The sequence below is a fragment of the Agrobacterium sp. 10T429 genome, assembly GCF_056393925.1.
On the sequence record NZ_JBFTGV010000007.1, the window covers coordinates 1 to 115,343 of the forward strand.

Below are 115,343 nucleotides of genomic sequence, written 5' to 3' on the forward strand. Positions count from 1 at the left end.
CACCGGTAAACAGACAAGGGCGCACTTACGACTTGCGGCGCGTTTGAGCGTTTGGTCTCCCCGTTTGCGTATCGGAGATTTCGTTTGGCGATTTATCATCTCAGCACCAAACCTGTCTCGCGGTCATCTGGCCGCAGCGCTGTCGCATCTGCCGCCTACCGTTGCGCGGTTCTTCTCGTCAATCAACGCGATGGCCTTGTGCATGACTTCACCCGCAAAGAGGGTGTGGAGCATAGTGAGATCGTGCTGCCGCAAGGCGTGTCTGCCGACTGGGCTTTGGATCGCTCGACGTTGTGGAATGCTGCCGAGTTTGCAGAAAAGCGCAAGGATGCCCGCGTCGCGCGCGAATTCGAAATCGCGCTTCCGCATGAGCTTTCGCCAGAAGGGCGACTGAAGGCTGCACGCGCCTTTGCCCAGGATCTGGCAAACCGCTACGGCGCGGCCGTGGATTTTGCAATCCATTCGCCAAGTGAGCATGGTGATATCAGGAACTACCATGCGCATGTGCTGATGACGACGCGACAGGTTGGGAAAGCCGGCCTTGGCGAGAAGACCTGTCTTGAGCACAAGAACGCACGGCTGCTGGCAAATGGCATGGCGACAACCGACATGCAGCTTCGCGATATCCGGCAGTCATGGGAAGGCATCGCCAACCGTCAGCTTCAACGCGAAGGCCTGGATGTTCGCATCGATCATCGCTCGCATGCGGAGCGCGGCCTTGAGTTATCGCCGACCGAACATATGGGCGTGCATGCGTCGCAGATGCAGCAGCAAGGAATGGCCGTCGAGCGCGGGCGGCTGGATGACGAGGCAGCACGGCAAAATGCCGAGCTGATCCGCCAAAAACCCGAACAGGTTCTGACGCTGATCAGCCATGAGAAGAGCGTGTTCGATCGCCACGACATTGCCAAAACCTTGCATCGCTACATCAATAATGACGCCCAGACATTCCAGAACGCCTTTGCATCTGTCATGGCATCACCAGCGCTCGTGGAACTTCAGCCTGAGCGCATCGATGCCGAGACAGGCGAAGTGTCCAATGCGCGCTATTCGACGCAGGACATGATCGACCTGGAACTTGGCATGGCGCGATCGGCGAACCGGTTGCATCACGCGCAGTCCCATGGCGTCGATCCTCACCATGTCGATCGAGCCATGGAGAGGAAGGATAACGCCATTCGCAAAAGCTCCAGCGGACCGTCGGCTGCGAGCGATCCGTCAGCGGGATTGTCGGACGAACAGCGTCATGCGATCGCGCATATTACAGGTCCAGAACGCATCGCCGCTGTGGTCGGGTTTGCCGGTGCTGGAAAGTCCACCATGCTGGCAGCCGCTAGCGAGGCGTGGGAGGCGCAAGGCTATCAGGTCCATGGTGCGGCACTTGCCGGAAAGGCTGCCGAGGCTCTTGAGGAAAGTTCCGGCATAGAGAGCCGCACGCTTGCGTCATGGTCTTACAGTTGGGACCATGGTCGGGATCTGATCGGTCGCGGTGACGTGTTCGTCATTGACGAGGCCGGCATGGTCGGGAGCCGGCAGCTTGCCCGGTTCATCGGAGAAGCGGAAGAGCGCGGCGCAAAGATCGTTCTTGTCGGCGACCATGAGCAGCTGCAGGCAATCGGAGCCGGTGCACCCTTCAGGGCGATTGCCGAGCAGATTGGCCATGTCGAACTTTCGGGCATTCGCCGCCAGCGCCATGATTGGCAGAGACAGGCATCGGTTGCCTTTGCGACCCACAAGACGGCCGAGGGGCTCGCCGCCTATCGCGATCACGGCGCCATCCACTTTGCGGAAAGCCGCGAGGAGGCGATGGCGCAGATTGTGCGTGATTATGTCGCCGACAGTGAGAAGCGTGCCGATGGCACCCGGGTTGCCATGGCGCATCGCCGAGCCGACGTGCGAGCCCTCAATGCCGCCATCCGCTCGGAGCTTCAAAACAGACAAAGGCTGGAGCGCAGCCCCGGGCTGGGCGCCAGTGCGGGGCGTGGGAATGGTGCGGACCGTGTGGGTGGTGAGGATGTTGGAGAACGCGTGTTCCAGACCAATAACGGCAAACGCGCCTTCGCCGCCGGTGACCGGATCATCTTCCTCGAAAACAACCGCGACCTCAAAGTGAAAAACGGCATGCTTGGCACGGTCGAGCATGTGGAGTCGGGCAAGATCATCGCCCGGCTCGATGGTCGAGGTGGCGACAGTGTCAGCATTCCGACAGACAGCTATCAGGCGATCGACCACGGCTATGCGACGACGATCCATAAAAATCAGGGGGCGACAGTCGATCGCGCCTTTGTGCTGGCGTCCCGCACCATGGATCGGCATCTGACCTATGTTGCCATGACCAGGCATCGCGACGGCGTGCAGCTCTATGCGGACATCAAGGAGTTCACCAATGCGGGCCGGCTGGTTGATCACGGCATTGCGCCCTACGAGCATCATCGCCAGGCGCGAGAAAACTATTTTGTGACGCTGGAGAATGACAAGGGCGATCAGCGCACGGTGTGGGGTGTTGATCTCAAACGGGCCATGCGAGATGCATCTCCCGCAATCGGGGACAGGATCGGGCTTCAGCATGAAGGCGCCACGCCTGTCACGCTTCCGGACGGCACGCAGGCCGAGCGCAATGCATGGCGTGTCGTCAAGGGTGACGCGTTGGCGTACCAGCAGCTGACAAACCGCCTGTCGCGTTCCGGCGCGAAGGAAGCCACGCTGGATTACATCAGCGACTTTGCCGAGCGGCGCGGGATCGCCAGCGACCAATGGATCGCAAGCGGCCAAGGGATCGGGCAAGAGTTTGGGGTGAGAAGCGAGATTGAACTTGCTTCCGCCAAAGATGAGCGTCAAGAGGTCTTGTCCCGTGCGGTCCATCTGCAACGGGAGCAGCAGGACCGGCCATCAGAACGTCAGCAGGTTTACGAGGAACGTGCCGGCGATCTGGCCGGCCCTGTTCACCGCGAAGATCAGCACAGGGCTGAGGACAACAAAGGATATCGCCGCATCCGGTGGTCCGAGCTCATCTCGCAAGACGGCACCGTCCCTGCCCCCACAGAAACTGTAGTCCAACAATCGCTGATGGAACCCGGTAAGCAAGCTCCGCTGGTGCCAGCGATCACGCGTCACGACCGCAGCATCGAAGAGGTGGCACGGGAAAGAGCGATGTCTGTCATCGACCAGAGATTCGATACGGTGGAATCTCTCGCGCGGCGCGTGTTCCGCGACCCGGTCGAGGTCGCCGCGAGATTGCGTCCCGCGATGACCGAGAAGGAAGGCAACGGAAAAATCATGGCAAAGGCCATGGCCGAGCAACCCGAGCGCTTCGGGGAGCTGCGCGGAAAGTCGGGTCTGTTCGGGAACAACAAGGAGCGGAAAGAGGCGCTGCAATATGCCAGGTCTTTGTCTGCCCATATTGGCTACGTCTCCGAGGCATGGGAGCGCCGGCTTGGCGAAGAACGTCAGAGCGAACAATGGCAGCGTGAGCAGCGCGATATCCTCGCGGTTCCCGGCCTCACGCCGCGCAGCGCCGAGATCATTGCCAAGGTGGAGAAGATGCCGGTCGAGAAGCGGAGCAAGTTCATCAAAGAGCTGCGATCGTCACCTGAGGGCCGTGCCGCGCTCGGTGAGACCAAGCTGGTGGCCGAAGCACTCACGCGGCGGTTTGGTAGTTCTGATCCTCGCAGGTTCGCCGAAGAACTCGAGACACGGACCGAGCTCGCAAAGCTGGCCGAGCAGATCACGACAATCGCCCGCATGGTGCATCGTACACGCCATGCTGAGCTAAGCCATGACGACGCGCTGAGACGGCAGCTTAACCGGTCTCAAGGGCTTGGACTGAGTCGATAGTGGGCCAATCCTCATAACTTCTTGCCTGATCGAATTCCCGTGATGGCTTAGCTTGCCAGTCCGACGCTCTTGACCGGTAACGAACCATGGACACGGTGCCTAAATTGGGTAGGGACCTCCAAATTCTGGAATTTGGCTCGAGTAGACGTCAGGTGCGGCACCAAAGCAGAATTGTCKACCTTTCCTGAGACTTCGTCTTCATTTTGTATCCCGCGAAGGTGTTTCTGGCATTTCCCGAAGCGTAAGGAATGTCGCATCTTGGTCGTCGTGAAGCTTCTGCGCACTTCCTGACACCCCCTCGTTGGTCCGCCACGCGCCACGCCTACCGAGGTTCTTCAGTAAGTCGGGAAATGCTCTTAGCCCTTCGAACTGATCCCGGTCATCCTGTTTAAGGATATTTATAGAGGGCAGATGGGGGGCGGAGATCATATACCGCGAACTATGAAACTGGAAAAATGCCTTCGGATCTGCAAGCCGTTGCGATCCTGCAGCGAATATCAACGTGCATGCGGACTGACACCTCGCATCGGCTGCGACGCGCACTTCCAGATTGTTTTTGGCAATTTCGGCCGCAATTAGTTTTGCGGCATCGATGTCTCCACCGCGTGAATCAAGAAATACCGGCAGTGCCCGATGTCGAGTATCGCCATCATAAACCGTTGCCCACTCAATAGGGCTGTGGGAACTGATGGGTCCGCTAATCACGATACCTTCGTCAGTGCGAAAGATAGTGCCCCCATCAATGGGTGATACCTGCTTCCCCTCCAGGTCTGCAAGGCCGCCCCAAACAGCATACATGCATCCAAGAGTGGACGAGACGCCCACGAATACTACGCTCACCCAACGCAGGATGGAAAATTTGCGTTTGCTCGCAGACACGATCATTACCGCAAGAACGATGACTAGGATGCAAGCGACGCTCAAAACTGAACGAAAAAAGTAAACGACAACTCCTGTGACAGTAAATGTCAGAGCAAAAGCTATAAAGTTGGCCACAAAGCGTTTTTCAAAATCAGCATCATAAGTGTTCATTGGTCTGGTTTTTTAGAAATCCTAAGAAATGAGTACTATGTGGCCGCAGGCTCGGTATTGATCCGATACCGTTACGAACACTCTTGGAGCGCTCTCACTATAAGCCGCATATTAATTTTTTTCGTATAACGTCGATATGTTGGTCGCCATCTACAATTTGGGTACCGACCGCCGGTTTCGAAATACCTCGCCCTCTATTTCAATCGATGTGACCGGCCGCGCGGAGAATAGCTGCTTCGTGTTCGTTCGCGGGGGTTACACTAATGAACTCGTCGGGCGTCACTGGGCCAAGATTTAGTTGTTCGATTAGATCGCGATCCTTGGAGCCCCAGAGAATTGCGATACCCTCCGCCGCAAGTATATCGCGCGCACCGCCATTCCGGCGGATCCGCTTCATATAGTCATGCTGCTGCGCTATAGCTTGAACTTGGTTGCGAGAAATCGGTCTTTTCTGCACCGTTTTGAACAATCTCGCGAGCCTCGCAGTACCGGATGCCGGAGACATAATCGCCTCTCTATCGGCAGAAGATAGTACTTCCCAGAAATTCGGGGGATATGGATGGTCACGTAGAATCCACCAGATTGACCGGTGGTGCTCTGCCCTGATCTGCCGCTTTGAATCCTTGTTGGTACTTATGCTCAGGTATTCCGGCCGGCACACCACGATACCCACATCGCAGCGAGCTGATTTCTCATTCGTCCTCAGGAGCAACGCGGGATGTCCGATGCTTTCAGTCGGGATCATCCACGATCGACCAGTCGTGTTTTTGATGTCGACCTCTACTCCGTTCACCATTAGATCGAGCAGGTTTCCCTTGGGAAGCTTTAGATAGTCCCTAATTAGTATTTCGACCTTGGTGCCGATATATGTCTTTTCTGTTTTCTCGGTCTCCTCAAGCGTGAAGCGGTTAGTCCGGGGCGCGTCGATCACTTCATCGTAAGCTTGCCGGAAAAGAGCGGGCACCTTCTCAGCAAACGTGTCGAACCCACCACCCTGACGAATTATCGCCGTGACAATGGAAGTGAGAAGCGCGAAGTCAGCGTGTGTCGAATCGAGCGGTAACTGAGACATGCCGGCAAATATGGCTCGGCACGGTTTCTGAGCTGTTAATCCTTCTCGCTACTGCATCAAATCGGTTCGTGAATCCAACCAGGCCAATCAAGTCGCGAGGTCGAATGGCAGGTCGGAAATATCACGGATGCGCTTTCCGAGGATCATCGTCTTCAACATTTCGGCCGCATCCTCGAATGAATTCTCAGCAACCGCCTCCTGAAGCTCAGGCAGTGCGATGTGATAGACGCAATCTATATCTCCGGTGCCCAAGGCAAGGGACGCAAGGCGGTTTGGTGTCGGTTCGGCCGTAACGACTACGATATGAGGGACGCGTCCTTTCCGGTTTCTAACAAGATTGAGAGCTTCTGATCTGGCGTTCTGGGCGCGATCCGATCGCAGGGTCCATTTACAGGATATACTAGCGTGTAAGATTGGAAGAGCGCTGTTCTTCAGCCTCAACGTTGTCAGTCGCGACACATCATCATCGACGAGAAATTCGTAGGCGTTGATCTGCTCATCCGTCAACGGCGAGCGCAGGATCATCACATCAGGTTTGATAATGTAGTCCATCCCTATGGCTACCGCGAGCTCTGGATTGGTGGCAGCCAAGTCATTCAGCGAAGCTAAGTGTGAATACTGGTCTGCTTCGGCGATTGCCAATCGCCGGCTGCCCTTTATTACGGTAAAGGCACCAGGTCTAATAATTCCCAGCCGCGGCAATGTCTGCTCAACGTACTTGCCTACGACCTCCTCGAACTTGCTCCCTGCCATTTGGCCTGCCATTCGAGCCCCAACTACTTCGTCACCTAGCCTCCCAATGATTCCTTTTGCAATCTTCACGCTCTGGTTTGAGTCCTTGTCAGCGATTGAAGGATTGCCGTTCCCGTCGATATAGAGAATCTTGCTGTCGAACAGTGCCGCGTGGAAAGCCTTCCGGGCGTCCACGAAATAGGCTTGAGAAGTAGTCACGCTCAAACCGCAACAGCCCCATAAACTGAACGGGCCTCCATCGCGTCGCGAACCTTCTCGGCAACAGCCTTTGCAACAGGCGGCGGGAAGGCGTTCCCAACCTGACGGTATGCCGCTGTCTTCCTGCCATGAAAATGCCAGGCATCATCGAAGCCTTGAATGCGCGCAGCCATTCGCACAGTTAGACGCGGCATCCCAACGAAATCGCGAGAAGGTGCCTCGTCAGCAATGCCCATCCCATCGACGCCGAGCGTTGCCCACGCCCTCTTCGCGCGTGTGGGGCCGAGGTCAGGGCCGCCGTGCTTCTTACTTCCCCCAACCAAAGTGGGCGCCACGTCATTCGCCCGTTTACCCCAAGCCTTTGCTCCTTTCCAGCCGTTTACCCCCATCAGGTCCACCAGAGTCTCGCCGACGGTTGGAGCATCGGCCGGGGATGGCGCAGGCCATTCAAAACGGTCTTTAATGTCGTCACGAAGAGCAACGATGATCACGCGCGGGCGGAGCTGCGGCACACCGTAGTCGCTGGCGTTGAACAGACGCCAGTGGGCCTCGTAACCGAGCTTCTTCAATTCACCGCGGATAAACCCACGGTAGTCCTCAAAAACCGCGCCCAAGAAGCCCCGAACATTCTCGATCATCACCGCTTTGGGGCGTGTCTCATTTACGAGGCGGATGGCAGCCGGGAACAGGTTGCGCTCGTCTTTGTCCCCCAATTGCTTTCCCGCTATGGAAAACGGAGGGCACGGCAAACCGCCAGCAAGGAGATCAATGCCCTTGTAATTGGTACCATCGAACAGCGTCAGGTCTTCCTCATGTACGGTCCATTCCTTGCGGTTCAGTCTGAGGGTCGCACAGCAGTCGCGGTCGATTTCCACGACGCCGGCATGCTCGAAACCCGCGAGCTCAAGGCCGCGTGCCTGACCGCCCGCCCCCGCGCACATCTCAAGTGAGGAAAAAGACATTGGGGCCTCCGCATCAGAACAAAACAAGAACAAAAATCTAATAGCATGCCACACGAGTGAGCGCAACCAGCTCATTCGTGTGGTTATTTGTATAAGCTTTCCTGAAACTAAACCTGGGGAACAGAGCAAGAATCCACAGAATTACTTCACTGAAGGAACCGCTCGATCCGATCCCTCACAGCGTCTATGTCACGAAGCTCACATTCCCAAATAACGAGAACGGCCCAGCCCGCCTCCGTCAAAAGCGCCAGGTTTCTCTGATCTCGCTCGACGTTACGATCCATCTTCGGACCCCAATACGCCTTGTTCGATTTGGCTTCTGATCGGGCTTCCCAGCACGTTGGGTCATATCGAAGGTGAGCATGCCAGTAGCAGCCGCGGACTTCGACAATTTTTCGCTTCGGCCCAAAGGTAATATCGGGTTTTCCAGGGAGGTCCTTTCTATGTAAACGATAGCGATATCCCAGAGAATGAAGCAGCTTCCTGACTACTAATTCTGGCTTCGTATTCTTGGAGCGGATGCGAGACATCACGCTGCTTCGCTGCTTACTCGTTTCTGCCATGAGAATTCTCCTAACCCGCCCGAGAGCTGGTGCGGCATACTATGACGAAATTTCATCACTTTCGTGCGTGCGCTTGGACGGTGACCGTTGTGAGCGAGCTGATCGTCTCCATAAACGCAGCCCGGCCCACGTTACCGCATCGGCTGGTGAAACGGTATCATTCGACGGCGGCAGGTGCCGTTCTCGCAAGCATGGAAACCGATATAGTCCTGGGTTTGGAACAGGTCCGTTTGGCCCTCGTAGTCGTCAGGTGCCAATCGGCGAGGGTTCCATTGGCCTAGAGCTAGTAGTCCATGATCTTGAAAAAGAGATCTTCATCCTCGTCGTCCTCGCCGTACCAGCTCGATGTGTCGATCCGGGCGTTAGCGTTTTCAAATTGGCTTATGTTTCCGACAGGTGCCGTAGTCGTCATGCGGAAAGGGAAATCGGTACTGATCTCGGCTCCCATATCGTTGCGAAAATCGCTTTTGGATCCATACGAAAGATCAACGTAGACCTGGCCGGAAACCGCGTAAGTGATGAGAGCTGGGCCGATAGCGACCACTTCGAACTTCTCGATCTGGACCGCATCGACGCTCGAGCAGGTCGAGAGGATGTCTATTTCGTTATAGACATCATGGGTGAAAACTTCGAGAGCGTGTTCGTCGACGCCATTCTTGACAGCTCGTCGAAGGCTCGTGCGGCAGTCACCGAGAATCTCGAAAAACTCGAGAAAGGTGGCAACGGCTCCGCAGGCAAAAGCTTCTGCCTCGTCGGCGTCCACCTTCAGCGTATCCGGGCGAACGTGGGTATATTTACTGAGCCCGTCGACGACCTTTCGAACGTCGACATCAATCTCCGCGGTATCGACCTGAAGCGTTGCGATCGCAGCATCTGTCATCCCACCTTGAATGGCGAACTTGACGCGCTGCCGGCGGGTCGGCCGGCCGTCCAGTGTCTCCACCACGAACCAACTGGAGGATTTGACGTCATCGTCAGCTGCAAGGGTTGAGAGGGTATGACCGATCAACTCGCGAATTCCTGTCGAGAACTGCGACAGGCGAAGAGGATTGTCGAGCGCCTTGTATGCCATCAACGAGCCTTTGAGGACTTCCCTGGAGAACTCATCGAGGAGCATGTCGTTCAGGTAACCGCTGAGAACGTCCAATTCGGATGGCTGTGATTGTGCTTCGCTCATATTGCAATCTATAAAGCGAATTTCCTAACCACATGCCATTGGAAAATGCGCAAATCGCGATTTTAGCCACGCTCGCTCCACTATCGTGTTGCTCCTTCATAGCTTTATACGAAGAAGTTCGGGCCAGAGGGCCGAAGTTCAGCGATACTTATCTATCGTGGCTTTCGCCAATTGACGAAACCTATACCAGCCAGTTAGAACGTGAAAAAAGAAGTTCCACAAGAATTAGTTGTTTTAATGGCGCATCGACAGAGACGTTCGAGGGGATGATCGGAATAGATTTGTTTGCCGGCGGAGGCGGCCTGACGCTCGGCGCCACTCTTTCTGGCATCGACGTAAGAGCGGCCGTTGAAAACCATCCTTCGGCGTGCCTAACTTACCAGACTAACCATCCCAGTACGACCATGATCGCGACCGACATCACGAAGGTCGAATCCATAGACCTTGGTCATCGCGACAAACCCGTTGTTTTGTTCGGCGGTCCACCATGCCAGGGATTTTCAACGTCAAACCAGCGCACTCGTCATGCCGGTAACCCAAAAAATTGGCTGTTCCGGGAGTTTTTACGCGTGGTCGGCGCGGTCAAGCCAGAATGGGTGGTGTTCGAAAACGTTGCGGGCATTCTTCAAACGGACGGTGGACGCTTCGCCGAATCCTTTCGGGAGGAACTTGCTGGGATGGGATACAACATCGCGTTCGGAGTGCTTAATGCAGCTGACTTCGGATGCCCGCAGAAGCGGTCCCGCTACATTCTCATCGGGTCTTTGAACGCCACGCCACACCTTCCGACGCCTGCCGCTTCCTCCACGCCCCCGACATTATGGGAAGCTATCGGCGATCTCCCCGAACTGGTCAATGGGGCCATGGAGGATGTCCTGACGTACAGGCAGGCGCCGCTGTCAGACTACGCCAGGACATTACGCGCAGATCTGGAGCTGTGCACCGGCCATCTGGTCAGTCGGAATGCCGATTTGATCGTCGCCCGCTATCGCCACATACCCCAGGGCGGCAATTGGCAGAACATCCCCGGCATGATGCGCGACCCGGTGACCGACCGCCGCCGCTACCATTCTGGAATATACAAGCGCCTCGTTCAGAACGCGCCATCTGTTGTAATCGGAAACTTTCGCAAGAGCATGCTAATCCACCCGACACAGGACAGGGGCCTTTCCGTCCGCGAGGCCGCCCGGATCCAGAGCTTCCCGGATCGCTACCGCTTCTGCGGTTCCATCGGCTTCCAGCAGCAGCAAGTAGGAAACGCCGTGCCTCCGATCCTCGCTAAAGCCGTTTTCGATTGCGTCGTGGCTATTTCCAGCCAGATAGGAGGGCGATAGTATGCCCGTACAAATCTCACTCGACTCCGAACTGGAAAAGCGGCTGCAGAAGTGCGCCCAGTCGACGTCCAAGTTTCCACTTCGAAGCGGTAAGTACTACGAAAACTACGTCGCGATAAAACAGCGCCTCGCGGAAAAGTACTATTCGGTGACGGCTTCCGCACTCGCGCAGCAGGGTGATCGATACACCAAGCACGATATCGGCCACGTGGACGATGTGATCGACACCGCCGGACGCATGCTTGGCTTCGACACGGACCCTGCGGCCGCGGCCAAGTTACTGGAACCATACKAGGTGTTTGTGCTCTTGGTGGCGATCCTTCTGCACGACGCAGGGAACGCGATAGCGAGGGTCGGACACGAGCAGCAGGCCGGACAGATTCTGCGCGAGGTTGGTGCCGCTGCCAATCTAAGCCAGCTCGAGCACCGCATCATCGCCTCCATCGCCCAATCGCACGGCGGCGTCGTGGGCAATGGGAACAAGGATACGATCACCGAGCTGATCGGCCATCCCAAACCAAACATCGGCAAAGTCACAGTGCGCGCTCGTCTTCTTGCCGCGCTTCTGCGGTTGGCTGATGAACTAAGCGAGAATTTCAACCGCGCTGACGAGGTAGCAATCGAGACCGAAGACACGCCAGCATTGTCGATGCTTGCGAACCTTTACTGCAAGGCGATCAATACGAGTATCGACCACGCTGGAAAGTCGATCACCCTGACCTACGACGTCGAGACTGAGCTTTTGCCACGGATCTTCAAGGTTCCGAACGGCAAGGGCGGCGTCGAGGACGTCATGTTCATCGACTACATCGCCTCCCGCCTTGAAAAGTGTGAAAGCGAGAGAAGATACTGCAACCGCTTCCTGGTCGGGGTTGCAGGCTACGACAGGTTGAGGGCGAACCTCCTGATCCTCGATAACCACAGGGAGATTGACAACGTCGCGGTCGATCTCGAAGAAGCGGGCTATCCCGGAATGACGAAAAGTGTAAAGGATCTTGAGCCGCGATTTGATGGACGCAAGTTGCTTGACGAACATTGCCTTACGGTCCAGAAGGAGCAAGCGTCGTGAGCAGAAATCCGTTCGGAGTTCAAAATCCAGAGCATGTCGATGCTGAGTACATCGCGCGAAACTTCGTCGAAGTCTGGACTGACTTTCCTCGGCTTAAGGAGCACAGCAACACGTTCGTACATGGCGCGCGCGGGACCGGAAAAAGCATGCTCTTGCGAAGCCTGGAACCCAAGGTGATGATCCTCAAGCAAGAGGCGTCACAACTAAAAGAGCTTCCGTTTCTTGCTGTTCACGTCCCTCTTCGGACCGCGGACTTCGGCGCGCCCGAATTCGACCGGTACAAGGGCTATACTGTCAACGCCATCGGCGAGCATCTTCTGGTGATGCACATCGTGCTAAGGGTCGCTCAGCTCTTGAGCAACTTCAACGTCGAAATATCGGAGACATCCACGCTCGCGTTCCGAGACAGGTTCGAGATCCTGTTCAAGATCGCGGGCGGGACCATCGCACAAGAGACGGCGATTTCCAACTCTGAGGATATCTCGCCGTTCGACTACGTCGCCGCGATCTGCGAGCGGGACATCTTCGAAGTGCGCCAGTACCTGGTTCGTCAGCCGTTCAAAATGACCGAGCCGGACTATCCCGGTGCGCTCGCTGGCTTCCTCGATATGCTCGTGCCGCTCGCGCGCGAGATCAAGAAGATGGATGGGTTGCCGAACGTCCCCCTTTTTGTAATGCTGGACGACGCCGACAACTTGCCGATTCCTCTTCAGAGAGTTTTGAATTCGTGGGTGTCGACGCGAAGCACCGGCGACATATGCCTGAAGGTAACCACCCAGCTTGCGTACGCAACGATGCGCACACTCGACAATCGTATCATTGAAAGTCCGCATGACTACTCTGAAGTCAATCTGACGGCTGTCTACACGTCGGCTCTCGACACATATAGCGGGCGCCTTAGAGAGATCATTGCAAAGCGCCTTATAAACGCAGGGATAGAAGCCACGGTTGACGATTTCTTTCCGGTCGACCTGGAGCAGGAGAAACGCCTGAAGGCGATTTCCGCCGAGATAATCGAAGAACATGCGAAAGCGAATGCAGAGTCGGACGGTCAGATAGGCGCTGCGAGAGTTCGCGATGAAACGCGGCGCTACGCCGTGCCTCGCCTCATGCGGGAGATTTCGGGTTCGTCCAAGTCCTCCCACACTTTTAGCTATTCCGGATTTCGATCGCTGGTAGACCTCTCGTCAGGCGTAGTGCGTTGGTTCCTCGAACCGGCCAGCCGGATGTACGACCAAGTCATCAGCGAAAGCGCCGAAGGGAAAGGAAAGGTGACCGTCATTCCGGTCCCTGTCCAGGACACCGTCATCAGGGAATGGTCTGCGGAATTCCTTGAGCCGCTGACGAGACAGTCGTCCGAAATATCAGATACGCAGAAGGATCTCAGCGAAGGGATCGAAAGCCTGCATGCCGACGGCCATGAAACCGTTCTGTATGAAAAGCTCGGCAACCTGATAGAGGGCTTGGGAAGGCTATTTCGAGGTAAGTTGCTGGACGAGAACGCCCGGGAACAGAGGGTGTTCTCGGTGATCTTACGCGATCGCCCCAAGCCGGAATTGGAACGGGTGCTGAACCTCGGAGTGCGTCTCGGCTACCTGCAAAGGTCGGACTATGCGGCAAAGGAAGCTCTAGGGGGGCGGCGCCCCAGGTTCATTCTCGCACGCCGGCTGGGTCCCCATTACAAACTGGATATATCGGGATACGCCGCGCATCTCTCCGTCATGTCAAACGACCTTGAACTCGCGATGCGCAGCCCGTCCGACTTCGTAAAGGTGCGCCTGAAGCAGGATGGCTCGGCCATCAAGCAGTTCAGCCTAGATTTGGACGGGGGCGGCCATGATAATTGACACGACCGAGATCAGCACCTCGATATGGACGAAGCCAGCGCCACTGATAGCGCGACTGAGCTTCGAGGAACGCTCTGCTATCGTGTCCGAAGCTGCTACGCCGGGAATGTGCCGTCGCGGCATACTTTTCGTCTCGAAGGGACGCAGCGACCTTGCACAGCGCCGTGTGGAGGCCGTTACTAGACGCCATCCTGCGCTCACTGTTGTCGAGTTGTGCACAGACGATCCGCTCGGCACGGCCATGAACATCCATGACGCCTTGAACTCTGTAAGTTTGGTCGATGCGATCATCGATGTCACAGCATTTCGGCGCGAAGAACTTTTGATGCTGCTGCAGGTTCTCCGCAGCATCGACAGCTCAAAACGCCGGAATTGCCGGCTAGTATACGTCGCTGCGGGAAAGATGGCCGACCCTCTTTCCGGCAAAGTAACCCAATGCCGGTCAGTCGTAGGCTACGCTGGCGAGATCTGGCCAAGGCGGCCCACGACGCTGGTAGTTCTGATGGGATTCGAAATCCCCAGGGCTCGTGCGATCATCGAAGCTTACGAACCGAGATATCTTGTCTTGGGGAGAGGGCGGAAGTCTGAATCGATCAGCGACGAGCTATCCGAGAAGAACGACGCCTTCTTTAAGGAACTAGCATCGAACTACTCGAACATTGAGCACACGTTCGAATTTTCTGCGCGCAATCCTTTAATGGTCGCGGACGAACTCGGAGCTGCGATACCTTCGGCGGTAAAATCGAATGTCGTCGTAGCCCCGCTTCACACGAAACTTTCGACGATCGGCGTCGGGCTTTTTGCCCAACGCAAGACCGACGTGCAGGTTTGTTACGCAGAGGTCGGCGCCTACAACGAAGAGGCCTATTCGACAGTCGGCACGAAGACTTACATTCTTTCGCTGACTGAATTGTTCAGCCAACGTCGGTGATCCTCACAAGCCAAGGGCGGCGCTCAACTCCTGCCATTCTCGCGGGCTAAGGCCGCTGTCAACCTGGGTCACCACCTCGCCGGCGATTAGTCGACGGACCAGCTTCACTGCACTGCCAGACAACTGAACAGCATCCATTCGATGCTCTAGGAAAGCGGCGTGCGCGAGCGGAACCCAGGCGGCCATGATGTCCAACATGATATCAGCATAGGCCCTAATCTCATACTGGGCGTGCTTGTCTGCTCTCAGGCGCAGAAAATTCATCAGATTGTGAAGGTTGGTCTTCCAGTACCACTGAGTGTAGAAATTTAGCGACAGGTTCATCCGCGCCAGTTCCCGGGCCAATCCGGCGCGCGCACCCTCATGGTCTGGTCTTTCCTGCTCATTCAACATCGTCGTGTAGCCGGAGTAAGCGTTTTCGGCGTCTCTCCGCAGAAGTGAAAGTACTTCGGCAGCTTCGTCGCCCTCCAGTACCGCACCTCGACCTTGCCTGTTCGAACTGGATTGCGCCGCGAGATGTTGCGGCTCGGGAATATAGAACTCATTGTCCAGCACGGAGTAACGGGCCGAGTATTCATTCACGCTCGCCGTGCGATGGCGGATCCATTGTCGCGCGACAAAAATCGGCAGCTTCACGTGGAATTTGATTTCGGCCATTTCGAACGGCGTGGTGTGATAGTGCCGCATGAGATAGTTGATAAGGCCGCGATCTTCTTGGACACGCTTGGTACCTCTCCCGTAGGAAACCCGCGCGGCCTGGACGATTGCGCTGTCGTCCCCCATGTAGTCGACCACTCTGATCAGCCCATGGTCCAAAACTGGAAACGCGGTATGGAGAACCTCCTCGAGTCCGGCCGAAATCGGGCGGAGGGTTGCGGCAGGGGTCGATCTCAATGCTTGGATCTCAGCATCTTGCTCTGTCGTCAGTCTGGTCAAAATTGGTCTCCACGGAAGCTCGCAATGCAAAGTTTGATATATATATAGACGACGATCGAACATACAGTAAAAGACGGCAATTGAACTCCGGCAAATCGGCGGTGATTCTAAATCATGCCCCATTCCCGAAACCTCCCCCCTCCCCCTTCATCTCGCGCAAGCCCAACTCCTCGACAATCCGCAGCGCCGCCCTCGGCGTGGGCGGTCATCCCGGCCGATACCAGCGGTTTTGCCATGACGAGCTAGACTATTTTCGGGAGTTTTGACGACGTCCGCTTTCCGACCAGCTTGCGTTCCATCATGGTTCGCGCCAGTGCCAGCCGATCGTGCTCCTTCATGCCGATCTCGGCGGCCGCCAACAATCCATGCGCAATGGCCAGCAGTCGCGCTTCCCGGTCGCGATGCCGACGCCGATCCACGGGGATGTATTTCTGGCCGAGATTGATGGCGGCAAGATGCACGCCGGTGGTGACACCAGCCTGCGCAGGATCGACGCGGCAAGCAGCCGCCCAAGCCAGGGTGCGTGCTGCAGGACGGAAAGTTCGTTCCAGGCACCGAGAGCGACGATCGCCTGCAGCACCGGCGGCAAATTTTCGGCCTGCCGAACTACACCGTGCCATTCGTCCAGTCGCTCATCTTCATCCCGGTCGAGATCATAGATCATCGGATTTTTTCCGGAGCGCTTTTGGCGGGGCCAAGCGCCCTTGCTTGTTCGAGGGCGGCTTCAGAGCGGGCGATCAGAGCGTCGATGGAAGCGAATTCTTTCGAAAGCGCGCAGGCATCCTCTTCCTCGTTGCCCTCCACTGCTCCGTTCGTGATGTCGGGCAGAGCGTCGTCGTCAACCACGACGGATGTATCATCATCCAAAGATGCTGCAGGCAACGCCTGCCCGGACCATGCGCGGGCCTGTCGGAGGCTGCGCAGGCCTTCGGTTGACAGCGCCCAGTCGGGCGGCTGGGCGACAAGTCTTGGGCGGGTGCGCAAAACATCGCGGGCGATGGTGAGTTCGTGGGTTGGCGTGCGGATATCTTTGGTGGCGTCGTGGAGGACGAGGTCTTCGAGATTGACGACCTCGCCGTCGATCCACAGCGAGACGTAGGCGTCGGCAAAATGGGAGCGTTCGACAAAGCCCTCCCCGACCGGCGAACGGGCAATGCGCTCGTCGAGGCGTGTCAATGCGGACGCCACGTCCGAAATCAGCCGCAGCAACGTCGAAATGGTCAATTTTACAAGATCGTAAACCATTGAAATAATAGTAAATTATTTGCTAAACGGACACTAGTGAATAGTTGCTGTCGTCACATCGTATGGTTTTGGGTCGGCGCGTTGACCATCGATAACTATTCCACATCAATTATGAAAGTTTTAATGCCGCAACAATATTTAGAAATTACATATATGAAACTCTGCTCTGGGAACCGAGGAATTCTCCAATAAAATCGGTCTGAAGATACTCAGTTTTATCCCATCGCCATGGGCAGCGCGCTATGCTCCCATTGGAGATTCAATTCAATTGTCTCGGATCGGCCTACACCATGGGGTGGAACCAAACTGACGGTGCGCTGCGCAACTTGCAGTGCGCTGTCGGAGCAGCCGTATGCGGCTTGGATCAGGACCGAGGTCCGTCGTTTCGTTCCAGCACCTTCATTCGTGCGATCCGCGGGAGAAAAGGCTATCGTGCATCTAAGGACCCTATTTTTTGTTCTATCAGCCTTTGGGCTGACTGCCTGCCAGCAGGGGCCGCTGATGAAATCCCCGCCGCTTGACGTTGAAATGATGGTTTCCGATAACGCCAAGCGGCGCTGCGTGATCAGAGAGGCACCGCGGCCTATGCGACGTGTTTTAACCGTGAAGCAGCCGAAGGCGGACGATGTGAAAATGATTGAGGCCCGCACTCAGAACCCAAACACGGTCATTCGCGCTAGAACTTTTCCTGGTCTCCGCGCAAAAGCTGCGTACACGCGTCACCGGACATTGTGCAACGCACAAAATTCGGAGGAATAGGTATGAAATTCGGATTTTTAGATACATATCATCCGAAAAAATTGGGTTAAAACTCTCCCAACTCAAGGAGAGACACCATGACGGACACGACATCAGAATTTGATGGGTCAACGATTGGCCTGGAAGCCGCAGAAGAACCCGCATGGACCGCCGCAACCTGGTTTGCGGTTCTTTCGATGGCGGCCACGAGTTTTGCGCTGGTATCGGCCGAGTTTCTGCCAGCGGGGTTGTTGACGCCCATGGCGCGCGATCTCGGTATTACGGAGGGTACGGCCGGGCAGGTTGTTACGGCGACCGCTTCCGTTGGCGCTGTAACGGCTTTGCTGAGCAATGTTCTCATCGGCAAACTGAACCGCAAGACCGTGCTTGTTGGGCTTAGTGCGCTGGCGATTGGCTCCAACATTCTCGCATCAGTTGCTGCCGATTTCTGGCTATTGCTGGTCGGCCGGGCCGGACTGGGTATTGCGCTCAGCGGCTTCTGGGCACTTTCGGTTGCTGTCGTGGCGCGGTTGGTCGGCGCGAATTCGACCGGGCGCGGCATGGCTATCGTCACACTCGGCGTTTCACTCGCCACCATTGCGGCTCCCTCCATGGGCGCCTTAATCAGCGACTGGGTGGGATGGCGCATTGCCATGTCGATGACGGCGGGGCTTGCGATTATTGCCATGCTGCTTCAGATATTCAGCCTACCCTCGCTGCCAGCAAGTACAAGCAATAGCCTTTCCGATGTTTTCCGCCTGACGCAGCGGCGCAGCGTTCAACTGGGGATGCTTGCCATCCTGTTGCTGATGACGGGGCATTTTGCCGGTTCGGTCTATGTACGTCCCTTCCTCGAACAGGTGACGCTGCTTGAGACCACGCCGATTGCTCTCGCCCTGCTCGGCTTTGGCGTTGCTTCCGTGATCGGCAATGTGCTGGGTGGCCGCATGGCAGACACCAGTATCCGCCTCGCGCTCATCGTTACCGCCGCCCTGATGGCATTTGCGACAATCGCCCTCGTTATCTGGGGTGTTCATAGCGGTGCCGCATTCGCGCTCGTCGCGCTTTGGGGCCTTGCCTTCGGCATGGCGCCCGTGGTGCTGCCGACCAACCTTTCCCGCGGAGCACCCGATGCTCTGGAAGCGGCAGGCAGCCTGATGGTTGTTTCTTTCCAGGTGGCTATCAGTATCGGGGCTGTTGTCGGCGGATACATCGTGGATTCCTACGGCGCCACTGCGCCGCTGGCGCTGACCGCGATCCTGGCGGCATCCACGGTCGCACTTGCCTTGCTGCAGCGTCGCGATTGACCCTGTCCGTGACGGCAGATACCTAAAACGAAAGTCCCGCCCGGAATTTGGTCCGGGCGGGACATTTGTGAAAAGACGATTTTTCTTGCCGTCGCTCTGATTATTTGCGGTAGGAAAGACCACCCCAGATACGGCCTTCGTCTCTGTGTCGGCCACCGTGTACTGCACCGATATAAGCAGCGGCAGCAGAAACGAGAGCGGAAGCGGCCAGCAGGAACGCGGTTAGAATGCCTGCGACGCGCGCTTTTTCTGCGGCATCCGCAGCCTTGGCCTTCGCATCGTCCAACGCCTTCTGCGCCTCAGCCTTCACGGTCTCTACCTGCTTCTGCGCTTCATCGACTTTCTTCTGCGCTTCCGCCCTGACGGCCTGCACGCGTTCAACCGTCTGGTTTACGCGCGTTTGCGCATCCGTCTGGCTGATGTTTGTGCGGGCAGCGACCTGGTTGGAAAGCCATGTCTTATCGGCATCGGATATCTCACCGGTTGCAAGAAGATTGCCGAGGATGCCGCTGATCTGGCGCTGATAATCGCCGGCGCTCTGGTCACCCGTCAGAGGGGCGGCGGGCGCGTCGGTTCTCAAAAGACTATCCGTGAAATAGTCGATTGGATTGGCTTTCAGGCCCTGCGGAAGCATTTGCTCGATGCTAGGCGCTGCAGCCTGACCGGCGCCTTGCGCCAGACCACCTGCTGCGCTGCCAGCGCCGGAAATGATGCCGCCCGCAAGTTGGCCAGCACCCTGAACGGCGCCACCGACGGCGGAACCCGTTGCCTCAACCGCGGTCTGCGCCACGCTGCCGACAGCCTTGGCGCCACCGGACAGCACGCCGAGCGCAAGAAACGCCGAGACGACCGTGCCGAGACCCCATACGACCAGGCCATTCACACCATCGCGGACCGTCAGTTCGTTCCTGTCGGCAGCGCCGGCAGGCCGACGCATGCGGCCGGCAATATAGCCACCCAGCATGTAGGAGCCGACCATGGAAATGATGACGAACAGCGCCGTTATGATCAGCCAGACTGTGCTAACCTCGCCGCCATTGTCCGCCGAGATTGAACTCAGGCCCAGGCCGCCCGCAAATGCGGTGAGAATAGCCATGGCGCCCGAGGAAATGACGGCACCGGCGAAAATCGCTGGCCAATCCACATAGCTGCGGTTTGGATTCGTTTCGATACCCGTTGGATCAACCATCAGCGTAGCCCCAACAATGAGAGGATGAACAGGACAACGACGACGAGGCCGACTAGATAGATGATGGAATTCATGCGATCTCCTCCGAATGGACGATCAATCCTCCGCGTAGCGGCGATTATATGCAGTGAGACATGCGAGCTGATTGCTCCTTCACCAAACTCGCCGCGCTCCAAAAAGTTTCACGACTTCTCGTTGCTTCGGAATGATTTTGCGCAATTCCACCGGCGAGGTGATGAAAGAAATGTGCTCGTGGTCGCCAAAGAGAGGTCGCCGAACGCAGGCAAGCAGCATGACCAGCCAGACACAAGCCACCCGAACCAGATTGCGACGGAAGGAGATATACCATGTCTGCAATCGATCGAATTGGCTCCACCGCCTCGCTTTACATACGCCCGCGGCCACAGGACGTTTCCCAGGCCGTGCCCGAACCCACACCCGAACGGTCGGCATCGTTGATCGGAGGGGGCGCCGCGCCTTCGCTCTCCTCCAATCTTGCCAACGCACTCTGGTCGCTCCGGGGGCAAGAGGGCGGAATAGAAGAGACGCCGCTTGAGGGCGGCGGCACAGGCTCGGATGAGGATGAGCTTAGCCGCTGGGCAAATATGAGCCTTGGCGAGAAAATCCGGGCCCAATACCTGGAGGCGCGGGGATTGTCCGAAGGCGACCTTGCCGCCATGCCGCCCGACGAAAGAAAGGCAATAGAGGACGAGATCCAGAAGGCGATAAGGGTCGCGATGGAAGCTCCAAAAGACGATGACGTGAGCGTGCTCGCGGGCCTTTAAGCGTGACATGCCTCCGGGGCACTGCGCAGCGCTACGATCTGATACATAAATGCGGGTTTCAGGAAACATGCCGGATACCTGCAGGGCAGATCATTGCCTGATCTATTTCGGATCAGGCAGGATTTCCCATGAAGAGGCAGATTTTCTTCGCCGTCGCCCTATCGGGTGCGGCAGCAGGTTTTGGAACCGTTTATTCGAGCTCAGCGGACACGCCGCCGGAACTTGCTTCTCCCATCTATGGTGTCACGCTTCCTGAAGGATATCGTGACTGGAAGTTCATCGCGCCCGCGCAGGAAGCGCCGCCGCTGGACGAGCTTCGCGCTGTTCTGGCAAACGATATCGCCGTCGACGCCTATAAGAGCGGAACCCTGCCCTTTCCCGACGGCTCGATACTTGTGAAGCTCGCCTATAAGCGGCAGCAATCCACAGAGTTTCCGCCGGCCACGGTTCCGGGCGCGGCGACCACAGTGCAGGTGATGGTGAAGGACTCCAGGAAATATGCCGCCAGCCACGGCTGGGGCTTCGGGCGGTTTGTCAACGGCAAGCCGGTGGATGCCGCCCAGCATGAGACGTGCCTCTCCTGCCACGAGGGCAACGTCAAGGACCATGATTTCGTCTTCACGCGATATGCACCGTAACCGATGCCGGGGCTTGGGCGATTTCGCTTTCGCGACTGTTCGCGGAAAGGCGGCCTCTACACTCGATTACAAATTCACCGAAGCCCGGACACATCAGGGATACGTGACGCCGGGAAATTGGCGCCATCGCCGGGTCGCCTTCGCCGCCCGGAGCCGCGAACCCAAGCCTGAAAGGACAAGATGATGACGTTTCTGGTCATTGCCTATCTCGGAGGGGCGCTGACAATTCTCAGCCCCTGTATCCTGCCCATCCTTCCCTTCGTTTTTGCGCGGGCGGGGCAACCCTTCCTGCGCAGCGCACTGCCCCTGCTTACGGGAATGGCGGCAACCTTTTGCGCCGTCGCGACGCTTGCCGCTGTTGGCGGGAGCTGGGCAATCAGCGCCAATGAATATGGCCGGCTCGTGGCGCTTGCGCTGCTTGCGATCTTTGGTGTCGGCCTGATTTCGCCCCGCGCGGCCAGCATCATCACCCGCCCGGTCGTTGACCTCGGTAACCGGCTCGCCAATGCCGCCGGCAAGCCCGGGTCAGTACCGACGATTGCGGGCTCCCTGATACTCGGCATCGCCACCGGGCTTTTATGGGCACCCTGCGCGGGACCAATCCTCGGGCTTGTCCTGACGGGGGCGGCCCTGAAGGGGGCCAATCTGGAAACGAGCCTGCTGCTTGCCGCCTATGCCGCCGGGGCAGCGACATCCCTTGCCGTCGCCATCCTCATCGGCGGCCGAGTATTTGCGGGTATGAAGCGGTCTCTGGGTTTCAGCGAGCGGATCCGCCAAGTGCTTGGCTCGGCGGTGCTTGCCGGCGTCACGGTCATCGCGCTCGGTCTGGATACGGGTTTCCTGTCGCAGATTTCCTATGCGAGCACGGCATCCTTCGAACAGCAGGTGCTCGATCGGCTCCGCACCACCAAAGCGCCTGAAGCGGCAACGGCGGCAGGTGCCAGCGCTGCTGCGGCCCGGTCGGAGCTGCCGGTTGAGGGCAAGGCTCCATCCCTCGACGGCGCCGTCGAGTGGCTCAATTCCCCACCCCTCACGCGTGAACAATTGCGTGGCAAGGTCGTCCTCGTCGACTTCTGGACCTATTCCTGCATCAACTGCATCCGCACCATTCCCTATGTGCGGGCCTGGGCAGACAAATACCGGGATCAGGGCCTCGTCGTCATCGGTGTCCACGCCCCCGAATTCGCCTTTGAAAAGAAAATCGACAATGTCAGGCAGGCCGTCGCCGGCTTCAAGATCGATTACCCGGTGGCAATCGATAATGATTACAAGATCTGGCGCGCCTTTGATAACAGCTATTGGCCGGCGCATTACCTGATCGATGCCAAGGGCCAGATCCGCTACCACCATTTCGGCGAAGGCGATTATCGGCAGACCGAAGAGGCGATCCAGGACCTGCTGCGTGAAGCCGGTAATAGCGCTTCCTCCAGCGCACCGGTGAGTCCGGAGGCGACAGGGGCTGAAGCCGGTGCGGATATCGGGCACATGCGCTCCGGCGAAACCTATATCGGCTACCGGCAGGCTGAGAATTTCGCATCTAACGAGGCGGTGCGCGCGGACACGCCGCGCGACTACTCCGTCACGACGCCTTCCCTCAACGAATGGGGACTTTCCGGTACCTGGACGGTTGGCGCGGAGGCGGCCACACTTGATGCGGCTGATGGCGGCATAACCTACCGCTTCAGCGCCCGTGACCTGCATCTGGTCCTTGGACCGGCAAGCGCCGGAAAACCGGTTCGTTTCCAGGTCACCGTCGACGGGCATCCGCCGGGCGCAGATCACGGCGCCGACACGGACGCCGAGGGCAATGGCGTTGTTACCTCAACCCGTCTTTACCAGCTCGTCCGCCAGTCCGGCACCGTCGAAGCGAGAACCTTTGCCATCCGCTTCCTCGACCCCGGCGTGCAGGCCTATGCCTTCACGTTCGGCTGAACCTGCATTTTCATTCCTTTTCCCATCAAACGAGAGGAAGGCATGATGAACCGTCGTCTCATGCCAAAATTCGCGATCGCCATCGCAACCACACTGATCGCTTTTGCCGCACAGTCGGCAGAGGTGAAGAATATCGTCATAGTCCATGGCGCGCTGGCCGATGGTTCGGCCTGGCGCCGCGCGACAGAGATCCTTCAAAGCCGCGGTTTCAACGTCACGATCGTGCAGGAGCCAATCACCTCGCTTGCCGATGATGTAGCGGCCACCAACCGTGTCCTCGATCTCCAGCACGGCCCCAGCCTGCTCGTCGGGCACAGCTACGGCGGCATGGTGATTTCGGAAGCCGGCAATCGACCGGACGTGGCCGGGCTGGTCTATGTCGCCGCCTTCCAGCCGGAGAAAGGAGAGAGCCTTCTCGACCTCGCCGGCTCCAAACCGCCCGCCGGCAACGGCATCAAGCCGACGAAGGATGGCGCGTTCCTTTATCTCGATCCCGCCGTCTTTGGACAGGATTTCGCCGGCGATCTGCCGCGTGAGGACGCGGCCTTCATGGCAAGAAGTCAGGTCTTCGCCGCCAAGGCCGCCTTTGCCGCCAAGGCCGACGAACCAGCTTGGAAAACAAAGAAAAGCTGGTCGATCGTCGCAACGCAGGACCGGTCAATCAACCCCGATCGCGAGCGTAACATGGCCAAGCGCGCCGGCAGTGCGGTGACCGAGATTGCGGCAAGCCATGCGGTCTTCGCCTCCCAGCCCGATAAGGTTGCAGACGTCATCGAACAGGCCGCCCGGCAATCCTCAAAGTAAGCGCACCTCGGTAAGATCAAATGCAGCCGCCCCAGACATCGGGGTGGCTGATTGCGTTGGAAGGGCGAGCCAAATGTATCAGTCTGTATCCGGAATGCACCCTGCTACAAAACCATTCACAGTCGCCTCCCTTGGGACACATCGACGATACACGCACCCTGTTACCTGCCCGGCATCCACCACGGACAGGAGAGACAGCAAATGACTTCCGAGATCAATTTCCAGCGCCGCCGCTTCTTTGGCATTGCCGCAATGACGGTTGCCGCCGTCGAATTCGCTTCAGTAGGCCTTGCTCATGCCAAGGGCGAAGCGCCTGCGCCTCAGCCGTCAACCGGACGCGACGAAGCCACCTCTTTTGGCGCCCTGAAGCAGGTTGAAGCGGGTGTACTCAGCGTCGGTTATGCGGAAGCCGGCCCCGCAGACGGCCCGGTCGTGCTGCTGCTGCACGGATGGCCTTATGACATCTACAGCTATGTTGATGTCGCACCCATCCTTGCATCGGCTGGATATAGGGTACTCATCCCCTATCTGCGCGGATATGGCACGACCCGTTTTCTCTCGGACGACACGGCACGCAACGGACAGCAGGCGGCGCTTGCGGTCGACATGATCGCCTTTCTCGACGCACTCGGCGTCAAACAGGCCGTCGTGGCCGGTTATGACTGGGGCGCTCGCACCGCCGACATCATGGCCGCACTCTGGCCCGAGCGTTGCACGGGGCTCGTGTCGGTCAGCGGCTATCTCATCGGCAGTCAGGAAATCAATAGAAAGCCACTTCCGCCCAAGGCGGAACTTTCGTGGTGGTATCAGTTCTATTTCGCGACGGAACGCGGCCGTGCGGGTTACGCAGCGAACACCCGCGACTTCGTGCGCCTTATCTGGCAGACGGCATCTCCGACCTGGAAATTCAGTGACGAGACCTTCAATCGTTCGGCCCCCGCATTCGACAATCCCGACCATGTGGCCATCACCATCCATAACTACCGCTGGCGGTTGGCACTGGCAGACGGGGAAGCCAAGTACGATAATTACGAGCGGCAGCTTGCGAAACTTCCCGTCATCACCGTGCCGACGATAACATTGGAAGGCGACGCCAACGGTGCTCCGCATCCAGACCCTTCCGCCTATGCATCGAAGTTTTCCGGCAAATACCAGCACCGCAACATCAGCGGCGGCATAGGCCACAACCTTCCGCAGGAGGCGCCAGAAGCTTTTGCCAGGGCTGTTCTGGACGTCTCAAAGCTTTAAACTTGCCGAAGCCCGTGAACCGTTGTCTTACTGCATGTGACAGCGGGGCGCGCGGTAGCGGGCCACTCGAACCGTCCGGACGACGAAGGCATCCAATGGACCATATTGACCATATTCTCGTCGTGGACGACGACAGGGAAATCCGGGAGCTGGTCTCCAGCTACCTGAAGAAGAACGGCCTGCGTACGAGCGTGGCGGCCGATGGACGGCAGATGAGAAGTTTTCTCGACGGCAATACCGTCGATCTCATCGTGCTCGACGTGATGATGCCTGGCGATGACGGGCTAGTTTTATGCCGTGAGCTGCGGGCGGGGAAACACAAAGCCACTCCGGTGCTGATGCTGACGGCCCGCGATGACGAGATGGATCGCATTATCGGGCTCGAAATGGGCGCCGACGACTATCTGTCGAAGCCCTTCGCTGCCCGTGAGCTTCTTGCGCGGATCAAAGCCATCCTGCGCCGCACGCGGATGCTGCCTCCCAATCTGCAGATCAGCGAGGCCGGGCAGCTCCTGACCTTTGGTGAGTGGCGCCTCGACACGGTGGGCCGTCACCTGCTCGACAGGGAGGGCACGACCGTGGCCTTGAGCGGCGCCGAATACCGGCTCCTCAGGGTCTTCATCGATCATCCCCAGCGCGTACTCAACCGGGACCAGCTGTTAAATCTCACTCAGGGCCGCGATGCCGAAATTTTCGATCGGTCGATCGATCTTCTCGTGAGCCGCGTGCGCCAAAGGCTGGGGGATGACGCGCGCGAACCCGTCTACATCAAGACGGTGCGGGCGGAAGGCTATGTCTTTGCGGTCCCCGTGGAGATTTCGGAGCCGCGGATATGAACGGCCCACGCCTGCTCGCCGGCTGGTGGCCGCGCTCGTTGCGGTCCAGACTTTTCATCATCCTGCTTGCGGGCCTCGCCATTGCCTACGGTCTGTCGTTCAGCATCCTCTTTGCCGAACGATATATGTCGGCAAAGGCGATCATGCTCGGCACTCTTGAGCAGGATCTGGCTGTATCGATCGCCATAATCGACCGCCTGCCTGCGGAAGAGCGGGCGCAATGGGTCCATCGCCTGAGCCGCAGCAATTATCAACTCGTCCTCGGCCCGGGTGTTCCAGGTGTTTCCGACATGTCCGGCCGCGGCGCTGAAATTGCGCAGAGGATCGAGGAGGCCGCAGGACACCGTTTCCCCGTCAAGGTCGAGTCCATTCCCGGCGACGGCAAGCGGCTTCAGGCGCATCTGACGCTATCGGACGGCTCACCCCTGACAATTGACGTGACACCGCGCGGCGTGATGCCGCTGGCGGAGTGGCTGCCTTATGTCTTCGCCGCGCAGATGGCGCTTCTTCTTCTGTGCACCTGGTTTGCAGTACGACAGACGACCAGACCGCTCAGCGCGCTGGCTGCGGCAGCCGAAGCGTTGGATCCGGGGGAAAAGGGCTTGCCGATGAGTGAGAGCGGTCCAAGCGAAGTTGTCCACGCCGCCCGCGCCTTCAACGCGATGCGCGATCGCGTCGCCCAATATCTCGAGGAGCGGGTCCAGATTCTCGCGGCGATTTCGCACGACCTGCAGACGCCCATCACCCGGATGCGGTTGCGGGCCGACATGGCAGACGATACGCCGGAAAAGGAAAAGCTGGTCAGTGACCTGCGTGAAATCGAACGTCTAGTACAGGATGGTATCGCTTATGCACGCAGCGCTCATGGCAATGGCGAGAAATCCTTACGTATCGATCTGGCCTCTTTCATCGACAGCATAGCCTACGACTATCAGGATACCGGAAAAGCAGTCACGGTTGACGGTATGGTGCGCGGCACAGCATCGACAAAGCCACATGCCCTGCGAAGAATCCTGACGAACTTCATAGATAACGCACTCAAATTCGGGGGCAGTGCAGAAATCAAGGTCGACCGACGCACTGAAGGTACCGTGGTCATCACGGTGCTCGATCGTGGGCCGGGCATCCCCGACGAGATGCTGCGAAATGCCATGCAGCCCTTTTTCCGGATTGAAACATCGAGAAACCGCGACACCGGCGGAACAGGACTCGGACTTGCGATCGCGCAGCAGCTCGCCGGAACAATCGGCGGCTCGGTGCGCCTCTATAACAGGCAAGGCGGCGGGCTTGCAGCCGAGGTGGCTTTTGCCTGAGAGGGACGTAGGTCAACGATAAGTATCCCTTATCGATAGTAGTTGATTTCGCGGCGCAAATCGCCGAAAATCGGGGCAAATCACGGTGCCAGCGGCCGCCGAAACCCGCGATTCTGGAGCCTATCGTGCCTAAAGCGAAGACATCACACACGTCCGTCGAGCGGCGCGCCGAGGAGCTCGATACCATCGCGTCCGTTTTGCCGCTCGAACGCCGCGACGAGCTTGCCGAGCTGTTGACCGATGATGACATCGAGACGCTGCGGCATCTCGTTAATCAGGGAATGGGCGACAATACGCTGAGGGCCCTGACGTCTGATCTTGCCTACCTCGAGGCCTGGGGTCTCGCTGCCACCGGACAATCCCTGCCCTGGCCGGCGCCCGAGGCGTTGCTGCTCAAATTCGTAGCCCATCATCTGTGGGATCCGGAAAAGCGCGCAAGTGACCCCAACCACGGCATGCCCGATGATGTCGACAAAAATCTACGGCGTCAGGGTTTCCTGAAATCCGTCGGCCCGCACGCGCCTGACACGGTGCGGCGCCGGCTCGCCAGCTGGTCGACATTGAGTAAGTGGCGCGGTCTTTCGGGTGCCTTCGCCTCCCCTGCTCTTAAGTCAGCCATTCGTCTGGCCGTGCGCGCCGTTCCGCGAACCCGTGCGCGCAAGAGCGCAAAGGCCGTCACTGGCGACGTTCTGGCAAAGCTGCTGGCGACGTGYGAGTCAGACAGCCTGCGCGATCTACGCGACAAGGCAATCCTGATGGTCGCCTTTGCTTCCGGCGGCCGTCGACGCAGCGARATCGCCAGGCTACGCGTCGAGCAGCTGACAGTCGAGCCACCGATCGAGGTGGACGACGGTCCTCCCCTCCCCTCACTTGCCATTCATCTTGGTCGAACCAAAACGACGACAGGCGAGCAGGACGATGTCGTCTATCTCACAGGCCGACCTGTCGAGGCGCTGAACGCCTGGCTGGCAGCCGCAAAGATCGAAATGGGCAGCGTGTTTCGGGGAATTGGGCGATGGGGCACCGTTTCGCGGCGTGCGCTCGATCCGCAGTCGGTCAATGCGATCCTGAAGCAGCGGGCACAGATGGCCGGGCTAGACAGTGGGGAATTTTCGGCGCACGGGTTACGATCGGGATATATGACGGAGGCCGCCACTCGCGGAATTCCCCTTCCCGAGGCGATGGAGCAATCGCGTCATCGCTCAGTGCAGCAGGCATCAAGCTATTACAATAATGCCACACGGCGCAGTGGACGTGCCGCCAGAATTCTGTAGTCATGGTCAAACCTTTCGCAAAACGGCGTCACGACACAAAAGTGATGAATCTGTCCGACATTGGGGAGTAAATCAGGAACAAGTGTCCTATAACTCGTTGAATGCGGACAAATTCCGCTTTCTCGTCGAACTTACATCAATTCGGACGAGAGCCAATAAGCCCTAATACCTTGGTCACCACATCGAGTATCGAAGCCGCTGTTATCATGCTGTTGGCCAGTTCATATCGCTCGTCGGCGATTGATTTAAGGCGTCCGGTGGCGTCCGATATACCTCTGGTAACCTCACTATAGTTTGCCGAACCCTGCCTACCAAGGACCTCGTCGTACTCTTTTTTCAGGCGGTTCACCGAGAAGGATATGCGACCCTTCGCGGCCGGTTTTGCAGTGGGGTAAGCACGCATAAAATTGATCATAGCGTCTTGCAGCACGCGAGCCGCGGCTTCGTTGGTGGTCATTTTTAGGTCGCCTTGTTAGCCGCGATCGCTTTTTTGAGATCGGCGATGTCGTCCAAAAACAGGTTGATATCTGTTATCGCGTCGGCGAAGTTCTTGCTGCCGTCGGCGAGATCTTGGTGGGCCTCCAGTAGCCTTGTCATCAGCTCTATGCTTTCTCCGACTATCCGCGAGCGGTCTTGGAAGTCGCGTTTGGCTTTATCGATGGTGGCGTATTGCTGGTAAGCTGCCACTCCCGTCTTCCGAAAGTGGGCGAGGTTGCAGCGCGCGGCGGCTTCCCACTGCATCATCCGCTTTTTGATCAATTTCTGATCATCTCGATACTCATTGAAAACGAGAACGGTAGCGTCATTCAGGTAAGGTTGGACCTCCTTAGCGATCTCCTGAATCCGTCGCAAACGGTCCTGTTCTGACATGTAGACCCCGGAGTCGACAGCCAGCTTAAATACTGGAGCAACTACTGCGGCTCCCGGGGAAGCCACTGCGGCTGCAGTTGAAAGACGTGCGGCGCTGGCAGTCAATTTGGCAGCCGCCGCCTTGAGGTTCGCAACAGCGTCAGGATCGGTGGCTGTGGCTAATGCCTTTGCGTAGCCGGAAAGGGCTTTGAGGAACGCATCGCGCTCCTGCAAGCGAAGGATCGGGGCATTCGCACGAGGGGGTGCGATAGTGTAGCGCGAAGATTTAAGATAAAGGCAGGCGTTGTCTTCGGTTGCGTACGCCACGGAGAGGTCGTTCTCAAGTCGACCGGCTTCAGCTACGAGTGAAACAGTATTGGTTGCCGCCGCGCCGAATTTTGCCACTTGGGCTGATTGAACGCCAGATCCACAGGAAGATAAGCTGATGGCAATGGAAACCATGCCACCAGAAACCACATGATAACGACGGCACGACAAAATCGCAAGCAGCGGCATGGATACCTAACTCCGTTACTTTATAGGAATATGACTTGCGAGAGGTAAACTTAGAGGTGTCTGCGGTGATGCTTCTTATGACCGAGATCGTTCCAATTTTTGCTGTTATTTAATAATATTTTAATCATAGAAGTGGACGACGTGCAATAACGGAGTTGTATTTTACGTGGACGCTATCATCGCGTGTTGGCCCAGGCGGCCCTAACGTGCTATTTTAGCCATATTGAAGAACAAATATAGAATCCAGTCAAATTCGTGCACTACCACCCGCAGTCACTCGTAGAATTAGTTTGCGCTGGCTGGAAACGATCTGCCAACTGATAGCGCTGACCGAGCGTTTGGAGGCAATGGCCCGCCCATGGTGGCCTATCGCTTCGAAGACAGTCGGGCGACCGACTGCGTGGCACGGCACCTCAGCGGCTATCGCGGGATTCTGCAGGTTGACGGGTACGGGGCCTGCAGCAAACTCGTCCGCAAGGATGGCGGCAAGGACAGCGTTATTCTGGCTGGCTGCTGGACACATAATTGGCCTCGACAGCAAGACGAATAGCGCCAGCCTCGCGATGGCTCCCCTTCCCCATTCTACTCATACCTCAGCAAACCCGCCCTGAAGACAGAAGACACTCCCGTGGCGAAACAAATACCCCAAAATCGGTAGAACGGCCTTGCTCAGGTTAAGTCGCTCGAAACCCATCAAATTCCCTGCTAGACAATAATCAGTAATTTCTCTCCTGAAGCGGAAATCTAGCAGTTATGACAGATGATCCATTTTTTAAGCTTGAAGGCGCCAGTGATTGGAATGCGTTCATTGGCAGGCAGGGCAGCTTTGCCAATTACGCTGATGGATACATCGAAGCAGCACTTGACCTTGCTAACATGGTTCTCCGTGATCGTCTGTACATCCAGAGAGACACTTTAGTTATCCCCATCCTCTACAACGCACGGCACTCTATAGAACTACACCTCAAGCTAATCATCGGCGAACTATTCAAGGTTGGCATACTGGCTTCTGGTAACACACTTAATCACGACATCGCATCTCTCTTCCAGCACCTGACAAATTGTAGAGTTCCTGATCTAGCTTTCCGCAATCTTCTTGGCGACCTTCAACCATTTATTGAAAGCCTTGCTAGGGTCGATGATGACGGCCAAGAACTTCGGTACTACACAAATCGAAACGGTGAACGGAGCCTCAAAGATCGTTCGCTGGTCAACCTTGGGGTGATCCGCGACAGCCTCGTGGTTCTCAAAGATACGTTGGAAATTTTCAAGTATCGGACAGCTGAACTCTGCAATGAATTTCGCACCGGGACACATACGAAGCGTCTCTCAAGAAAAGATCTGTTCGAAATTGCGGGAATGCTTCCTAAGCGGGAGAAATGGTCAGACCCTAAATTTGACGATTGTAAGAAAGAAATTAAAGAGCGATACGGCATAGGAAGCGGCGAGTTCACGTTGGCGTTGCAGATGATGCAACAAAAGCGTGAGCTGAATAGTATTCTGGGCGTTCAAACGCCCCTGCTCCACCTAAGTGATGAAAAGGCAAATTTCCTGGCAAAAAAATGGCGACTATTTCATCCGCCCCGTAAGTCCGACGAGCTAGATATGGACTACTTCCGCCGAGACTTCGCTACGTCACGTAAAGACAGGGAGCACGAGCAGGGAACCTTAGACGACATTTTAGCGACACTAAGCATAGACGAATTGGCGGACGCCGAGACGATTTTCTATATGTCGCGCAACCGCGACTTTTCCGAGTACTATGAGGAGGATCTCGTTGAAAAAAAGAAGGAATTTCGCGTGTCGATGGATTTTAGGATGGAAATTTATGCTTTGATGCATAAAACTAACTTTCTTGAAGAATTCACATCAGGTGTGAAGAAACTCGGCCGATTAGAATTGGCAGCCAGTCTACAAGATCTCTGATCACCAGAAAACTCTCCGCAACAGGATAGGTCAAAGTATCAATGAGTCTTCTCGTCGAAATCCAAAACGACGCTATTTCAGATAAGGTTCCCGTTGCGACCCTTCTTAGAAAAGTGCTTGTTTTAGCGTCGAATCTCGACAGTGACGTGCTCGAAGAATGGGTCCGCTTCGAAATGAACGGTTATCCTCCTCAGGTAGACGTTCCCCAATATCGCCGTATCGCGATGAACTTTAGAGTAAGCGGAGGGAACATGGCGTATCAGATCACGAACGCTCCTGTGGCCTCCGCTGCCATCAAGGTTGCGACTGGTGTTAACGACATCCACATTCTCAAATATCGCCAAGCCATCGGAAATATCGATGTAGAGGAGCTTCGAAAGGCCGATTCATTGTCTGTCGACATGATGAACTACGCCCATAAGTTGCCCGGCAAAGTAACCGAGCGCACTTACGCAATCCACGCTTTCTGGGGTGAAATCCCCGTTCAGGAGGTCTTGGGTATTATCGAAGCCGTGAGAAACCGGGTCTTGGATTTTGCGCTAAATCTGGGAAAGCAGTATCCAAACGCGGGAGAAATCGACTCAATAAGTGCAAAAGAAGCAGCAGTGGAGCAAGTTGTGACGCAAATCTTCAACACTACAGTCCAAGGTAATGCAGGCGTTATTGGCACCGCCAACAATTCTACCGTCAACATCACGGTAAACGAGGGCAGTCTTCAAGACCTTCGCCAGCAACTGACTCAGTACGGCGTGACCAAGGAGGAACTCGATGGTCTTACGGAAGCTTTGAACGATGAGCCCGCAATTGGCGGCGAGAAGAAGTTCGGACCTAAGGTCGGGAAATGGGTCGGCGGAATGCTAGGTAAGGCTGCCTCCGGCGCTTGGGACGTGGGCATGCACGCTGGGGGCGCCTTGCTCGAAAAGGCCCTGTTAGGGTATTACGGCTATAGCAGCTAGGCGAAACTGGCCTTGCCCGAGCTCCTACATTCTGGAAAGTCTCTAAAAGAGCAGAAAGCGAGCCATTTACAGACAGTGTACAAAAGCCATTTATTTCGATACTGAAATAAGTAGCTTTATATGGCTTGCAGAGTTTGCCAAGAGAATGTGACCTGAGCTACTGCAGTTTTACTATGCCATATTAGCTCAGAGCTTCTAGGCAGTCTTTTGCAGCATTTTCGATGAACCGTCCCGCATGCATGGATACGTTCTTGTTGAACTTATCAGGGTTGTTGCGTAGAAAGCCTCGCAGATGCTCCACCTGCTCGTCCACCTGTGCGAACCGCGCCGCCAGTGAGCACAATTCGGCGGTGTGATTTGCACCATTCTTACCCGATATCATATAATAGATGTCGAAGGCATCACGAGTTCGTTTTGGCGTCGACACGCTTTCACACTTCGATAGGATAAATGCGGTGGCGTTCAAAATAGGTACTTTATGCGCGGCGGGCTCACCATCAAGATCAACTCCCGTGACGCTCACCGTGGAAAAAAGGTTCTCTTCATAGACGATCGCCGCCGAACGAAAGCCGATGGATTTCGCAAATCTTGAACCTCTGTGATCATATGCATCGTCAACCCCTAGGTCGAAAATGTCATTGAACATCTGTGGCGTATCCCCTGCTTCGTAAGGGTGCATCAGATCTATGTTGAAGACAAATTCGCGTGTTCCAACGGCGGCGTCACGAAGCAGTTGGAATTCATGCTTAGCCGACGGCCTGAAACGCTTATCCAAAAGTGCCTGCGTAGCTGCTTGAACGGCGTTTAGTTCATCAATCATCAGAACATCGACATCTCTTGTACCAGGATGAACTAGGTCAGGATGATCTGGCTCAATCAATAAAGGTACCCACCCCCCAGCCACGACGTAGCGAAGTTTCGTTTCGTTGAGAGTTGCCACGGCTGATAGAAGTAGAGCGTGGCACGCCTCATTGAGATTATCAAATGGCATTCAAATAATCCTCCAGGTCGTTATCCAAACGAAATTCAATCGAAGCTGCGAACGAATTATGGGTTGATCGCGAAGACTCAGACTCCAACTATGCATCTTCCTGCTCGAAGACAACAGAGATTTGCCCAAAGCTGTAGAGATCCGAGAATGGTCCAACACATCCCCTCCCCGAACACCATACTTTAAGCAATTTCTGCCGCATAGGGCCGCCAAAGTGCTTTTGATGCAGGTTTTGTCATGGCTTCACCGAACGCCGCATTTCGAGCCTGGTGACGTTGTACTTAGCTCATACACTCTTACAAACGGTCATTTTCTCACGCATTCCTTATCTGTACAAAGCACCTGAAAAATGCGCGAAAAAAACATGACAAAACGGCAAGCCGCCAATCCATCGCAGGTCCCCAAACGGGCCGCCGACCTGCCCACCGCAGAACTCCCACCAAAATATCGAACAGGTGGCGTCTGAAGACCAGTAACAACGATACTTTTCGATACAGTTTTGCAGTTTCCGGAAACATGCCGGATACGCCGATCCGTCACAAAGCTCCTATCACGAAACGCCGCAGCAGCGGCAAAATGAAAGGAACTTCCCGTGACCAAGATCGAGACTGTTCTTTATACCGGCAAGACCCACACGACAGGTGGGCGCGACGGATCGGCGCAAAGCGATGATGGCGCGCTTGGCATCAAGCTTTCCCCTCCGGGCAGCGGGAAGCCGGGCACGAATCCCGAGCAGCTTTTTGCGGCAGGCTGGTCGGCATGTTTCATCGGCGCCATGACAAAGGCGGCGGCAAAACACCAGCTCCGGCTTCCAGCCGACACCACTGTCGATGCGGAGGTTGACCTCGGCACGACGGGTGGCGAATTCTTTCTGCAGGCTCGCCTGACTGTCAGCCTGCCCGGTATCGATCGTCCCATCGCACAGACGATAATAGACGATGCCCACCAGATCTGCCCCTATTCGAAGGCAACCAGGGGGAACATCGATGTTACGCTCATTCTCGCTTAAGCCGATGGTTTCCGCCCGCGCGCTTGTCATCGCCATCGTGTTTGCGGCGATATTTGCAGTGCCATGCGTATATGACGCAACATCCGACGAGCCCTCGCCGCTTGCGGGACTTCTTGGCGCGGTTTCATCGATCTGACCTCAAGGAAACGGCTCGGCGCCCCGCCGCGGCCGTTTTCGCCAACACTTCTTCCTGCCATCCCTCTTGGTTACGCAGTCGCGTTGCGCAACGCCCTGCGGCAAGCGGACAATCTGTCCACCACCCTTTCACGATATCGGAGACCGGCCTGCCGGTGGGCAAGCGGGTCCTGCCTATGGACGCAGGGCTGCCGAAACCGCCATCTGAACACGGGTCAAAAATCAGGGAAGGTCATGTCTTGCGTCACTCCATCGTTGCGCTACGGTTGCGATCAGGGATTTTCACTGGAGGGACTAAGGTATGTGCAACCATTGCGTGATCGAGAACGTGAAAAAGAACATGCTGTCGCGACGCTTGCTGTTCAAGGGCGCCGTGGCCGGTGTAACGGCGATGACGGCTGGCAGCCTCGCGCCCCCGGTCCTTGCGCAAACACCCAGACAGGTCATCGATCTCACACATACATATGATTCCACATTCCCTACATTCGATGGCAAGCCGGGCATAGAATACGAGTGGGCAGCTGAGATCGCCAAGGACGGTTATCAGCTCCATAAACTCACGATCTACGAACATACCTCAACGCATATTGACGCACCTTTCCACTTCAGCGCCGACGGGGCGAGTGTCGATCAGCTGGAACCGCAAAAACTTGTCGCGCCGCTGGTCATCATAGACATCACAGACCGCGCAAAAGAGGATGCCAATTCCACGATCGAGGCCGAAGACATCGAGCGCTGGATATCCGCAAATGGCGACATCCCCGCAGGTTCGATCGTCGCTCTGCGCTCCGGCTGGGCAACCAGAGTAAAGAGCCCCTCCTTCCGCAATGACGACGCCGGAAAATTTGCCTTCCCCGGTTTCGGCAAATCGGCAACCGACCTCCTGCTCAAGCACGATACGGTCGCAATCGGTGTCGACACGCTCTCGCTTGATCCTGGCAACTCTGCCGATTTCGCAGTTCACAATTCCTGGCTTCCGGCAGGGCGCTACGGCATCGAAGGCCTCAACAACCTTGAGGCTTTACCGGTAAAGGGCGCGACAATCGTCGTCGGCGCGCCTGCACATCGAGGCGGAACGGGTGGTCCGGCCCGGATTCTGGCTCTGGTCTGAACGCAGCATGGCGGGGCGCCGCCGGATGCAGCAACCGCTTACCTGCCGCATCGGATCAATCCGCTCTGCATCCGCTGCGGTCGCGAAGAAAAGGCTGGGCGACGCGTCGCCCCGCGCTTGCCAGGAAGAATTCCAAGCGGTGACGTCGCGAAGAACATATTTTCTTGCTGCATAACGTTAGGTCAAGAAACTACCGCAAGGGAAGGTTTCGATGGATAATCGACGCCTGTATTGCCGTTCAGGGAGCGCTCAGACGCGCCACCGTCATTTTTCCCATTGCGCCCAGCGGTCGTCACGTCGCAGCTTTTCCAACCCCCGCCAGTTTACGGACAGGCAGACATGTTTTCCGGCTCTCTGTAACGCGACGCAGGCGTCCCGGATTTCCGGCGACCTGCTCCAATCGGTAGGCACGATTTGCATTGACTGGCCTTTGAACGAGGTGCCGCGCTGCAAGGCGATCATGAGGAATGAGGGCTCCCATCAAGTATGTTCCACTATATGGACCTTACAGATGGACAAATTAACCGCATAAATCCGTCTATTTACTGTTGATTTCATGAATTTTCCTGTGTATCCCGAATACATGATTTTGTAACGGTCCATATTGTGGAGGCAATATACCGATACATTCAGACCTTTGGAGGGGTCTGGCCTGTCTGGAAACAACAGCTATCCTGATGTCGCGGTCGTGGCACGGACGTTCTGTTTTGCAGACATGTTCATTGCGAAGGTTGTTCTGTGGGAGAGGAGGCCCCGATGACCATGACCGCAAACGCGAATGACGACGTATTTGTACTCGATGGCGAACTGTTGCACACCGGACAGGTAACAGGCTCCTGGTTCATGCGCCCCATCGAGGCCGTGGCGGCGGTGCTGCTGGCGGTGATGATCGGCCTGCTTCTGCTGGGCGTGACGTCACGTTATGCCCTGCATCTACCGATTGTCTGGATCGATGAAACGGCGTCCTTGTGCTTTCTGTGGTTTGCCATGCTGGGCGCGGCAATCGCGATCGATCGCAGTGAACACCTGCGCCTCACGCTGTTTCTCAACATGTTCCCGCAACGTGTTCTGGGCTATATCAATTCCCTGGCACTGGTGCTGGTGGCTACATTTCTTGCCGCAATCATCAAGCCCGCCATGGAATACGCCATCGAGGAGTGGGTGGTCACGTCAGCGGCGCTGAATATTCCGATGTCGTTTCGCGCTGCAGCGCTGCCGGTCGGCGCCTGTCTTATGCTGCTTTTGGTGCTCAACAATCTCTTCCGACGAGAAAATCTGCGCGATATCATTGCGGCCCTTGTAACAGTCGCGGTTGCCTCCGGCCTGCTCTACCTGGCATCGCCGATGCTGGAATCCCTCGGCAATTTTAATCTGGCGATCTTCCTCGGCCTGTTCGTTGCGGTATTTCTTGTGCTGGGTGTTCCTATTGCCTTCTGCTTCGGCCTTGGAACCCTCGCCTATCTGACCTTCACCACCTGGGTTCCGACCATTGTGATGATCGGGCGCATGGATGAGGGCATGTCCGGCATCATTCTGTTATCAGTGCCAGTCTTCGTGCTGCTCGGCTGCGTGCTCGATGCAACCGGCATGGGTAAGGCGATTGTCGAGCTTCTGTCCTCGATGTTTGGCCACATTCGCGCGGGCATGTCCTATGTTCTGCTCGGTTCTCTGTTTCTTGTCTCCGGCATTTCCGGCTCCAAGGTTTCTGATATGGCAACCGTCGCACCGGCACTGTTTCCGGAAATGAAGCGCCGTGGCCACAAACCCAAGGAAATGATCGCGCTTCTGGCCACCGGCGCCGCCATGGCTGATACGGTTCCGCCCTCAATCGTGCTGATCGTTCTGGGTTCGGCGGCAGGTGTGTCTATTGCCGGCCTCTTCACCTCCGGTTTCATGATTGCAATGGTACTGCTTCTGGTGCTGGCCGTTCTGGCCCGCTGGAAGGCGCGGGATGAAAACATGGAAGGCGCAAAGCGCACGCCATGGCCGCAGGTCGGCAAGGCAGCCCTGATTGCCGCACCGGCGCTCGTTCTGCCCTTCCTCATCCGCAGCCTGGTGGGCGGCGGTGTCGCCACGGCAACCGAAGTATCCACTATTGCCGTGCTCTACGCCATGATCGTCGGCGCAGTGCTTTATGGCGGCATCAGCCTCAGGAAGCTTTATTCGATGCTGGTCGAGACGGCAGCCCTTTCAGGGGCGATCCTGCTGATCCTCGGCTGTGCATCGGCCATGGCCTGGGGGCTGACGCAGAGCGGCTTTGCTTTCCAGCTGACCGCGATGATTACCGATCTTCCGGGCGGCTGGATGACCTACATGGTCGTGTCGATCCTGATTTTCATGATCCTGGGCTGCGTCCTGGAAGGACTGCCAGCAATCGTTCTGCTCGCGCCGATCATGTTCCCGATCGCCCGCACGCTTGGCATCAATGACATCCATTATTCCATGGTCGTGGTGGTCGCCATGAATATCGGCCTGATGGCGCCGCCCATCGGTATCGGCTTTTACATCGCCTGCAAGATCGGCAACGTGTCGCCGGACGAAGCCATGGGTGCCATCTGGCCCTATCTCGCAGCCATGATCATCGGCCTGCTGCTGATTGCAGCAATCCCCGGATTTTCGACCATTCTGCTCTGAGACCGTGGCGGGTCCGCCCGCCACGCCGATGAATGATAACTGCTTTATTTTGGGAGGAGAAAGCAATGAATATCAACAGACGTACCATACTCGCCGGCGCCGGTTCCGCCGTACTGGCCACCGCCTTCGTGTCGCGCGCCCGCGCTGCCCAATACAATTATAAATATGCCAATAATCTGCCTGCGGCGCACCCGATGAACATTCGCGCCAAGGAGGCCGCCGAGCGTATCGCCAAAGAGACCGATGGGCAGGTCAATATCAGCATCTTCCCCAGCAGCCAGCTGGGTGCCGACACAGACGTTTTGAGCCAGGTGCGCTCTGGAGGCGTTGAATTCTTCACGCTTTCGCCGCTGATCCTGTCGACGCTGGTACCGAACGCCTCCATCAGCGGCATCGGTTTCGCCTTCCCGAACTACGAGTCCGTATGGGCGGCCATGGATGGCGATCTCGGTAAATATGTCCGTGGCGAAATTGCCAAGCAGAATCTCGTTGCCATGGACACAATCTGGGACAACGGCTTCCGCCAGATCACCAGCGCTTCCAAGCCCATCGCCACGCCGGCCGATCTCGAAAGCTTCAAGATCCGCGTGCCAGTGAGCCCGCTCTGGACCTCTATGTTCAAGGCATTCAAGTCGGCCCCTGCCTCGATCAATTTCGCCGAGGTCTATACTGCACTGCAGACCGGTGTGGTCGATGGCCAGGAAAATCCGCTGGCGATCATTTCCACCGCGAAGCTGTTCGAGGTGCAGAAATTCTGCTCGGTCACCAATCACATGTGGGACGGGTTCTGGTTCCTGGCCAACAAGCGCGCCTGGGAGCGTTTGCCGGATGACCTGCGCGCCATCGTCGCCAAAAACCTCAACCAGTCCGGCAAGGATGAACGCGCCGACGTGGCGAAGCTAAATGCCTCGGTCAAGGAAGATCTGATTTCCAAGGGCATGACCTTCAACGACACGGATGCGACACTCTTCCGCGCCGCGCTGAAAGAGGCAGGCTTCTATTCCGAGTGGAAAGGCAAATACGGCGATGAAGCCTGGGCCATTCTTGAAAAGGCCGTTGGTGCAAGCCTGACCTGACCGGCCCGTTGAATAGCTGGCCCCGCCCGTAGCGGGGCCAACCCGACTATGTCTGACGATTGGAATGGAGACTGCTTTGACAGGTCGCCTGACGGGAAAACGCGCGCTTGTGTTTGGCGCAGGATCATCGGGGCCGGGTTTTGGCAACGGCAAGGCTGCGGCCGTGCAATTTGCCCGCGAAGGCGCGCGCGTAGCCTGTGTCGATCTCTCCGCTGACGCAGCCGAAGAGACGGCTGAGATCATTCGCCGTGAAGGCTTGGAGGCGATTGCGGTTGCCGCCGATGTCACTGAACTACAGTCCGTATCGGCCACCGTTGCCCGCACCTGCGAGGCCTTTGGTGGCATCGATATTCTGCACAATAATGTCGGCGTGACCCATATGGGCGGGCCGGTTGAGCTGGATGAGGAAAGCTTTCGCGCCTCGGTCGACCTCAATATCGGCTCCGTTTATCGCACCTCCAAGGCTGTGTTGCCGGTGATGTTGGCGCAGGGCGGCGGGGCGATTGTCAATATCTCGTCGCTCGCCTCCATTCGCTGGACCGGCTATCCCTATTTTGCCTATTACGCCATGAAGGCAGCTGTAAATCAGGCGACTGTGGCGCTGGCCATGCAATATGCCCGGCAGGGCATTCGCGCCAATTGCATTCTTCCGGGAATGATCGACACCCCACTGATCTACAAGCAGATCAGCAATCAATATGCGTCTGTCGAGGAAATGGTGGCGGCGCGCAATGCGGCTGTCCCGGTGGGTCGCATGGGCGATGCCTTCGATATTGCCCGCGCCGCCGTTTTTCTCGCATCTGATGAGGCTAAGTTCATCACCGGCGTCTGTTTGCCGGTCGATGGCGGGCAAAGCTGTGCGGTGGGGGCGTTTTTCTGAGATGGCAACAACAACAATCCCGGTAGAAAAAGATCTGACGGGCGCGCGCGCGGTGGACCGGGCTCTGGCGCTGCTCTCAATGGTCGGGAGGCACGCGGAACGCGGCGTGGCGCTTTCGGTCATCGTGACAGAAAGCGGACTGAACAAGCCGACGGCCCGCCGCCTGCTGCTGGCTCTGATCCGCGCCGGCCTTGTGGAGCAGGATGAGGAAACGCGGCGTTATTACCTCGGCGAAGAAACCTATGTGCTGGGGAGCCTGTCATCGCGCCGGTTTGGCCTTCTTCAAATGGCGCAGGACGGCCTGACGCGCATTTCCCGCCGCTCGGAAGATTCGAGCTTCCTTTCCGTGCGCCGTGATACATTTGCCCTGTGCCTTTACCGCGAAGAAGGCACCTGGCCGGTGCGCACCCATGCGCTTCAGGCCGGTTTCGAACACCCCTTGGGTATTGGTGCGGGTTCGCTCGCCATGCTGGCAGCGCTGCCGGACGCCGAGGTGGAAAGTATCATTGCGGCCAATAGCGGGCTTATTGCCGCTAATTATCCCGGCATCACGCTTGAGGGCCTGCGCCGTGATGTCGAGTTGACGAGAGCCAATGGCTATTCGCTAAACCCCGGCCTGATCCTTTCTAATTCCTGGGGTATTGGCGTTGCCATCCGCGCGCCTGATGGCGCGGTAGCGGGAGCGTTGAGCATTGCCGCTGTGGACAGCCGCATGCGGCCGGAGCGCCAGCCGGAACTCGCAGCGCTGCTGCGCGAGGAAGTAACCCGCATCGAGACACGCATCGCAGAAATGATGGCCAGCCGCGCCCGCACGCGCGGTGAAGGCGACACGAAACGGCAAACGAGGAGAACGAGCAAATGAGCAAAGCGCAGATCGTCGGCTGGGCGCATTCGCCTTTCGGCAAGTCGGCCCTTGAAAATACCGAGCAACTGATGGCTTCGGTCGTGGCGCCGGCCATAGACCATGCGGGCGTCGATGTCAGCGATATCGACGGCATTTTCGTCGGCGTGATGAACAATGGCTTCTCGAAACAGGATTTTCAGGGCGCCCTGGTAGCGATGAGCGATGAGCGCCTCGCCTATACGCCGGCAGTGCGTTTCGAAAATGCCTGCTCAACAGGATCGGCCGCCCTCTATAGCGCCATGGACTTCATCGAAGCCGGGCGCGGCCGCATCGCACTCGTTGTCGGCGCCGAAAAAATGACGGCGCTGCCGACCGCAGAGGTGGGCGAAATCCTGCTCTCCGCCTGTTACCGTGCGGAGGAGGCCAATATTCCCGGCGGGTTTGCCGGCCAGTTCGGCCGCATCGCCCAGGCATATTTTCAACGTTATGGCGACCGCTCGGAAGAACTGGCGATGATTGCCGCAAAGAACCACGCCAATGGCGCGGTCAATCCCTATGCCCATATGCGCAAGGATTTCGGCTTCGATTTCTGCAATACGGTTTCGGACAAGAACCCCTACGTCGCAGGCCCGCTGCGCCGCACCGACTGCTCGCTGATTTCGGATGGCGCTGCCGCGATCATTTTGGCCGACGAGGAAACGGCAGCCACACTCAACCGCGCCATCGGTTTCCGGGGCCGCAAGCATGTCAACGACATCATGGCATTGAGCCGTCGCGATCCGTTGGCCTTCGAAGGCGCGCGCCGCGCCTGGGCCGGCTCGCTGGAACTTGCCGGCGCAACGCTAGACGACCTCTCTTTCGTTGAAACGCACGACTGCTTCACCATTGCCGAACTTATCGAATATGAGGCCATGGGGCTTGCGAAGCCCGGTGAAGGATATCGCGTTGTCCAGGATGGAACGGCGCTGAAGACCGGACGCCTGCCAATCAACCCATCGGGTGGATTGAAGTCGAAAGGTCATCCCGTCGGGGCGACCGGCGTTTCCATGCATGTCATGGCGGCGATGCAATTGATGGGCGAGGCAGGCGACATGCAAATTCCCAATGCCTCCCTGGCTGGCGTGTTCAACATGGGTGGCACGGCGGTTGCCAATTACGTCTCGATCATGGAGCGTGTGAAATGACGATGCAAAGTGCCGTGCAGCATCCCGCGGGCGGGGTTGCGCCGTCCACCACGCGGGTGATGAACCTCTCGCATTTCCTGACGCAGGCGGCACGCCGCAAACCGGACCATATCGGTTTCGTCTGGGGTGAAAAGACTTGGAGCTGGGCTCAAATGGAAGCCCGCGTCGACGCAATGGCCCATGCGCTGGAGACTGAATTCGGCGTCAGAAAGGGGGATCGCATTCTGGTGCAGTCCTCCAACAACAATCAGATGTTCGAATCCATGTTCGCATGCTTCCGCGTGGGCGCGGTGTGGGTGCCGACCAATTACCGTCAATCGCCCGATGAAGTTGCCTATCTGGCGAAGGCCAGCGGCGCACGCGGCATGATTTGTGCCAGTGCTTTTCCCGATCATGCAAAAGCTAGCCATGAGGCAAGCACGATCGATTTCAGCATCGCCATCGGTACGGCTGAGTTCGGTGAGGATTACGATGCCATCGTGGCCCGTCATATGGGGCACAAAGTCAAAAGCCAGGCAGTGGATCGGGATGACCCGTGTTGGTTCTTCTTCACCTCGGGCACCACCGGCCGGCCCAAGGCTGCAGTGCTTACCCATGGCCAGATGGCGTTCGTCATCACCAACCATCTCTGCGATCTGATGCCCGGCACCGGACCGGACGACGCCTCCATCGTCGTTGCCCCGCTTTCACACGGTGCGGGCATTCACCAGCTGGTGCAGGTGGCGCATGGCGCGAAAACAGTGCTTCCGGCGGCGGAAAAACTCGATGTGCCCGCCGTCTGGGGGCTGATCGAAAAATGGCGTATCACCAACGCCTTCACTGTACCGACCATCCTTAAAATGCTCGTCGAAGACCCCTCTGTGGATCGTTTCGATCACTCGTCGCTGCGCTATGTCATCTATGCCGGCGCGCCGATGTATCGCGCGGACCAGAAGCGCGCGCTTGCAAAGCTTGGCCCGGTGCTGGTGCAATATTTCGGCCTGGGTGAAGTCACCGGTAACATCACCGTGCTGCCGCCTTCTTTTCATAACGCCGAGGACGGTCCGGAAACGCGCATCGGCACCTGCGGCTTCGACCGCACCGGCATGGAAGTGCAGATCCAGAACGATGCTGGCGAAGAGGTTGGCGCAGGCGAAACCGGCGAAATTTGTGTAATCGGTCCCGCCGTTTTCGCCGGCTACTACGATAATCCCGAGGCCAATGCCAAAGCCTTCCGCAATGGCTGGTTCCGCACGGGCGACCTTGGTCATCGCGATGAGAGCGGCTTCCTCTACATCACCGGGCGCGCCTCCGACATGTATATTTCCGGCGGCTCGAACATCTATCCGCGTGAAATCGAGGAAAAAATCCTTATGCATCCTGACATCAGCGAGACTGCGGTTCTGGGTGTGCCGGACGCGGTGTGGGGCGAGGTCGGTGTGGCCGTGTGCGTGGCCCGCGAGGGCGCGGATATCGCCGCCATCGATCTGAAGGCCTATCTGGAAGGCAAGATGGCCCGCTACAAGCTGCCGAAATCAGTGGTGTTCTGGGATGCCATGCCGAAATCCGCCTACGGCAAGATCACCAAGAAAATGATCCGCGAGGAACTGGAGAAACGCGGTCAGATGCCGGCTTTCGAAGAAAAGCGGACAGGCTGACAGGCGTGACATTCAATCGGGAGGAGACGGTATGACACAAGAGAAAACAGGGACAAAAGGGGCCGTCGCGATCACCGGCGGTGCATCCGGCATCGGTTTCTCCACTGCACAGCTCCTGATGGCGCGCGGCTGGCAACCATGGTTGCTGGATCTCAAGCGCGAGGCGCTGGATATAGCCTGCGAAAAGCTCGGTATCGATCTCTCTCGCGGCATCGTCTGCAATGTTGCGGACGAGGCATCGATAGAGAGGGCATTCGCCGCCTTGACCGCGGGCGATGCCGATCATGCGGTTGATCTGGTCGCCGTCGTCAACAGCGCCGGCATCGGTATCGACAAGCTGTCCGTCGACACAAGCGTCGAAGAATTTCGCCGTATCGTTGATGTCAATCTCGTCGGCAGCTTCGCGGTAGCGCGCACTGCCGCACGTTACTGGCTGGAGCGCGATATTGCCGGCTCGATCGTGAATATCAGCTCTGTTTCCGGCATGTGTGGAAATCGTGGCCGCAGCGCCTACGGCGCTTCGAAAGGCGGCGTCAATCTTCTGACGATGGTAATGGCAAACGAGCTGGGTCAATCAGGCATTCGTGTCAATGCAGTTGCTCCCGGTCCGGTCGATACCCCCCTCACCCAGGCGGTTCATACGGAAAATGTTCGCGACCAATGGCACAGCCGCGTTCCGATGCATCGCTATGGCAGGACGGACGAGATCGCCTCTGCCGTGGCTTTCCTCGTGTCGGATGACGCAAGCTACATCAACGGACAGGTACTTGCCGTGGATGGGGGCTTCATTACCGCGGGGCTAGCGGTATGACGGAGACAGGCACGCAAGAGCTTCCCCGCCACATCGTCCATCCCGGACCGATAACGCCTGAACGCTTTCGCACCTTCGGCTGCCATGCCTATCCTGTTACTCTGACGGTCCGGTCCGGCGTAAGCGCCAATGAAGCGATTGCGGATGCCTTTGCGGAGTTGGGTTTCAAAGGTGGTTACGTCAGACTGAAGAACGTACCGATGAAACGGTTGCATTATGTCATGCCGGCGGCCGCACCGGATGACGCACATGCCGCATGGTATAGCGAAACCTTTTCCATGCCGGGTGGCACAATCATCGATGCCGGCCTGCATATGGGCCGGCGCGATAACGCGCCGTTTCTGCATTGCCATGGGTCATGGGAGAGTGCCGACGGCGTTGTCTCCATGGGGCATCTGCTGCCTTTCGAGACCGAATTTGCTGTAGAAACACCGCTTGAAGCTCTGGCGCTGGATGGAGCGATCCTCGATGTGCAAAAGGATGAGGAAACCAACTTCCCCCTTTTTACACCCATCGCGCAACAGCGCCACCAAAAGGGTTCGGGTCTTCGGGCACTTTTATGCACAGTGCGCCCAAATACCGATATATGCACGGCACTCGAAGAGGTCGCTACCCAGTTTGGCCTGCGAGAAGCCGAAGTCAATGGAATTGGCAGCCTGGTCGGTGCGGATTATGAAGACGGAACAAGCCTTGACGCCTACGCGAGCGAAATCCTCATAAACAAGGGCCGTATCGGCGCGGCCGCGTCGGGAGACCGACAAGCAATGCTGGATATTGCGATGGTGGACCTCACCAGACATATCAGCGGCGGGCGGCTGGTGCGCGGCAAAAACCCGGTCTGCGTCACTTTCGAGCTACTTCTGACCGAAAGACAGGGGCACGCCGCATGAGTTGCGCTGCGCAACTCACCGGCCCGCCTGACGACAACTCACGCCGCCTGCGGCTTTTCCGCAGGCAACCACTCTTCCAGCGTCACTTCAAAAGTCATGCAAACCGGGTTAGCTCCGGCGATAAAGGGACCGCCATAAACCGAGCCTTCGGTATCGGCGACGACACCGGTCAGCGAGGCGCGCAGCGAGCCGTCGGGCTGGGCACGCACTTCGCCGGCAATGGAGACGATTTCCACGGCGGGACCGCGTATTTGCAAGAACGCGCCGCTGCGGGTGCCGAGACAGGCATCGACCAGACTGCCCAGCGCGCCGCGCACAAAGGCATTTCTGAAACCTTCGGCAAGGCACAGTTTTTCGACACCGAGAACAAGGTCTTCATTGGGTGCGATGCGGGCATAGGCCACACGCCCCATGGATCCGATTTCGACAGTGTTATGCGTGATCATCGGCGCGCTCCGTACGGTTCCTGGGTTGAAGAAGGGGAATGTTGGTTTCAGGGTCGAAGGACTGCTGCAGCACGAAACTGTCTAGTGAGGTCACCAGGGCGGAAACGCCGCTCTCGCCAACAATACAGGATTCAGTCAGCAGATGGCCGCCCTTGACCACACCTGCCGCGGTGCGCATGGCGGCATGACAATGAACAATTGGCTCGCCCTTCATGCCGCGTCCGAGTGTAGCATTGCCGAACACAAGCCAGGCTGCACCGGCGTCGATGGGTTTCGTATAGGCAATGACCGCCTTGCCGGAAGGGTCGGGCGGGGCGACGCAATAGGACAATATGTCGAAATAGCCGCCAAGAATGGTGAGCGAGGCATTCTCAATGCCGTTTTCAAAAAGCGGCTGCACGATTCCATCGTAAAGACTGCGGCCCGCCGCAATGAACAGCCGCACGTGGCGCGCGGATGGCGAGTGCAGGCTGTTGATGCGCACCGGCGAGGAAATGCCGGGATGAATCAACGTTCTTGGCCTTGGAAAATGATGCTGTTCTACGGGTGCCACGCCTGCTCCTCCCTGCTGCCTGTACCTTGCAGTACGGTACTTAAAAATCAACGGAAGGTGCTTTCGAATGCCAGCGCCAAACCGCCCGTCGGAAAACATTTCTTTCGCAGTCTGCCGCAGTGACGGCAGATTTTTGCAACGTATTGTGTGGAGACCGGGGATGACGAAACCGCTGGACAGAATTGACCGCAAGATATTGCGCACCCTGCTGGAGAACGGCAGGTTGAGCAATGCGGAGCTTTCGGAAAAGGTGGGGTTGTCGCCCAGTCCCTGCTGGCAGCGTGTCAAGCGGCTGGAAGACGAAGGGGTCATTCGCGGCTATACCGCCATTCTCGATCAGGCCAAGCTTGGACTGGCCGAAACTGTTATCATCGAGGTGATGCTGGAGCGCCACGACGACGAGGTTCTGGAACGCTTCGGAGAGGCGATGGCCGCTCTTCCGGAGGTGCTGGAAGCCTATCTGACGACAGGCGAATATGATTATCTCATCAAGGTGGCGGTGGCAGGAACCGCAGGCTACGAGCAGTTTCTGCGCCGAAAGCTCTACAAGATCGAGGGTGTACGCCACTCCCGATCCTGTTTCGCCCTTAAATGCCTCAAACACACATTATCAGTCGTACCCGATCCCGAACCTCCATCAATGGAAGCGACCGGCACCGGCCGCGCCCCGGCAAGATAGCGGCAGCGGATTGCTGGTAAAAAGGTAGTAGTCGCGTTTGCGACCCCCCTTTCGTTCCTCAGCTGGTGACTGAACCGACTTGAAATTGTCGTTTCGGGGCAATGGCGTGCCGCAGAAGATCGCAGATGTCCAAGGTATGCGGGAGACTGTAGCGTCTCTATTCGATCTAAACCGGAACCCTCCCCCAGCCACCGCCGCCGGGCGTTTCCACGACGACCGTTTCTCCAGACGAAAGCGTTACCGAGCCTTTGCCGGCTAGGGGTGTCGCAACGCCGGCCGCATCGATGACCGAGTTTTGTCCCGTCGCGCCGGCGTCACCGCCATGCAGACCGTAAGGACCAGTGATCCGACGGTCGGATTGAAGTGAAACACGCGCCTCGTGATCCACCGCTGTAATGGCGCGTATCAGGCCTTCGCCGCCGGCATGGTGCCCCGTCCCGCCCGATCCCTGGCGCAGCTCGTAACGTTCGATACGCAGCGGATAGCTGATTTCAAGCGCCTCGATCGGGGTGTTGAGCGTGTTCGACATATTTGCGTGCACGCCATGCATGCCTGCACCATAGGGACGGCCGCCCTGCCCCCCGCCAATCGTCTCGATATAGGTATAGGGCCTTCCGCTTCGGGGATCACGTCCACCAATGCCGATCAGGTTCATCGTCCCCTGACTGGCGGCGGCGATGCGATCGGGCGCGATAAGCGCAAAGGCGCGCAGTACCGTGTCTGCCACGCGTTGCGTGGTTTCAGTATTGCCCGCGCAGACGGCGGCCGGCGGCTGGGCATCGAGGAAACAGCCCTGCGGAATGTGAATTTCGACTGGACGCAACACGCCGGCATTTGGCGGAAGCGTTGCGTCGGTCAGTATCTTGATGGCGTAGAACACCGCCGAATGCGTCATCGGCTTGACCGCATTGACATTACCACGCCGCTGCGGCGCGGTTCCTGCAAAATCGAATACCAGACGGTCGGGCGCAACATCGACTGCAACCTTGATCAGGACTTTTTCCGGGTTTGATCCATCGTCATCCAGCCAGTCCTCGGCCTCGTAGCGGCCGGGCGGCAACTCAGCGAGGCGCTTCAGCATGCGCCGCTCGGAATAGTCAAGAATGGCCGACAGGCCCTGTTTCAGCCCATCGACACCGAAACGCCCCACCATTTCCTGCAGGCGGGTCTCCCCGATCCTGAGAGCCGCCAACTGGGCATTGAGATCACCGCGCCTCTCTTCCGGCGTGCGCACATTGGCAAGAACCATGCGCATGATACCGGCCTGTTCCGCACCTCCGTCGTAAAGTAGGACTGGCGGAATGATCAGGCCCTCCTGGAAAATCTCTGTTGAGCTGCCGGGCATCGAACCGGGCTCCATGCCTCCGACATCCGAATGGTGCGCGCGGCTTGCCACGTGCGCAACGAGTTCACCTGCGGCGAAAACGGGAGCTATCAACGTGATGTCGGGCAGATGCGCGCCGGCAACGAAAGGGTCGTTGACGATGACGACATCGCCTTCCTTGAGCGGTGGCAACTGTGCAAGTGTCGGCGCAACGGCCCTCAGCATGGAACCAAGATGCACCGGTACGTGCTCGGCCTGCGCGACCAGCTCCGCATTCGCGTTGAAGATTGCGCAGGATGCGTCCATGCGTTCTTTAATGTTGGGCGAAAAGGCAGTGCATTTCAGCACGACGCCCATTTCCTGCGCGGTTGCTTCCAGGGCATTTCGTAGAACTTCGAGACGGATCGGATCAAACATGGTCATTCTGCTACCTCAACGATCAGACTGCCTGATTTGTGAACCGTGAGACGGTCGGCAGGATAAAGAACGGTGGTCGAAGAAACTTCCTCGATAATGGCGGGGCCGAATATCATGTTGCCAGCCTTGAGCTTTTCCCGGGCGTAGACCGCCGCCCTATGGAAGGCGCCACGCGCGCCGGTATCGCCAGGCTCGTAATAGACCGGGCGTTCGCCGGTCAGGGCATCGTTGTCGGGCACAGGGCCTCCGTCGTCGAGTTCGGGAAGCACCGGCGTTTTGATGCGGCCGATACCTGTGACGCCGAAGCCGGCGATCTCGATTGCGGCGTTTTCGTCAGCATGACCGAAGCGGGCCCGGTGTGCGGCGTGAAACCGGCGAGGAAGGTCGGCCCACCAACAGAGTTCGCCGGGATTCACCGTCACTGACAGTTCAAACGACTGGCCCTGATAGCGCATGTCGATGCGTATTTCCACGTCGCGCCGGTCCGGCGCGACGCCGTCATGATCGAGATGGCCGTCGGCGCGGTCAGTCAGGCGCTTGATGCGCAAAGCCGCTTCAGCTTCGCCATTGGCGGCATAGGGGACGACGTGTGTTTCGACGAAATCGTGGCGCAGGTCTGAAATCAGCTGTCCCAGCGCACAGAGAATGCCAGGGGTCGGCGGCACCATTACACGCGGCATCTTGAGTTCGCGGGCTACGGGGCTGCCATGCATCGGTCCCGCACCGCCGAATGGCACAAGCGCAAAATCACGTGGATCATAACCACGTTCCACGGAAACAACGCGGATGCCCCGAACAATGTTGGCATGGGCTACGCGCAATATTCCTGCCGCCGCCTCATAGACATCAAGACCAAGTGGTTGTGCAATGACATCGTTGATGGCTTTATGGGCCCCATCCAGATCAAGTGTCATCGAACCGCCCAGACGCGATTGCGGCGAGAACCGCCCCAGCAAAAGATTGGCATCGGTAACTGTCGGCAACGTTCCACCGCGACGATAGCAAACGGGGCCCGGCACCGCCTCGGCGCTCATCGGCCCCGCACGCAACGCCCMACCGTCATCAATCCAGGCAATGGAACCACYGCCCGCACCGATAGCATTGATATCGATAACCGGCAGGCGGATCGGCACGGTTTCGAGACTGGCCGAACGGGTGATTTCCGGCCGTCCAGCCCGGATGAGACTGATATCCGTGGACGTCCCACCAATATCCATGGTGATGATATCGGGAATACCTGCCAGCATAGCCACATGCGCGCTGGCGACCACACCACCGGCGGGGCCGGATAGAACGGTATGGACGGGCTTGAGGCGCGCTCCTTCGAGGCTCATCAGTCCACCGGCCGCATCCATCACCATAACCGGACGGTCGCGGCCAAGGCCCAGCCCTTCCTTCTCATCCTGCAACATACCGGAGAGCGAAGACAGATAACGGTCCATGACCGGACGAAGATAGGCATTGAGCACCGCCGTCGAGCCCCGCTCGTATTCGCGGAATTCGGCATTCACCTCGACCGAAGCGGAAATTGCCACATCTGGGAGGACTTCAGCCAGAATATCGCGCGCCCGCAACTCATGGGAGGGATTAGCGTAAGAGTGGAGAAAAAGGATGGCGACGGCCTCGACGCCGGCCGCCTTCATCGCTTCACCAGCCGCGCGCACATCGGCCTCGTCGAGCGGCTTCAACTCTTTACCTGTCGGCAGAATACGGCCCCGCGCCGTAAAACAAAGTTCGCGCGGCACCAACGGTTCAGGCTTCACCCTGGTCAGATCGAACAGCGTCGGACGGTTCTGGCGGCCGATTTCAAGGAGATCGCGAAAGCCGTGATTGGTGAGAAATGCCGTCTTTGCGCCATTGCGCTGGATCACGGCATTGGTTGCCGTTGTCATGCCATGGCCCACATACGCAACATCCGCACCGCTCGCGCCCTGCAGGCCCAGGGCCTTTCGCAGGCCTTCAAGCGTGCCGAGCGCACGGTTGACCGGTGTGGTCGATACCTTCGAGACCGTAATTGTTCTCGTCGTCTCGTCATAGGCAATGCTGTCGGTGAAAGTTCCGCCGACGTCGGATGCGACACGTATATGCGGGGTCATAACTGCCTCTTGTGTAACAGTAACGTTGTCGTTACAAAAACAGAAGCAACGGTAGCTGTAAAGAGCTGTTGACGACAACGCTGCAAAATTCGTTCCTTGCCGAAGAGAGGACAAGACGAGGCAAAGATGATATTCGCCAGCCACGGAAGGACGACATGAATGAACGACAGGCCGCAGGCAACAAAGGTGAAGGAAAAGCCGCCAGGATCACACGCGGCGCGCACCTCGCGCACCCGCAAGGCCATTCTTGTGGCTGCGGCAGGCGAATTCGTTGCCCACGGTCTGGAAGGTGCAAATATCGAGGCTATCGCCCATTCGGCTGGCGTTAACAAGGCACTTGTCTATCGGCATTTTTCCCGCAAGGAAGTGTTGTTCCGGCATGTGCTGGAAGACGCTTACCGGGCGATGCGCGATGCAGAGGAAGCGCTGGCGATGCCTTCGGATCCGGTTGCTGCGCTCGACCGGCTTGTGGAGTTCACCTTTGACTACTACCGGAACAATCAGGGCTTCCTGACGCTTGTCGGCATCGAGAACCTGCACGGTGGCGAGAACATCCGCGAATCGGAGCCCGAAACGGTATATGCCGGAAATATTTCCCGGATGGTAGCAGGCATTCTGGAGCGTGGCGCCACAGCTGGCGTGTTTCGCCCTCGGTTGGACCCTGTCGAGTTATGGCTGTCAATCTCGAATCTGTGCTGGGCCACGGTCTCCACGGCACACACCATCCGCTTTACCTTCGGGCGGGACGTTCTTGCTGAACCGGCGCGCAGCGCGCGCCTTGCCCATATCCAGGAAATGATCCAGCGTTACGCATTGAGGCCGGACCACTTGTAGGGCAGTGCTTCAGACATCAGCGCGACGCAGCGCTGTGCCTCGTCATCCGAAACGCTGTTTGCCAGCGCAAGCAGAGAAACCCCGGTTTCGCCATAACGATTGTCACCGGGCGCGGGCGCAAAGGAAAGCGTCCAGACCTCGTACCCCGCCGCCTTGCGCGTACCGATCACATAGCCTTTTTCAAGGAACATCTCGATCTCGGCGCGGATGGTATCCGTTTCGATCTGCCATTGTTCGTAATGCGGGGCGTTGATTTCGAGGATGCGTTCGCGGGATTCCCTGTCCAGCCGCGCCATCATGCAAACCCCGGCATGGCCGATACCAAGCGGCAGACGCCCGCCCACGCCCGAAAGCAAGGGTTGGACCGGCGCTGCGCTGAGCTGGAAATCGAGGCAAACAGATTCGAAACCCGACCGCGCCATGAGAAAACTTGATATGTTTGTGCCGGCGGTGATGGAAATAAGCGCCGGACGGAAAAGATCGACCAGATCACCAATACCTGGCACGCGCTGCGCCAGCGCATAAATCGCGCTCCCCAGCCTGTAGTTGCCGCGCCGACCGCTCTGCTCAACAAAACCGTAATGAGACAGTCCCGTCAGAGCCCGATGCACCGCCGATTTAGCGTCACCGATCCCATCTGCGATTTCAGCAAGGCTCATGCCGCCGACACCCGCATTGCCTAGCGCCAGAAGAATTTCCGCACCGCGTTCGACATTGCTGGACGATTGCTTTGCCATGCTTGTCCCCTGGGTTTCGGTGAATATATCATTCATTAAAATCCGATAATTGGAACTGGATTAGGCAATATGGCATGGGTAGTCAAGCGGGTTAAAAAATTGGGACCTCAAGCCGCTCGCCCAAAAAAGACCCGGCTCCCTATGGAGGGAAACCGGGCCAGCTTGGGAAATCAGAGCCCGTAAACGGATCTGGCCGCTTCGGAGGAAATGCGTCCGTCACGGACGTCGGCTGCAATGGATGCCGGGTCGCGCATGGAGGGCTCGCCATATCCGCCGGCACCGGGGGTTACGATCTCGAGAATATCACCCTTGAAGATGTCGCCGGCACCATTCACAAGCCGCTCGGGCGCACCGCGAATGGTAAAGGAGCCAAGCCCACCTGCAAGGCCACCATCCAGACCCCAGGGGCGCGAGACGAAGCGGGAGCCACCGATGGAGACCCGGCAGTCTGCTTCTGCGCGATACACGCGGCGAAGCCCCATGCCACCCCTGAACTGTCCGCCACCACCGGAACCGTCGACCAATTCATAGGCAACCAGCGTTAGCGGATATTCGGTTTCAAGCGATTCCAGTGGCAGGTTGGACGTATTTGTCATGTGGACATGCACGCCGTCTAGACCATCCTTGTTATGCCGCGCCCCGAAGCCGCCACCGATAGTTTCGAGATAGACCCAGAGGCTGCCGTCCGCGCGTGTACCAGAGAAGCTCGCAACCGCGACAGATCCGTTGCAGGCCGCGGTGACGCGGTGCGGAACCACCTTCGCGAGTGCGCCATGGATGAGATCGACCACGCGCTGGCATGCGGCAATGCGGCCATCGACTGCGGCCGGGTGAGCGCAATTGAGCAATGTGCCCTTTTTCGCCGTCACATGGATGGGCCGGGCCAGACCGGCATTCGGCAGGACGGTTGGATCAACAACGGTCTTCACCGCATAATAGACTGTGGAGAGGAGAGCGGTATAGACCACGTTCAGACCCGCGCGAACCTGCGGCGGGCTGACGAAATCAAGATGCATCTCGTCACCCTTGACTGTAATTGTCACCGAAAATTCGAGCTCGTCCCGCAGCGATTCCGCATCGAACATATCCGAAAAGCTGTAGGTGCCATCCGGAATGGAAGCGATGCCGGCGCGCATCTTGCGTTCGGCATAGTCCATCAGTTCGCGACCAGCAGCGAGAACCGTTCCGGTGGAATACTTGTCGCAGAGTTCCTTGAGGCGCGTCACGCCAAGGCGGTTCGCTGCCATCTGGGCGCGCAGGTCCGACATTCGCTCATGCGGCACCTGGCAGTTCAGGAGAAACAGCTTCTGGATGTCTTCCTGAAGAATGCCCTTTCGATAGAGGCGAACCGGGGGAATGCGCAGGCCTTCCTGGTATATGTGGGCATGGCCGCGATCTGCGAAGTCGGAATGGTGCGCTGTATTGATCGCCCAGGCGATCAACTTGCCGTCCTGGAAAATCGGCTCCGCCAGAACGATATCCGGCAGATGGGTGCCGCCACCCTCATAGGCGTCGTTGCCGATAAACACGTCGCCGGGAGCAAGACTATCCGCGCCCACATGCTCCAGAATATAGGGAATAAAGCCGATAAACGAGCCGAGATGCATCGGGATATGTTCTGCCTGGCAAAGCATTGCCCCCCTGGCGTCGAACAGTGCCGTCGAGCAATCGCGGCGTTCCTTGATATTGGTGGAATAGCTGGCACGAACGAGCGCCTCTCCCATTTCCTCGACGGTGGAGGCAAATGCGCTGCCGATGACCTCGACAGTTATCGGATTGAGTGCTGCAGCAGTGTTCTGTGCGATGGCTGCATTCGTCATCATTTTCCCTCCACGATGAGGTTGAGATAGGCATCGACCGTGGCGACATATCCAGGCGGCAGAACCGTGGTCGAATCCATCTGGTCGATAATGGCAGGACCGGCGACTACGTTACCGGGTTTCAGCAGATCGCGGTTATAGAGCGTCGCCGCAGTAAAACCGCCGGCTTCGGCCATCCAGACATCACGCTTGCCGGAGATCGCAGCAGAGGAATCCTCGCCCTCCATCTCGCGGGCCTTGAACGCTGCTTTTTCGACGACGCCGCTTGCGACCAAACGATAGGTAACAAGCTGCACCGGCTCACCTTCGGCGATGAAGCCATAGAGCTGGCGATGCGCCTGCTCGAAACGCTCCTTGACGAGGCGGAAGGTTTCCTCGGTGATCGGTCCTTCCGGCAAGGCGACTGCGATCTCGTAATTCTGGCCGGCGTAGCGGCAATCGACAGTGCGGGTGACAACGCGGGCGGCTGGTGCGATTTTCTCACGCTCGAACCAGGCATTGGCTTGAGCTGAAAGGCCATCATAAAGCGTGGAGATCGTTTCCGACGCCACCTGGTCGAGGCGATGCAGGACAGTCGCAGAGAAGTCCGTTCTCAGATCCGTCATCAAAAGGCCAAGAGCGCATAAGACGCCCGGCGTCTTCGGCACGACGATGCGCTTCATGCCCAGCTCACGGGCCAGACGCACGGCATGCACCGGACCCGCTCCGCCGAAGGCGACCAGCGCGTAGTCACGCGGATCATGGCCACGCTGGACGGAAATCACGCGAATGGCCTTGGCCATGTTGGCCGTCACGATGTCGAGAATGCCGTTCGCGGTTTCCAGAACGCCCATATCGAGCTTTTCCGCAAGCCGCTCGACGGCCTTTACCGACAGCGAACGGTCAATCTTCATTCGGCCGTTGAGCAGATATTCCGGGTTCTGTGTCTGAAGTACGACATTGGCGTCAGTGACCGTCGGCTCGTCATTGCCAAGGCCGTAGCAGGCCGGACCAGGATTGGCGCCTGCAGAACGTGGACCGACTTTCAGGTGATTGCCGGAATCGATATAGGCGATCGAGCCACCACCGGCCCCGACCGTGTGTATATCGAGCATCGGAGCCTTGATCGGATAACCGTGGACCACCGACTCGTTCACCACTCGGCACTGACCATCAGCAAGCAGTGCAACGTCAGAGCTGGTACCGCCCATGTCAAACGTGATGAGGTTGTCGATGCCGGTCATCCGACCAACCGCCTGAGCAGCGACAACACCGGTCGAGGGACCGGACAGAACCGTGCGTACCGGCATTTCGGCAGCAGTATCAAAGCCGATAACGCCGCCATTCGACTGGGTGAGCTGCGGCGCAACCGTGATGCCGAGATCGGTGAGCTTGCCGGACAGCGATTTCACATAACCCTGCATGACGGGGCCAAGATAGGCATTGACGACCGTGGTCGACAATCGCTCGAACTCACGGAATTCCGGCGCGATACGGTGTGACAGCGAATGGAAGGCTTCAGGAAACTCATCTTCCAGAATGCGGGCCGCGATCTTCTCATGCTCGGCGTGCATGAAAGAATATAGGAAATTGACTGCGACCGCCTTTACGCCATCGGCCTTCAGAGCCCGCACCGCTTCGCGCAATGCAGTCTCGTCCAGTGGTGTTTCAACAGTGCCAGTGGCCAAAACACGCTCTTCAATACCGAAGCGCAGGTGACGCTCGACCAGAAGTTCAGGCTTATCTGCCTGGAGATCATAGAGGTCCGGGCGTTTCTGACGGCCGATTTCCAGCAGATCGCGGAAACCACCGGTCGTCAGAAGCCCTGTTTTTGCGCCACGACCCTGGATGAGCGCGTTTGTGGCAACCGTTGTACCGTGACCGACATAAGAAACGTCCTCGGCCTTGATGCCCACGCGCTCGATGCCATCGGCCACACCCTGCGTGATCCCGCGCGAAGGGTCATCCGGTGTCGATGAAACCTTCCAGATCACCACCTCGCCCGTCTCATCCTCAAACAGACAAACGTCGGTAAAAGTACCACCGGAATCCACGCCAATCCGCCATGCCATGGCTCGCTCCTTCTTCTGGATGTCATAAGGCAACGCCTCATCTGGAGGTCGTGCGACACTGTCTTGATTGCATGCGCCGCCCGCAGCGAAAGCCAAGCCTTCGGCCCCGGAGAAACAGCTGCCGGGCAATCCGGGCCAGTTGTTCAGACCCTATGATCGGCTTCATTCCCTTGTCAATCTCAATTCCATTATTACGACCAGATTATTTCTGCTATTCCCATAATTCGATTATAAGCCAAAATCACGCCGGAGATTGAGAAATTTGTGGTTTTATTCCGTTATTTGACACAAGGATTTCCCAATGAATTAATTAATGGAATTTCGCTTGACACCCGGAAAAGGCTCTCTTTATTGTTTTCGATATCGACGGGACCAGATCACGCCCACCGGGACCGACACTTTTCCGGAAAGGTGGCGCGCCGAAATCGTCCACGCCGGCTGGCAAGCATGTATCAACACATAATGGGGAACTAACCATGATACTCGATCGCCGTACCCTTCTGAAATTGACCGCCGCTTCAGGTGCCGCATTTGCCATCGGAGCCTCCAGATCCTTTGCGCAGGCCTCTTCCGACACATTGCGCATCGGCCTTTCCACCTATCCCGCTCATCTGAAACCGTGGGTGAATGTCGGCTATGCCGGCCAACTCGTTTCTTCGCTGATCAACCGTTTCCTCATGGCCTACACGCCAGAAGGCAAACTTGTGGGTGAACTGGCCGAAAGCTTCGACCGAGACGGCGACCGCGCCTGGGTGATCAAGCTGAAGGATGTTAAATTCTCCGACGGCCAGCCCGTCACCTCGGCCGACATCGAATGGAATATCGAGAAGATCAAGGCGGAGGGCTCCGGTGCCTATACCCGTGATGCGATGCTCGAAGTCGAAAAGGTCGAGATTGTCGATGACCGCACCTTCAAGCTCCTGACGAAATCACCGAACGCGGCGCTGCCGGCGCTCTTCGCCAACCCCTTCCTGCAGATTATCGCCAAGGGTTCGACCGACAAACAGGACCATGGCATAGGCGCGGGCCCGTTCACGCTGGCCAATGCAGAAAAGGGCGTAGGCCTCGATTTCGAAGCCTCCCCGCATTATTTCAAGGACGGCTTGCCGCATTTCAAGAAGGTTCGTGTCACCGCCTACGCCGACGAAAACCTACGTGTTGCAGCGATCACTGCGGGCGATGTCGATGTGATCGATTACGTTCCGTGGAGCGCAATGGACCAGCTCGACAAGGACGCCAGTGTTGCGCTTGAGACAGCTGCCACAGGCGCTTTCATGTTCCTGTCGTTCAACGGAGCTGGTGCGTTCAAGGACCAGCGCCTGCGGCGCGCCGTTTCCCTCGCCATTCGCCGCGAAGAGATCGTCAAGGGCGTGTTCTTCGGTCGTGGCGCAGTGCTCGAAGGCGTGCCGCGCTCGTCCGCGACGCCGTTCTACAACGCCGAACTCGCCAAGGGGCAGAGCTACGACCCCGACCGCGCCAAGGCGCTGATTAAGGAGGCCGGTGCAGAAGGTGTGACCGTCAATTTGCTCTCGACCGCGCAGTACGGCATGCACCGCGATACCGCCGTCATCGTCCAGGGCCATCTGGCTGAAGTCGGCATCAACGTGACACTGACGATGCCCGACTGGTCCACCCGCGTTACCATGGGTAACCGTGGCCAGGGCGATTTCGCCATTCAGGGTCTCGGCCTCGACACCTTCGATCCGGATGCGACAAGCGCCCTTATTGACCCGACGCTGTCGCCGACCTTCTTCCGCTCACGCAATTTCGAGGTTCCAGGCCTGACCGAGCTGCTCGCCAAGGGCCGTGCGGAGTTCGACCTGGAAAAGCGCAAGGCGATATATGCCGAAGTCGACAAGCTCGTCATCGAATACACGCCTTTTTGCGGTCTTTCCTACCGCGCCACCGGCTTTGCCCACCTGAAGCGCGTCAACAATTTCCATATGCTTCCGGACCAGATTTCTCCCTTCTCCGGTCGCCTTTTCGACGAGCTTTCGCTGTCGTAACATCTGGAATTAGCCCGGTCGGCACTCGCCTGTCCGGGCACCCGTTTCTCATCTTCCGTGCGGAAGAGGCCTGAAAGGCTAGTATTTTCAGGCTGACGTTGCATGGCTGACTGCCGGAGGGTCTTCATGTTCTGGTTCCTGCAGCGAATTGCCATTTCTCTGGCACTGCTCTGGGTCGTTACCAGCCTCGTCTTTCTTTCCATTTATATGGTGCCAGGCGATCCGGCTGAACTGCTGCTTTCAGGAGAAGGTTCGACGCCCGACGCGGCTTCGGTTGCGCAGTTGCGCAACGATCTGGGCCTCGACCGGCCGATACTGACGCAATATGTCGATCGGATGTCCGGCCTCATTCGCTTTGATCTCGGCAACTCGATGATCGACGGTTCACCGGTCGCACCCGAAATTGCCAAACGCCTGCCGCGTACACTTGAGCTGATCGCAGCCGCCGCGATCCTCAGTTTGATCATCGGCTTACCGGTCGGCGTTGTCGCAGCCTTGCGACAGGGCGGCAGTTTCGATCGCGTCTCGAATTTTCTTGCCGGTTTTGCCCAGGGCATCCCGGTTTTCGTCGCCGGTACATTGATAATTCTGGTCTTTGCCCAGATGTGGAAGCTGGTGCCAGCCGGTGGATATGTCAATATTTCAGACGACCCCGGCAAGCATCTGATCCTGCTGGCAATGCCCGCCTTCGCCATAGCGCTCGGTCTTGCGGCGATCGTCGTGCGCATCGCGCGTGCCTCAGTGCTCGATGTTCTGCCGCTGGATTATGTCCGAACCGCACGCGCCAAGGGGCTGCCGCAACGGCGCATCATTGCCCGCCACGTGCTGCGCAACGCGCTGATGCCGGTCATCACGGTCTTCGCGCTCAATCTTGGCGGCCTGTTCGGCGGCACGGTGCTGGTGGAATACGTCTTCAACTGGCCGGGTCTCTCCGGCATGCTGGTCAGCGCCGTCAATTCACGCGACTACCCCACAGTTACCGCGGTCATCCTGGTCATTTCGGCCCTGTTCATCACGCTCAACCTCATCGTCGATATTGTCTACGGTGTCACCGATCCGAGGATTCGCAAATGACGCGCTCGCTTCGTCTCGTCTGGCCGCTGCTGCTCGCTCTCATCGCACTGATATGCCTGCTTGCTCCAGTACTGCCCCTGTCAGATCCTCTGAAGATGACCATGGGTCAGCGGTTCGCCGGGCCTTCTTCAGCTTTCCCGCTCGGGCAGGATGAAATGGGCCGCGACATTCTCTCCCGTTTGGTCTTCGGCATCCGTATCTCGCTGTTTATCGCCCTCTCGACCTCCATCCTTTCGGGCGTCATCGGTACCGCATTCGGCATTATCGGCGGTTACATGCGAGGTTTTCCGGAAATCCTGACGCTCAGGGCCATGGATGTCGTGCTCTGTTTCCCCCCGCTTCTCCTCGCCATGCTCGCCGTAACCCTTTATGGGCCAGGCCCGATGACACTGATCCCCGTGCTTGCCGCAGTGTTCGTTCCCGGCTTCACCCGCATCGCCTATGCCAGCGTGCTTACCGTTCGCTCGCAGGATTATGTCGAGGCGGTACAGGCCATGGGTGCCAGTAACATCCGCATCATGTTGAAAACCATTTTACCCAACATCATGGGACCTCTTCTGGTTCAGGCCAGCTTCGTCACGGCGGCGGCGGTTGTGCTTGAATCGGGCCTGTCCTTCCTTGGTCTCGGCGTCGTCCCTCCCTCGCCCTCACTCGGGCTGATGATCGGAACCGGCCGGGCGGCCATCGCTCATCAGCCCATGCTGCTTGTCTGGCCCTGTCTGGCGCTGGTCGTGATGATCCTCGTGCTCAACGGGGTCTGCGATCTGCTGCGCGACTGGCTCGATCCGCGTTCGGCGGCAGGAGCCGTCCTTGCGGGCGGCGGCAAGAGCGGCGTATGAAACAGGAAAAAGTGACAATGACCGAAACCACGCCTCATCCTGTCCTCTCCATCCGCAATCTCAAGGTCTCATTCCTGCGCGACGGCACGTTGAACCCAGTGGTTCGCGAGCTGAACCTAGACATCCATGCCGGGGAAACACTTGCGATCGTTGGAGAAAGCGGTTCCGGCAAGAGTGTTACGGCACTGTCCGTGATGCAGCTTCTGCCAGAAAAGACGAGCCGCATCGAAGGCTCGATCAAGCTCGACGACGAAGAGCTGATCGGCGCTTCCCCTGCTCGCATGCGTGAAATCCGTGGCAACCGGGTGGCGATGATCTTCCAGGAACCGATGACGAGCCTCAATCCGGTACTGACCGTCGGGGAACAGATCGCGGAAGCCCTGATTGCCCATAACGGTATTTCGAAAAGCGTGGCACGGACGGAAACTTTGAAACTGATGGAGAAAGTGCGGATTCCCTCCTCTGCCAAACGTATCGACGATTACCCGCACCAGTTTTCCGGAGGCATGCGCCAGCGCGTGATGATTGCGATAGCACTTGCCTGTCGCCCCGCCCTTCTGATTGCCGACGAACCGACCACGGCGCTTGACGTCACCATTCAGGCGCAGATCCTCGACCTCATCAAAACCCTGCAGGAAGAGGAAGGTACCGCTGTGCTTTTCATCACCCATGACATGGGTGTCGTCGCTGAAATCGCCGACCGTACGCTGGTGATGTATCGTGGCGACCAGATCGAGACCGGCACGACATCAGACGTCTTTGCCAGCCCGCAAAAGCCCTATACGCGCGCCCTGCTTTCCGCTGTGCCGCAACTCGGTTCGGCCGGCGAGGATGGCCCAAGTCCTTTCCCAATTATCGACATGGAAACAGGACAGGCACTGCCACAGAAGAAGCGGCCCGATACCATCGACGCGGCGAGTGGCAAGCTTCTCGAGGTCAGGAACCTGTCGGCGCGGTTCGAGATGCGATCCGCCTTCACCCGGATGGTGCACTCGCGCGTGCATGCGGTCGAAAATGTCAGCTTTTCGCTGTCGCGGGGTGAGACACTTGCGCTGGTAGGTGAATCGGGCTGCGGAAAATCGACCACTGGCCGCTTGCTGGCCGGGCTTAACCGGCCGCATTCCGGTTCAATCCATATCCACGGCGCGGATGTTGGCTCCTTCACCAGATCGGACCTGTCCCGTCAAGTTCAGATGATTTTTCAGGACCCCTTCGCCAGCCTCAATCCCCGCCTGACCGTTGAAAACGCCATCGCGGAGCCTCTTTTGATCCATGGGTTGGAAACGCCCCGCAATGCCCGAAAGCTTGCGCGTGATCTGCTTGGCGAAGTCGGTCTGGTTGGGGCGATGGCGAGCCGTTATCCGCATGAGTTTTCCGGCGGGCAACGCCAGCGCATTTGCATCGCAAGAGCGCTGGCTCTCCAACCCGAACTCATCATTGCCGATGAGGCGGTTTCGGCACTCGACGTTTCAGTCAAGGCTCAGGTGGTAAACTTGTTACTGGACCTTCAGGAACGACTGAAACTCGGCCTGCTGTTCATTTCCCACGACATGGCAGTTGTCGAGCGCATGAGCCATCGCATAGCGGTAATGTATCTCGGCGAAATCGTTGAGACCGGACCGCGCGAAGCTGTTTTCTCCAATCCGCAACATCCCTATACCCGGCGCTTGCTATCGGCCGTGCCGCTACCAGATCCCTCACGCAGGCATCTGCGGCGCAGATTCGCTGATACAGAGTTGCGCAGCCCAATCCGGCCGAAAACCTTCACGCCGCCAAACCGCGAATATCGCGAAGTTACACCCGGCCACATGGTTCAGGTGTGGAATGAGGAGTGGGCCTGATCTGGCCCTGCGCTTCCGTATCAGCCTGGACGACCTGACGGGAAACCTGGAAGTTTTCCGAGCCGTAAGATGTCTGCGGGATGACCGGCGCGGCAAGTATCAGCCCGCCTGTAGCACGTCTCGCAGAAGCGGGACCGCGCGCCGGACGCCATCTCTTGATCTTTCAAAGTCTTATCGCAAATTCTCCAGCGAGCGGTGCAGTCGCCCGAAACGCTCCAGGCGGAACGGCGCCGGATCGACGCATGGCTTGGAGCCTGTCACCAGATCAGCCGTCAGCGCTCCGGCACCGGGGCCGATACCGAACCCATGGCCGGAAAATCCGACGGCCAGATAAAGGCCGGGAATGGCACTGGCAGCAGAGATCACCGGAACGGCATCCGGCGTGACATCCATGAGGCCGCCCCAGGTAGCCGTGATGCGGGCATTAGCAAATGCCGGGAAGGACTTAGACAACTTGTCGATACCTTGGGAAATGAGCTTCGATGACGGAACCGGATCGAGAACGCGGATCTGCTCGAACGGCGTCACAGCGTCACTTTTCCATTGGCGGGGCATCGCCATTTCCCGCAGGAACTGCCCGCCTGTCCGCAAGCGTAATGCCCGCCAGTTTTTAACGAACGACGGCAGGTAGTCGGCGAACAGACGGAAGCTATCCGGAGTTACGGGCGCAATATCCGCGTTGCGCTGCGCTACCGTGAAGCCGCCATCATGACGGCGACGGAAGGCGAAATCGTTACCGCCCACCGGCATATCCGTCATGCCATCAACACCCGACAGACGCGCGACGCTGCCGAGGATTTTGAGGATCGGAATATCAATTCCCATATTGCCTGCAAAAAGCCTGGACCAGGCGCCACCCGCCAGCACGACGGAAGAGCAGCGGATTTCGCCATGTTCCGTCACCACACTGCTTACCTTCCCGGCGGAGCGTTCGATTGACCGGACCGCACAGCCCGTGAGGATATGAGCACCCTTTGCGGCAGCACCGCGTGCCATGGCGGGAACCGCCATGAACGGTTCGGCCTTGCAATCGCTCGGAGTGTGCATCACGGCCCTGAACTGCCTGCCCATGCCCGGCACCAGCGCGTGCATTGCCTCACCGCGCACAATGCGCGAGTCGAGACCCACTGAGGCGGCATGTTGGAGCCACTCCTCGTAAAAGGCGACGTCAGCGTCCGTCTCGCACAGATAGGCAATGCCGCACTGGCGCAACCCGGTTTCGGCGCCGACCCGCTCGTTCATGCCTCTCCAGAGCCTCAAGCTTTCCATGGAAAGCGGCAACTCGGCCGGATCACGCCCCATCTGGCGCACCCAGCCCCAGTTCCGGGACGATTGCTCACCAGCGATCAGCCCCTTTTCACAGACGGCAACGCTGATGCCACGCTCGACCAGAGACAACGCTGTCGATACGCCGATGATGCCGCCACCGATAACCACGACATCCACGTGCGCAGGCAGGGTCTTCGACGGCAAGACGGCATCAGGAATTATTCTGGACATTTTTTAGCGCCTGTTGAGGGTGGACGTGCGTTTGCGGAAGCTGGCGATCCGTTGCTCGGTCCGGTCTGGGTCTGCGAATGCTGCAACATCGGAAAAAAGCAGGTCGGCCTCCGCTCGCGTCATCAGTCCGCAAGCCACGGAAGCCTCCTGGACGGACAGGCCGTTGGTGGCCGCATGCTTGGCGACGGCAGATGCCGCCGGATAGCCGTAAATCGCCACGAGTGCTGTCGACAGGGCAAGCGATCCGGATGCATCTTTGAGGCCGCGCTCCGTATTGACGTTTATCCCCGAGATACAATGGGAGACAAAAAGCGGGATCGCGCGTCGCATCAAACGAATGCTTTCGCTGATGGCTTCGAGAATGATCGATTCCCAGACATTGAGGTCAAGTTCACCCTCGGCGGCGCGGGTGACTGTGGCATCATTACCGATCACACGGAAGGAGACCTGCATCATCATTTCAGGCATAACCGGATTGACTTTGCCCGGCATGATCGACGAACCCGGCTGCACTGCCGGAAGGGTGATCTCGGCAAGCCCCGCCCGCGGTCCTGATGACATCAGGCGCAGATCGGCCGCAAATTTCGACAGGGTCAGGGCGATTGCTTTCAATGCCGCTGAAATCCTCACCCAATCGTCGGCATTTTGCAGCGCGTCGAAAAAATTCTCCTCCGGCTGATAAGATTTGCCGGTTAGTGCCTGCAATTCTTCGAAGACGAAGCGGCGATAGGCTTGCGAGGCGCCAAAGGCAGTGCCGACGGCAGTGGCGCCAAGCGGCAGCCGCAGACAAATGTCTTCCAGACCAGACATCCCCACCATCTGTCGCTCAAAGGCGGCTGAATAACCTGAAAACTGCTGACCGAAAGTGACAGGGAGCGCATCCTGCAAGCAGGTTCGACCAAGCTTGACCACGTCGCGAAAGGCATTCTCCTTGACCCGAAGAGCATCGACGAGAGAGCCCAGTCCTGCGCGKAGGCCAGCCAGTTCACCCCCAACCGCCATTTTCATTGCCGAGGGGATGACATCGTTAGTGGATTGCGCCATGTTGACATGGGTATTGGCATGAACGGGATCCTGTCCCTTCCTGCCGGTCAGAATTTCACTTGCCCTGTTGGCCAGGACTTCGTTGACATTCATATTGGCCGCAGTGCCGCCGCCGCCATGATAGATATCGACAGGAAAATCCTGCCTGCCTGGCATTACGGCGTGTTCGCTCGCAGCCATTTCGATTGCCCCGGCGATCTGCGGATCAAGGTCGCCGGCCCTGCAATTGGCCCGTGCGGCAGCCTGCTTTATGGCAATAATCGCCGGGATGAAGCCTTCGATATCGGCGATCGTCCGGCCGGAAATCGAGAAATTCTCGACCCCGCGCGCCGTCTGGATGCCATAGGCCAGGGCGGCCGGCATCAGCCGTGTTCCGAGCGCATCTTCTTCCAGGCGCATTTCCGCTTGCCCTTCATCCATCTCAACGCCCCGGCCGGTCGAGGAAATCGCGCAGACGATACCATCCGGTAAAGGCAGGCAGGAACCATGGCTTGCCGGAATAGAAAGGAACGGCGGTGAATTTTTGCCGGTCGAACGCCGATTTGGCGTTTTGCTCGCCCAAGATCTTTCGCGCCGTCTGATAACCGAGATAGGTCATCAGCGCGACACCGTTGCCATTGCATCCCACCGCAAAATTCGCACCATCGCGCTCACCGATATGAGCGAGCTTGTCAACCGTCATGGCGACACTTCCGACCCAGGAATGGGTGATCTTGACGCCAGCGAGCTGGGGCCAAACAGCCAGCATCCTGGCATAGATGTGCTTTGCGGCGCGCCTTTCCGACATTTCGAACACACCCGGGCGCGAACCGAACAGCAGCCGCGTCCCGTCCGTAGACGGTCGGCTGAAGATGAGATCCCGGCGGGTGTCCGAAATCATGCGGCCCTGCGGGATAAGCTCAGCCATCAGATCGGCCGGCAACGGCTCGGTAGCGATTTGATAGCTCTTTACGGGCACGAGCCGGCGCGCCAATTCCGGCGTCGCATCATCCGCCGTATAGCCATTGGTCGCGACGATCACATCCTTCGTGCGGATCATCCCACGCGCCGTTGGCACAATCTTATCGCGGTTTGGCCCGTCCTCAACGACGCCAGCACGGGCGTGGGAACGCAGCATGACACCGGCAGCCTTGGCCCGCCCGCGCAGCGCCTTGTGGTAAAGTCCCGGATGCAGGCCGCCATAGTCATCTATCAGCATACCCCCGTGATAATAATCCGAACCGATGGCCGCGCGCTGCTGATCTCGATCAAGGAAGCTGACCTTCACGCCAGTCTTTTCGGCAAGCAGAGCGCCGTGGCGCTTCAGCGTCACGTAGTCTGTGGCGGTGTGGGCGCCAAAGAAGCGACCAGTCAGCTTCAGCCCGGCATCGAGCTTCTCCGTGTCGATTAACATTTTCAGATATTCGAAGCTTTCGTTACTTTCGCCGATAAGCCGGTTGATCAACTCCGGGTCAATTCCCTTGATCGCGCCTCCAACGACGAGCTTCTGGCCGCTGGACACCATTCCGCCGGACCTCGTCGAGCAACCGGAACCGAGCCGGTCACTGTCCAGCACGACAACGGAGCGTCCGGCACGCGCAAGGTGGGTTGCGGCAGCAAGACCGGCATAGCCGGAGCCGACAACCACGACGTCGGCATACTCGGGAACGGGATCGAGATTCGTCTCCGGCTCGGCCTCCTCCCACCAATAGGGAGCTTCCTTGAAATCGGCGGCGTAGATATCGTCAAACTTACGCATTGCATACCGGGCCGCTGAGGCCCGCCTTTCAGGAGTTTTGGGCAATCACAGAACCTGGCCAAGAAACTCGCGTGTGCGCGGATCTTTTGGATGGTCGAACAGCTCGACGGGTGGGGCACTTTCAACAATCAACCCCCGGTCGGTGAAGCAGACGCGGTGTGAAACCTCACGCGCGAATTTCATTTCGTGGGTGACGAGGACACAGGTCAGCCCTTCCTCAACAAGCTCGCGGATCGTAACGAGAACCTCCTTGACCGTTTCCGGGTCCAGGGCGGCAGTCACCTCATCGAAAAGAATGACTTCCGGCTGCATGGCAAGCGCGCGGGCAATAGCCACCCGTTGCTGCTGGCCGCCGGAAAGCTGGCCAGGATAGCTGTCGGCCTTTTCCGACAGGCGCACCTTGGCGAGAAGCTTCCGGGCGCGATCCGCGACCTCTGCCTTGTCATGGCCGAGCACTTGGATCGGCGCCATCATGATGTTTTCCAGGGCGGTGCGATGCGGAAAGAGATTGTACTGCTGGAACACCATCGCCACCTGGTGGCGCAATGGCCGCATTGCCTTCTCGGTGCGCATCTCGTGCACCTTGTGATTTCCCACCCGGATAAAACCCTCATTGACCGGAATCAGGCCGTTGATGCAGCGCAAAATGGTCGACTTTCCGGAACCGGACGGTCCGATGATGCAGACAGCCTCCCCCTTGCCGACGCTGAGGGAAATTCCTTTCAGGACCTCGAACGTGCCGAAAGATTTCCGGATGCCATCGATCTCGATCAGGGCGTTGGAGCGGTTCATAGATTGTCTCCTTTAACCGCATGCTCCAGGCGCCGCGCGAAGATCGCGATCGGGTAGCAATAGGCAAAAAACAGGAAGAGGATGGTCAGATAAAAATAGACGAGCGCCCGTTCGCTCTCCATCGCCAGTGAGGTGTTGAGGATGGTCAAAACGTCCTGAATACCCGTGACCGTGGCAAGCGCGGTTGCAATCATCAGCAGGGCATAGAGGTTCATCCAGCCAGGTATCATCCGGCGCAAGGCCTGGGGAAGGATGACGTAACGATAGATCTGCAGCTGGGTGTAACCGAGCGAACGGGACGCCTCCCATTGACCGCTATGGATCGACTGCACCGCCCCGCGAATGACTTCGGAGAAGTTTGCCGCCGTCGGTAACGCCAGCCCGATGACCGCCTTTACGAAAGGCGGGAAAGGAACGACGAAACCGAATATCTTCATCTCGAAAGGAAGAATGTAAAGCATCGCGAAAAGCAGGACGAGCCAGGGCGAGTTTCGCAGGAAATTCATGACGAAAAATGCCGGCAGGCGAATGAAGGGCGATTTTGCGAGCGTCGCAAGACCCATCACGGTGCCAAGGGTAGTCGCCACCGCCATGGAGGCAATCGACAGCAGGATGTTGAGGATGAAGCCGCCACTTATCGGCCAGCCGGAGCCGGAGCCTGTCAGGAGCAGTGGCAGGCGCACGGCGACGCGGTTCCAGTGTTGCGCGCCGCCGGCGAGTGCATCGATCGCAATCCAGATTGCCACCGCAAGCGCGATGAAAAGCAGGACGGCACGTTTCTTGTTTTCGTAAGTCATGGTGGAGACCATGGTCAGTGTCCCTTTCCATAACCGGGGAAAGCCATCCAGGCTTCGAGCCTGGACATTGCAAATGTCAGGATGGATACGAGCCCCACATAGATGACGAGCACGAGGATCATGACCTCGAGTGTGCGAAACGTGTCGTTGTAGATCTGGCCGGCGTAATACATCAGTTCCGGCACCGTAATGACCGACGCCTGAGAGGTTGTTTTGAACAGGTTGGTGAGAATGTTGGTAATCGCCGGCAGGCTGATGCGCACAGCAATCGGCGCCTCAACTTTCCAGAAACGCGACCACCGGCTGTATCCGAGCGACCGGGCCGCTTCTATGATCGACCGCGGCATGGTTTCGATGCCGGACCTGAAAGCCTCGATGGCCAGCGCTCCGCCGAACAGGCTGAGCGAAATCGAGGCGCAGGCGAATGCACTCAGAAGCGGCATCTGCAGACCGGTGGAGGGATCGGTAACTTTCAGCCCCAGCGTCGACAGCGTGAAATAGGCAAAAAGCATCTGCAGCAGTGGCGGCGTGTTGCGGAACACCTCCACGAACAGCTCGATGATGGCATCCAGCCAGAAAATCCGCAAAGTCAGCGCAAGCGCACCGAGAAGGCCGATGATGATCGCGGCACTGGATGACAGTGCCGCAAGCTTGAGTGTGTTGAGGACCCCGGTGAGCAGCCATTGCTGATAGGCTGGATCCGTAAGCCAGGAATAATCAAGACCGAACAATAGCTGCTCCAGACCCTATCAGTTCAGTTTTGCTTTGGCAGCCTTGGCGCGCTCGGCAATGTAATCGGCGTGGGGAATATTGAACTCGGTTTCCCAGGCGATCATCTTGCCTTCGGCTTCCGCCTTGGTGATGGCCTTGTCCACGGCCTCCTGGAACGCCTTGTCGCCTTCGCGGATACCACCTGCCATCGGCAGATACTCATAGGTGGGGACGGCGACCTTGTAGCCTTTCCAGTCCGCTTCCTGAACCTTGAGGTCAAGGGTCATCTGGTCGAAGACAAAACCCACGCAACGATTGTCGCGCAAAGCGCGCATGGCCTCCGGTTGGGTCTTGAAGGCAACAAGCTGGATTCCGAATTCCTCGGTCATCTTCTTGTTATAATATGATCCCTGAATGCCGCAGACCGGCTTACCCTTCAGCTCCTCCCATTTGCTGGTGGTCGCTTCTTTGGCCATCATGACGGCCGGGCCTGGCGACGATACGTAAGCGGTGGTGAAATCGATGACCTTGTCGCGCTCCGGCGTGACGCCAAGCGTCGCGAAAATCGCATCGATACGACCAGCGGTCAGGAACTCGATACGATTGGCGGCAACGACCGGTACAAATTCGATCTTGTCTGAAGACCCCAGAAGTTCCTTGGCGACGTATTTCGCCAGTTCGACTTCGAAGCCGATGATCTCACCCTTGTCGTTGAGATACCCATAAGGTGGATAATCGTTCTTGACGCCGACGATCAGCTTGTCGCGGGCCTTGACGTCATCAAGCGTACCGGCGAGCGCGGCACTGGCCGCCAGCATGCCCAAGGCCGCCAGGGCGGTAGTTGCGAGAATGTTTGCTGCTTTTTTCTTCATTTTGTTCCCCTGTTTGTTCAAGCGGGTCTGGCGTTCTCGAAACCCGCAGGTCGTCTTCAAAATCAAGCTGCCTACAAAATATTCACTTATTTAATCTGCTCAATTTTGGTCATTGAATACGCAGTTTTCTCATTATACAAGTTATTGAGATTTTATTTTCATAATGTGAGACAGTATGGCCAAATCCACCCAATCCTCCTCTGGTGGCGCGCAGCTTCTGGATCGAGCGGTAGCTCTTCTCGATCTTGTTGCAGACGGAGGCGTACAAGGCGTCACGCTCAAGGAACTGACGAACAGATCCGGACTCAACACGGCTACTTGCCACCGCATCCTCAACACGCTGGTCGGCCACAAGCTCCTCGCCCGTGACGACAGGAAGCGCTGTTACCGGCTGGGCGCGCGTATGGCGATTTACGGTGCGCGCGCCGCACGTGGACCTGGCATCATCAGCCGCTGCGAAATGGCGTTGACCCGCATTCGGCGCCGAACCGGCGATACCATCCACCTGATGGCCCGGCTTAACCACGATTCCGTTTGCCTCGACAGACGCGACGGAGAATGCGTGGTGCCGACACTGACCGGCTCGATCGGTGGTTCGGTCCCGCTTGGCGTCGGTCCGGGCTCAATTGCCATGCTCGCCTTCCTCGAAGAGGACGAACAGGAATTCATCATCCGCGCCAATATCGAGCGCTATGCCGCCTACCGCGATCTCACCGCCGACAAAGTGCGCCGACTGATCGCTGAAACACGCGAACGCGGTTATGCAATCGACGTCGGCGAGCTTATCCCCGGGATTGCCGGCGTTTCCGTGCCGATTTTTTCGGATGGTACAACGCCAAACGCTTCCCTTGGCTTCACACTTTTAAGTGCCAAGCTGGAGCCCGGCACACTAGAGCAATATGCGATGCTGCTGAAGGACGAAATCTCGGCGATCGTCGATCAATAGCTGTCATCGAGCAGGCAGTTGACCCAGAATTCCGAAACACTCGCGCGGTTCGGCAAACTGACGACATGCAGGATGGAGCTGGCAATATCTTCAGGTTGGGTCAGGGTGTCCGACGGCGTCGCGCCTGCCAGAGGCAGCCCCATATCAGTCGCAACGAAACCCGGACATATGGCGGTCGCCCTCACACCCTTGTCGAAACCGGCATGACGGATTGCATGCGACAGGCCAAGGGCTGCGAATTTCGAGACCGAGTAGGCGCCAGACACTGCCGATTTGACCCTTTTCCCCGATAGCGAGGCGACAATCGCCACGCGACCTGCTCCGGACGCGATTAGCGGATCCCAGCAGGCCTGCACAAGGCGCCGCGGGCCATTGACGTTGACGTCCATCAATGAGGCGAACTCCTCGTCAGTCGCTTCCACCACGGTCTTGCGCACCATGACGCCGGCGTTGGCAACAACAGCATCGATGCGCCCGAACCGTGCCAGAACGGCAGCCGCCCAGTCGACAGGCGATTGCGGGGCGAGCGCGTCATAGGCCTGCACGTGGACTAACGCTGGATCTGCCCATTCAGGCAGTAGCGGCGTGCGCATTCCAAGCGAGACCTTCCAGCCGGCCTCCATAAAGGCCCTGCCGGTGGCGGCACCGATACCGCGATTGCCTCCGGAAATGAGGACGGTTTTCCTGTCGGTCATATATGTTTTCCTTTCTCAGGCATGGGGGAGAAGGGTGGCGCCTTCTTTGCTGGTTGCACGGTTTTCCTGCATGCGAAAATAACGAAGGCGCAGACCGGGCGCGAAGGACATCAGCAACGGCGCCCTGTGCAGCGGTTCGATTTTCAGGGAGAGATCCTTGTCCGGCACGCCCAGCGCCCATTCTGACAAGACACCGCCAAGCATGGAGCCGGTTGGCACGCCGCGGCCAGAAAGTCCCGTACAGGCAACGATGCCGGGCGCCAGATCATAAAGCCTCGGGACAGTGCGCATCTGCATGTCCAGTTCGCCGAACCAGAAATATTCCCAACGGATTTCCTCGCTGATCTGCGGATGAAGGAATTTCAGCCGGTCTGTGAGAACCTGCCGGGTATAGTCAGGGTCGGCGCCACGCTGGCCCATGGGGAACATGGAGGCAACAATGCGACCTTCACGGTTGTATTTGTAGACATAGATATCGCCGCGCCCATCATGCATGGTCGTATTGTGGGGCAGGACTTTTGCGCGCGTTTCCGGATCGAGCGGCTGGGTGGCCGCGAGAAACACTTTCTTGATGCGGAAGCTTTTATCGAGGTTTTTCCAGCCACCGACGGTGTAGGCGCCGGTCGCGAAGATCACCTTTTCAGCCAGCACAGTGCCCCGGGGCGTTCGCACGGACCATTTCCCGGCCTCTGGCTGGACATCCTCGACCGGGGACGCGGTAAACACCTGCCCGCCCTCTGCGATAACGGCGCGCGCAAGGCCACGTGCGTATGAAAGCGGGTTCAAATGACCGCCCTCCTCGTGATACCAGGCGCCATAAAAACGAGGGCTGCCTGTCAACGCTTCGACCTCGTCCCTTCCAATAACCCGGCAGCGCGCGCCAGCGCCGGCATATGCATCAGACTTCATCTGCAGCGTGGACATGGCGCCGGGACGCAATGCGCCCATAACATAACCATTTTGGACCCATTCGCAGTCGATTCCGTAGGTCGAGATCATCTCGACGACGCGATCATTGGCCCGCGTCTGGCGGTGAATAAGGCGCTCCGCCCAGGGCTCGCCCAGAATTTTCCCGAGCGACGGCAGGCTGTAATAGCTGAAGGTCGGGGTGCAGTGGCCGGCATTGCGTCCCGAACCGCCAAAACCTGCCTCTTGCGCTTCGACCAAAGCAACCTTGACGCCCCTGCGCGCCAGCTCCAGCGCCGTCGTCAGTCCGGTATATCCCGCGCCCACGACACAGACGTCCACATCGACACGGCCTTCAAGCGTCGAGGTTTTCGGCGCGGGCGCTGCGGTTGCAAACCACAAGGTTTGGTCAAAAGGTGAAAATTTTCCCAAATTCGTTCTCCTCAAGGCACACGAAAGTAATCCGGGAACGGCACAGTTCCGGGAAAAGATGTCTCGACATGGATTACAGATGAGCACTGCTGATTTTCTATGCGTGCCAGATTTTACATCAAATCGTCAATCGCGATCTCACATTACGACCGCCACGGCGTTGTTTTTTCATATAGTGATTTTTTTTGCCGCGAGACGAGGCAAGCATGGATCGGCAGATTGCCGAAACAACACCGGCCACTGCCGGACGCATTGAGGTCGGACCCGATTATTCAACCGCCAACACGAGACTGCCCAGGGCTTGACTCGCGGAAAATCAAAAGATATGTCACTTTCAATTCTAATATATCAGTTAGGCATTTGATATGTCTGTTACCCTTGAATTCCCATCGTTACCGCTGTCCGAACTCGTCACMCCCCAAGACCTGCCGGCTGACGGAAACATGACCAACAGGATCCATGCCTTACTTCGCAAGCTGATTGTCGAGGTGAAGCTGCTCCCAGGGCGGGCGCTGTCGGAAAAGGAGATCGCGACACTGCTGCATGTCAGCAAAACGCCCGTCCGCGAGGCGATCATTCGCCTTTCCGAAGAAGGTTTCGTGACTGTCGTGCCGCAAGGTGGCACCTACATCTCGCCGATCGACGTTCAGCGGTACATGGAGGCCTGTTTCATTCGATTCAAGCTGGAAGAAGGCGCTGTGATCGAGGCAACCAAGCGGCATTCGCTGGAAGACATCGCACGGCTGAAAACCTGTCTGTCGCAGCAGCGCACTGCCGCCGCGGATGAGGAATTCACTAACTTTTTCCTGCTCGACGAGGAATTCCACCGCACGATCTTTTCAGCAGCTCGCCTTCCTGGAGCCTGGAGCGTCGTAAATCAGGCGAAAGGCGAAATGGACCGAATGCGACACCTGAAGCGCGTTTTTGCAGTCCGTCGCACCGAGAAGGTTATCGAAGAGCACGAAGCAATCGTGAACTCAATCGAATCCGGCGATGTCGAAGCCGCAAGAGAGGCCGTACAGCGCCACCTCGGATCACTCGAAACCAAAATCGCAGAACTCTCCAAGAACCCGAAGATCTGGACCTTCATCGAGCAGGTCAACACGCGCGTCACGAGGAAGCGCGCTTCACGGGGGCAGAAGACGCCTGACTGAACATTCAAGGCTTTTGAGGAGGGGCCTTTCATGTCCGCAGTTCAAATCAACGACGTCGTCAAGCGCTATGGTGCCCTTGAAGTCGTCCACGGTATCAATCTTTCCATACAGCCGCAGGAATTCGTTGTCCTCGTAGGTCCTTCGGGATGCGGAAAGTCCACCACGCTGCGCATGCTCGCCGGGCTGGAAGACATTTCGGACGGCACCGTTTCAATGGACGGCCGAGTGGTCAACAAGATCGCGCCCAAAGACCGCGATGTCGCGATGGTGTTTCAGAACTACGCGCTTTATCCGCATCTGAGCGTGGCCGATAACATCGCTTTTGGCCTGCGAGTGAGGGGCGAAAAGCGAGCGGTTATCGACAAGGCGGTGGCAGAAGCTGCACAGGTCCTCGGGCTCACCGAATATCTGGGCCGCAAGCCGGCGGATCTTTCCGGTGGCCAGCGCCAACGTGTAGCCATGGGTCGTGCCATCGTGCGCAGGCCGAAAATCTTCCTGTTCGATGAACCTCTCTCGAACCTCGACGCAAAGCTGCGCACCCACATGCGGGCCGAGATTAAACTGCTGCACAAGCGGATGAACGCCACCAGCATCTACGTGACGCACGATCAGGTCGAGGCAATGACACTTGCGGACCGCATCGTCATCATGAATGGCGGCCATATCGAGCAGGTCGGTTCGCCGATGGAAGTTTTCCTCGAACCGGCCAACACGTTCGTCGCAAGTTTTATCGGCTCACCGCCCATGAACCTTCTGGACGGGACGATCGAAAAGCAGGATGGCACCGTAAAGGTCAAAATCACGGGTAGTGCCGGACAACGCTTCAGCGTCCCGGAAGCATTTGCGAAAAATGCGACGGAAGGGCAGCAGGTCAAACTCGGCCTGCGACCCGAAATCATGTCGGTAGAGACCGAAGACAGTCGTGAAAACCTCAATTGCAGCATCGACCTCGTGGAGCCCTTGGGCGCGGAGGCTCTGCTCCACGGCAGGGCTGATGGCCAGCCATTTATTGCCAAGGCGGAAACACTTTACGGCGATCATACTCTCAACGGCGTCACACGACTTGGCATCGACACCACACGCATCCATGTCTTCGATGCGGCAACCGGAAGGTCGCTGAAAACCCCAAGCGGGGCGCGACCATGAAAAAGGGTTTTCAGGGACGCCTTCACGATCTCCAGGAAGATGTTCGCCGCGACTGGCAGCTCTACCTGCTTCTCGCTCCGATGATTATCTGGTTCGCCGTCTTTCTCTATAAGCCCATGTACGGGCTGGTCATCGCGTTTCAGGACTTCTCGATTTTTCGCGGCATTGCAAAGAGCCCGTGGGTCGGTTTTGAAAACTTCGCGGAGCTCTTTCACAATGACATGTTCATCCGCGCCTTCTGGAACACCCTAAAAATCAGCGCTCTCGGCCTGATCTTCGCGTTTCCGGTCCCGATCATCCTGGCCTTGATGTTCAACGAGGTTCAAAACAGCGTTGCCCGAAGCTGGGCCCAGACGATCGTTTACCTGCCGCATTTCATTTCGGTGGTGATCGTGGCCGGCATCGTCATCAACTTCCTGTCGCCGTCGATAGGCATCGTCAATCTTCTGCTGAAAGGCCTTGGATTCGAGCCGATATACTTCCTGACCCAGCCGGAATGGTTTCGTCCGATTTATATCGGCTCGTCGGTCTGGAAGGAAGCGGGCTTCGAATCCATCGTCTATCTCGCCGCCATCGCTGGCGTGAGCCCGACGCTTTATGAATCTGCCCGTGTGGACGGGGCATCGCGCTGGCAGATGATGTGGCGGATCACCCTGCCCTGCATCCTGCCGACAATCGTGATCATGCTGATCATCCGCATCGGCAATCTGGTCGAGGTCGGGTTCGAATATATCATTCTGCTCTATCGGCCATCCACCTATGAGACGGCAGATGTCGTTTCCACCTTCATTTACCGCACCGGCTTGCAGGGTACCCAATACGATCTCGCGACGGCCGCCGGACTGTTCAATGCGGTTATCGCTTTCGTCCTCGTCTATTCGGCAAATCGCATCAGCCGAAAAGTCTCGTCGACATCGCTTTGGTGAGGAGCTGAAAGATGGCAAACTTCAATCTTTATTCCCGCGGCGACAGGATTTTTGGCTGGGCAAATGCCATTCTTCTGGGTCTGTTCGTTCTGTCGACGCTTTATCCCTTCATCTATGTGCTTTCGGTCTCGCTATCTTCGGGGGCCGCCGTCACGGCTGGCCGTGTCACGCTATGGCCGGTTGATGTGACCCTTGCCGCTTACGACAGGGTATTGTCCGACAGGATGTTCTGGGTCGCCTATGGCAACACGTTCATCTACACCTTCGGCGGCACGCTGATGAGCCTGCTGATCATGATACCCGGAGCCTACGCCCTTTCGCGCAAACGCCTGCGCGGCCGCACTTTCTTCAACATCGCCATCGCTTTTACGCTGTGGTTCAACGCCGGCATGATCCCTTTCTTTCTGAACATGCGTGATCTTGGACTTCTCGACAGCCGCTTCGGCATCATCCTCGGATTTGCGGCAAACGCCTTCAACGTCATTCTGCTGCGCAACTTCTTCGAAGCGGTGCCAAAGTCCTTCGAAGAAGCCGCCAAAATGGACGGTGCAAGCGAGTTGCAGCTGCTGTGGAAGGTGTTCATTCCGCTTTCCAAGCCCGCAATCGTCACCGTTGCGCTGTTCTGCATCGTTTCGCGGTGGAACGGTTACTTCTGGGCGATGGTCTTGCTGCGCGGCGAGGAGAAGATCCCGCTTCAGGTCTATCTGAAGCGCGTGATCGTCGATCTTAACTCGAATGACGAATTCGCATCGAGCCTGCTCACCGCCCACTATTCGTTCGAGACGGTAACATCCGCGATCATGATCGCTTCCATCATTCCCGTCCTCATCATTTACCCCTACGCGCAGAAGTATTTCACCAAAGGAATTCTGCTGGGCGGAGTCAAAGAGTAGCAGCACAAGGGAGGAGAACCTGTGAGAGCACTACGAAAAGGCACGCCCCTACTGGCGTTGATGACAGCCGCAACCCTGGCCTTGCCGGCATCGGCGCAGGATTCAGGGAAAATTTCCAAGGATCCGCTGGAGCTTACGATCCACTTCCACTTCCGGGACAAATACGTCTACTCGGAAAAATGGCCGGTGGAGCAAAAGGCCGCCGAGATCACCAACATTCATGTCCGCAACGTGGCGTCGCTGGCGACCACCAGCAGCCGCGATGCATTCAACCTTCTGATCGCCTCGGGCAACCTTCCCGACATCGTCGGCGGCGACGCCACGGGCGGGCTGAAGGAAGACTTCATTCGCTACGGGTTGGAGGGCGCATTCATTCCACTCGATGACCTGATCGAGGAAAACGCCCCCAACCTCAAGGCATTCTTCGACAGCCACAAGGAAATCCGCAACGCCATCTCCGGACCGGACGGCAAGCTCTATTTCATCCCTTACGTCCCCGATGGCAAGTTCTCGCGCGGTTGGTTCATCCGCCAGGATTGGCTCGACAAGCTTGGGCTGAAGCAGCCGGAAACACCGGAAGAGGTCTACGAAGTTCTGAAAGCCTTCCGTGACAAGGACCCGAACGGCAACGGTCTCAAGGATGAAGTTCCCTACTTTGCCCGTGAGGAAATCGATGCGGTCCGCCTTATCAATCTGTGGGATGCGCGCGTGTCCGGATCCGAGCGTTATGGCGACTTTGCCGTTTATGACGGACAACTTCGTCATCCCTGGGCGGAGGAAAACTACAAGACCGGGATTTCCAACGTGGCCAAATGGTACAAGGAAGGCCTGATCGACAAGGAGATTTTCACCCGCGGTGCTCGCTCGCGTGAATATCTGCTGGGCAACAATCTCGGCGGCATGACGCATGACTGGTTCGCCAGTACCTCGACCTACAACGACGCCCTGTCGCCAAAGATCAACGGTTTCGCGCTAAAGCCGATGCTGCCGCCAAAGACGGTCTCGGGCCAACGGTTTGAGGATTCCCGTCGGCTGCGTGTCCAGCCCGTCGGCTGGGCTATTTCGGCGACCAACGAACACCCGGTCGAAACAATCAAGTATTTCGATTTCTGGTTCTCTCAACAGGGGCGCATCCTGTCGAATTTCGGCGTCGAAGGCCTGACCTACGAGATGGTCGATGGCAAGCCGCAATTCAAGAAGGAAATCCTCGACAACAAGGACCCGGTGAATGCCCAGTTGTGGGCGGTCGGTGCGGCGATCCCGCGCGGATACTGGATGGACTACGAATATGAGCGCCAGTGGACAAACAAGATCGCGCTTGAAGGCATCGATATGTACGACAAGTGCAACTGCCTCAAGGATGAGTTCATGGGCGTTTCCCTGAACGCAGAGGAAAAGGCGACATTCGACCGCTACTGGCCAAGTATCCTCACCTACATGACCGAGATGCAGCAGACCTGGATACTGGGTGCCCAGGACGTCGATGCCGGCTGGGATGCCTACAAGAAGCGCCTCACGGCACTCGGTTACGACGAGGTCATCAAGATGATGCAATCGGCCTATGACCGCCAGTACAAGGCCGCGCAATAAACCTTCGACCGTGATGGCGGCTTTGTCGCCGCCATCCTTTCCCTTATGTTTTCATAGGAGTTAGAGCGCAATGTGTCCCTCTGCCCCGGCAATCTCCCGACAGACACTTCTCGATGAACCCCGGCCGGGTTCATTGACCATTGGCTACGAGCCGAGCGAAGAAGTACCGCCGACGGAGAACCCTCCGCGCTTTTCATGGCTGCCCGACATCGACGACGGTGCGCGCTACGTATTGCGGATTTCGTCCGATCCCGGTTTTGCAGACAAAAAGACGCTCGTCTTTGAAGATCTCGCGTGGAATTTCTTCACGCCGGACGAAGCCCTTCCGGAAGGCCGCTATCACTGGTGTTATGCGTTGTGGGGCCCGACGTCCGCGACGCCGGATTCCAACTGGAGTACCGTGCGCAGCTTCGAGATCGACGCTTCGCTGCCGAAAACGCCGCTACCAAGCAGGCAGGCCCGTCATGCAGCCGCGCATGCCAGCCATCCACGGCTCTGGCTCAATCCGGAACAGTTGCGCTGCTTCTCGGAGGCGGTGGCAAAGGACCCCAATCATTGCAGTTGGTCCGAGTTCTACGAGAAATCGGTAAAACCCTGGCTTGAGCGGCCGGTCATGCCGGAACCTCAGCCTTATCCCAACAATATGCGCGTCGCAGGACTCTGGCGACAGATGTATATCGACTGCCAGGAAGTGATCTATGCGATCCGGCACCTGGCCATTGCCGGTCGGGTGCTCGGACGCGACGATCTACTCGATGCGTCGCGCAAGTGGCTGCTGGCCGTCGCTGGCTGGGACCCGAAAGGCGCGACCTCCCGGGCCTATAATGACGAGGCGGGGTTCCGTATCGTCGTGGCACTCGCCTGGGGCTATGACTGGCTATACGACTATCTGAGCGAAGACGAGCGCGAGACCGTACGCTCGGTTCTTCTTGAACGGACGCGGGAGGTCGCCGACCATGTCATTGCGCATGCCCGCATCCACGTGTTTCCCTATGACAGCCATGCCGTACGTTCGCTTTCGGCAGTACTGACGCCGGCCTGTATCGCGCTTCAGGACGAAAGCGACGAGGCGGGCGAATGGCTCGATTATACCGTTGAATTCCTTGCCACCCTCTATTCTCCCTGGGCTGGAACTGACGGTGGCTGGGCGGAAGGGCCGCATTACTGGATGACCGGTATGGCCTACCTCATCGAGGCCGCCAATCTGATCCGCTCCTATATCGACTACGACCTCTATCAACGGCCATTTTTCCAGAACACCGGGCGTTTCCCGCTTTATACCAAGGCGCCGGGAACCCGCCGCGCCAATTTTGGCGACGACTCCACGCTTGGCGATCTTCCCGGCCTGAAACTAGGTTACAATGTTCGGCAATTTGCCGGCGTTACCGGCAACGGCCATTACCAATGGTATTTCGATCACATCAAGGCCGATGCGACGGGCACAGAAATGGCCTTCTACAATTACGGCTGGTGGGACCTGAACTTCGACGATCTCGTCTATCGTCACGACTATCAGCAGGTGGAAGCAGTCTCGCCTGCAGACTTGCCGGCACTCGCTATTTTCGATGATATCGGTTGGGCGACCATCCAGCAACATATGGAAGACCCGGAACGGCATCTGCAATTCGTCTTCAAATCCAGTCCCTACGGTTCGCTAAGCCACAGCCATGGCGACCAGAATGCCTTTGTCCTCTATGCCTACGGCGAGGATCTGGCGATCCAGTCCGGCTATTACGTGGCGTTCAACTCGCAGATGCATCTGAACTGGCGCCGTCAGACACGGTCGAAAAACGCCATCCTGATCGGCGGCAAGGGACAATATGCGGAAAAGGACAAGGCACTCGCGCGTCGTGCTGCAGGCCGTATCGTATCGGTTGAGGAAAATCCCGGACATGTCCGGATCCTCGGAGATGCGACGTCTGCCTATCAGGTCGCGAACCCGCTGGTTATGAAAGCGCAGCGCGAAATGCACTTCGTCAACGACAGCTATTTCGTGATTGTCGATGAGGTGGAGTGCTCCGAGCCCCAGGAACTGCAATGGCTTTGCCATACCACAGGGTCACCGCAGACCGGCAAGTCGAGCTTTCGCTACAATGGCCAAAAGGCGGGCTTTTACGGCCAGTTTGTCTTCTCGTCAGCCGGCACACCGCAGATCGCGGCCGTCGAAGGTTTTCCCGACATTGATCCCAAGGAGTTCGAGGGTCTTGATATCCACCATCACGTCTGCGCCACGGTTCCAGCAGCAACTCGGCATCGGCTGGTCACCCTTCTGGTGCCTTACAGTTTAAAGGAGCCGAAGCGCATCTTCAGCTTCATAGACGATCAGGGTTTTTCGACCGACATCTATTTCAGCGACGTCGACGACGAGCGTTTCAAGCTCTCCCTTCCCAAGCAATTCTAACCATACGAGGTTCTTCAAATGCAGCGTTTTACCAACATGACCGTTGTTGTAGCCGGCGCCGGCCGGGATATCGGCCGGGCATGCGCCATTCGTTTTGCGCAGGAAGGCGCCAATGTCGTCCTCACCTATAATGGAGCCGCTGAAGGTGCGGCCACGGCCGTTGCCGAAATCGAAAAGCTTGGCCGTTCGGCTCTGGCGATCAAGGCAGACCTGACAAACGCAAGCGAAGTAGAGGCTGCCATTTCTGCTGCCGCAGACAAATTCGGCGAGATCCATGGCCTTGTCCATGTTGCGGGTGGGCTTATCGCCCGCAAGACAATCGCTGACATGGACGAAGCCTTCTGGCATCAGGTCCTCGACGTCAACCTGACGTCGCTGTTCCTGACAGCCAAGGCCGCACTGCCCAAAATGGCAAAGGGCGGCGCGATCGTAACCTTCTCGTCGCAGGCGGGCCGTGACGGCGGCGGGCCGGGCGCGCTCGCCTATGCCACTTCCAAGGGTGCAGTGATGACCTTTACCCGAGGACTTGCCAAGGAAGTTGGCCCGAATATTCGCGTCAACGCCGTCTGCCCCGGCATGATCTCCACCACCTTCCACGACACCTTCACCAAACCCGAAGTGCGTGAAAAGGTGGCAGGCGCCACATCGCTGAAGCGCGAAGGCTCAAGCGAAGACGTTGCCGGTCTGGTGGCGTTTCTTGCGTCCGACGATGCTGCTTATATCACCGGCGCCTGCTACGACATCAATGGCGGCGTCCTGTTCTCCTGATATCCGGTAAAAACCATGTCCGTATCGTTACCAAGGGCGAGCCGGATTGCCGTTCTCGGCACTTCGCTCGTCCAGCAGAACCATATTGGCGACGCGTCCTCGCTTGCCACATCGGCCCGCGGCTGGATGAGCTGGGCCGAGGTATTGTCGCATGGCAGACTTTGCTGCCCTGTCCACCATGATCCATCAGCACCAACAGGCTGGGAACCGAGCAATCGACCGGGTGTCAGCCGGTTCTTTTCCGGCCTCAATTTCGGAGTTTCCGGCCAGAAGGCAATCGAGATCGAACGGCGGCTACCGCGACTGCTGAAATCGGATTTCGATCTGGTCATCGTCGATGCCGGCACCAACGACATGATGGTGGAGACACGCCAGACGATTGCCGATACACGGGCGCGGATCGTTTCGGCTCTGCTCGACGCAGGCAAAACCGTCATCCTGCTCCCGATCCTCGCCCGTGGCACCGGGAAATGGCCGGCTGGCGGTACAGAGCGGGCAAAAGCGCACTGGATCAACCGGCAGAGCATCGAATTTGCCGCAGATAATGCCAATTGCCATGTCTTCGACTGGAACTCGGCATGGGTCGATCCCGAAAGTGAATTCGGCGAGCCTCATCCCGGCTATTCCGACGACGGCACCCATTTTGCGGTGACAGGCGCTTTTGCCGTAGGAAAGCTGCTTGCCACCTATCTGGAGGCGATCATGCCGCGCGCGCCGGCCCGTATCCTGGCGACAGACGATCGTTTTGACCCGGTGAACAATCCAGCAGGCAATCTGGCAGCTGATTTTTCAGCCCTGACAGTCACGGAAACAGGTGAACAAAGCCACCGTCTCGGCGGGCGGCTTGTCCATCCGGGCACAGGCTTATGGGTGGAGGCCATATGCGATGTTGATGTGCCGGCGCATAGCGACGTACTCGGAATATCGCTGCGTCTGAAAGATGCTGCAGCCGAAGGACAGGAGGCGGTAGCACTTGCGCCTTTCCGTGCCGAAGACGGCACATTTTTTCCTTTCCCTGCCACCCAATGGACAGGGGCGCTCAGAACTCCTCCCCTGAAACTCAGGCCGGGTGAAGCCCCTCCCGAAGTTTTTCTCGATGTGATCCTGCGGCCCGGTTCTCAACCGATCGAAATCGACGTCAACCGCATCGAGGTTCGACCTGTTTCAAGTCCGGTACGCCAATGAGACCATCTCAAGACAAACCACGGCTGTTGATCGCCATGCGGAACGAGCTTCCCGAAGGTTTCTTTGGTTCGCGCGAATGGGCACGCATGAATGCCGTAACCGACATCATACCGGGTTTCCCCTACACGGATTTCGACACGGAAGCGGGAGCAGAAGCGTTGGCCGAGGCGGACATTCTCCTCGCCGCCTGGGGCGCGCCATCCCTGACACGCGAGCGCCTCGCCCGTGCGCCAAAGCTCAGGATGGTCGCTTATGCCGCGTCCTCGGTGCGCGCTGTTGCTCCCGCCGAGTTCTGGGAAACATCCGATATTCTTATCACCACGGCGGCATCGGCCATGGCCGTGCCGGTTGCCGAGTTTACCTATGCGGCAATCATCATGTGCGGCAAGGATGTGTTTCGTCTGAGAGACGAGCATCGGGTAGAGCGCGGCACCGGCGGTTTTGGCAGCAGACGTGGCATGAGCCTACCCTATCTCGGCAATCATTCCCGCAAAGTTGGCATCGTCGGCGCGTCACGGATTGGTCGGCTTGTTATGGAGATGCTGACGCGCGGAAAATTCGAGATCGCCGCCTACGACCCTTTTCTTTCGGTGGAAGACGCGGCCGCACTTGGTGCTACGAAAATGGAGCTCGACGAGCTTCTCGCCTGGTCCGATGTGGTCTCCCTGCACGCGCCGATCCTGCCTGAAACCCGCCACATGATTGGTGCCCGCGAACTGGCGCTGCTGGCGGATCATGCGATCTTCATCAACACGGCACGGGGCTGGCTGGTCGATCACGACGCATTGCTGGCCGAGGCACTTTCCGGGCGGCTGCGTATCCTGATCGATACACCCGAGCCGGAACCCTTGCCGACGGATAGCCCATTCTACGATTTGCCCAATGTCGTGCTCACCCCCCACATTGCCGGGGCGCTGGGAAATGAATTGCGGGCGCTTTCCGATCTCGCCATTACCGAGATCGAACGTTTCGTCGCGGGGCTTGCCGCGCTTCACCCGGTCCACAAACAGGATATGGAGCGTATGGCATGAGCGCTTTCGATTATTGTTTTTCAACGCTTGGCTGTTCCGAACTTAGCCTGCACGAAGCGGCCGATCTGGCACAGAGGCATGGCATCGTGCATGTGGAGTTGCGCACGCTCTCCGGTACGGTCGACCTCATCCCGGCACTCACTGCCGAATTTGCCACTCCTTCCAGATTTGCAGCCTTTCTGGCCGAAAGTGATCTCGAGGTTGCCGCCCTAAACACATCCATTCGGCTGTTCGGCAGCACCGATCTTTCCGCCATCGAGCCCTTTATAGACTGGGCGGAAGCCGCAAAGATTTCCTATCTGCGCATCTTCGACGGTGGCAAACAGTTGGGACAGGATGAGATGACACAGGCAGCGGGCCTGTTGGACAACTGGCAATCGCTGCGACTATCACGCGGTCTGAATGTCGACCTCATGATCGAAACACACGACGCGCTGGCGGACTTCGAGCAGCTTCTCGCCTTCATCGCGTGCGTGCCAGCATCGAAGCTCTTGTGGGACACTCACCACACCTGGGCAAAAGGCAGCGATCTCAAAATCCTTTGGCAACACATCGCACAAAATGTCGTCCATCTGCACGTCAAGGACAGCACCACGGACAGCGATGGCCGACGACGCTACGTATTGCCCAGCCATGGCGATTTCCCCATGGCGGAACTGCTTTCGCTTTTACAGTCGGATGAACGACATATCCCTCTCAGTCTGGAATGGGAACGCCACTGGCATCCCGAACTGTCCCCGCTGGACGATGCGCTAAAAGCTGCGCGCGGCTGGTGGCGACAAGGAGCTTTTTGATGCGCATAGCCGAAATTCACCTCACACCGGTCGCCATTCCCGACAGACCGCTACTGAACTGTAAAGGCGTGCATCAGCCGCATGCGTTGCGCACGGTCATCGAGGTCATATGTGACGACGGTACGGTCGGCCTTGGTGAAAGTTACGGAAGTATCAAGGCGCTGGATGGGTTGCGACGGGCGGCCCCTGCCCTGATCGGGCTCGACCCGTTTCATCTTCACGAGCTGAAATCTCGCGTCATCACCGCATTGCCCGGCAGTGGCGGCATCAATGCCAAATCGGCGGTGGCCGATCACAAGCTGACGGACGTGGTTGCCTCAGCCTTTGAAGTCCCCTGCCTCGACATTCAGGGCAAGCTTCTCGGGCGGCCGGTCTCGGATCTGCTTGGTGGCGCCATTCGTACCAGCGTTCCGTTCAGCGCCTACCTGTTCTTCAAATTCGCAGCCCATATAGGTGAAGCCCCGGATGAATGGGGAGAGGTTCTTACGCCTGATCAGATGGTTGGCGAAGCCCGCAGGATGGTCGACACATACGGTTTCCAGTCGCTGAAGCTCAAGGGTGGCGTGCTGCATCCGGATCTCGAGATCGAGACCATGCTGAAGCTTCGGGGAGCTTTTCCCAATCATCCGCTGCGGATCGACCCCAATGGCGGCTGGACTGTGGACACGGCCATCTACATCGCACGCAAGCTTGAGAATATCCTTGAATATCTCGAGGATCCGGTCATCGGTATGGATCAGATGGCACAAGTCGCAGCCGCTACGTCGATCCCGCTCGCCACGAACATGATCGTCCTCGAATTCGACCAGATCGCCGCGGCCTTCCGCAAAAATGCGGTGCAGATTGTGCTGTCAGATCATCATTATTGGGGTGGACTGCGCGCCTCGACCCATCTCGGAAAGATTTGCGAGACGTTGGGTCTTGGCGTCTCCATGCATTCCAACTCGCATCTCGGCATCACTCTGGCGGCAATGGTCCATGCTGCAGCCGCAACGCCGAACCTGAGCTTCGATTGCGACACGCATTACCCATGGACCGGTGTCGACGTGATCGAGGGCACGCCGTTCACGTTCCGTGGCGGTCGCCTCGATGTTCCCAATGGCCCGGGACTTGGCGTGACGCTCGATCGGCAAAAACTCACCGAACTTGCGGCACTTTACGAACAGACCTCGATGAAAGAACGCGATGATACAGCCTATATGAAGCTCTTCGACCCAGCCTATGAAAGACGTGTGCCACGCTGGTGACGAGAAGATACTATGTTACACCCTCGTCAACCTCGAGGCAGCACACCTGTCCTCCTTACCTAGACCGTGACAGTCTTCGCAGTAATCGCTTTCGCAGGGGCGGTAAATCAGCTCGCTCGGCATTCTAGAGCCCGTGCACGATACCGCCCCCGCATAACGGACAACTCGCCGCTGCACATTTATAACCGTGTCTATCTCAATTCACATGCGGATCTCTGTCGCGCGAAAGACGAGACGCGGCGATGGCACTATCTTCCGGTGCAAGTAGATCGTGTCTTTCGGCAAAGGCCACGAACAAGCCGCGGGCGGTCTCCGCTTCAATCTCGCCGCGCAACGCGGCAGCACATGCCTTAAGCGCAATGGAATGTGCGCTATCTCGGTTTGTTGCGGGCCACTCGGAAAGATGTCGGTAGGCCTCCAGCACGTTTCGAACCTCCGCTGGAAAGCCGAGACCGACAAGAATGAAAACAGGCTGTCTGAACATATCGGGTTTCATTGCTTTCTCCTTCCCATCCCGGATATTGGTGGGCGCCATCGCGACGGCGCCCCTGTTCATCCAACAATGTAAATCAAGCCGCCTTTTGTGCTTCGATCTGGCCCGGGGCAACTGTCGGCACCAGAACCGCATCGGTCTGGATGTCGATTTTCCGGGGCTTCAGGGCCTCCGGGATTTCGCGGACGAGATCAATCGAAAGGAGACCGTTTTTCAGTTCGGCGCCGCTCACTCTGACATGATCGGCGAGTTCGAACCGATGCTCGAACGGACGGGCCGCAATGCCGCGGTGCAGGTAGCCCCCCGCGGGTGTCTCCTGCCTCTTGCCTGTCACGGTCAGGAGATTGGACTGGAAAGTGATGTCGATCTCGTCCCGTGTAAAACCAGCCACCGCAATAGAAATCTGATAGCTGTCTTCGGCCGTCCTAATAATGTCATAGGGCGGCCAGTCACTGATCGTGCGGGTGCGCTGGGCGTTTTCGAGAAGATTGAAGACCCGGTCGAATCCGATGCTCGATCGGTACAACGGTGCATAGTCGTAAGATGTTGCCATAACCATATCCTCCTTGAAGCAACATGGGTACCAAAGCGCCAAAAGCGGCGCTTCCAGCACGGCCAGTCCTGTCATCAGCGACTGGCGGCTGACGATTTGGTTTTTCGTGTTTTCAAAATCAAGAGGCGAAGCGAACGAAATTTGCTTTCGCACCCGTATTAAATATGGCTCGGGTACCGCGCGATCAAACGCCTCCAGCCACGCCGATATTCGGCCCGGGAAGCAGGATTTCTGCCCGACCCTGGGCACAACCTGGAACCGCCATTGAGGCACCACTCTCCTGGACATCGGCGGGGAGCTCGGTCGGACTCGGTGTTAAATCCATATCTTAAGACAGGACTTCGGTTCGAGGCCACACAGCGTCGCGTGCGGTTGCGCCTCGGGACGGCGCGCAGTCAGCTCGCGATCCACATCGGCCCGTCCCTGCCATTGATTGGCCCGGGGCATCATGGATTTCATAACCCATAAGGGCTTCATCTGCGTTTCAGCTACCAAAAGGATAGTACGGCGCCAACTTCGGAGTACCAGCCACTCCGTATCATGCGCCCACTAGTCCTTACGACCAGCTTGCCGCCTGTTTTCACGTCGCCAAGAATGCTCCTTCAGACCGGACATTTGGCGGGAGAAAAAAGCGTGAGGATGATCTTCCTGAACAGATACGGTTTCCCCGACCAGTCGGCAACAAGCCGGATGATATCATCGCTCGCCGTTTCAATGGCGCAGCGCGGAATGAACGTGACTGTCGTTGCAAGTCGCGAAATACACAATCATCCCGGAAGCGTGTTGCCCGCAACCGAAACGGTTCGGGGTGTACAGATCCGACGGCTCGCAAGCGGCCGCTTCGGCCGCCACAGCCTCACGCGCCGGAGCATTGATTATCTTCTTTTTCAGGTGCTGGCATTCGCCTGGCTTCTGCGCAACGTTCGGGCGACGGATACGGTCGTTGTCTGCACCGATCCTCCGCTCCTCTCCGTCATGAGCAGCATCGCGATCCGCCTAAAGGGCGCACTCATGGTGAACTGGATCATGGATCTTTTTCCCGAGACCGCAATCGAGCTTGGATTTTTCAGGAAACGTGCACGGTGGCTTGCGCCATGGCTGACGCAGGCGCGCAACTGGTCTCTGCGATCCCCCGGCATGGTTGTCTGCCCTACCGACAAGATGGCAGAATTCCTCTTCACGCAAGGGCTTGCAAAGGATCGCGTCAGCGTCCTGCATCACTGGTCGGATGGGGAGGAAATCTATCCTGTCCTACCCCAAGATAACAGCCTGCGGAAGGCGTGGGGACTGCAGGATGTGTTTGTCGTCGGCTATTCAGGAAACTTCGGGCGGGCGCATGAGTTCGGCACTATGCTGGCAGCGGCGAAAGGTCTCGAGCACCGGCAGGATATCCGGTTCCTTCTCATTGGCGGCGGACACCAGCACGCGGCTGTGAAGACTGTCGTGCAGGATCTCGGTCTTCAAAACGTCATCTTCAAGCCGCTGCAGCCCGTTGAGAAACTTGCTGAAAGTCTGAGCGTTGCTGATGTGCATCTGGTCTCGCTGCTGCCGGAACTGGAACACTGCATCATTCCAAGCAAATTCTATGGCATCCTCGCGGCCGGGAGGCCGACGATCTTCGTTGGCGACCCTGATGGAGAGGTGCCGCGCGTTCTCAGAGCCAAGGGATGCGGCAGCAACGTCGAAATCGGAGAGATCGATAAGCTCTCCAGCACCATCGAAAAGCTCTGCGACGACCCGGATACCACGACAGCAATGGGGGATGCGGCACGGCGGCTGCTTTGTGCCGACTATTCCCGAGAAAAGGCGGCAGATGCCTGGGCAGTGCTGATCGCCGGGCTGCAGACTGTCGAGCCTTCCAGTCCCCCTATCGCTCAAGGTATCTCGTCATGAAAGACAAAGTCGTCGTCAGCCAGCTCGGCGCCCGCATGCATTATGCCGTACCGAGAATATTTGCATCCGCTGGCCGCCTTGCGCATTTTTACACCGATATATGCGCCACGAAAGGCTGGCCCCGGATCGTCAATTCGTTTCCGGCAACCCTTTATCCCGCACCTGTCAAACGGCTGGCCGGTCGGCTGCCAAAAGGCGTGCCGACAGCGCTAACGACGGTGTTTTCCAGCTTTGGCCTCCGTTCCGTGCTGCGCCACATGCGAACGAAAGACGTTGTGGAGGAAACCTCTCACGCGATCTGGGCCGGGTCGATTTTCTCCGAAATGGTGGCCCGGCGCGGCTTCCATGGCGCAGCTGGTCTCTACGCCTTCAGCGGCGACGCCCTCGAACAGATGCGGGCGGCAAAACAGCAGGGCCTTTGGACCGCAGTCGAGCAGATGATCGCGCCACGCGATGTCGTCGAAACGCTTCTGGACCAGGAGATGATGCGGTTTCCCGCATGGGCCGGCCCGGTGCGGGATAATCCGCATGCGCGTCTGTTTGCCGATCGGGAGAAAGCGGAGTGGCGCCTTGCAGATGTCATCGTCTGCCCGTCGGAATTTGTCCGCAAGCACGTCGTAGCATGCGGTGGCCCGGAAGACCGGTGTGTCGTCGTTCCCTATGGGGTCAATTCCACGGCTGCCATCGACAGACCGGCACGCATGCCGGGGCCAATCAGGGTCCTGACCGTGGGCGAAGTCGGGCTGCGCAAGGGATCGCCCTATGTCGTGGAAGCTGCCAGATTGATGGACGGCGCCGCCCGCTTCCGGATGGCGGGTCGCGTTCGCGTACCCGATGATGTCAAGCAGCAGATTTCGCAATGGGTCGAGCTGAGAGGTATCGTTCCGCGCTCGCAGATCGCCGAGGAGTTTCGGTGGGCGGATGTCTTCCTGCTGCCGTCGCTCTGCGAAGGCTCCGCAACCGCCGTCTATGAAGCGCTGGCAGCGGGCCTGCCGGTTATAACGACCGAAAACACCGGCAGCGTCGTTCGCGATGGCATCGAAGGTTTCATCGTTCCCGTCTGCGATCCGGAAGCTATCGCGACCGCGGTGCGTGCGCTTGCCGACAATCCCGAGCTGAGGCGGATCATGTCTGCCAATGCACTCCTTCGCGCAGCCGAACATACCGTGGAATCCTATGGCAAGCGGCTTCTTGCGGCCCTGTCCGGCCCGCATCTGTCGCGCTCGCCAACTCTTTGCATGACGGACGATGCGCGGTACCTGGGGAACTACGAGATATGAAGATCATCCACGTCATCGCTTCGATTGATCCCAAACATGGCGGCTTGCAGGCCGTTGCCATGCGCCTTGCCGCTGCACAGGCCGGCCTCGGCCTCGATGTGAATATCGTCAGCTATGGCGACGCCGCAATCGAGGCACAGGTCACGGAAATCGGTCGCAGCATACCGCATTTCGAGAGTATCCACTGGCATCTCCTGCAGCCGTCCGGCAGGCTGGAGACGCTGTTCTGCTTTAAAGGCCGGCGAGTGCTGAAAGACGTGCTGAAAGATGCATCCTTCATGCATATTCACGGGGTATGGGAGCCTTTTCTGCTCTATGCTTCCAAGCTCGCCCGCGCCGCTGGCGTACCCTACTGCATCTGCCCGGCCGGCATGCTGGACCATTGGAGCCTTGGCCAGCGATCGTGGAAAAAGAAGATCGCCCTGATGCTGTGCTACCGCAAGATGCTGAACGAGGCTGCGTTCCTGCACCTGTTGAACGTCGATGAAATGGCAGCTGTCGAGCCGCTGAATTTCCAGGCACGAAATCTGATCATACCGAACGGTGTTTTTGCCGAGGAATTCGATCCCCTGCCGGCCCGGGGACATTTCAAGCAGAAAATCGCCCTGGCGCACGGCAGGCGTTACATTCTGTTCCTGTCACGCCTGCACATCAAAAAAGGTGTCGACATTCTCGCCTCGGCCTTTGCGGCTATCTCTGACACCTATGTCGACGTTGATCTCGTCGTCGCAGGTCCACCCGGTGGAGCAGAGGGCCATTTTATGCACCTGGTCAAAAAACTGAACATCCGGAACCGGGTCTTTATGGTCGGGGCCATTTACGGCGAAGCAAAGCTCGAAGCCATGGTCGATGCCGACTGCTTCTGCCTGCCAAGCCGACAGGAGGGTTTCAGCATGGCGATCACCGAAGCGCTCGCCTGCGGCACGCCTGTGGTGATCACCGACCAGTGTCACTTTCCCGAAGTCGGATCTGCCGATGCCGGGGTTATCGTCGCGGTTGACGCGGCCGAGGTTGCCAAGGGCCTGGCAAGCGTGCTCAGCAACCCCGCCAAAGCGAGAACGATGGGTGAAAACGGTCGTCGACTTGTGCTGGAGAAATTCACCTGGCCGGCCATCGCCCATGCCACCCTGGAGGGTTATCGGCTGAGCGCGTTGGAGGCCGCCGCTTCCTGACGACGCGAGCCGACTGGCCTTGCCGGATTGCCGACATAGATCGTCCAGGGCTCCAATGACTTCGCGGTGACGGCTCGCGCACCGAGCACGGCCCCCTTGCCGACGACGACACCGGGACCGACGAAGGCTTCCGCCGCAACCCAGGCGTCCTCCTCGATCAACACCGGCCGCGTCACGAGGGGAAACGCGCTATCCTGAACATCATGCGACCCGGTGCACAGATGGGCACGTTGCGAGACAGAGGCATATTGGCCGATGGTGATCATGTCGACGTTGTAGCAGATCACCCCAGGTCCAAGAGATGAATGACGCTCCATGACGAGGTGCCCCGGCCACCACACGATCGCCTTGGAATGCACCATTGCGGTGTCATGCAGGCGCGCGCCGAAACTGCGCAGGAGAAAATTGCGCCAGCGGCGCATCGGCGGTGGCGTCCAGCCGGCAAGAAGCCGCCAGACGATCATCCAGACCAGTCGTTTCAGCCGCAAATGCAGTGCAAAGGTCGGACCTCCGAAACGCGGCAGGGTCGTCGTTGCATGCTGGAAGGCAGGATCGTCGTATCGTGAGCGCATCGCCTATCCTCCTGCTTGAGACGTCAAATATGGTATCGCGTACCGACTCTGCTGCACGCGCGCGGGTATGACGGCAAATGCCAGCGCCGGCGCTGCAAACATCAGCATATGCACCCAGACCATGAGAACCCAGTCGGTCTGATGCGATATGGCGTGCATGGACGGTATGATCGACAAAAGATAGGTGAATTGCGCAGCGAACTCGCCCGTGTTTGCGGTCACCCAGATCCGGCGCACCAGATAGGCGAGCAGGAAAAATTTGAACGCCCCCAGATACCAGAAGGATCCGAACGCATCCGCCATTCCGGTCTCGGTCGTGCCGAGGACAGGATTGTAGTCGCGCGATTGAACCGGCACCGGCAACATGAAGGATTGCTTGACCTCCACGCCCACGAGTTGCGCGGGCACGAAGTTGAACACCAGCCTGTTCCAGTGGAACTTGCCGTAGTCGAATTGCAAGGTGTTTGCGGTGTTGTCGATCCGCATGATCGCGTTGCGCATCTCGTCGCCGCCGTCCCGGAACACTTTCTCAAGATTGCCGATGACATCTATCCTCTTGATGTCATCCCACACGGGAGCGTCGTTGGCCTTGGTGATGGCGCGGTAGTCGCCCATGCTGTTCATCGACAGTGTGCCGAGGAAAAGCGCAATGATCACGAAGATGCGCGGGATCGCCCATCCCTTGTAAAACCACCATGCCAGCGCGAACATCATGATGAGTTCCACCGCTTCGGCGCGCTTTCCGGTTATCACGATGCGATCCAGGTAAAAGACGAGATCGAACGCAAGGACGGCCAGCGCCAGCCAGGAGAATCGCCGTGCAAGGCAAAGCACCGCAATGGCCAGACCATAACTCAACAACCGCGAAAAGAAGATGTACATGACCGGAACTCCGGTCATCTGCACCGCAATGGTCAACTCTCCCGGCAAACGGCTAAGCTTGAAATAGAAGTAGGCGCCGGCGACCGAGAGAACGGCTGCGACGATCAGCAGACGTGTTTCGTCGAAATCGATACGGAAGAATGCAAAGGGTTTTGCCGTTCTTTTCCATCCCCACCAGCACATGAAAAGGCACAGCATCATGAACACTGCGGCTCGGGTGAACGCGCCTTCCGGCAGGAAGTTTTCAGACGAGAGGCCAGGAACCTGCGGCAAGATGAAACTGAACGTGATGACGCCCGTCAGAAACGGGAATTCGTAAATTCGCTCCCGACGCATCATTCCCCAGAAGAGGAGCAGGACGACACCAGCGAAGAGGCAAAAGACCAGAAGCGTGTTCATGATGAAGCAAGCCCCGCCTGAACCGGCGGCATATCCCGCACGAAACTGCTTCTGAGGTCGTAGAGGAGCGCTTTGGCGTACTCCTTGAACACCTGCACCCCGTCGCCGTTGATGGCAAGCCGCCACAGTGGCACGGTTCGTTGCGCAGGAAGGGAAATCCACTCGATTTGAGGCATCACAAACCGGAAGCGCTTTACTGCGCGTCGTGAATGAAACCAGCTCGTGACCAGAATGGCACTTTTTGCCCCCATTCCAGTCAGTATAGGCTGTGCGAATGTCGCGTTTTCCCAGGTGCTGAGCGAAAGACATTCCGTTGAGACGACTGCGGAATCCACCCCCAGCCGCACCAGCATGTCGCGGATGAAGTCGCAATCCCCATAGCCAGTCACCAGAACGAGCGGCGCCCTTCCCTCGTGCCATAGTTTTGCGGCCTGGGCAGCTCGAGGAGGACCGTCCCCGCCCAGAACTACGATGACGTCGGCTTGCGCAGGCGGGTCCTCCACTACAAGGAGCGACCCCGCTGAGACGAGGGCAAGTCCGTAGAGCCCGATTGCAGTCAGCATCATCAAGCCCAGTAAAATTGCGTTCCGTTTCAATGGCGGAGCGTTTCGGATGTTCTGGGAAATGCGCGAACGCGAAAGCCGTCCTTTTGAAACCGGTGTCGAGGGAATTCGCGGTCCGGGCCACGGCGCTTTCATGAGGCGATTACTCTTCATTCGCCGATTGAATGGCTCTTGGCTCCGGCGCGGCGCTTGCGGCGACCGGTAGACGCGCCACCTCGCGGTAGAGATCGAAATTACCCCTGTGAAGCCAGGTTTTCGAGAGGTAGCCCGTCGCGGTAAGGACGAACGCGGTGTGAAGGGCAATCGGCACGAGAAGGCCGGCGGCCATCATCTCCGCCGGAACACCGGCTTTTATTCCGGCAAAACCGATGCCGCCGCAAATGAAGGAAATGACGACCAGCGTGTTCGTTGCCGCCGCCGGCGCGAAACCATAGTCCAGCAGCAGATGATGAAAGTGCCAGCGATCGGCCGACATTGGACTGCGACCGTGCATGATACGACGGACGATCAGGCTGAGCGTATCGGTGATCGGCAGGATCACGATCCAGAGCAATGCCGGAAAGGATACCGCAGCGCTTGTGGTCGCCAGCAGGACGATTACATAGGCAATCGTCGCACCCAGTGCGGTACTGCCCGCATCGCCGAGGAATATGCTCGCCCGTGCGCGCCATGGACCGCGCATGTTGAAGACCAGAAAAGCGCAGAGGCATACGCAGAGTGCCTGAAGCGGCGCGATAATGTCGCCGACACCTGCGAAGATCGCCACGATCATCAGCCAGATCAACGCGACACCCGCAGTGCCACCTGCAAGCCCGTCGACGCCATCAAGCATGTTCCACGAATTCACCAGCCCGGTCACGAAGAGAACTCCGATGACGAAAAATAGCGGCAGGAACAGCTCGGAATGCTGCGTGAACAGCACGCCGATGGAGAGAGAGCCGATATCGGCGCCGCCTACGAGAGCGATCGCCATTGCTAGTTGCATGAGAAGGCGTCCTGCTGCGGGTAGCGGCCGGCGATCATCGACAACGCCCATTAGTAGAATGACCGCCAGCCCGAGCCAGAAGTTCATGCCGAGAGCCTCGCTCCACCCACCGACGAATGCGGAAACAGCGAAAGCGGCAAAGATCGCGATGCCACCGCAAAGAGGAACGGCTCCCGTGTGGCGTTTGCGGATTGAATCGGGGCGATCCACAAGCTGAAACACAATGGTCAGGCGCCTGAGAACGACGATGAGGGATACGCACAGAACGAAAGTGGCAATGGTGTTGAAGAGTATCCCCGACATGTCTGATCCCCACACTGAAGCTTGGCGGCGCATTTGCAACGATACTCGCCTCCAGACGATCCTAAAAAACACCGGCCCTGAGGGGTATGCGGGCAAAAGGCGTGTGAAATCCACCAAAGGGAGAGGGTGTCGAAATTAACGGCTACCCTACCCACCCCCGAACCGGATCGACTATCGAAAGAGCTAGGTTTGAGACCTTGACGGCGAGCGACCACAAATGAACGACTCGGCAGCGTGCGGCATCTTGCAAGTGATCATTCCTGTGTGGAGAGAACGGCGATCCAGTCCTGAAAGCCGAAAGCATTCGCCGATTCCGGCACCGTCACGTTACGAAGGCCGCTGCGGCCAAGACGCTCGATCGGTTCGATGTAAATTCCATTCGAGGGATCATACCAGCGAAGGGTTTTCTCGCCTGCCGCCAAACTGTCGAGATCGATCGCAACGGAAGGAGTGTCGAGATAGATCACGGCGAAAAACCCTTCCCTGTCGCGCGCCGCGAATGCGCCCGCATCGCTTTTCAGCAAGCTTCCCTGATCGGGTACGAGCTTCCACCATGCCAGTTGTCTGAAAAGCGAGGCCAGATGGGTGATGCTTTGAGCACCACGGCTGTTCAGCGAACCTTGCCAGCTGTCCTTCGCTTCATAAAGCCCGGCGGCGGAAAAATGCCAGACCGGATTGTTGCCGAAGAGCTGACCGCTCGCGCCTGAAAGCAGCGCACCATAGGCGATAAGACGAACCTGACGCTCCTTCACATCGTTCTCGCCTTCATATGCGCCTTCGATGAGGAAAAAAGGGCGTCTTGGTCCAGATCGGTAACGATCCAGCACCTCCGCCGCGACATTGCTGTAAGTATAAACTGAATCGATATCGAGCCAGGAAGCGCCCCGCCAAAAATCGCTCGTCACGGTATCGGGATTGCCATGCACGGTCTGCAATGCCGAAAGATCAGTTTCAGCGATCCCCATTGCAACAGCCATGACCAGATTGCGATCGGGCGGATCGTAATCCCCGCCCTGCACCCAGATGATGTTGGGGTACTTCGCAAAACGCTGCCCGACATAGCGTCCATAAGCCCGCAGCTTTTCTGGCCCGGCCGCGACCATTTCCTGATACCATCCTTCGGGGCCACCGCGTGCGCCGCTATAGGCCGGACAGAGAAGCACCAGCAGGTTGTGGCTGGCGGCTGCCTTTATGACGGCTTCTGCCCTGTCGAAATAGGCCTCGTTTGGTTGCTCGAATGCATCGCCTGCGAAAGGTTTCTCGTTGTAGAAGTTCGCCGGCGCCTTGCGGGAGAACTGATGCTCGATCAACGATACAAGCACGGTGTTGAAGCCCTGCCGCTTTCGGGTTTCCAGATAAAATTCCGCATCGGGAATAGAGGTATCACCAATGAGCGACCACGCACTGTCGCCGACAATCAGGAACGGCAGACCCTTGCTGTCTTCAAGATAACGCCCGTCCTTCGACGTCTGCAGCKGAAAAACGGTATCCTGGGCGTTGCAGGTCGAAAACATGCATAGCCAAAAAAAGAAGACGCCACACAGATGTCCAAGTCGCCGCTGATCGCCGATCATCGCTTCAGAGCCGTTCACGAACGACGCGAAGCCAGTTTTTCAAGGGCAACGGCAGATAGGTTCGAAGGCCCGGCCTCAAACCGGCGGGAATAGACCAGTCCTCCATCCTGAGCACTGTTGACAGGCCAGGACGGTCGTTCAGTGTCATAGTGATGACTTCGTTGTAGCGTGCGGCCATCCGTTCGATGCTGAAGCGGTTCAGGACCATTTCCTTTCCCGCGATCGACATCCGCTCGAGAAGGTCGCGATCGGCATGCAAGCGCGCGATCGCATTGGCCGCTGCCGTATAATTGCCGATCGGGAACAGGAAGCCGTTTCGGCCCGGCTCGACAATCGTGTCCGTCACGCCGCGGATATGAGACACGACCGGGACGCAGCCGCCGGCCATTGCCTCGATCATCGTCATGCCAAGCCCCTCGAAGCGGGACGGCATGATGAGAACATCGTGACTGGCCATGATGACCGGTATGTCTGAAAGCTGAACGGATCCTGCGTAACTGACGCGATGGCCATGGCCGTCTAGCCGTCGCCTGAGCTTGCCCATATCCGGCCCATCTCCGACGATCGTCAGGCGCACGGCCTCGGGCGAGGCATCCAGTATCTCCCGCAGCCACATCACGCCTTTCGATGCATCTTCAATGCGGCCGACGAAGAGAACCTTGAGTTCCGGCCCTCGGTTGAAGCGCCGAACCGCCTGGCTCCGGAACGCATCGCTGTCCACCGCATTCGGGATTGCGTAGGTACGCTCCTTCGAAAAGCCGTTGCGCGCGACAAGGTCGGCGCGGCACCGCTCCGATACGCCGATCGTGACATGGGCATAGTCCCGGACCGAGCGCGCAGCCGCGTATGTTCCAGGCGAGATATTATGGACGACGAGAATACGCAGGATACCTTCTGGCAAATAGCGCGCGATATTTGTCTGCAACTGATCGCCTAGAACGTTGACGATCACACCGTCGAACCCTCCGTCTTCGATGGCAGTCGCCATTCGCCCTGCGCATTCGCGTTCGCTGAGATTGACGGGCATCCGCAGCAATTGACCGAAAGCCTTCTCACCCTGGAGATCGAAAGGCAGCCCGTATGTTTCCTTGCACACGCCGAGCCATCGCACGTCTATGCCATAGGCAGCGAGACCTTTGCGAAGATGTTTGAAGACGGAATAGGTGCCGCCGATATGGGGAAGAACAAAATAGGCAAGCTTCATGGGACACTCTCGCTCTTGCATCCACAACCATGCCGCAACGGATCGACGGCGGATGGTTCGAGTGGCTGCTAAGGCGACATACTAAAAAGCCACGGGATGACAGTCAGTTGCATCTTAGGCTTAGCTGTATCTTCCTTTGAGAGGTTTGCGTCAGTCAGACTATTCGTTTGGCGTAAGACGCAACCCGAATGTCGGTGTGGGGTCGGACTGCTCCAGCGGATATCAATGCCATATCGAGCGTGTCGGCGCCGGGCTGCGATTGGAAAATAAATGAGGATCACTCTCCTTGGACAATTTGGCTCTGGCAATTCGGGCAATGACGGATCGCTGGAAGCCATGCTCCTTTATCTGCGCAGGATGAGGCCCGATGCCGATCTGTTGTGTATCTGTGCAAGTCCGACAGTCGTAAGTGCGAAGTTCAATATTCGTGCGATGGGTGTTGGGGGGCCTCCCCTGACAAATGCATGGATGAGGCACCTGGACAAGCTGCTCGGCAAGGTGCCTTCACGGCTCATGCTATTGGTCAGTTCCCTCTTTAGTTTCGACAAGGCTGACCTGATGATCATACCGGGGACCGGCATCCTCGATGATTTTCAGGAAAAGTGGTTCGGCTGGCCCTTTGTCGTGTTTTGCTGGTGTCTCGTTGCACGCCTTCGCAACACACGGATCGCCTTCGTCAGCATCGGCGCTGGCCCGATGAAAAGCCGTCTCAGCCGCTGGTTCCTGCGCTCTGCCGCACAGATGGCCTCCTATCGATCCTACCGGGACGATTTCTCGCTCAACTACATGAAAACGATCGGTGTCGACGTGTCGCGAGACCACCGTTACCCCGATATCGCCTTTGATCTTCCTATTCCTGTGCCCCACCGGCAGAGCCCCGCCGACGGCGTAATGAGAATAGGCGTCGGCGTCATGGACTATCGCGGCTGGCGTCACAACGATCCCGAGGCCGCCAGGATTTACAAGACCTACATCCACAAGCTCTCACGGCTCGTGAGCTGGTTGATCGGTGAAGGCCATCGCATCACCCTTTTGATGGGAGACATTACGGACAGGGTCGCCTGCGCGGATCTGATGTTTCTGCTGACGGACATGCTCTCCGAGGACGAGTTGGCGCAGATCGACATCAGCGCGGCCGCAACGCTGCGCGATATCATGCAGCAGATGGCAGCAATCGACCTTGCGGTGGTGTCGAGATATCATGGAGTTGTCTGTTCCCTGAAGCTCGGAAATCCGACGATATCAATAGGTTATGCCAGAAAGTTCGATGATTTGATGAACGATTTCGACCAGGAGAAATTTGCCCGACACATCGACACGTTCGAAGTCGAGGAAGTTATCGAGCTGGTGAAGGAGATACTCGCTGGAGCCGGGGCGGTAAGACAGCGGATCGACCACGCCAATGATCGCTTCAAGCGCCAGCTTTCCGAGCAAGAGGCGCTACTCGGCCGGGAATTTCTCTCAACTGATGCCGTCGCAACGCCGCAGAGCGTTACGCCTTAGCAAAGGTGTCCCGCAGCCTAATGCTTTCGACGTAATACCGAGGCTCTTCACCACTCGACGGGAGTAGTCCGCACAATGTCGCACGCCCTTCAACGGACATTCTCCAAACGGCCTACACCTACGGATCCGGCTGCCATCCCAACGGTCAGATTTCCAAGATCCAAGTCCCCACTCTAGATTTGACGCTACCGTCGATTATCGGCGACGCTGTCGGAGCCCTCGATGCACAAAGTCCGCCGCGCCTTTTTCATGGCCATGCTGGAACAGCACCTCGGAATTGCGATCAATCTCGCTCTGATCGCGATCGTATCGAGACTATTGTCGCCGGCGGAAGTTGGCTTTGCCGTCATCGGCTACGGGGTGACATCGGTGATATTCGCCTTTCGCGAATTCGTTTCGTCCGATTTTCTCATTCAGCTCGATGTCGTTGAACGCGATGACATCAACACGTCGCTTACACTCTTGCTCCTCGTCAGCGGCATTCTCGGGATCGTTCTCTATCTATGCGGACCCTATCTGGCGATTTTCTACCACCAGCCCGGTCTCCAGCATTATCTTATCCTCGCAATTGCCGCCGTCATGGCCGAAAGCCTGGGCATGCCGGCATTTTCCATGCTGCGTCGCCGGCTGGCATTCGGCACCATCGCACGCGTCCGAACCATCGGCCTCGTGGCTATGGCTACCGTGACGATCTTCGCTGCCAGCAATGGATGGGGCTTCGTCAGCTTCGCGCTCGGCCTGCTCGTCGGCAACAGCGTTGCCAGCGCCCTTGCAGCCTATGCCGATCCGGCCCAGCGTACAGCACGCCTTTCGCTCAAGTCGTGGCGCCGTATGGCCGAATTCGGCCGTTACAGGGGCGCTGCAACCATCGTTGACAAATTATACGAGTCCCTGCCGCAACTGGTGCTCGGCTTTGCCATGACACCGACAGCGGTCGCGATCTACAATCGCGCCAATACCGTTTGCTCCATTCCCGATCGCATTTTCCTCTCGGCAATCTTTTCCTTCGCCTTCCCGGCGCTCGCCGCCGAAGTTCGCGAAGGTGGAGACGTCCGCAGGTCCTACCTGCGCGCCCTCAGTTACATCACCGTGCTGTATTGGCCGTCGCTGATCATGGTGGCCATTCTCGCCGATCCCATCGTGCGCCTTGCACTTGGAGACCAGTGGCTCGCCGCCGTACCGATCACCCGGATTCTCGCGCTTGCGTCGATCTTCTGGTTTCCCATGGTTTTGACAACGCCGCTGCTGATCGCTCTCAACGCCAACCGGGAGGCTTTTCTGGGCAATTTCGTCTGCCGCAGCGTCTCGGCAATTGTGCTCTGCTCTGCCAGCTTCTTCGGCCTCACCGCGGTAGCGCTGAGCCAGTTCGTCACGCTGCCCTTCCAGATGCTCGTCGCCTTCTATCTCGTCAGACGCCATGCGCACTTCAAATTACCCGAACTGTTCGCAGCCATCGGCCCGAGTGCCGCCGTGACCCTTGCCGCGATTGTGGGGCCGCTCGCCATATCTGCCTGGACGGGATTCCGCTTCGATTACTCCCTCGCCCAGGCTGGCGGCGCCGTCCTCCTTTCGGTGACAGGCTGGGCCGTTTGCCTGTTTCTTCTGCGTCATCCACTCGTCAGCGAAATACGTTCGACGCTCGATGCTTTTGCCGGGCGTCTGCGCAGGGTCGGAAAACCTCCTGCGTCGGCTTCCATTCCCGACACCGTCGTTCCCGCAGCGGTGGAACCATGAGCAGCATCGATATCGTCATCCCCAACTACAATTACGGTCGCTTTCTGGAGGGATGCGTAGAAAGCGTCCTTGGCCAGAACATCCCGGACATGCGTATCCTCATCATAGACAACGCCTCCACAGACGACAGTGTCGCGATCGCCCGGTCTCTCGCGGCAGCAAATCCCCGTATCGAAACGAGCCTGCGCCCAAGGAACCTCGGCGGTCACGCGTCTTTCAACGAAGGCATCGATTGGGCTCGGGCGGACTATTTCGCCATCATCTGCGCCGACGATGTCCTGTCGCCTGGAGCACTCACGCGCGCAATGGAGGCGCTCGACAACCACCCCGGCGCGAATATGGTGTTCGGCCGCACCGCCTTCTTCCGTGACGATGCCGATATACCATCAGGATTTCGCAGCGATGCCGATGGCATGCACCTTCATCGCGGCATGGACTTCATCGTCAGAATCTGCGTGACGGGACGCAGCCCGGTGCCGGGCCCACTCGCCGTTACCAGGACGCACATTCAACAACATGCCGGTCATTATCGGCCAGCACTGCGCCATACCGACGATGTCGAGATGTGGATGCGGCTCGCGGTACTGGGCGATATCGTCGAACTTGATGCCGTGCAGAATTTCACCCGTATCCACGGTGCGAACCAATCCGCCATCCTTGATAACGTGCTTGCCTGGAATACCGAAATCGAAGCCGCGCTCGAAAGCTTCTTTGGCAATGAAGGGGCTTTGCTTGCCGATGCCCAAACACTGCTAAGGCGCGGTCGCGCGAGCCTGAGCGACCGCGCCTATTGGTGCGCGCTTTCCAATCTGGTCCGGCGCCGGCCCGGCGCGGGTGCCCTTCTCGCACAGGCTTTCCGCCTGAGACCCGCTTCAGCATTTCTGCCACCGGTGAGTTATCTTGTGCGCCGACCTGATGCATTACATCGCATTCGCGCAGCGATCGCCCGCCGATAGCGATAGACCGGCCAAATTTTCGATGATGACGGCCTATTCTTCGGCATTCAGGACAAGCCGCAACAGCGCCGGCAACGAAGCGGATTTCGTTCGGCGCATGATTGATGCGCGATGGTTCTCGACAGTGCGCTGACTAAGCTTCAAATCAGCTGCAATAACCTTGTTGGCCTGCCCCTGAACAATCCGGTCAAGGATCTGGCGTTGCTTGCGAGTAAGCGTTGCCAGCGTGGCACGAGCCGTTTCACGCCGCTCTTCGCGCTCGTTTGCATCACGCGATCGCTCGAGGGCCGATTGCACGCTCCGATATATCTCCTGGTAAGAAAACGGCTTCTCGATGAAATCGGCCGCTCCATATCGCATCGCATTGATTGCCATACGGACATCGCTACGACCCGTGATCACAATCACCGGAAACCGATGATGTTTTTCTTTCAGTAAACGCAGCAACTCCATGCCGACCATGCCCGGCAGATACGCATCGACAAGCAGACAACCTGATCTGTCCGGCTGGTAATCTGCAAGATACTCTTCTGCCGATACATAGGTTGCAACCGTCCAGCCTTCTCCTTCGAAAAGAGCGCGCAAATTGTCCCTGATGTCCTGCTGGTCGTCGATGACTTCGATGAGCCGACCCGTCATCGGCCTCATGTATTCGGGTTCGCTTATGTGCACTACCCTCTCGTCGGTTTGGCGAACAACCAGGGTCTCGACGACCTGCACGACGTCCTTGAGTTTCGCCGGCTTGTGCAGATACGGAATTTCGTGCTGTGCAAAAGCCCTCAGGGCCTTGCTTGAAATATCGCCTGTGAGAATGAGCGCCGGAACATTTCGGCGGAGTGCTTGCCGGATATCTCCTATCGCAGCTATGCCATTCCCCCCGGTAGGGAGATTGTAGTCTGCGAGAATGACGTCGGGCGTGAACTGCAATCCTCGAACAATCGCGAGCGCCTCGGCAGCCGTAGAGGTCGCAGCCACCACATATCCAGTCTGCTCAAGTCCCATCTTGAGCAAATCACGCATGCCGTTTTCGTCTTCGACGATCAGAACCGACGCCCGCGACAGGGTAGCCGCTTGGTTCGAATGGTCATCCACTGGCGCAGGAAGTGGTACAAGCGGCTCACCGGCCGGTGCGTGATCGATCTCGATCATGAATGCCGAACCTTTATGCAGTCGTGACTGCACCACTACCCTTAGTTCGAGAAGCTCGCTGAGCCGCTTGACGATCGACAATCCCAGCCCCAAACCACGGTCTTCCGTTCCAGCAGGCGCATCGAGCTGGAGGTATTCCTGAAAAACATCCTCGATATGGTTTTCGGGAATGCCGATGCCAGTGTCCCACACTTCGAAACGAACCTTCGTACCGCGCCGGCGACAACCGACCAGAATTTTGCCGCTCGTCGTATATTTCAGCGCATTGGACAGAAGGTTGCGGACGATCTGCTCGAACAGACGCGGATCGGTGCGAACGGCGAGGCTGGACGGCACGACATGGAGTTGCAGCCCGGCGGCCTGAGCGGGATAGTAAAATTCCTTGAAGAGCCTTCCCAGAAGATCGCCTATTGCAAAGCTCACGATCTGAGGTTCCACCATACCCGCTTCGATCTGGTTGATGTCGAGAACGGAGTTGAGTATTCCCAACATCGAGGACAGCGTCTCCTCCATCCTCTGAACGAAGGTGCGCGCCTGGCCTTCGCCCACGCTCTTTTCCAAAAGCCCCTGCAACAGCTTCAAGGTTTGCAGCGGCTGACGCAGATCGTGGCTTGCCGCAGACAGGAACTGCGACTTTGCCTCAGTCGCCCGCTCGGCGGATTTCTTTGCAGCCTCCCTGCTTTCCGCAACCTGTTTCTGGGCGCTCATATCGATGAATGTGATAACGACCCCGTCGACGGTTTCGCTCTCTCCGCGATAGGGTTTGACGCGGCGGACATACCAGCGGCCGTCAGGTCCTCCTATCTCCCTGTCGATTGTATTGCCGTCCTGGAGGGTCGCCATCGCATCGACTTGAAGCGTAATGTCGCCGTCAAAGCCGCTAAGGTCCGAGAGGGGGCGGCCGACATCGGACGATATAATCTTGAATACTGACCGGGTGGCTGGTGTAAAAAACCTTATACGAAGACTGGCATCCAGAAAGAGCGTCGGGACATCGGTGCTGTACAAGACGTTTTGCAGATCGTTGGAAACTGCACGCTGACGCTCCAGTGCTTCGTGCAATTGATTGTTGAGGGCTGTCAGCTCTTCATTGAGGGATTGCAGCTCCTCTTTCGAAGTAACGAGTTCCTCATTCGTCGACTGATACTCTTCATTCAGAGACAGTGCTTCGGCGGTGATCTGCTTCTGTTCTTCGCTGGCAATTTCCAGATTGCGTATGGCGCCCTGCAATTCCGCCCGTGTCTCCTCCAGTTCGAATTCCAGCTCGGTAATGGGCGACGCATCTGTCGTCGATGATTTCTGCGATCGGACAACCCTGTTGGCCTGCGCAGCATCTTCCACGAAACATATGAGGAACAGCTCTTCACCCTGACTGAACAGCGGTTCGACGTGAATGCTGAACTCGATATGCGCGCCGTTGCTGTCGAGTTTTGCATTCTTGGCTACGAATGGCTTCTGATCCCGGGTCGCACGATGGATCGCAGACCTGATCTTATTATGGATCGCCTTCGGTGTCATGGCGAACAGATCATGCGATGCCGGGCCTGAAGCGATCCGCAGGAACCTTGCTGTCGGGCCTATGGAGTAAAGATATTCATACTTTCGATTGACGAGGATCGCGGCGGGCACGTAGCTACCCAGCAGAACCTGGGCAACCGCGTCGGCAAGCGCACTGTGCCTCGACGCTGAAGTCACCTTTCCCAGCGAAGAGGGAATTCTGACATTTCCACCCGGAGCCACGCCGAAATTAAGATCACCGAAAACCGGCGGCCCGATACGCCGATATACCCGTTCGGTTTCCGAAATCAGCTTGAAACGGTCATCCATTCCGCCAACGGTTTCGGATTTTCCGACCAGTAAAATGCCGTTCTCCCGCAAGGCGAACCTGAAAAGCGACAAAACCTTGGCTTGGGCGTCCGCTTCAAGGTAAATCAACAAGTTGCGGCATGAAATCAGATCGATCCGTGAGAACGGTGGGTCGCTCAGGACATTCTGCACGGTGAATACCACCGCCCCACGCAGTTGCGTCGTCACGGTGTATCCGTTGTCATCCCTTACGAAATATTTTTCCAGCAAGTCCGTCGGCAGCGATTTGGTCGCCTCATGTGAGTAGTGTCCGTCTCTGGCAATTGCGACCGCCTCGCCATCGGCGTCCGAGGCAAACATCTGAAACTGGAGACGAAGGCCCATGGACTGAATGAGCTCGAGGAAGAGAATAGCCAGAGAATATGCTTCTTCCCCCGTGCTGCATCCAGCGACCCAGACCCGCACTGCTCCGTGAGCCGCTTTTGCGTGGAGAATATCCGGAATAATGGTGTCGCGTAGAAAGTCGAACACCTTCCCGTCGCGGAAGAAGCTGGTGACGTTGATCAGAAGATCCCTGACGAGATTTTGCCGCTCTTCTTCGCTGTTTTCGAGCATCTCAAGATATCGGTCAATCTCCTCGATCTCGATACCGAGAACCGCAATGCGTTTTTCGACACGGCGCTGCATCGTTCCATGTTTATAGGCCGAAAAATCATTCGCTGTGGAAACCCTCAATATCTCGATAATCCGGCCCAGCTGGGGCATTCGGCGCACCATCGAGTGATCGGCTCGAAGCCGCGACAACAGCGCAATATGTTTGGCGATGGCCGCAGGCATCTTTTCGACCGGTAAAACCGTAGCGCCAATGCCCAGCGAAATAACACTTTCGGGCATGCCGCCAAACTGTGCGTCTTGAGGCTCCTGGACTAGAACAAGTCCCTTGAAATCCCTGATCTGCTGGACGCCGGATGAGCCATCTGACCCCGTGCCGGACAGGACAGCTGCTATCGCCCACGGCCCGAATTCTTTGGCCATAGAACCCAAGAGAAAATCAAACGGCAGAGGTGCCTCATGCAGTTCACGCCGGGGCGACAGATATATCCTTCCTTCGTCAACCGACATCAGGAATTTTGGTGGAATGACGTAGACGTGCTCGGGCTCTATCAATGCAAGATTGACAGCCTCGGTCACGACCATATTCGTTTCGCTCGCCAGAAGTTCTGCGAGCATGCTTTCATGCGACCGGTCAAGATGCTGAACGAGAAGAAACGCACAGCCGGTTTTTTCAGGCAACGCCTTGAGCAGGGATCTGAACGCATTCAGTCCACCCGATGAAGCTCCGACGCCGACAATCGGGAACATCCTAACGGGACTTGCTTCCTGTGACCCGGACATCGGACCGGTGTCTACCTCGAAAGTAGAGGGAACCTTGTTACTATCCGCGCCGCGTTCCGTCATATTCACTCTCGTTAAAATTGACGCGCATTCCAAACAGAAATCGACCCTTACGAAGCGTCAGGGGGTGGAGGGTCAACGAAGTCTTGAAAACGGCCAACACGGCCTTGAGATCATTCGTCAGTGATAAATATTCACCACGCCCCGTTATATACGGGGTACAGTGTGTCGAATTGTCTTGAGGCGCAATTTGAAAATGCGATTAACACGCATAGGTTGCCGACATCAAAAACAAGAGCAACAAAGGTTGATGATAAATCAATCCAGCAAATATTATAATTCATCCAATATAATTAGACGCGGCCCGCGAAGAATGACGTTGGTGTGATCGAAATTCCATTTCACCGGTTCTCGTGCGCCTGCTGGCATTTTTACGTCATGCCAGATTGAACACCGTCTCGAAATCTCAATCAAAAGTGAGTAATTTCCGAGCCTTTTCCAGTTGAGATACTCCATTGTAGGATGCCGGAGTAGAAATTCGGGTAGTGCCACGTCTATTGCTTTCTGGCCGACATTAAATTCCGAAAAATCCAGACCGCAATTCAGATCATCTCTTCCGAAGTTCCAGATTGATGACGACGTTCCGGGTTGAATTACCTCCGACGTCCGTTGTGCCGGCTCGTAGAAAGAAACTCTTCGGTTGCGTCTCTGCCAAGCCAGGCAGGTTCGCAAAGCAATCTTTAGCGCGGATAGGACATAACATGCTGACATCAGTTCCTAACAACGGACATAGCCAATTCTCATCAAATTTCCATGTGGTTGCGCATTCGAAACCTATGGAAACTTCGGTTAGAAAGCTGGCGATCATCGACGACCGCGCGCTCGACCGTGAGTGTCTGGCTCAGAGCCTGATCGCATACGGCCTTGATATGGAAGTCGAGTTGTTTTCATCACTCGACGACTGGAGACATGCTCCAAACGGCCAGCATAGCGGCATCCTGGTCAATGTCGGTCGCAGCGATTTTTGCGATGACGTTTCCCTTCACGAGTTGCGGGAATTCATCGCCGATTTCCCTTATCTGCCAGTCGTCATTCTTGCGGAAAACCGCGATCTGCGTCAGGTCATGAGGGCGTTCGACGCGGGAGTTCGCGGGTACATCTCCTCGTCGATAGGGTTGGCGGTGTGCGTGGGTGCCATCTCACTTGCATTGGCGGGCGGCGCTTTCGTATCAGCTGAAAATCTGAGCGATCTCAGGCAGTTGCTCGTGGTTGCGGAAGACAAGGAACGTCAGCGCACGGCCATGTTCACCCAACGTGAGGTCGATGTCATCAACGCCTTGACGCAAGGCAAGCCAAACAAGATCATAGCCTATGAACTCAATCTTCGTGAAAGCACCGTAAAGGTACATATTCGCAATATCATGAAGAAAGTCGACGCCAAAAACAGAACGGAAGTGATCTTTAAAATATCCGATCTCTTCAAAAACTAGTCATGTGTCGTGCAGTGGACCTGTTGTAAATCCATAATTGCCTGCGGGTGTCGGGCCCCGCAAGATGCAAACGCATCGGAACGATTATGACAAGAAGATTGTACATCTCCTCTAAGCCTTTCGGCTAGCATTCCAAGCATAAAGACGGGGTGACGGCCACCGGGCCGGATACGGTAATCTCTGGTCATTGGACATATGGACCCGGGATTTCGCCATGCAAACTTTCGTCGAAAATTTCGAAAACTCGGATCGACTGCGCCTGCGCTCCCGCAACATCATACCGGGCGGCGCACATACCTATGCAAAGGGTGACGACCAGTACCCTGTCCTGTCTCCCGGCTTCATTGAAAGGGGATATGGCTGTCATGTCTGGGATGTCGATGGAAATGAATATATCGAGTACGGTATGGGCAATAGGGCTGTCGGCCTTGGCCATGCCTATGCCGACGTCGTAGAGGCTGCGCGTGCGGAACTATACCGCGGCTGCAATTTCACGCGCCCCTCAAAGATCGAGGTGGATTGCGCCTCGACCTTCCTTGATACGATCCAGACGGCCGAAATGGTCAAATTCTGCAAGAACGGTTCCGATGCGACATCCGCTGCGATACGACTTGCGCGGGCTGTTACCGGCCGCGACCTGATCGCGCGCTGCAGCGACCACCCCTTTTTCTCCACCGACGACTGGTTCATCGGAACAACGGAGATGAATGCGGGCATTCCTCAGGCGATCCAGAATCTGGTCCTTGGCTTCAGCTATAATGATCTGGCGAGTGCGCGCAGTCTGTTTGACCGTTTTCCAGGCCGCATAGCCGCCTTCATCCTGGAGCCGTCGCGCGGTGATCCGCCTCGGGACCAGTTTCTTCACAAACTCCAGAATCTTTGCCACGAAAACGGCGCGCTTTTCATTCTCGACGAAATGATCACCGGCTTCCGCTGGGATGCGGGTGGCGCGCAGAAGACATACGATATCGCCCCAGATCTATCCTGTTTCGGTAAGGCGCTGGGGAATGGCTTTTCGATTTCCGCACTTGCCGGCAAGCGGGAGTTCATGGAACGAGGCGGTATCGATCAAACCGATGCCCCCCGCGTCTTCCTGCTTTCGACGACGCATGGCGCGGAAACGCATGCGATGGCGGCGGCCATCGCAACCATGAAGGTTTACACGCAGGAACCCGTGGTCCCACATCTGGTCCGACAGGGAAATTCGCTGCGCGCCGCCATCAGCCAGATCGCAATTGCGCACGGGCTCGATTCCTATTTCGGCATCCAGGGCCATTCTGCCTGCCTCAGCTACTTCACGCTGGACCAGACCGGAAAGCCGTCTCAGGCTTTTCGCTCGCTGTTTCTGCAGGAAACCATCCGTCGCGGCCTTCTCGCACCGTCTCTCGTTGTAAGCTACACGCATGAGGACGAGGATATAGCCAAAACGCTTGACGCCATCGATGGAGCGCTCGTCGTCTACCGTAAAGCGCTGGAATACGGCGTCGACAAATTCCTGACAGGACGCCCATCCGATGTCGTCTTCCGGCGTTTCAACGGCAACGCGCAGCATCAGGCCAGCCATGGGTTGGTCATGGCCGACATGCCCGAATTATCGGAAAGCATCCGAAAGCCTTAACCGAGCGGGGCACCTAGACCGTTCGCATTATCGATACAGCCGCTTTGCGCGGTGCATCGATCTAGCCTGAAAAGATACGCTCGTTGCGATCGAAAATAGATTTTGAGGGGAAATTTCATGCACGTTCTAGTCACCGGGCATCGCGGATACATCGGCTCCGTCATGGTACCCATCCTGCGCAAGGCGGGTCACGAAGTACACGGCTACGACACTGAATTCTACCATCGCTGCGCTTATGTTCCAGGCGGACCTTTGCCGCAGGTCCCCGGCGTCTGCAAGGACATCCGCGATATCCAGCCTTCGGATATGGAAGGTTTCGACGCTGTCATTCATCTTGCGGCGCTGTCCAACGATCCGCTGAGCAATCTCAATCCGGAAATTACCTATGAGATCAATTACCGCGGCAGCGTTCGGGCAGCGCGAGCCGCAAAGCAGGCAGGCGTCAAGCGTTTCATCTTCGCCTCGTCGTGCAGCAACTACGGCGCCGCTGGCGAAGGACTGGTCAACGAGACGGCCGAGCTGAAGCCGGTATCGGCCTACGGCACGTCGAAGGTCTTGGCGGAGCGGGAGATTGCAAGCCTTGCGAGCCCCGGCTTCTCACCGGTCTATATGCGTCCGGCAACAGCATATGGCCTTTCGCCCATGCTGCGTTTCGATATCGTCCTCAACAACCTGACCGCTTGGGCGGTGACGGAAGGACTGATCCTCCTGAAATCCGACGGATCGCCATGGCGCCCAATCGTTCACATCGAGGATATTTCGCGCGCCTTTCTGGCTGCGCTCGAAGCGCCGACCGATGCCATACACAATCAGGCTTTCAACGTCGGACAGGATGCGCACAACTATCAGATCCGGGAGATTGCCGAAATCGTCGCTCTCACGGTGCCCGGATGCCGGCTGCAATATGCGAGCGATGCAAGCCCCGATACCCGTTCGTACCGCGTCGATTTTGGCAAGATCGCCCGCGCGCTTCCGGCGTTTAAACCGACATGGACGGCCGCCGCAGGTGCCGAGCAACTCTACCGGGCCTACAAGAGCGCCGGCCTGACAATGGCCGAATTCGAGGGACCGCACTATCAGCGGATCGGCCAACTCCAGAAGCTGATCGGCGACAAGGATATCGACATCAACCTGCGCCGCCCCATGGCCGCGCCGCGCCAGAACGCCGATATTGCAGCATCGGTTTAAACAGGAGGCCCGGATGGGCAAGATGGAGCCTGGTGCAAAGCTAACAGGCGATGCATGGAGAGAGGCAGGTATCGGCCAGACTATTCATGATCTGGCTTCCCGCCTCTTTCCGATCTGTCGCAGCATCACCGGCAAAGGCGTGTGTGACACCATCGATATCCTTAAAGACTATATCGATATCGAGCAGCGCGCCGTCCCTAGCGGGACGCGGGTTTTCGACTGGACGGTGCCCCAGGAATGGACCGTCCGGGACGCCTATGTGAAGAACGCGGCGGGACGCAAGGTAATCGATTTTCAAATGTCGAACCTGCATCTCATGAGCTACAGCATCCCTCAACGTCGCGTGATGCCGCTGGCCGAACTGCAAGCGCATATCTACACCTTGCCGGCACAACCCGATCTCATTCCTTACAAAACAGCCTATTACACGGATGCCTGGGGCTTTTGCATGTCGCATCATGAATTCCTCAAGCTAGAGGAAGGCGACTATGAAGTCGTCATCGACACCGAAAAGGTGTCAGGCAATCTGTATTACGGCGAATATCTGCATATCGGACAAAGCACCAAAGAGGTGCTTCTCTTCGCGCATATCTGTCACCCGTCGCTCGCAAACGACAATTGTTCCGGCCTGGCATTGCTAACGTGTCTTGCTGCAGGCCTGAAAAGCAGGTCCACATATTACAGCTACAGGTTCGTCTTCGCACCCGGAACGATCGGCTCCCTGTCATGGCTTGCGCAGAACGAAGACGGGATATCGAACATTGCGCATGGTCTTGTGGTTTCTTGCATTGGTGACGGGGGCGGGCCGAACTACAAGCGCAGCCGCAGGGGAGATGCACTGATCGACCGAATCGCCGCCTGCACCCGCTGCGGAGAGGATCGCAAACATCTGGCAATCGCCGACTTCATTCCCTACGGCTACGACGAGCGCCAATTCTGTTCGCCGGGCTTCAACCTGCCGGTTGGACTGCTGCAGAGAAGCGCTTTCGGAACCTTTCCCGAATATCACACCTCGGCCGACAATCTCGACTTCATCGAGCCCAAACATCTCGACTCATCCTTTTGGATGATCATGGACATGATCGATGCTCTCGAAGACAACTGGACGCCGTTGAACCTTCGGCCCAAGGGTGAGCCACAGCTAGGGAAATACGGGCTTTTCCCTGCGATAGGCGGCCATAAGACGAATGACGACCGTACCATGGCCTATCTATGGATACTCAACCTCGGCGATGGAACCAACTCGCTACTGGATATCGCCGAAAGGTCTAAAATGCCGTTTGTCGATATTGCGAGCGCTGCCGGCAGGCTGCTCGAGGCGGGCCTTGTCTCGAACCTCGGTTTCCTGACGCGCTAGACCTTCATTGCAAAGCAGGCCAACCGAGGTCCTTTTCCGATATGACCGAGGGCGGCGCAGGCCATTCTACACCTATCGCGGGCGCGTCATAACGGATCCCCGCCGCACTTGCCTCGGCATAGGGCGCCGAAATCAAATAGGACACAGCAACGTCGTCGCTGAGCGACTGGAAGCCGTGTGCAAAACCCTCGGGAATGTAGAACTGCGCGCCATTGTCGGCCGACAACACCATGCCAACCCATTGCAGATAGGTCGGCGAGCCGCGGCGCAGATCGACGGCGACATCCCATATCGATCCTTTGACGCAGGAAACCAGCTTTGTCTCCTGATGCGGCGGCCGCTGGAAATGCAGCCCTCGAACGGTGTGTTTAAGCTTCGATAGAGAAAGGCTGTGCTGACTGAAGTCCGATACCAGCGCGTTGCTCTCAAATTCGCGCTTGCAGAACGTCCTGGCAAAAGAGCCGCGACTGTCCCGCACAGGCACCGTACTGACTACCCAAAGCCCTTCGATTTTCGTCTTCTCAAACAGCATTCGGCGCTCCTGATGCAACCCCGTATTCAAGAAGAATTCTCCGCCATTTCAGCGGCTCCGGAATACACCCATAGGCAGCACCATACCTTGAAGGCGGGCTGGCAAATAAGTCACCCTTTCGGTTGCGGAAACCAGCCGCCGGAAGCGCATTTTAGCGGATTATCATATCAACCTACGGCTTATGGATGACGTTTTCGAGCCGAATGCAGTATCGTCACCCACCCCGATCCATAGTATTTTTTCCAGTTAATAAAAGAATTTTCTGGAATTCACTCAAAGACACTGTGATGAAATCAGGGGGCGTCAGATGAACAATGAGGCAGTTTTTTCTGCAAGATTGAGCTCGACGCATCACGTCGGGCTTTGCCGTCTCTGCAGCTCGCCATTGGTGCATACCTTCGTTGATCTTGGAATGTCTCCGCCCTGCGAAAGCTTCGTCGCAGCTGATGCAGCCAACGACGTCGAGCCATTCTATCCGCTCCATGCATTCGTTTGCGACGAATGCTTCCTCGTCCAGCTTCAGGAATATGTGGCGCCCGAGAATATTTTCACGGAGTACGCGTATTTCTCCTCGTTCTCGGACAGTTGGGTCGCTCACGCGAAACGGTATTGCGACATGGTCATCGAGCGCTTCGCGCTTGGCGAATCCAGTTTCGTTGTCGAACTTGCCAGCAACGACGGTTACCTGCTGCAGCACTTCCTGACCAGCAACATTCCGATGCTTGGAATTGAACCAGCGGTCAACGTCGCAAAGGTGGCGATCGGGAAAGGTATTCCGACACTCACGGAATTTTTCAACGAGGCTCTAGCGACCGATATGGCGGCCAGGGGACAAAAGGCCGATCTCATCATCGGCAACAATGTCCTCGCACAGGTGCCTGATATCAACGATTTCGTTGCCGGCATGAAAGCCTTGCTCAAGCCTGATGGCGTCATCACCCTCGAGTTCCCGCATATAGAAAAGCTAATCGAGGAGAACCAGTTCGATACGATCTATCACGAGCACTTTTCCTACTTCTCATTGCTGACCATAGAAAAAATGGCCCGCCGTCATGGGCTCAAGGTTTTCGATGTCGAAGAGATCCCCACACATGGCGGTTCGCTGCGGGTCTTTTTCTCGCACCAAGACGGCAATTTTCCGCGTGAAGCCCGCGTGGATAGCCTTCTGGCACGGGAGTTGAACGCCGGGCTCGACAAGATCGAGACCTATACGGCATTCTCCGAAGCCGTGCGCCAGACCAAGCGAAACCTCCTGTCTTTCCTCATCCGCCTCAAGGAGATGCGCAAATCGATCTGCGCCTATGGCGCACCGGGAAAGGGCAACACTCTGCTGAATTATTGCGGTATCGGCACCGATTTCATCGATTTTGCAGTAGATCGCAATCCTTACAAACATGGTCGCCTCACACCGGGAATGCATATCCCGATCCGGCCCGTCAGCGAAATCCAGCGCATAAAACCGGACTACGTTCTCATTCTCCCCTGGAACCTGAAGACTGAGATCGTTGCACAAATGAACGACATCAGAAACTGGGGCGGGAAATTCATCGTACCAATTCCTGACATATCCATCATTGATCCGAAGGAGTTGGCACAATGAAGGTCGTCTTGTTCTGCGGCGGCAGGGGTACCCGCATCAGGGAATATTCCGAAAGCGTCCCGAAACCGCTGATCCCGCTCGGGTCTCAACCGATCATGCGGCATGTCATGCAATATTACGCCCGTTTCGGACATGAGGACTTCATCCTCTGCCTTGGCTACAAGGCGCATGTCATAAAAGAATTCTTTCTGAACAGCCGGCCGGAAAGCTATGCCGATTGCGTCATATCGAGCCCCGGACGCGTGGAGTTGCTCGAGGAATTGCCGAGAGACTGGCGCGTATCCCTGATCGATACCGGGATATGGCGCAATATAGGCGAGCGCCTCTGGGCCGTACGTCATCATCTCAAGGGCGAGAAGATGTTCCTTGCCAATTATAGCGACGGCCTGAC

The 115,343-nt window shown here is 57.6% G+C and carries 94 protein-coding genes and 2 pseudogenes (1 of these 96 running past the window's edge); 58 read left to right on the top strand and 38 right to left on the bottom strand.

Annotated elements, in window-relative coordinates; translation table 11 throughout:
- The first annotated feature begins 84 nt into the window (after nt 1-84).
- Complete coding sequence (traA, locus tag AC1DCP_RS16460; protein WP_476774450.1) at nt 85-3,834, top strand: Ti-type conjugative transfer relaxase TraA; 3,750 nt, start codon at nt 85-87, stop codon at nt 3,832-3,834.
- A gap of 198 nt (nt 3,835-4,032) precedes the next feature.
- On the opposite strand, the gene AC1DCP_RS16465 is transcribed toward traA, so the two are convergent.
- The 6 genes from AC1DCP_RS16465 to AC1DCP_RS16490 all read right to left on the bottom strand — a co-directional run bounded on the left by AC1DCP_RS16465 (nt 4,033) and on the right by AC1DCP_RS16490 (nt 9,591).
- Nucleotides 4,033-4,866, bottom strand: coding sequence for a hypothetical protein (locus AC1DCP_RS16465; protein WP_476774451.1), 834 nt, complete (start codon nt 4,864-4,866; stop codon nt 4,033-4,035).
- 199 nt (nt 4,867-5,065) lie between these two features.
- Nucleotides 5,066-5,938 carry a NaeI family type II restriction endonuclease gene (locus AC1DCP_RS16470; RefSeq protein ID WP_476774452.1) on the bottom strand — a complete coding sequence of 291 codons (873 nt, stop codon included), beginning with the start codon at nt 5,936-5,938 and terminating at the stop codon, nt 5,066-5,068.
- Nucleotides 5,939-6,025: 87 nt separating this feature from the next.
- Entirely contained in the window at nt 6,026-6,889 is an 864-nt protein-coding gene (locus AC1DCP_RS16475) for an NgoMIV family type II restriction endonuclease (protein ID WP_476774510.1), read from the bottom strand.
- A gap of 2 nt (nt 6,890-6,891) precedes the next feature.
- Complete coding sequence (locus tag AC1DCP_RS16480) at nt 6,892-7,851, bottom strand: DNA cytosine methyltransferase (protein WP_476774453.1); 960 nt, start codon at nt 7,849-7,851, stop codon at nt 6,892-6,894.
- Between the two features lie 146 nt (nt 7,852-7,997).
- Nucleotides 7,998-8,414: a very short patch repair endonuclease gene (locus AC1DCP_RS16485; protein ID WP_476774454.1), complete on the bottom strand. Its 417-nt coding sequence runs from the start codon at nt 8,412-8,414 to the stop codon at nt 7,998-8,000.
- Between the two features lie 283 nt (nt 8,415-8,697).
- Nucleotides 8,698-9,591 carry a pPIWI-associating nuclease domain-containing protein gene (locus tag AC1DCP_RS16490; protein WP_476774455.1) on the bottom strand — a complete coding sequence of 298 codons (894 nt, stop codon included), beginning with the start codon at nt 9,589-9,591 and terminating at the stop codon, nt 8,698-8,700.
- A gap of 32 nt (nt 9,592-9,623) precedes the next feature.
- On the opposite strand from AC1DCP_RS16490, the gene AC1DCP_RS16495 reads away from it, so the two are divergent.
- The 4 genes from AC1DCP_RS16495 to AC1DCP_RS16510 are packed head-to-tail and all read left to right on the top strand — an operon-like array spanning nt 9,624 to nt 14,772.
- The gene (locus tag AC1DCP_RS16495; protein WP_476774456.1) at nt 9,624-10,925 is read left to right on the top strand and encodes a DNA cytosine methyltransferase; all 1,302 of its coding nucleotides are present in this window, start codon (nt 9,624-9,626) and stop codon (nt 10,923-10,925) included.
- Between the two features lies 1 nt (nt 10,926).
- On the top strand, nt 10,927-11,994 hold the full coding sequence (locus AC1DCP_RS16500) for an HD domain-containing protein (protein ID WP_476774457.1): 1,068 nt from the start codon (nt 10,927-10,929) through the stop codon (nt 11,992-11,994).
- Nucleotides 11,991-13,841: an ORC-CDC6 family AAA ATPase gene (locus AC1DCP_RS16505; protein WP_476774458.1), complete on the top strand. Its 1,851-nt coding sequence runs from the start codon at nt 11,991-11,993 to the stop codon at nt 13,839-13,841. Before AC1DCP_RS16500 ends, AC1DCP_RS16505 begins: the two co-directional genes overlap by 4 nt.
- Nucleotides 13,831-14,772 carry a hypothetical protein gene (locus AC1DCP_RS16510; protein WP_476774459.1) on the top strand — a complete coding sequence of 314 codons (942 nt, stop codon included), beginning with the start codon at nt 13,831-13,833 and terminating at the stop codon, nt 14,770-14,772. Before AC1DCP_RS16505 ends, AC1DCP_RS16510 begins: the two co-directional genes overlap by 11 nt.
- A 3-nt stretch (nt 14,773-14,775) precedes the next feature.
- Here the strand turns inward: AC1DCP_RS16510 and thyX are convergent, their stop codons facing one another.
- Both thyX and AC1DCP_RS16520 read right to left on the bottom strand, forming a co-directional pair.
- Nucleotides 14,776-15,708 carry an FAD-dependent thymidylate synthase gene (gene thyX / locus AC1DCP_RS16515; protein ID WP_476774460.1) on the bottom strand — a complete coding sequence of 311 codons (933 nt, stop codon included), beginning with the start codon at nt 15,706-15,708 and terminating at the stop codon, nt 14,776-14,778.
- Between the two features lie 107 nt (nt 15,709-15,815).
- A pseudogene (locus tag AC1DCP_RS16520) lies at nt 15,816-16,953 on the bottom strand (RHE_PE00001 family protein).
- An 836-nt stretch (nt 16,954-17,789) separates the two neighbouring features.
- Between AC1DCP_RS16520 and AC1DCP_RS16525 the strand changes: the two are divergent.
- Nucleotides 17,790-18,998, top strand: a complete 1,209-nt coding sequence (locus tag AC1DCP_RS16525; RefSeq protein WP_476774461.1) for an MFS transporter — start codon at nt 17,790-17,792, stop codon at nt 18,996-18,998.
- 100 nt (nt 18,999-19,098) lie between these two features.
- Here AC1DCP_RS16525 and AC1DCP_RS16530 read toward each other — a convergent pair whose 3' ends face one another.
- On the bottom strand, nt 19,099-20,187 hold the full coding sequence (locus AC1DCP_RS16530) for a hypothetical protein (protein ID WP_076844906.1): 1,089 nt from the start codon (nt 20,185-20,187) through the stop codon (nt 19,099-19,101).
- Between the two features lie 347 nt (nt 20,188-20,534).
- On the opposite strand from AC1DCP_RS16530, the gene AC1DCP_RS16535 reads away from it, so the two are divergent.
- From AC1DCP_RS16535 to AC1DCP_RS16570, 8 genes are all read left to right on the top strand, one after another.
- Nucleotides 20,535-20,972 carry a hypothetical protein gene (locus AC1DCP_RS16535; protein WP_076844904.1) on the top strand — a complete coding sequence of 146 codons (438 nt, stop codon included), beginning with the start codon at nt 20,535-20,537 and terminating at the stop codon, nt 20,970-20,972.
- 128 nt (nt 20,973-21,100) lie between these two features.
- Complete coding sequence (locus AC1DCP_RS16540) at nt 21,101-21,610, top strand: cytochrome P460 family protein (RefSeq protein ID WP_080800872.1); 510 nt, start codon at nt 21,101-21,103, stop codon at nt 21,608-21,610.
- Nucleotides 21,611-21,793: 183 nt separating this feature from the next.
- Nucleotides 21,794-23,542, top strand: a complete 1,749-nt coding sequence (locus AC1DCP_RS16545) for a cytochrome c biogenesis protein DipZ (RefSeq protein ID WP_476774462.1) — start codon at nt 21,794-21,796, stop codon at nt 23,540-23,542.
- 45 nt (nt 23,543-23,587) lie between these two features.
- The gene (locus tag AC1DCP_RS16550) at nt 23,588-24,346 is read left to right on the top strand and encodes an alpha/beta hydrolase (RefSeq protein ID WP_476774463.1); all 759 of its coding nucleotides are present in this window, start codon (nt 23,588-23,590) and stop codon (nt 24,344-24,346) included.
- A gap of 201 nt (nt 24,347-24,547) precedes the next feature.
- Nucleotides 24,548-25,594 carry an alpha/beta fold hydrolase gene (locus AC1DCP_RS16555; protein ID WP_476774464.1) on the top strand — a complete coding sequence of 349 codons (1,047 nt, stop codon included), beginning with the start codon at nt 24,548-24,550 and terminating at the stop codon, nt 25,592-25,594.
- Between the two features lie 95 nt (nt 25,595-25,689).
- Nucleotides 25,690-26,430 carry a response regulator gene (locus AC1DCP_RS16560; protein ID WP_476774465.1) on the top strand — a complete coding sequence of 247 codons (741 nt, stop codon included), beginning with the start codon at nt 25,690-25,692 and terminating at the stop codon, nt 26,428-26,430.
- Nucleotides 26,427-27,743: an ATP-binding protein gene (locus tag AC1DCP_RS16565; protein ID WP_476774466.1), complete on the top strand. Its 1,317-nt coding sequence runs from the start codon at nt 26,427-26,429 to the stop codon at nt 27,741-27,743. Before AC1DCP_RS16560 ends, AC1DCP_RS16565 begins: the two co-directional genes overlap by 4 nt.
- A 125-nt stretch (nt 27,744-27,868) precedes the next feature.
- Nucleotides 27,869-29,017, top strand: coding sequence for a site-specific integrase (locus AC1DCP_RS16570; protein WP_476774467.1), 1,149 nt, complete (start codon nt 27,869-27,871; stop codon nt 29,015-29,017).
- A gap of 136 nt (nt 29,018-29,153) precedes the next feature.
- Here the strand turns inward: AC1DCP_RS16570 and AC1DCP_RS16575 are convergent, their stop codons facing one another.
- Both AC1DCP_RS16575 and AC1DCP_RS16580 read right to left on the bottom strand, forming a co-directional pair.
- Nucleotides 29,154-29,474 carry a hypothetical protein gene (locus AC1DCP_RS16575; protein WP_476774468.1) on the bottom strand — a complete coding sequence of 107 codons (321 nt, stop codon included), beginning with the start codon at nt 29,472-29,474 and terminating at the stop codon, nt 29,154-29,156.
- 2 nt (nt 29,475-29,476) lie between these two features.
- Nucleotides 29,477-30,382 (bottom strand): hypothetical protein, encoded by a 906-nt coding sequence (locus AC1DCP_RS16580; RefSeq protein ID WP_476774469.1) that lies wholly within the window; start codon nt 30,380-30,382, stop codon nt 29,477-29,479.
- A gap of 328 nt (nt 30,383-30,710) precedes the next feature.
- Here AC1DCP_RS16580 and AC1DCP_RS16585 point away from each other — a divergent pair.
- The 3 genes and pseudogenes from AC1DCP_RS16585 to AC1DCP_RS16595 form a co-directional block, all read left to right on the top strand.
- Nucleotides 30,711-30,908 (top strand): annotated as a pseudogene (locus AC1DCP_RS16585) (IS66 family transposase); the annotation flags it as partial.
- Nucleotides 30,909-31,135: 227 nt separating this feature from the next.
- Nucleotides 31,136-32,308 carry a hypothetical protein gene (locus AC1DCP_RS16590; RefSeq protein ID WP_476774470.1) on the top strand — a complete coding sequence of 391 codons (1,173 nt, stop codon included), beginning with the start codon at nt 31,136-31,138 and terminating at the stop codon, nt 32,306-32,308.
- Between the two features lie 41 nt (nt 32,309-32,349).
- Complete coding sequence (locus AC1DCP_RS16595; protein ID WP_476774471.1) at nt 32,350-33,264, top strand: AbiTii domain-containing protein; 915 nt, start codon at nt 32,350-32,352, stop codon at nt 33,262-33,264.
- 181 nt (nt 33,265-33,445) lie between these two features.
- Here AC1DCP_RS16595 and AC1DCP_RS16600 read toward each other — a convergent pair whose 3' ends face one another.
- A complete protein-coding gene (locus AC1DCP_RS16600) occupies nt 33,446-34,255 on the bottom strand; it encodes a hypothetical protein (protein WP_476774472.1) in 810 nt (269 codons plus the stop codon).
- 592 nt (nt 34,256-34,847) lie between these two features.
- On the opposite strand from AC1DCP_RS16600, the gene AC1DCP_RS16605 reads away from it, so the two are divergent.
- The 11 genes from AC1DCP_RS16605 to AC1DCP_RS16655 all read left to right on the top strand — a co-directional run bounded on the left by AC1DCP_RS16605 (nt 34,848) and on the right by AC1DCP_RS16655 (nt 46,466).
- Entirely contained in the window at nt 34,848-35,264 is a 417-nt protein-coding gene (locus AC1DCP_RS16605; RefSeq protein ID WP_065660157.1) for an organic hydroperoxide resistance protein, read from the top strand.
- Nucleotides 35,242-35,400, top strand: coding sequence for a hypothetical protein (locus AC1DCP_RS16610; RefSeq protein WP_155846277.1), 159 nt, complete (start codon nt 35,242-35,244; stop codon nt 35,398-35,400). Before AC1DCP_RS16605 ends, AC1DCP_RS16610 begins: the two co-directional genes overlap by 23 nt.
- Nucleotides 35,401-35,700: 300 nt before the next feature.
- Nucleotides 35,701-36,510 (top strand): cyclase family protein, encoded by an 810-nt coding sequence (locus AC1DCP_RS16615; protein ID WP_476774473.1) that lies wholly within the window; start codon nt 35,701-35,703, stop codon nt 36,508-36,510.
- 756 nt (nt 36,511-37,266) lie between these two features.
- Nucleotides 37,267-39,144, top strand: a complete 1,878-nt coding sequence (locus AC1DCP_RS16620; RefSeq protein ID WP_013761236.1) for a TRAP transporter large permease — start codon at nt 37,267-37,269, stop codon at nt 39,142-39,144.
- 65 nt (nt 39,145-39,209) lie between these two features.
- A complete protein-coding gene (locus AC1DCP_RS16625) occupies nt 39,210-40,220 on the top strand; it encodes a TRAP transporter substrate-binding protein (protein ID WP_003517515.1) in 1,011 nt (336 codons plus the stop codon).
- A 76-nt stretch (nt 40,221-40,296) separates the two neighbouring features.
- Entirely contained in the window at nt 40,297-41,100 is an 804-nt protein-coding gene (locus AC1DCP_RS16630; RefSeq protein WP_476774474.1) for an SDR family NAD(P)-dependent oxidoreductase, read from the top strand.
- Between the two features lies 1 nt (nt 41,101).
- Nucleotides 41,102-41,962 (top strand): IclR family transcriptional regulator, encoded by an 861-nt coding sequence (locus AC1DCP_RS16635; RefSeq protein WP_127966372.1) that lies wholly within the window; start codon nt 41,102-41,104, stop codon nt 41,960-41,962.
- Nucleotides 41,959-43,128, top strand: coding sequence for an acetyl-CoA acetyltransferase (locus AC1DCP_RS16640; RefSeq protein WP_065688963.1), 1,170 nt, complete (start codon nt 41,959-41,961; stop codon nt 43,126-43,128). The genes AC1DCP_RS16635 and AC1DCP_RS16640 overlap by 4 nt, the downstream gene beginning before the upstream one ends.
- Nucleotides 43,125-44,765: an acyl-CoA synthetase gene (locus AC1DCP_RS16645; RefSeq protein ID WP_476774475.1), complete on the top strand. Its 1,641-nt coding sequence runs from the start codon at nt 43,125-43,127 to the stop codon at nt 44,763-44,765. The genes AC1DCP_RS16640 and AC1DCP_RS16645 overlap by 4 nt, the downstream gene beginning before the upstream one ends.
- 31 nt (nt 44,766-44,796) lie before the next feature.
- Nucleotides 44,797-45,576, top strand: coding sequence for an SDR family NAD(P)-dependent oxidoreductase (locus AC1DCP_RS16650; protein WP_476774476.1), 780 nt, complete (start codon nt 44,797-44,799; stop codon nt 45,574-45,576).
- Entirely contained in the window at nt 45,573-46,466 is an 894-nt protein-coding gene (locus AC1DCP_RS16655) for a PPC domain-containing DNA-binding protein (RefSeq protein ID WP_476774477.1), read from the top strand. The genes AC1DCP_RS16650 and AC1DCP_RS16655 overlap by 4 nt, the downstream gene beginning before the upstream one ends.
- 38 nt (nt 46,467-46,504) lie before the next feature.
- On the opposite strand, the gene AC1DCP_RS16660 is transcribed toward AC1DCP_RS16655, so the two are convergent.
- Nucleotides 46,505-46,912, bottom strand: a complete 408-nt coding sequence (locus AC1DCP_RS16660; RefSeq protein WP_013761243.1) for a PPC domain-containing DNA-binding protein — start codon at nt 46,910-46,912, stop codon at nt 46,505-46,507.
- The gene (locus AC1DCP_RS16665; RefSeq protein WP_013761244.1) at nt 46,899-47,465 is read right to left on the bottom strand and encodes a PPC domain-containing DNA-binding protein; all 567 of its coding nucleotides are present in this window, start codon (nt 47,463-47,465) and stop codon (nt 46,899-46,901) included. Before AC1DCP_RS16665 ends, AC1DCP_RS16660 begins: the two co-directional genes overlap by 14 nt.
- Nucleotides 47,466-47,625: 160 nt before the next feature.
- On the opposite strand from AC1DCP_RS16665, the gene AC1DCP_RS16670 reads away from it, so the two are divergent.
- Nucleotides 47,626-48,144 carry an Lrp/AsnC family transcriptional regulator gene (locus AC1DCP_RS16670; RefSeq protein ID WP_041694606.1) on the top strand — a complete coding sequence of 173 codons (519 nt, stop codon included), beginning with the start codon at nt 47,626-47,628 and terminating at the stop codon, nt 48,142-48,144.
- A 166-nt stretch (nt 48,145-48,310) separates the two neighbouring features.
- Here AC1DCP_RS16670 and AC1DCP_RS16675 read toward each other — a convergent pair whose 3' ends face one another.
- On the bottom strand, nt 48,311-49,885 hold the full coding sequence (locus AC1DCP_RS16675; protein WP_247643662.1) for a hydantoinase B/oxoprolinase family protein: 1,575 nt from the start codon (nt 49,883-49,885) through the stop codon (nt 48,311-48,313).
- A gap of 2 nt (nt 49,886-49,887) precedes the next feature.
- Nucleotides 49,888-51,981 carry a hydantoinase/oxoprolinase family protein gene (locus AC1DCP_RS16680; protein WP_476774478.1) on the bottom strand — a complete coding sequence of 698 codons (2,094 nt, stop codon included), beginning with the start codon at nt 51,979-51,981 and terminating at the stop codon, nt 49,888-49,890.
- Between the two features lie 159 nt (nt 51,982-52,140).
- Here AC1DCP_RS16680 and AC1DCP_RS16685 point away from each other — a divergent pair, with 159 nt between their 5' ends.
- Nucleotides 52,141-52,815 (top strand): TetR/AcrR family transcriptional regulator, encoded by a 675-nt coding sequence (locus AC1DCP_RS16685; protein WP_013761248.1) that lies wholly within the window; start codon nt 52,141-52,143, stop codon nt 52,813-52,815.
- Here AC1DCP_RS16685 and AC1DCP_RS16690 read toward each other — a convergent pair.
- The 3 genes from AC1DCP_RS16690 to AC1DCP_RS16700 all read right to left on the bottom strand — a co-directional run bounded on the left by AC1DCP_RS16690 (nt 52,788) and on the right by AC1DCP_RS16700 (nt 57,423).
- Nucleotides 52,788-53,552 carry an IclR family transcriptional regulator gene (locus AC1DCP_RS16690; RefSeq protein ID WP_013761249.1) on the bottom strand — a complete coding sequence of 255 codons (765 nt, stop codon included), beginning with the start codon at nt 53,550-53,552 and terminating at the stop codon, nt 52,788-52,790. The genes AC1DCP_RS16685 and AC1DCP_RS16690 overlap by 28 nt on opposite strands.
- A gap of 170 nt (nt 53,553-53,722) precedes the next feature.
- Nucleotides 53,723-55,375, bottom strand: coding sequence for a hydantoinase B/oxoprolinase family protein (locus AC1DCP_RS16695; RefSeq protein ID WP_476774479.1), 1,653 nt, complete (start codon nt 55,373-55,375; stop codon nt 53,723-53,725).
- Entirely contained in the window at nt 55,372-57,423 is a 2,052-nt protein-coding gene (locus AC1DCP_RS16700; RefSeq protein ID WP_476774480.1) for a hydantoinase/oxoprolinase family protein, read from the bottom strand. Before AC1DCP_RS16700 ends, AC1DCP_RS16695 begins: the two co-directional genes overlap by 4 nt.
- Before the next feature lie 476 nt (nt 57,424-57,899).
- Between AC1DCP_RS16700 and AC1DCP_RS16705 the strand changes: the two genes are divergently transcribed.
- The 4 genes from AC1DCP_RS16705 to AC1DCP_RS16720 all read left to right on the top strand — a co-directional run bounded on the left by AC1DCP_RS16705 (nt 57,900) and on the right by AC1DCP_RS16720 (nt 63,183).
- Complete coding sequence (locus tag AC1DCP_RS16705; RefSeq protein WP_038493503.1) at nt 57,900-59,429, top strand: ABC transporter substrate-binding protein; 1,530 nt, start codon at nt 57,900-57,902, stop codon at nt 59,427-59,429.
- A 126-nt stretch (nt 59,430-59,555) separates the two neighbouring features.
- Nucleotides 59,556-60,503, top strand: coding sequence for an ABC transporter permease (locus tag AC1DCP_RS16710; RefSeq protein WP_013761253.1), 948 nt, complete (start codon nt 59,556-59,558; stop codon nt 60,501-60,503).
- Entirely contained in the window at nt 60,500-61,342 is an 843-nt protein-coding gene (locus AC1DCP_RS16715) for an ABC transporter permease (RefSeq protein ID WP_035199211.1), read from the top strand. Before AC1DCP_RS16710 ends, AC1DCP_RS16715 begins: the two co-directional genes overlap by 4 nt.
- Before the next feature lie 17 nt (nt 61,343-61,359).
- Nucleotides 61,360-63,183, top strand: a complete 1,824-nt coding sequence (locus tag AC1DCP_RS16720; RefSeq protein ID WP_112674016.1) for an ABC transporter ATP-binding protein — start codon at nt 61,360-61,362, stop codon at nt 63,181-63,183.
- 171 nt (nt 63,184-63,354) lie between these two features.
- Here the strand turns inward: AC1DCP_RS16720 and AC1DCP_RS16725 are convergent, their stop codons facing one another.
- Genes AC1DCP_RS16725 through AC1DCP_RS16755 form a run of 7 tightly spaced genes read right to left on the bottom strand, consistent with a single transcriptional unit; the run spans nt 63,355 to nt 70,637 of the window.
- Nucleotides 63,355-64,683 (bottom strand): NAD(P)/FAD-dependent oxidoreductase, encoded by a 1,329-nt coding sequence (locus AC1DCP_RS16725; protein WP_112673930.1) that lies wholly within the window; start codon nt 64,681-64,683, stop codon nt 63,355-63,357.
- Between the two features lie 3 nt (nt 64,684-64,686).
- Nucleotides 64,687-66,147 carry a lyase family protein gene (locus tag AC1DCP_RS16730; protein WP_476774481.1) on the bottom strand — a complete coding sequence of 487 codons (1,461 nt, stop codon included), beginning with the start codon at nt 66,145-66,147 and terminating at the stop codon, nt 64,687-64,689.
- Nucleotide 66,148: 1 nt separating this feature from the next.
- The gene (locus tag AC1DCP_RS16735) at nt 66,149-67,465 is read right to left on the bottom strand and encodes an NAD(P)/FAD-dependent oxidoreductase (RefSeq protein WP_476774482.1); all 1,317 of its coding nucleotides are present in this window, start codon (nt 67,463-67,465) and stop codon (nt 66,149-66,151) included.
- A 45-nt stretch (nt 67,466-67,510) separates the two neighbouring features.
- Nucleotides 67,511-68,257: an amino acid ABC transporter ATP-binding protein gene (locus AC1DCP_RS16740; RefSeq protein WP_013761259.1), complete on the bottom strand. Its 747-nt coding sequence runs from the start codon at nt 68,255-68,257 to the stop codon at nt 67,511-67,513.
- Entirely contained in the window at nt 68,254-69,066 is an 813-nt protein-coding gene (locus AC1DCP_RS16745) for an amino acid ABC transporter permease (RefSeq protein ID WP_003517556.1), read from the bottom strand. Before AC1DCP_RS16745 ends, AC1DCP_RS16740 begins: the two co-directional genes overlap by 4 nt.
- Before the next feature lie 2 nt (nt 69,067-69,068).
- On the bottom strand, nt 69,069-69,785 hold the full coding sequence (locus tag AC1DCP_RS16750) for an amino acid ABC transporter permease (protein ID WP_003517557.1): 717 nt from the start codon (nt 69,783-69,785) through the stop codon (nt 69,069-69,071).
- Nucleotides 69,786-69,803: 18 nt separating this feature from the next.
- Nucleotides 69,804-70,637, bottom strand: coding sequence for a transporter substrate-binding domain-containing protein (locus AC1DCP_RS16755; protein ID WP_013761261.1), 834 nt, complete (start codon nt 70,635-70,637; stop codon nt 69,804-69,806).
- Nucleotides 70,638-70,812: 175 nt separating this feature from the next.
- On the opposite strand from AC1DCP_RS16755, the gene AC1DCP_RS16760 reads away from it, so the two are divergent.
- A complete protein-coding gene (locus AC1DCP_RS16760; protein ID WP_019566338.1) occupies nt 70,813-71,583 on the top strand; it encodes an IclR family transcriptional regulator in 771 nt (256 codons plus the stop codon).
- Here AC1DCP_RS16760 and AC1DCP_RS16765 read toward each other — a convergent pair.
- Nucleotides 71,577-72,278 carry an SDR family NAD(P)-dependent oxidoreductase gene (locus AC1DCP_RS16765; protein WP_019566339.1) on the bottom strand — a complete coding sequence of 234 codons (702 nt, stop codon included), beginning with the start codon at nt 72,276-72,278 and terminating at the stop codon, nt 71,577-71,579. The two genes, AC1DCP_RS16760 and AC1DCP_RS16765, sit on opposite strands and share 7 nt — an antisense overlap.
- A 15-nt stretch (nt 72,279-72,293) precedes the next feature.
- Nucleotides 72,294-73,616, bottom strand: coding sequence for an NAD(P)/FAD-dependent oxidoreductase (locus AC1DCP_RS16770; RefSeq protein ID WP_476774483.1), 1,323 nt, complete (start codon nt 73,614-73,616; stop codon nt 72,294-72,296).
- A gap of 443 nt (nt 73,617-74,059) precedes the next feature.
- Between AC1DCP_RS16770 and AC1DCP_RS16775 the strand changes: the two genes are divergently transcribed.
- The 11 genes from AC1DCP_RS16775 to AC1DCP_RS16825 all read left to right on the top strand — a co-directional run bounded on the left by AC1DCP_RS16775 (nt 74,060) and on the right by AC1DCP_RS16825 (nt 86,751).
- Complete coding sequence (locus AC1DCP_RS16775; protein ID WP_035199230.1) at nt 74,060-74,770, top strand: GntR family transcriptional regulator; 711 nt, start codon at nt 74,060-74,062, stop codon at nt 74,768-74,770.
- 30 nt (nt 74,771-74,800) lie between these two features.
- Nucleotides 74,801-75,916, top strand: a complete 1,116-nt coding sequence (locus AC1DCP_RS16780; RefSeq protein WP_320187675.1) for an ABC transporter ATP-binding protein — start codon at nt 74,801-74,803, stop codon at nt 75,914-75,916.
- The gene (locus AC1DCP_RS16785) at nt 75,913-76,842 is read left to right on the top strand and encodes an ABC transporter permease (RefSeq protein WP_060642748.1); all 930 of its coding nucleotides are present in this window, start codon (nt 75,913-75,915) and stop codon (nt 76,840-76,842) included. The genes AC1DCP_RS16780 and AC1DCP_RS16785 overlap by 4 nt, the downstream gene beginning before the upstream one ends.
- An 11-nt stretch (nt 76,843-76,853) precedes the next feature.
- Complete coding sequence (locus AC1DCP_RS16790) at nt 76,854-77,735, top strand: carbohydrate ABC transporter permease (RefSeq protein ID WP_003517572.1); 882 nt, start codon at nt 76,854-76,856, stop codon at nt 77,733-77,735.
- Between the two features lie 60 nt (nt 77,736-77,795).
- Nucleotides 77,796-79,325, top strand: coding sequence for an extracellular solute-binding protein (locus AC1DCP_RS16795; RefSeq protein WP_003517573.1), 1,530 nt, complete (start codon nt 77,796-77,798; stop codon nt 79,323-79,325).
- 70 nt (nt 79,326-79,395) lie between these two features.
- On the top strand, nt 79,396-81,726 hold the full coding sequence (locus AC1DCP_RS16800) for an alginate lyase (RefSeq protein ID WP_476774484.1): 2,331 nt from the start codon (nt 79,396-79,398) through the stop codon (nt 81,724-81,726).
- Nucleotides 81,727-81,744: 18 nt separating this feature from the next.
- Nucleotides 81,745-82,494: an SDR family NAD(P)-dependent oxidoreductase gene (locus AC1DCP_RS16805; protein ID WP_035199236.1), complete on the top strand. Its 750-nt coding sequence runs from the start codon at nt 81,745-81,747 to the stop codon at nt 82,492-82,494.
- A gap of 15 nt (nt 82,495-82,509) precedes the next feature.
- Complete coding sequence (locus AC1DCP_RS16810; protein WP_065705445.1) at nt 82,510-83,679, top strand: SGNH/GDSL hydrolase family protein; 1,170 nt, start codon at nt 82,510-82,512, stop codon at nt 83,677-83,679.
- Complete coding sequence (locus AC1DCP_RS16815; RefSeq protein WP_174003072.1) at nt 83,676-84,710, top strand: hydroxyacid dehydrogenase; 1,035 nt, start codon at nt 83,676-83,678, stop codon at nt 84,708-84,710. Before AC1DCP_RS16810 ends, AC1DCP_RS16815 begins: the two co-directional genes overlap by 4 nt.
- Nucleotides 84,707-85,504 carry a sugar phosphate isomerase/epimerase family protein gene (locus AC1DCP_RS16820; protein ID WP_476774485.1) on the top strand — a complete coding sequence of 266 codons (798 nt, stop codon included), beginning with the start codon at nt 84,707-84,709 and terminating at the stop codon, nt 85,502-85,504. Before AC1DCP_RS16815 ends, AC1DCP_RS16820 begins: the two co-directional genes overlap by 4 nt.
- Nucleotides 85,504-86,751: a glucarate dehydratase family protein gene (locus AC1DCP_RS16825; RefSeq protein WP_112391060.1), complete on the top strand. Its 1,248-nt coding sequence runs from the start codon at nt 85,504-85,506 to the stop codon at nt 86,749-86,751. Before AC1DCP_RS16820 ends, AC1DCP_RS16825 begins: the two co-directional genes overlap by 1 nt.
- Nucleotides 86,752-86,947: 196 nt before the next feature.
- Here the strand turns inward: AC1DCP_RS16825 and AC1DCP_RS16830 are convergent, their stop codons facing one another.
- Both AC1DCP_RS16830 and AC1DCP_RS16835 read right to left on the bottom strand, forming a co-directional pair.
- On the bottom strand, nt 86,948-87,247 hold the full coding sequence (locus tag AC1DCP_RS16830) for a DUF982 domain-containing protein (protein ID WP_065660130.1): 300 nt from the start codon (nt 87,245-87,247) through the stop codon (nt 86,948-86,950).
- A gap of 73 nt (nt 87,248-87,320) precedes the next feature.
- The gene (locus AC1DCP_RS16835) at nt 87,321-87,797 is read right to left on the bottom strand and encodes an Hsp20 family protein (RefSeq protein WP_112959767.1); all 477 of its coding nucleotides are present in this window, start codon (nt 87,795-87,797) and stop codon (nt 87,321-87,323) included.
- A 639-nt stretch (nt 87,798-88,436) separates the two neighbouring features.
- On the opposite strand from AC1DCP_RS16835, the gene AC1DCP_RS16840 reads away from it, so the two are divergent.
- The 3 genes from AC1DCP_RS16840 to AC1DCP_RS16850 are packed head-to-tail and all read left to right on the top strand — an operon-like array spanning nt 88,437 to nt 92,142.
- Entirely contained in the window at nt 88,437-89,690 is a 1,254-nt protein-coding gene (locus tag AC1DCP_RS16840) for a glycosyltransferase family 4 protein (RefSeq protein WP_174003101.1), read from the top strand.
- Nucleotides 89,687-90,970: a glycosyltransferase family 4 protein gene (locus AC1DCP_RS16845; protein ID WP_112391058.1), complete on the top strand. Its 1,284-nt coding sequence runs from the start codon at nt 89,687-89,689 to the stop codon at nt 90,968-90,970. Before AC1DCP_RS16840 ends, AC1DCP_RS16845 begins: the two co-directional genes overlap by 4 nt.
- Nucleotides 90,967-92,142, top strand: coding sequence for a glycosyltransferase (locus AC1DCP_RS16850; RefSeq protein WP_174003078.1), 1,176 nt, complete (start codon nt 90,967-90,969; stop codon nt 92,140-92,142). The genes AC1DCP_RS16845 and AC1DCP_RS16850 overlap by 4 nt, the downstream gene beginning before the upstream one ends.
- Here AC1DCP_RS16850 and AC1DCP_RS16855 read toward each other — a convergent pair.
- From AC1DCP_RS16855 to AC1DCP_RS16880, 6 genes are all read right to left on the bottom strand, one after another.
- A complete protein-coding gene (locus AC1DCP_RS16855) occupies nt 92,106-92,714 on the bottom strand; it encodes an LbetaH domain-containing protein (protein WP_174003081.1) in 609 nt (202 codons plus the stop codon). The genes AC1DCP_RS16850 and AC1DCP_RS16855 overlap by 37 nt on opposite strands.
- Before the next feature lie 3 nt (nt 92,715-92,717).
- Nucleotides 92,718-93,995, bottom strand: a complete 1,278-nt coding sequence (locus AC1DCP_RS16860) for a hypothetical protein (RefSeq protein ID WP_162694331.1) — start codon at nt 93,993-93,995, stop codon at nt 92,718-92,720.
- Nucleotides 93,992-94,558 (bottom strand): YdcF family protein, encoded by a 567-nt coding sequence (locus tag AC1DCP_RS16865; protein WP_236773617.1) that lies wholly within the window; start codon nt 94,556-94,558, stop codon nt 93,992-93,994. The genes AC1DCP_RS16860 and AC1DCP_RS16865 overlap by 4 nt, the downstream gene beginning before the upstream one ends.
- A 142-nt stretch (nt 94,559-94,700) precedes the next feature.
- The gene (locus AC1DCP_RS16870) at nt 94,701-95,846 is read right to left on the bottom strand and encodes an MraY family glycosyltransferase (protein ID WP_060642740.1); all 1,146 of its coding nucleotides are present in this window, start codon (nt 95,844-95,846) and stop codon (nt 94,701-94,703) included.
- 254 nt (nt 95,847-96,100) lie between these two features.
- Nucleotides 96,101-97,360, bottom strand: a complete 1,260-nt coding sequence (locus AC1DCP_RS16875; protein WP_476774486.1) for a glycoside hydrolase family 140 protein — start codon at nt 97,358-97,360, stop codon at nt 96,101-96,103.
- Between the two features lie 64 nt (nt 97,361-97,424).
- Nucleotides 97,425-98,624 carry a glycosyltransferase family 4 protein gene (locus AC1DCP_RS16880; RefSeq protein WP_060642738.1) on the bottom strand — a complete coding sequence of 400 codons (1,200 nt, stop codon included), beginning with the start codon at nt 98,622-98,624 and terminating at the stop codon, nt 97,425-97,427.
- Nucleotides 98,625-98,894: 270 nt separating this feature from the next.
- On the opposite strand from AC1DCP_RS16880, the gene AC1DCP_RS16885 reads away from it, so the two are divergent.
- From AC1DCP_RS16885 to AC1DCP_RS16895, 3 genes are all read left to right on the top strand, one after another.
- Nucleotides 98,895-100,127: a polysaccharide pyruvyl transferase family protein gene (locus AC1DCP_RS16885; protein ID WP_060642737.1), complete on the top strand. Its 1,233-nt coding sequence runs from the start codon at nt 98,895-98,897 to the stop codon at nt 100,125-100,127.
- Nucleotides 100,128-100,349: 222 nt separating this feature from the next.
- A complete protein-coding gene (locus AC1DCP_RS16890; protein ID WP_060642736.1) occupies nt 100,350-101,861 on the top strand; it encodes an oligosaccharide flippase family protein in 1,512 nt (503 codons plus the stop codon).
- On the top strand, nt 101,858-102,817 hold the full coding sequence (locus tag AC1DCP_RS16895) for a glycosyltransferase family A protein (RefSeq protein ID WP_060642735.1): 960 nt from the start codon (nt 101,858-101,860) through the stop codon (nt 102,815-102,817). Before AC1DCP_RS16890 ends, AC1DCP_RS16895 begins: the two co-directional genes overlap by 4 nt.
- Nucleotides 102,818-102,850: 33 nt before the next feature.
- Here AC1DCP_RS16895 and AC1DCP_RS16900 read toward each other — a convergent pair whose 3' ends face one another.
- The gene (locus AC1DCP_RS16900; RefSeq protein ID WP_041694613.1) at nt 102,851-107,134 is read right to left on the bottom strand and encodes a CheR family methyltransferase; all 4,284 of its coding nucleotides are present in this window, start codon (nt 107,132-107,134) and stop codon (nt 102,851-102,853) included.
- Between the two features lie 794 nt (nt 107,135-107,928).
- On the opposite strand from AC1DCP_RS16900, the gene AC1DCP_RS16905 reads away from it, so the two are divergent.
- The 4 genes from AC1DCP_RS16905 (at nt 107,929) to AC1DCP_RS16920 (ending at nt 112,820) form a co-directional block, all read left to right on the top strand.
- On the top strand, nt 107,929-108,657 hold the full coding sequence (locus AC1DCP_RS16905) for a LuxR C-terminal-related transcriptional regulator (RefSeq protein ID WP_003517620.1): 729 nt from the start codon (nt 107,929-107,931) through the stop codon (nt 108,655-108,657).
- Between the two features lie 214 nt (nt 108,658-108,871).
- The gene (locus tag AC1DCP_RS16910; RefSeq protein WP_013761290.1) at nt 108,872-110,275 is read left to right on the top strand and encodes a glutamate-1-semialdehyde 2,1-aminomutase; all 1,404 of its coding nucleotides are present in this window, start codon (nt 108,872-108,874) and stop codon (nt 110,273-110,275) included.
- A gap of 117 nt (nt 110,276-110,392) precedes the next feature.
- On the top strand, nt 110,393-111,463 hold the full coding sequence (locus AC1DCP_RS16915; RefSeq protein ID WP_003517624.1) for an NAD-dependent epimerase/dehydratase family protein: 1,071 nt from the start codon (nt 110,393-110,395) through the stop codon (nt 111,461-111,463).
- A gap of 13 nt (nt 111,464-111,476) precedes the next feature.
- On the top strand, nt 111,477-112,820 hold the full coding sequence (locus AC1DCP_RS16920; protein WP_112192180.1) for a DUF4910 domain-containing protein: 1,344 nt from the start codon (nt 111,477-111,479) through the stop codon (nt 112,818-112,820).
- 4 nt (nt 112,821-112,824) lie between these two features.
- On the opposite strand, the gene rfbC is transcribed toward AC1DCP_RS16920, so the two are convergent.
- Nucleotides 112,825-113,352, bottom strand: coding sequence for a dTDP-4-dehydrorhamnose 3,5-epimerase (gene rfbC / locus AC1DCP_RS16925; protein ID WP_062599809.1), 528 nt, complete (start codon nt 113,350-113,352; stop codon nt 112,825-112,827).
- A 307-nt stretch (nt 113,353-113,659) separates the two neighbouring features.
- Here rfbC and AC1DCP_RS16930 point away from each other — a divergent pair, with 307 nt between their 5' ends.
- Together AC1DCP_RS16930 and AC1DCP_RS16935 are read left to right on the top strand one after the other, a co-directional pair.
- A complete protein-coding gene (locus AC1DCP_RS16930; RefSeq protein ID WP_060642732.1) occupies nt 113,660-114,952 on the top strand; it encodes a class I SAM-dependent methyltransferase in 1,293 nt (430 codons plus the stop codon).
- Nucleotides 114,949-115,343: the 5' end (the start) of a glucose-1-phosphate cytidylyltransferase gene (locus AC1DCP_RS16935; protein ID WP_060642731.1), read on the top strand. It continues 418 nt past the right edge of the window; the window shows 395 of its 813 coding nt (coding positions 1-395); its start codon is at nt 114,949-114,951; its stop codon lies beyond the right edge, outside the window. The genes AC1DCP_RS16930 and AC1DCP_RS16935 overlap by 4 nt, the downstream gene beginning before the upstream one ends.

What these genes read in the sequence shown, in the direction of transcription:
- AC1DCP_RS16465 (WP_476774451.1), bottom strand. Translation starts at nt 4,866, where the DNA reads ATGAACACTTATGATGCTGATTTTGAAAAACGCTTTGTGGCCAACTTT.
- AC1DCP_RS16470 (WP_476774452.1), bottom strand. Translation starts at nt 5,938, where the DNA reads ATGTCTCAGTTACCGCTCGATTCGACACACGCTGACTTCGCGCTTCTC.
- AC1DCP_RS16480 (WP_476774453.1), bottom strand. Translation starts at nt 7,851, where the DNA reads ATGTCTTTTTCCTCACTTGAGATGTGCGCGGGGGCGGGCGGTCAGGCA.
- AC1DCP_RS16485 (WP_476774454.1), bottom strand. Translation starts at nt 8,414, where the DNA reads ATGGCAGAAACGAGTAAGCAGCGAAGCAGCGTGATGTCTCGCATCCGC.
- AC1DCP_RS16490 (WP_476774455.1), bottom strand. Translation starts at nt 9,591, where the DNA reads ATGAGCGAAGCACAATCACAGCCATCCGAATTGGACGTTCTCAGCGGT.
- AC1DCP_RS16495 (WP_476774456.1), top strand. Translation starts at nt 9,624, where the DNA reads ATGCCATTGGAAAATGCGCAAATCGCGATTTTAGCCACGCTCGCTCCA.
- AC1DCP_RS16510 (WP_476774459.1), top strand. Translation starts at nt 13,831, where the DNA reads ATGATAATTGACACGACCGAGATCAGCACCTCGATATGGACGAAGCCA.
- AC1DCP_RS16525 (WP_476774461.1), top strand. Translation starts at nt 17,790, where the DNA reads ATGACGGACACGACATCAGAATTTGATGGGTCAACGATTGGCCTGGAA.
- AC1DCP_RS16530 (WP_076844906.1), bottom strand. Translation starts at nt 20,187, where the DNA reads ATGGTTGATCCAACGGGTATCGAAACGAATCCAAACCGCAGCTATGTG.
- AC1DCP_RS16535 (WP_076844904.1), top strand. Translation starts at nt 20,535, where the DNA reads ATGTCTGCAATCGATCGAATTGGCTCCACCGCCTCGCTTTACATACGC.
- AC1DCP_RS16540 (WP_080800872.1), top strand. Translation starts at nt 21,101, where the DNA reads ATGAAGAGGCAGATTTTCTTCGCCGTCGCCCTATCGGGTGCGGCAGCA.
- AC1DCP_RS16545 (WP_476774462.1), top strand. Translation starts at nt 21,794, where the DNA reads ATGACGTTTCTGGTCATTGCCTATCTCGGAGGGGCGCTGACAATTCTC.
- AC1DCP_RS16550 (WP_476774463.1), top strand. Translation starts at nt 23,588, where the DNA reads ATGAACCGTCGTCTCATGCCAAAATTCGCGATCGCCATCGCAACCACA.
- AC1DCP_RS16555 (WP_476774464.1), top strand. Translation starts at nt 24,548, where the DNA reads ATGACTTCCGAGATCAATTTCCAGCGCCGCCGCTTCTTTGGCATTGCC.
- AC1DCP_RS16560 (WP_476774465.1), top strand. Translation starts at nt 25,690, where the DNA reads ATGGACCATATTGACCATATTCTCGTCGTGGACGACGACAGGGAAATC.
- AC1DCP_RS16565 (WP_476774466.1), top strand. Translation starts at nt 26,427, where the DNA reads ATGAACGGCCCACGCCTGCTCGCCGGCTGGTGGCCGCGCTCGTTGCGG.
- AC1DCP_RS16575 (WP_476774468.1), bottom strand. Translation starts at nt 29,474, where the DNA reads ATGACCACCAACGAAGCCGCGGCTCGCGTGCTGCAAGACGCTATGATC.
- AC1DCP_RS16580 (WP_476774469.1), bottom strand. Translation starts at nt 30,382, where the DNA reads ATGCCGCTGCTTGCGATTTTGTCGTGCCGTCGTTATCATGTGGTTTCT.
- AC1DCP_RS16590 (WP_476774470.1), top strand. Translation starts at nt 31,136, where the DNA reads ATGACAGATGATCCATTTTTTAAGCTTGAAGGCGCCAGTGATTGGAAT.
- AC1DCP_RS16595 (WP_476774471.1), top strand. Translation starts at nt 32,350, where the DNA reads ATGAGTCTTCTCGTCGAAATCCAAAACGACGCTATTTCAGATAAGGTT.
- AC1DCP_RS16600 (WP_476774472.1), bottom strand. Translation starts at nt 34,255, where the DNA reads ATGCCATTTGATAATCTCAATGAGGCGTGCCACGCTCTACTTCTATCA.
- AC1DCP_RS16610 (WP_155846277.1), top strand. Translation starts at nt 35,242, where the DNA reads ATGTTACGCTCATTCTCGCTTAAGCCGATGGTTTCCGCCCGCGCGCTT.
- AC1DCP_RS16615 (WP_476774473.1), top strand. Translation starts at nt 35,701, where the DNA reads ATGTGCAACCATTGCGTGATCGAGAACGTGAAAAAGAACATGCTGTCG.
- AC1DCP_RS16620 (WP_013761236.1), top strand. Translation starts at nt 37,267, where the DNA reads ATGACCATGACCGCAAACGCGAATGACGACGTATTTGTACTCGATGGC.
- AC1DCP_RS16625 (WP_003517515.1), top strand. Translation starts at nt 39,210, where the DNA reads ATGAATATCAACAGACGTACCATACTCGCCGGCGCCGGTTCCGCCGTA.
- AC1DCP_RS16635 (WP_127966372.1), top strand. Translation starts at nt 41,102, where the DNA reads ATGGCAACAACAACAATCCCGGTAGAAAAAGATCTGACGGGCGCGCGC.
- AC1DCP_RS16640 (WP_065688963.1), top strand. Translation starts at nt 41,959, where the DNA reads ATGAGCAAAGCGCAGATCGTCGGCTGGGCGCATTCGCCTTTCGGCAAG.
- AC1DCP_RS16645 (WP_476774475.1), top strand. Translation starts at nt 43,125, where the DNA reads ATGACGATGCAAAGTGCCGTGCAGCATCCCGCGGGCGGGGTTGCGCCG.
- AC1DCP_RS16650 (WP_476774476.1), top strand. Translation starts at nt 44,797, where the DNA reads ATGACACAAGAGAAAACAGGGACAAAAGGGGCCGTCGCGATCACCGGC.
- AC1DCP_RS16655 (WP_476774477.1), top strand. Translation starts at nt 45,573, where the DNA reads ATGACGGAGACAGGCACGCAAGAGCTTCCCCGCCACATCGTCCATCCC.
- AC1DCP_RS16660 (WP_013761243.1), bottom strand. Translation starts at nt 46,912, where the DNA reads ATGATCACGCATAACACTGTCGAAATCGGATCCATGGGGCGTGTGGCC.
- AC1DCP_RS16670 (WP_041694606.1), top strand. Translation starts at nt 47,626, where the DNA reads ATGACGAAACCGCTGGACAGAATTGACCGCAAGATATTGCGCACCCTG.
- AC1DCP_RS16675 (WP_247643662.1), bottom strand. Translation starts at nt 49,885, where the DNA reads ATGTTTGATCCGATCCGTCTCGAAGTTCTACGAAATGCCCTGGAAGCA.
- AC1DCP_RS16685 (WP_013761248.1), top strand. Translation starts at nt 52,141, where the DNA reads ATGAACGACAGGCCGCAGGCAACAAAGGTGAAGGAAAAGCCGCCAGGA.
- AC1DCP_RS16690 (WP_013761249.1), bottom strand. Translation starts at nt 53,552, where the DNA reads ATGGCAAAGCAATCGTCCAGCAATGTCGAACGCGGTGCGGAAATTCTT.
- AC1DCP_RS16695 (WP_476774479.1), bottom strand. Translation starts at nt 55,375, where the DNA reads ATGATGACGAATGCAGCCATCGCACAGAACACTGCTGCAGCACTCAAT.
- AC1DCP_RS16700 (WP_476774480.1), bottom strand. Translation starts at nt 57,423, where the DNA reads ATGGCATGGCGGATTGGCGTGGATTCCGGTGGTACTTTTACCGACGTT.
- AC1DCP_RS16705 (WP_038493503.1), top strand. Translation starts at nt 57,900, where the DNA reads ATGATACTCGATCGCCGTACCCTTCTGAAATTGACCGCCGCTTCAGGT.
- AC1DCP_RS16710 (WP_013761253.1), top strand. Translation starts at nt 59,556, where the DNA reads ATGTTCTGGTTCCTGCAGCGAATTGCCATTTCTCTGGCACTGCTCTGG.
- AC1DCP_RS16715 (WP_035199211.1), top strand. Translation starts at nt 60,500, where the DNA reads ATGACGCGCTCGCTTCGTCTCGTCTGGCCGCTGCTGCTCGCTCTCATC.
- AC1DCP_RS16720 (WP_112674016.1), top strand. Translation starts at nt 61,360, where the DNA reads ATGACCGAAACCACGCCTCATCCTGTCCTCTCCATCCGCAATCTCAAG.
- AC1DCP_RS16725 (WP_112673930.1), bottom strand. Translation starts at nt 64,683, where the DNA reads ATGTCCAGAATAATTCCTGATGCCGTCTTGCCGTCGAAGACCCTGCCT.
- AC1DCP_RS16735 (WP_476774482.1), bottom strand. Translation starts at nt 67,465, where the DNA reads ATGCGTAAGTTTGACGATATCTACGCCGCCGATTTCAAGGAAGCTCCC.
- AC1DCP_RS16740 (WP_013761259.1), bottom strand. Translation starts at nt 68,257, where the DNA reads ATGAACCGCTCCAACGCCCTGATCGAGATCGATGGCATCCGGAAATCT.
- AC1DCP_RS16745 (WP_003517556.1), bottom strand. Translation starts at nt 69,066, where the DNA reads ATGGTCTCCACCATGACTTACGAAAACAAGAAACGTGCCGTCCTGCTT.
- AC1DCP_RS16755 (WP_013761261.1), bottom strand. Translation starts at nt 70,637, where the DNA reads ATGAAGAAAAAAGCAGCAAACATTCTCGCAACTACCGCCCTGGCGGCC.
- AC1DCP_RS16760 (WP_019566338.1), top strand. Translation starts at nt 70,813, where the DNA reads ATGGCCAAATCCACCCAATCCTCCTCTGGTGGCGCGCAGCTTCTGGAT.
- AC1DCP_RS16765 (WP_019566339.1), bottom strand. Translation starts at nt 72,278, where the DNA reads ATGACCGACAGGAAAACCGTCCTCATTTCCGGAGGCAATCGCGGTATC.
- AC1DCP_RS16775 (WP_035199230.1), top strand. Translation starts at nt 74,060, where the DNA reads ATGACCAACAGGATCCATGCCTTACTTCGCAAGCTGATTGTCGAGGTG.
- AC1DCP_RS16780 (WP_320187675.1), top strand. Translation starts at nt 74,801, where the DNA reads ATGTCCGCAGTTCAAATCAACGACGTCGTCAAGCGCTATGGTGCCCTT.
- AC1DCP_RS16785 (WP_060642748.1), top strand. Translation starts at nt 75,913, where the DNA reads ATGAAAAAGGGTTTTCAGGGACGCCTTCACGATCTCCAGGAAGATGTT.
- AC1DCP_RS16790 (WP_003517572.1), top strand. Translation starts at nt 76,854, where the DNA reads ATGGCAAACTTCAATCTTTATTCCCGCGGCGACAGGATTTTTGGCTGG.
- AC1DCP_RS16795 (WP_003517573.1), top strand. Translation starts at nt 77,796, where the DNA reads ATGACAGCCGCAACCCTGGCCTTGCCGGCATCGGCGCAGGATTCAGGG.
- AC1DCP_RS16800 (WP_476774484.1), top strand. Translation starts at nt 79,396, where the DNA reads ATGTGTCCCTCTGCCCCGGCAATCTCCCGACAGACACTTCTCGATGAA.
- AC1DCP_RS16805 (WP_035199236.1), top strand. Translation starts at nt 81,745, where the DNA reads ATGCAGCGTTTTACCAACATGACCGTTGTTGTAGCCGGCGCCGGCCGG.
- AC1DCP_RS16810 (WP_065705445.1), top strand. Translation starts at nt 82,510, where the DNA reads ATGTCCGTATCGTTACCAAGGGCGAGCCGGATTGCCGTTCTCGGCACT.
- AC1DCP_RS16815 (WP_174003072.1), top strand. Translation starts at nt 83,676, where the DNA reads ATGAGACCATCTCAAGACAAACCACGGCTGTTGATCGCCATGCGGAAC.
- AC1DCP_RS16820 (WP_476774485.1), top strand. Translation starts at nt 84,707, where the DNA reads ATGAGCGCTTTCGATTATTGTTTTTCAACGCTTGGCTGTTCCGAACTT.
- AC1DCP_RS16825 (WP_112391060.1), top strand. Translation starts at nt 85,504, where the DNA reads ATGCGCATAGCCGAAATTCACCTCACACCGGTCGCCATTCCCGACAGA.
- AC1DCP_RS16830 (WP_065660130.1), bottom strand. Translation starts at nt 87,247, where the DNA reads ATGAAACCCGATATGTTCAGACAGCCTGTTTTCATTCTTGTCGGTCTC.
- AC1DCP_RS16835 (WP_112959767.1), bottom strand. Translation starts at nt 87,797, where the DNA reads ATGGCAACATCTTACGACTATGCACCGTTGTACCGATCGAGCATCGGA.
- AC1DCP_RS16840 (WP_174003101.1), top strand. Translation starts at nt 88,437, where the DNA reads ATGATCTTCCTGAACAGATACGGTTTCCCCGACCAGTCGGCAACAAGC.
- AC1DCP_RS16845 (WP_112391058.1), top strand. Translation starts at nt 89,687, where the DNA reads ATGAAAGACAAAGTCGTCGTCAGCCAGCTCGGCGCCCGCATGCATTAT.
- AC1DCP_RS16850 (WP_174003078.1), top strand. Translation starts at nt 90,967, where the DNA reads ATGAAGATCATCCACGTCATCGCTTCGATTGATCCCAAACATGGCGGC.
- AC1DCP_RS16855 (WP_174003081.1), bottom strand. Translation starts at nt 92,714, where the DNA reads ATGCGCTCACGATACGACGATCCTGCCTTCCAGCATGCAACGACGACC.
- AC1DCP_RS16860 (WP_162694331.1), bottom strand. Translation starts at nt 93,995, where the DNA reads ATGAACACGCTTCTGGTCTTTTGCCTCTTCGCTGGTGTCGTCCTGCTC.
- AC1DCP_RS16865 (WP_236773617.1), bottom strand. Translation starts at nt 94,558, where the DNA reads ATGCTGACTGCAATCGGGCTCTACGGACTTGCCCTCGTCTCAGCGGGG.
- AC1DCP_RS16870 (WP_060642740.1), bottom strand. Translation starts at nt 95,846, where the DNA reads ATGTCGGGGATACTCTTCAACACCATTGCCACTTTCGTTCTGTGCGTA.
- AC1DCP_RS16880 (WP_060642738.1), bottom strand. Translation starts at nt 98,624, where the DNA reads ATGAAGCTTGCCTATTTTGTTCTTCCCCATATCGGCGGCACCTATTCC.
- AC1DCP_RS16885 (WP_060642737.1), top strand. Translation starts at nt 98,895, where the DNA reads ATGAGGATCACTCTCCTTGGACAATTTGGCTCTGGCAATTCGGGCAAT.
- AC1DCP_RS16890 (WP_060642736.1), top strand. Translation starts at nt 100,350, where the DNA reads ATGCACAAAGTCCGCCGCGCCTTTTTCATGGCCATGCTGGAACAGCAC.
- AC1DCP_RS16895 (WP_060642735.1), top strand. Translation starts at nt 101,858, where the DNA reads ATGAGCAGCATCGATATCGTCATCCCCAACTACAATTACGGTCGCTTT.
- AC1DCP_RS16900 (WP_041694613.1), bottom strand. Translation starts at nt 107,134, where the DNA reads ATGTTCCCGATTGTCGGCGTCGGAGCTTCATCGGGTGGACTGAATGCG.
- AC1DCP_RS16905 (WP_003517620.1), top strand. Translation starts at nt 107,929, where the DNA reads ATGCTGACATCAGTTCCTAACAACGGACATAGCCAATTCTCATCAAAT.
- AC1DCP_RS16910 (WP_013761290.1), top strand. Translation starts at nt 108,872, where the DNA reads ATGCAAACTTTCGTCGAAAATTTCGAAAACTCGGATCGACTGCGCCTG.
- AC1DCP_RS16915 (WP_003517624.1), top strand. Translation starts at nt 110,393, where the DNA reads ATGCACGTTCTAGTCACCGGGCATCGCGGATACATCGGCTCCGTCATG.
- AC1DCP_RS16920 (WP_112192180.1), top strand. Translation starts at nt 111,477, where the DNA reads ATGGGCAAGATGGAGCCTGGTGCAAAGCTAACAGGCGATGCATGGAGA.
- rfbC (WP_062599809.1), bottom strand. Translation starts at nt 113,352, where the DNA reads ATGCTGTTTGAGAAGACGAAAATCGAAGGGCTTTGGGTAGTCAGTACG.
- AC1DCP_RS16930 (WP_060642732.1), top strand. Translation starts at nt 113,660, where the DNA reads ATGAACAATGAGGCAGTTTTTTCTGCAAGATTGAGCTCGACGCATCAC.